We start from the raw sequence: 114,901 nt of genomic DNA, 5'->3' as shown, positions 1-114,901 counted from the left end.
AGGTCCGCCCGACCCTGCTGATCGTCGACTCGGTGCAGACCGTCCAGGCCACCGGGACCGACGGCGTCTCCGGCGGCGTCACCCAGATCCGGGCGGTGACCACCGCGCTGGTCTCGCTCGCCAAGAACAGCGGCGTCTCGGTGATCCTGGTCGGCCACGTGACCAAGGACGGCAACGTGGCCGGTCCGCGTTCCCTGGAGCATCTGGTCGACGTCGTGCTGGCCTTCGAGGGGGATCGGCACTCGTCGCTGCGGCTGGTGCGCGGCATCAAGAACCGGTTCGGCCCGTCGGACGAGGTGGGCTGCTTCGAGCAGCGCAGCGACGGCATCCACGAGGTGCGCGACCCGTCGGGGATCTTCGTCCACGAGCGCGACGGCGCCGTCCCGGGCAGCGTGAACCTGGTGGCGATGGACGGCCGGCGGGCCCTGGTCGGCGAGATCCAGGCCCTGATGAACAAGACCGAGGCGAACATGCCGCGGCGGGCCGTCTCCGGGCTCGATTCGGCGCGGGTGGCGATGATGCTCGCCGTCGCCGGCGCGCACGGCGGCATCAAGACGCACGACATGGAGGTCTACGTCTCGACGGTCGGCGGCATGAAGGTCACCGAGCCCGCCGCCGACCTCGCCCTGTTCCTCGCCCTGATGTCGGCGCACAAGAAGAAGGAGATCCCCCAGGGCACCGTCGCGATCGGCGAGGTCGGTCTCACCGGCGAGGTGCGGCGGGTGTCGTCGATCGGTCGGCGCGTCGCCGAGGCCAGGCGGCTGGGGTTCACGCACGCGGTGATCCCCGCGGGCTCCGACGAGGACATGCCGTCCGGGATCTCGGTCAGCCGCGTCGCGAACCTGGAGGAGGCCGCGCTGGCCGCGACGTCGTCCGGGGTCCGGGCAGGCGGGCGGACGACGAGGCCCCGCACCCCGCAGGACTACGCCGACGCCCCCTTCTGAGCCGTCTCCCGTCGCCGGACGCACGACGACGGGAGCCGCACGACGACGGGGTCAGCCCGCCGATCGGTCCTTGTACGCCTCGAAGTGCTTACGGACGTCGATCTGGATGAAGATCCCGTGCGCGGCCGCCATCGGCTCGGCCCGGTCGCCGTAGTGCGCGAGCGCCTCGATGTACAGTTTCCGGCGCTCCTTGGCCACCACCTCGGCCTCGATCGTCAAGACGGTACCGAGCGGGATCGGCTTGGCGTAGTCCACCTCGAGGTGGCCGGTGACCGGCGGGATCCCGATCACCAGCGGCGCGGTGCCCATCACCTCGTCGAACGCCGCGGCCAGCAGTCCGCCGTGGATCACGCCGGGACCGCCCTGCATCCACGGTTCGACGGACAGTTCGGCGCTCACCCGCAGCCCCTCCCCGGTCCGGACCCGGAGCCGCAGACCGACCGGCGACTCGTCGCTGCACCCGAAGCACTGACCGCGGTGGAGGCGGATCTCCCCGCCCGGGGCGGGCGCCTGGGGATGGCGGATCAACGGCTCGGGGTTCTCAGGCAGATCAAAGACTGATTTCACACCCGGTTAGGCTAATCCATGTGCGTCACAGCGCCATCCATCGAGCCTGTTCCGCCGCCCCCGTCCACACTCATCGGAGACATGATGACCAGCAGTGAGCCGCCGTCCGAACGAACCCGGGCGACTCTCCGCCGGGTCGCGCCCGGCACGGGCCTGCGCGACGGTCTCGAGCGGATCCTCCGCGGCGGGACCGGCGCCCTCATCGTCCTCGGGCACGACGACGACACCGAACGCATCTGCGACGGCGGATTCCACCTGGACGTGGAGTTCGCGCCCACGCGGCTGCGCGAGTTGGCCAAGATGGACGGCGCGGTGGTGCTCTCCGACGACGGCACCCGGATCCTGCGGGCCAACGTGCAGCTGGTCCCCGACCCGACCATCCCGACCGCCGAGTCCGGGACCCGCCATCGCGCGGCCGAGCGCACCGCGATTCAGACCGGCACACCGGTGCTCACCGTGAGCGCCTCGATGTCGATCGTGAGCCTCTACGTCGACGGTGCGCGCCGCGTGGTGGAGAACCCCGATGCGCTGCTGTCCCGCGCCAACGTCGCCCTCTCGACCCTGGAGCGGTACAAGGCTCGGCTCGACGAGGTGAGCGCGCAGCTGTCCCGCGCGGAGATCGAGGACTACGTCCTGCTGCGCGACGCCTGCAGCACCGCGCAGCGCATGGAGATGGTGCGCCGCGTCGGCGTCGAGATCGAGGAGTACGTCCTGGAGCTCGGCACCTACGGCCGCCAGGTGGATCTCCAGCTCGAAGAGCTGACCAGTGAGAACGACATCATGCGGGAGCTGCTGGTCCGCGACTACCAGCCCGCCCCGGAGCCGGTCGGCACCGAGCAGGTGCGCCAGATCCTGGACTCGCTGGAGAATCTGTCGAACGCCGATCTGCTCGACCTGACCCTGGTGGCCGGCGCGTTCGGATATCCGACGACGATCGAGGCGCAGGATCTCCCGATGAGCCCGCGCGGCTACCGTCTGCTGGCCCGGATCTCCCGCCTCCAGTTCGGGCACATCGACCGTCTGGTCCGCGAGTTCGGAACCCTTCAGGCGCTGCTCGCCTGCAGCGCGGCGGACCTGCAGTCGGTCGAGGGGATCGGCAGCGTCTGGGCCCGACACATCCGCGAGGGCCTGTCCCGGCTGGCCGAGAGCAGCCTGGAACGCTTCGACTAAGGGCGCCTTTCGCGGCGGGGTTCTCGTTGGGACTCGCGACCGTGAACGACGAGCCGCCCGCCCGATCCGCCGCGCCGCCCGCGGGTGAAACGAGTGGCCGGACCGCCGGGCGCGGAGGCACCCGAGCCGATGTTCAGCGCTGCGGCGGCGCGATGACGTTGAACGTGATCGGCGCCGACTCCTTCGCTCCGAGCTTCGCGATCGCCTGGTAGGCGCCGACGGGGATCGCCGCGCGCGGCTTGTCACAGCCCGGACTGCTGGTGGTGCCCGACCAGGTGACGGTGTCGGTGACCTGCTGGCCCGGGCCCAGCACCTGCTCCTTGACGGTCTTGTCCGGCGCACAGTCCTGTGCGGCCCAGAGGGTCCGGGTGCCGTCGAGCGAGCGGACCACCACGTTCTGGGCCGCCTTGCCGACGTCACGCGAGCACGGGGCCAGACCGCCGTTCGTGGTCACCAGGGTGAACACCGGCTGATCGCCCTTGGCGTACGTCGGCTTGTCGGTGTAGAGGACCACCGAGATCGCCTGATCCGAACACGGGACGCCGTTCGCGCCCTCGGCCGGAGGGGGCGGCGACGTGGTCGTCGGTGCACCCGAGCGGGCGGGCGCCGCGGACGACGACTGCGCCGGCGGCTGCGGGGCCGACGTCTTCGATTCGGCCGGGGCGGCCGGCGCCGAGGACGCGGGCGGCGAGGAGGCGGGGCTGCTGGAGCTCGCGGCGGCGTTCGTGGTGGACGAATCGTCGTCGTTCCCCGAGGACGATGCCCAGATGATCAGACCGATCACCACGGCGACCGCGACCACCGCGACACCGGTGGCGAGAAGCCGACGGCGCCAGTACACCTCGGGGGGCAGCGGTCCGGATGGTTCGTTCACGTGAGCCACGGTATCGCCGCAGACCAGGGGCGTTGCCCACCTGACGCGGCGTGTCGCGAGTTGCGCTCACGATCACGGTCTGCACTCAGGTGCCGTCGAGCGGCGGCGCACCGCATCACCGTGGACCGACGTCCCTACTCGCCGATGTCGCCGATCTTCCCGGACAGCGTCACGGCGCCGTCGCTCAGGTGGTAGTTCAGCCCGACGATGGCCAGCCGCCCGTCCTCGACCCGCTCGGCGATGATCCGGCTGCGTTCCATCAGCAGTTTGCCGGTCTCGTTGACGTGCTTGATCTCGAACTCGTCGACGCGGGTCAGTCCCTCGCCGCGGCCGGCGATGACGCTCGGGGCCACCCGCTCGACGATGCTGCGCACGTACCCCGAGGGCAACTCGAGGTGATCGAGGGCGCGGAGGGTGGCGGAGATGGCACCGCAGCTGTCGTGCCCCAGCACCACGATCAGCGGGACGTTGAGGATGTCGACGCCGAATTCGATGGAGCCGAGCACCGAGGAGTCGATCACGTGGCCCGCGGTGCGGACCACGAACATGTCGCCGAGCCCCTGGTCGAAGATCACCTCGGCGGCCACTCGGGAGTCGCCGCAGCCGAACAGCACCACGTGCGGGGCCTGGCCGTCGACGAGCTTGGCGCGGTCGGCGATACCCTGGCTGGGATGTATCGACTCACCCCGAACGAAGCGCTCGTTGCCTTCCTTGATGATCTGCCATGCCTGCGCCGGAGTGAGATCTTTCATGCGTCCTAGTGTGCCAAAGGAACCGCTGCTCGACTGGTTCAGGATCGTGCACAGGAAGCTCCCGTGGCGCGAATCCGGCATCTCGGGATGGCACATCCTGATCAGCGAGATCATGCTGCAGCAGACCCCCGTCGCCCGGGTCGAGGGACCGTGGCGGGAGTGGGTCCGACGCTGGCCGGTGCCGTCGGCGATGGCCGCCGAATCCGGCGGCGAGGTGCTGCGGGCGTGGGGGAAGCTCGGCTATCCGCGGCGCGCGATGCGCCTGCACGAATGCGCGAAGGTTCTCGCCGACCGGCACGGCGACACCGTCCCGGACGACGTCGACACCCTCCTGAAGCTGCCCGGCATCGGTGATTACACGGCCCGCGCCGTCGCCTGTTTCGCCTACGGGCAGGCGGTGCCGGTGGTCGACACCAATGTGCGGAGGGTGATCGCGCGAGCCGTCCACGGCCGCGAGCCCGGCAACCCGGCGAAGGCCGATCTGGCCGACGCCGACGCGCTCGCACCCCGGAACCCCGACGGCTCGTACGCCCCCGAGGCGCCCGAGTTCTCCGCGGCGCTGATGGAGCTCGGCGCACTGGTCTGCACCGCCCGGAACCCGAAGTGCGACGAGTGCCCGATCACCGAGACGTGCCTCTGGCTGGCTCGCGGAAGACCCGTGTACGACGGTCCGCCGCGCCGCACCCAGAAGTACGAGGGCACCGACCGGCAGGCCCGCGGCAAGCTGCTCGACGTGTTGCGCGGCAGCACCGGTCCGGTGGAGCGGGCCGCCCTGGACATCGCCTGGACGCGGGACACCGCCCAGCGCGACCGCGCACTCGACTCGCTGCTCACCGACGGCCTGGTGGAGCTGACCGACGCCGGGTTGTTCTGTCTGGCCGGCGAGGGCGGCTGACCGTACGCCTCGGAGGGGGATCTCGACTCCGCTCGATCAGCGGAGGGGGGCTCGATCAGCGAGGGGGTTCGGTCAGCGGGGGTTCGATCAGCGGGGGACGGCTCCGGAACGGCGGAGGATCCAGGCGAGCTCGAAGGCCGCCTCCTCCCACTGCTTGTACCGCCCCGACACCCCGCCGTGGCCGGCCTTCATCTCGGTGCGCAGCAGGATCGGGGCGTCCGACGTCGTCGCCTCCTGCAGGCTCGCCGCCCACTTGGCGGCCTCGGTGAAGAGCACGCGGGTGTCGTTGAGCGAGTTCAGGATCAGCATGGCCGGGTACGGGCGCGGGGCGACGTTCTCGTACGGCGAGTAGCCGCGGATGTACGAGTACACCTGGGCGTCGTGCAGCGGATCGCCCCACTCCTCCCACTCGGTGACGGTGAGCGGCAGCGAGGGGTCGAGGATCGAGGTGAGCGGGTCGACGAAGGGCACCGCGGCGAGGATCCCGCCGAAGAGTTCGGGCGCCATGTTGGCGACGGCGCCCATCAGGAGACCGCCGGCCGAACCGCCGTCGGCGACCAGCTGTCCCGGCGTGGTCCACCCGGTCTCGATCAGGTGCCGTGCGACGGCGATGAAGTCGGTGAAGGTGTTGCGCTTGTTCAGGAGGCGGCCGCCCTCGTACCACGCGCGGCCCAGTTCGCCGCCGCCGCGGATGTGCGCGGTCGCGATGGCGACACCGCGGTCGAGCAGCGAGAGCGCCGAGACGGAGAACCCCGGATCCATCGGGATCTCGTAGGCGCCGTAGCCGTTGAGCAGCAGCGGCGCCGGACGATCCGGGTCCGCGTCGGCGCGGCGCACGATCGAGACCGGGATCTGCGTCCCGTCGTCGGCGACCGCCCATTCCCGGGTCGCCACGTAGTCGGCCGGATCGAACTCGCCGAGCACGATGCTCCGTTTGAGCAGGGTGCGCTCGCCGGTGCCGACGTCGAGGTCGAGCACCTCGGCGGGCTCGACGTAGCTGGCGTACACGATCCGCAGGTGCGGGGTGTTCCATTCCGGGTTCGCGCCGAGACCGACCGAGCACAGTTCCTGCTCGAACGTCACCGGGACGAAGTCGTCGGCGGCGGGCAGACCGGTGCGGTCGCGCAGATCGGCGATCGCCAGGCGCGGCAGCGCCGCCTCCCGATACGAGAGCACCAGGTAGTCGGCGAAACAGGCGACGTCCTCGATCCGGAACGACGGCCGCGGCCCGATCAGGGTCCGGCGCGCGGACGGGTCGCCGACCGGCATCACGTCGACGGCGAAGTCGTTCGCCTTGACGCCGTCCACCTCGCCGTTGTGCACGATGACGAAGTAGTCCTCGCCGTCCAGCCGCGCGTGCTCGGCGTGGTATTCGACGCCCTCGGTCCGGCCCGCGACGCTGGTGAACTCACCGGTCGGGTCGGTCATCGGCAGGGTGAACACCTCGCTGGTCAGCTTGGAGTCGACGACGATCACCAGGTACTCGGAGCTGTGCGTGGACCCGAAACCGACCCAGAACCGTTCGTCGGGCTCGTGGAACACCTGGGTGTCGCCGCCGGTCTCGTCGGGGGAACCCGAACCCACCTCGTGCCGCCACACGGTGTCGGGCCGCCACGCCTCGTCGACGGTCAGATAGAACAGGTACTTCGCGTCCTTCGACCAGGTGGCATCGCCCGCGGTCCCGGGGATCACGTCGGGCAGCAGCTCGCCGGTCTCCAGGTTCTTGATGCGCAGCGTGTAGCGCTCGTCGCCGACGGTGTCGATGCTGTACGCCAGCCACTTCCCGTCGTCGCTCACGGTGTTCGCGGCGAGCGCGAAGAAGTCGTGTCCCTCGGCTTCGACGTTGCCGTCGAGGATGATCTCCTCGCCCTCGAGCGGGCCGTCCGGCGACACCTCCGGCGGCGTCCAGTCGTCGTCGCCGGCGATCGGGCAGCGGCAGTGGATCGCGTACGACCGGCCCTCCTCGCTGCGCCCGTAGTACCAGTAGCCGCCGATGCGCACCGGGACCGACATGTCGGTCTCCCGGGTGCGCGCCTTGATCTCGCCGTACACGTCCGTGCGGAGGTCGGCCAGGTCGGCGGTCTGCGCTTCGGCGTAGGTGTTCTGGGCTTCGAGGTAGGCGATCACCTCGGGATCGTCCTTGTCGCGCATCCACTCGTACGGGTCGACGAAGACGTCGCCGTGGAATTCGCGCCGGGTGGGGATCTTCTTGGCGCGGGGAGGCTTCGACACGGTCTCGTCACTGCGTTCCTCGACCGGCTCAGCAGGCGAAGCGGCGGCCGTCTCCGGCGACACAGCGGGCTCAGCAGGCGAAGCGGCGGCCGTCTCGGGCGACACGACGGGCTCAGCAGACGGGACGACGGGCGCGTCCGACGACGCGGCGGGCTCAGACATCGGCGTTCGGCCAGTCGGCGAAGCTCAGGCCCGAGATCCGCTCGTAGGCCTCGATGTACCGGGCGCGGGTGCGCTCGGCGACGTCGTCGGGCAGCGGCGGGGGCGGCACGGTGCCGTGGCGGTCCCACCCGGATTCGGCGGAGGTGAGCCAGTTGCGGACGATCTGCTTGTCGAAGCTCGGCTGCACCTCCCCCGGCTTCCAGGTGGCGGCCTCCCAGTAGCGCGACGAGTCGGGGGTGAGCACCTCGTCGGCCAGCACCAGCGAACCGTCCTCGGCCCGGCCGAACTCGAACTTGGTGTCGGCGAGCAGGATGCCGCGCTCACGGGCGAGGTCGGCGCCACGCGAGTAGACGTCGAGCGTCAGATCGCGCAGGGTGCGGGCCAGATCGTCGCCGACCTGCTCGGCGACGTACTCGAAGCTCACGTTCTCGTCGTGATCGCCCTGCGCGGCCTTGGTGGCCGGGGTGAAGATCGGCTGCGGGAGCCGGTCCGCCTCGACCAGTCCGGCGGGCAACTTCACCCCGCACACCGCGCCGGTCGCCTGGTAGTCGAGCAGCCCCGAGCCGGTCAGGTAGCCGCGCGCGACGCACTCCACCTGCACCATCGGCAGCTTGCGCACCACCATCGAGCGGCCGACGAGCTCCGCGGGGATCCGCTCGTCCGTCGGACCGCCGGCGAGATGGTTCGGCACGGTCAGCTCGTCGAACCAGAAGAAGCTGGCCGCGGTGAGGATCCGCCCCTTGTCCGGGATCGGGGTGTCCAGGACGAAGTCGTACGCGGAGATCCGGTCGGACGTGACGAGCAGCAGCGTGTCGTCGTCGATCTCGTAGATGTCGCGGACCTTGCCCGAGGCGACGTGACGGTAGTCGGAGAGTGCGGGACGCATGCGCGGATCCTCTGGGTGACGGTGGTGGATTCCAGGATGGGACGGATTAGAGAATGGGGGCCGGACGGTAGGCCGCGGCGTCGGGAGCGGACTCGATCACCGCGGCGGCCGCGGCGACGACGTCGGCCACCTGTGCCTCGGCGGCGCCGACGAAGGCCGACTTGTCGGCGATCAGCACGTCGAGCGCGGCACGGTCGAGCGGGATCCGGTCGTCGGCGGCCAGCCGGTCGAGCAGATCGGGCTCGCGGCCCTCCTCCCGCATGGCGAGGGCGACGGCGACGGCGTTCTCCTTGATCGCCTCGTGCGCGGTCTCCCGGCCGACACCGGCGCGCACCGACGCCATGAGCACCTTGGTGGTGGCCAGGAACGGCAGGTAGCGGTCGAGCTCGTTGGCGATCACGGCCGGGTAGGCGCCGAACTCGTCGAGCACGGTGAGGAAGGTCTCGAGCAGGCCGTCGTAGGCGAAGAACGCATCCGGCAGCGCCACCCGGCGGACCACCGAGCAGAAGACGTCGCCCTCGTTCCACTGGGCGCCGGCCAGCTCCCCGGCCATCGAGGCGTAGCCGCGCAGGATCACGGCCAGGCCGTTGACGCGCTCGCAGCTGCGGGTGTTCATCTTGTGCGGCATGGCCGAGCTGCCGACCTGGCCGGGCTGGAAGCCCTCGGTCACCAGTTCGTGGCCGGCCATCAGCCGGATGGTGGTCGCGAGCGACGACGGCGCGGCGGCCAGCTGCACCAGCCCGGAGACGACGTCGTAGTCGAGCGACCGCGGGTACACCTGCCCCACCGAGGTGAGCGCGTTGGCGAAACCGAGGTGGGCGGCCACCTTGCCCTCGAGGGCGTCGAGGGCGGCGGCATCGCCGTCGAGCAGGTCGAGCATGTCCTGGCTGGTGCCCATCGGGCCCTTGATGCCGCGCAGCGGGTAGCGGGCGATCAGTTCGTCCAGACGGGTCAGCGCGATCATCAGCTCGTCGGCGGCCGAGGCGAACCGCTTGCCGAGGGTGGTGGCCTGCGCGGCGACGTTGTGGCTGCGACCGGCCATCACGACCGAGCCGTACTGCGCGGCGCGCTCGGTGATCCGGGCCAGCAGGGCGACGGTGTGGCCGCGCACGTACTGCAGGGAACTCAGGATCTGCAGCTGCTCCACGTTCTCGGTGAGATCGCGGCTGGTCATGCCCTTGTGGATCTGCTCGTGACCGGCGAGGGCGCAGAACTCCTCGATCCGGGCCTTCACGTCGTGCCGGGTGACCCGCTCCCGTTCGGCGATCGAGTCGAGGTCCACCTGATCGACGACGGCCTCGTAGTCGGCGACGGCGTTCTCGGGCACCTCGATGCCCAGTTCACGCTGCGCTTTGAGCACGGCGATCCAGAGCTTGCGCTCGAGGATGATCTTGTTGCGCGGCGACCAGATCTCAGCGAGATCGGCCGAGGCGTAACGGCTGGCGAGGACGTTGCTGATGGCAGGTTTTCCCACGTCGAGCCAGTCTAGTGGGCCGTCGGCCGCAGTGGAGAATCGGCCGAGGCGCGGGTCGTCGAACGACTCAGACGGTGAAGAGCGTGTATTCGGTGCCGTGACGCGCGTTGAGGGCGCGGACTCCGACGGTCGCCGCGATCGCGATGCTCACGCACACTGCGGCCGCGATCCACAGGACGACGACGAGCGCGGTCTCGTCGGAGGCCGCCATGGACAGGGCCACGCCGACGGCGATCACCCCCGCAAGTCCGGTCAGCACGGCCAGCAGCATCAAGAATCGGATCGCTTTCATGCTCCGCAGCCTCCCCGATGCGAACGACGCCGCCATGAGCAAGAATTACTCAGTGCGATGAAGGAGGCGGAAAGTGGGAGGTCGGGCAGTCGGGTACGTCACCGTCCCCCGCATGGAGCTGGTCGACGACCGGCGTCGCCGCATTGCGCTGCGGCCGACGGTGCACCGGGCGGCGACCGTGCTCCTGCGCGCCGACGGACCGCTGACGGCGCAGCAGTTGATCGCCGCCGTCTGGCCGCAGCGGCGCCCGCGCGATCCGGCCGCGGCCCTGGCCACGGTGCTCAGCCGGCTGCGCACCGTCCTCCCGCCGGGAGCGCTGGTCACCGCACCCGACGGGTACCGGCTGCTCCTGGACGGCCCTCGGCACATCCCGCTGCCCCTCCTCGGCCGGGACGACGACCTCGCCGCGCTCACCCGACTCCTGCGCACGCACGACGGCGTCCTGGTCACCGGCGGCCCCGGTTCCGGGAAGTCACGCCTGCTCGCCGAGTTCGCCGTCGCACGGGAACCGCACGGCACGGTCCTCCGGGTCGGCGACGCCGACCGCCTCGCCGAACTGGCCGACGAACTGCGCGACCGCACGCACCGGCCGCCCGGCGTCACCGTGGTCGTCGACGACGTCGACCGCCTCGACGGCGCGACGGTGCACCTGCTCCTCGCCCTGGGCGACGTGACCGAGTTGCGGACGGTCGCCGCGGCGTCCGACGAGGCGCCGCCGTCGCTCGTCGCCCTCCTCGCGGCCGGTTCCTGGGCACGTCACCGGCTCGCACCGTTGGACGACGACGCCGTCACCGGGCTCGTCGCCGCGGCCGGACTCGACCCCGGAGAGTTCGACGCGGGCCGGGCGGCGGGCAATCCGGAGCTGCTCGATGCGCTCCTGCGCGACCCGGCGAGCACGGCGCGGTCGGTCGACGACGTCATCGCCCGGCGGACGGCCGGGATCGACCGGTACGCGGCGGAGGAACTGCTGGCCGTCGCCCTGAGCGGACACCTGGACTGGGCCACCGCCCGCGACTTCGCCTTCGTCGACGACCTGCTGGACGCCGACCTGATCGAGGCCGACGAGACCGGGTTGCGGACGGCCTCGGCGGCGGTGGCCGAGGCGGTGATCGCCCGCGCCTCCGCGCCGCGGCGGCGCGCCGCCCTGACCCGGTTGATCGCAGCGACCGATTCCCGCGTGCAGCGCGCCCGCTGGACCCTGCGGATCGGTGAGCGGGCGGAGGCCGCGGACCACCACGCGGCCGCGGCGGCGCTCCTGTCCTCCGGCGACCCCGGCGAGGCGGAACGGCACGCGGCGATCGCCTTCGACGTCGACCCGCGGCCGGAGTACGCGACCACCTGGTCGCACGCGCTGCTCCTCGGTTCGCTGCCCGCCCACGACGTGGCCGGGGGTCTCGCCCGGATCGCCGCCGCCGGACCGGCGCCCGCGGATACGCCGCCCGTCGAACCCTTCCTGGCCACCCTCGTCTTTCTCCGCGATGCCGATCCCGAGACGGCGCGGCAGCTGCTGGCGGATGCCCCCGAACACCCGGTCACCGAGGTGGCGCGCACCCTGATCGACGCCTATCTCGGGGCGCCGGACCCCAGCGGCGCCCTACGCCTGGCGAGCGGGATCGTCGATCCGACGCTCCGGCCGGCCGCATGGTCCACCTGGTTCCTCGCCGCCGAGGTGGCGGGCGATCCGGAGATGGATGCGGTCCTCGACTCGCTCACCCCGGAACGGACCGGAGTGCCTGCGGCGCAGTTGGCCGCACTGCGCCTGCGCCGGGCGATCACCCGCGGCGACCTCGCCGCGGTGGACGACGGACTCGCGCGCATCCGAGAGCTGACGCCGTTGGCCGACCTGCGCCAGCGTTCGCTGATCCACGTCCTGGCCTCCGAGGCGGCCTTCGCCCGGGCCGACGCCGCCACCGCGGTGCGCGAGGCCGGACTCGCCGCCGATCTGCTGCATCGCAGCGGCCATCGCAGCGACGAGCGGGTCGCCGCCCAGTGGCTCGCCCTGACCTCGACCTGCGCCGGAAGGTTCGACGAGGCTCGGGAGGCGCTGGATCGGGCGCACCGCATCCCGGCGGCCGCGGTCGTCGGCGACCACTACGCGGCGCTGGCCCGGGCGCTGGTCGACGGTGTCTCGGTGCGCGCGGCGATCGACCGCGCCCGCACGGTGGCCGCCGAGCGCGGTGTGGCGGCCGACCCGCTGTGGGATCGAGTCCGCGTCGTCGTCGCCGGCCGTCGCCCTCTGCTGACCCGCCGGGAGCGCGAGGTGGTCGAGCTGGTCGCCGAACGCTGGACCAGCGGGGAGATCGCCGAACGGCTGGGGATCTCGCCGCGGACGGTGCAGAACCACACGGCGCGGGCCTACGCGAAGCTCGGTGTGCACCGCCGCGCCGAACTGCCCGGTGCGCTCGAGAGAGCGGGGTCCGCTCCTCGCTCTCCCGAGGCATGAGACTGTCGGCGCCCGCGCACCTCAGCGTGTGAAGGGACCTCCGCGCAGGCGGAGCACCGCCCCGTCGACGGTGCCGACCACCGCGAGCCGCCCGGTCGTCGTGGTCACGGCCAGGCACCGGTCGTCGAGCCAGGCGATGCCGTCGCCGGTCGAGCGTCTTCTCTCGCCGGTCGAGCGGAGTCGAGACCTTGCGTCAATATACCCCCTCCGGTATACAGTGACCATCGAATTGATACCCCATGGGGTATATGAACGGAGTAGGCATGGCACGGGAAGACACCCCGCCGTCGACGGTGGACGCCGACGACCCCGCGACCGCGGAACCCACGGCTGCGGAACCGACGACGAGGCCGGGTCCGATGGCCCGCCTCGGACACGTGGCCGCCACCCGCCGCCGGTGGGTCTTCGCGATCTGGGCCGTCCTGGTGATCGGCCTCGGTGCCGCCGCCCCGACGGTGTTCTCGTCGCTGGCCGGCGCGGGCTGGCAGGCGAACGGCTCGGAATCGGTCCGGGTCCGCGAACTGGCGCAGGAGCACTTCGGCGGCCAGTCGTCGGCGGCGGTGCAGGTGGTGATCGACTCCCCCGACGCACCGCTCGACCCCGCCCGGCAGGCACGCGTGATCACCGCCCTCCGACGGATCGCCGACTCCGACGCGCGCTTCGCCGAGGTGATCGAACCGCGACCGGGCATGACGGTGAGCCCGGACGGCCGCACCGCCGTCGCCGTGATCGGCGCCGCGTCGAGCACCGACGACATGGTCAAGGCCGTCGACGAGCACAAGGCGGCCGTCATCGGGCTCTCCGGAGACGGCATCGAGGTGTATCCGACCGGATCGTCGGCCCTGTGGAGCGACTTCAACAAGGCCAACAAGGACGCCATGGTCAAGGCCGAGATGATCTCCTGGCCGGTCACCCTCGCGATCATGGTCGTCGCGTTCGGTTCGCTGGTCGCCGCGGGCCTGCCGCTGCTGCTGACCCTGGCCGGTCTGGTGGCCTCCGCCGGAGCCCTGGTCCTGCTGAACACGGTCACGCCGATCTCGGTGTGGGCGATGAACTTCGCCATGATGTTCGCCCTCGCACTGGGCATCGACTACGCGCTGTTCATGGTGTCCCGGTTCCGGGCGGCCCTCGCCGTGCGCGTCGCCGAGGGCGAGGACCCCGACGACCGCCGCACCGGGATCCACGCGGTCGTCGAGACCATGGACACCGCGGGCAAGGCCATCCTGCTCTCCGGCGTGACCGTGCTGGTGAGCCTCTCGGCGGTGCTGATGGTGCCGGCGCCCGCGGTGCGCACCATGTCGATCGGGATCATGCTGGCCGTCGCGTTCGTCCTGGCCGCAAGCCTCACCCTGCTCCCGGCCACCATGGCCGGACTGGGCGACCGGATCAACGCCGGAGCGCTGCCGTGGAGCAGGCGGAGGGTCGACGAGTCCGCGCACCGCCCCGGCGTCTCGCCCGCCTTCCACCGGTGGGGCGGTTTCCTGCACCGTCATCCATGGAGCCCGGCGCTCGTCGCCCTCGGCCTGCTGATCGCGCTCGCCGTGCCGGTGTTCGGCATCAAGGTGGCGATGCCGTCGATCGCCGTCGTGCCCGAGGACGCCCCGGTGCGTCAGGGCTACCAGGTGGTCGCCGAGAAGATGGGCGAGGGCGCCCCGGGCATGCTGACCGTGATCGCCCCGGCCGACCGGGCCGAGGCCGTCGCCGCGATCGCCCACGACGACCCGGACGTCGCCGCCGTCATGCCCGCAGCGCCCGCCGCCGACGACTCCGGGCTGGTGCTGATCCAGGCCGTGCCGAAGGCCGACCCGTCCGACGACTCCCTGGGCGCGACCCTGGATGCCCTGCGCGCGGCCCTGCCCGCCGAAGCCCTGGTCGGCGGCCCGTCGGCGGAGAACCTGGATCTGCAGCACGCCCTGAACACCTGGTTCCCGCGCGTCGCGGGAACCATCCTGGCGCTGGGCTTCCTGCTTCTGCTGGTCGCGCTGCGCGCCCCGGTGATCGCACTGCTGGGCACCGTCGTCAGCCTGCTGTCCACCGCCGCGGCCTTCGGCGTCGCGAAGCTGATCTTCGGCGACGGCATCGGTGCGAGCCTGCTCGGCTTCGAGCCGCAGGGCTTCCTGAACGGCTGGGGTCCGGTGTTCTTCTTCGCGATGATCTTCGCGATCGCGATGGACTACACGGTGTTCCTGCTGGCCACCGCCAAGGAGCACTACGAGCACCACGACGATCCCCACCGGGCGCAGGTCGACGCCATGGCCTACTCCGGCCGGATCATCTTCGCCGCGGCCGCGGTGATGGTGGCGGTGTTCTTCTCCTTCGCCCTGGCGCAGCCGCTGCCGCCGAAGGAGATGGGCATCATCCTGGGCGTCGCCGTCCTGCTCGACGCCGTGCTGATCCGCCTGGTCCTGCTGCCCGCCGTCCTGCGGCTCTCCGGACACGGCGCCTGGTGGAGCCCTCGATGGCTCGACCGCGTGCTGCCGAGGATCAGCTTCAAGCACTGAATCGTCCGCCCGACCGCCGACCGACCCCGATACCCCAGCGGGCATACACTGGGGCGATCCCGACGAGAGGAAGACCCATGATCGGCGACGACGAAGCCACCGCCACCATCCTCAACCGCCTGCGCCGCGCCCACGGCCAGTTGGCCGGGGTGATCAACATGATCGAAGAGGGCCGCGAGTGCAAGGACGTGGTGACTCAGCTCGCCGCGGTGTCGAGCGCCCTCGACCGTGCCGGTTTCAAGATCGTGGCGACGGGCCTGCGCGAGTGTCTGGCCGAGGAACAGAACGGCGGCGAGAAGCTCAACGTCGAACAGCTCGAGAAGTTGTTCCTGGCCCTTGCCTGACGCGTCACAATCCTGCCGCCTCGGCTCCACCGGGGCCGCAGATCGGTGTTCACCATTATCATGGTGCCGATGACATCGCACGACTACCGACCGAACCGGCGACATCTCCTCCAGGGTGCCGCCGGTCTCGTGTCTCTGGCCGCCCTGACCGCGTGCGGTGCCGCCGAGAGCGCGCAACCCGCCGAACCCGAGGATCTGCTGGGCGGCGACGAACTCCCGACCCAGACCCAGGCTCCTCCCGCACCGGGCGGCCCCGTGCCCGTGACCGGCACGTTCGTGTCCCAGGCGATGGCGGGCAGGCCCGTCCGCTGGGCCGCGGTGCGCCCGACCGGGGTCACCGGGACGCTGCCGGTGGTCGTCGTCGCACACGCGCTCAACACCGACGAGAGCACCATCTTCGGTCAGCGCATGAACATGCAGCGCGTGCTGCAGGACTACGTCGACGCCGGCGGCCCCCCGTTCGCGCTCGCCTCCGCCGACGTCGGGCGCAACTACTACCACCTCCGGACCGACGGCGCCGACGGCGCGGCGATGATCATCAACGAGTTCCTGCCGATGCTCGGCGCGGACCATCGCCTCGACCTGCGCGTCGACCGATACGGGCTGTTCGGCTGGTCGATGGGCGGCTACGGCGCACTGCGCATCGGCAGCCTGGTGGGCGCCCCGAAGATCGCGGCGATCGCCGTCAGCTCCCCCGCGATGTGGGCCGACCCCACCGCCTACGCCCCTCGGGCCTTCGACTCGTACGACGACTACGTGGCCAACTCCCTGTTCGGCCAGCAGAACAAGTTCGCCCGAATCCCGGTGATGATCTCGATCGGCTCGGCCGACCAGTTCTACACCTACACCCGGCAGTGGGCCGCGGACCTGCATCCGCCCGCCGCGTTCGGCACCTCCCCGGGCGGGCACACCCCCCGCTACTGGCGCTCGGTGCTCCCCGAACAGGTCGAGTTCCTGGGCCGGAATCTGGCGCTGTCGAACCCCAGGCACTGACCGAGGCGGCGGCTCCTCTCCCGCGTCCGCGGCTCTCTTCGGAGCGTGTCGCGCTTCCTCTTCCGTGTCCCGTGGCCCGTGGCCGTGTCCGAAGCTCCCTTTCAGGGGCGTGTCGCGCCTCCTCTTCCATGTCGCTCGCCGTCCATGAGACGCGACATGGAAGAGGAGGCGCGACACGCCACGGGCCGGGTGACACGCCACGGGGTCGGGTGGAAGCGCCGGAGAAACGGCGGCGCTCGGCGAGCGCGGAGTGCCCGGCGGGCGACCCCGGACGTCGTCGGCCGGAGATGCGAAACGGGCGGCCCGTACGACGACGAGCCGCCCGTTCCGGAGATCCGGCGCTACGGAGAGATCCCCGCGGGGGAGAGCACGGCGAGGGAGATCACGGCAGGGAGATGCGGCCCTCTTCGGCGGCGAGCCCGATGTCGGACCGGAAGTGCGCACCGGGGAGCTTTACTCCGGCGAGCCGTTCGTAGGCCTGTGCGCGGGCGGCCGCGAGATCCGCGCCGCGTCCGACGATGCCGAGCACCCGGCCGCCGGACGAGACCACGTCACCGTCGTCGTCGAGTTTGGTGCCCGCGTGCAGGATGCCCTCGCCGGAGGCGCCGACGATCTTGTCACCGGTGCGCGGAGTCCCGGGGTAGTGTTCGGCGGCCAGCACCACGACGACGGCGGCGCCGTCGTGCCAGCGCAGCGGCGGGAGGTCGCCGAGGGTGCCGGTGGCCACCGCGTTCAGCGCCTCGCCGAGCGGCGAGTCGAGGAGGTCGAGCACGGCCTGGGTCTCCGGGTCGCCGAAGCGGCAGTTGAACTCGACGACGGCGGGCCCGTCGGCCCCCATCGCCAGGCCCGCGTACAGCAGACCCGAGAAGGGGGTGCCGCGCGACGCCAGCTCGGCGGCGACGGGACGGACCACCTCGTCGACGATCTGCTGGACACCGCCCTCGGGCAGCCACGGCAGCGGGGTGTACGCGCCCATGCCGCCGGTGTTGGGGCCCTGGTCGCCGTCGCCGACGCGCTTGTGGTCCTGCGCGGGCAGCAGCGGGACCACGTCCTCGCCGTCGACCAGGCAGAACAGCGACACCTCCGGTCCGTCCAGGAAGCTCTCCAGGAGCACCGGGTGGCCGGACTCCAGGCAGTCTGCGGCGTGTGCCCGGGCCGCGGCGCGGTCGGCGGTCACCACGACGCCCTTGCCCGCGGCCAGGCCGTCGTCCTTGACCACCCAGGTGGGACCGAAACGGTCGAGCGCGGCGTCCAGATCGGCCGGGTTGTCGACCACCTCGGCGCGCGCGGTGCGCACGCCCGCGGCGGCCATGACGTCCTTGGCGAAGGCCTTCGACCCCTCGATCCGCGCGGCGGCGGCACTCGGTCCGAAGGTCGCGAACCCGGCCTCGCGCAGCGCCTCCGCGACCCCGAGCACCAGCGGGACCTCGGGACCGATCACCACCAGATCCGGCTCGATCCTCTTCGCCAGCGCCACGACGGCGTCCTTGGAGGCGACGTCCACGGCGTGGTTGACGGCCAGCGCCGCGGTGCCGGCGTTACCCGGCGCGGCATACAGGTCGGTGACCGAAGGATCGCGGTCGAGTCCGAGGAGAAGGGCGTGTTCGCGGCCGCCCGAGCCGATCACGAGTACTCGCACGACGACCAGCCTAATCGGTGTCCGCCGATCGAATGAAGTTCGACGACTGCCTGCGCCGATGGTGTCGGTTCAGCGGCGAGCGCCGAGTCCCGGTGCGATAGTCGTCGCATGCGCTACAACCCGCCGCCCAATTGGCCTCCGCCTCCTCCTGGATGGCAGCCTCCGGCTGGATGGCGGCCGGATCCGCGATGGGGACCGCCGCCTCCGGGATGGCCGTTGTGGCTCGACGACACCCCGGCCTCCTCCGTCGGGAGCAAGATCCTCGCCGCGGTCAAGCATCCGGTGTGGGTGGGCGCGGGGATCGTCGTCGTGGTGGCGGTGGCGCTCGCAGCGGTATTCCTGCCCGGAGACAGCGGATCGTCCACAGCGGAGATCGCAGAACTCTCGTTCGGAGATCTGACGCCGATCAAGGCGGTCGACAGCTGCGGCCCCGCCTGCGGGTACTCGCTCGATGAGACGCCGCCGATTCCCGACACGGAGATCACCCCGGTCGACATCACGATCAAGAACACGGCGGATCAACCGTTCACGATCACCATGATAGAAGCCGAGATCCTCGAGAATAAAAACGTCGGCTGCTTCCGGGCGGGAGGCGGCAGAGTCATCTCGGCATTCTACATGATCAAGATCCCAGCAGCGAAACAAGAACCTACCACGGTCTCGACATCGGTCGACTTCACCGTCAAGCCAAATTCGAGCGACAGGATGGTGGTGAGCGTCGGACCGGATAAACTGTATTTCGATCCGGATGCCACCCTGCTCCGCCTGAAATTGATCCCGAAGTCCGGTACTCCCTTGATCACAGAGACTCTCGCAATGATTCCCCCCAGTGCGGTCACCGTCCAGGAGAAAAACTTCCGCACAAGCAACAAGCAGTGCCTCCAAGAGACCGCCGACACCCTGGAGAGATTCACACAGAAGTCGAAGTTCCAGAATTCAGGCTTCCTCGACTTCCGAAAACTGTTCACCGATGCCCTATGACCTCGAAGAACGCGTGTAGCGGTCCTTGTCGAATACCGACAAGAACCGCTACACGCAAGTGGCCGGGCGGTAGGAACCGCTACACCACGGGATTCACTTCTTCTGCGCGGTGAGGTCGTAGAGCGTGACCCCGTCGACGGTGGTCGCGGTGAAGTTCTCGCTCACCCACTCGCTGATCTGCGAGGAGGAGCCTTCTCCGCCGGGACCACCCATCATTCCGCCCATGCCGCCGCCGATGAAGTAGTGGATCTCGCCGTCGGCGACGTACTTCTTGAACTGCTCCAGCGTCGGGGAGGGATCGGACCCGTTGAAGCCGCCGATCGGCATCACCGAGTGTCCGGACTCGATCTGGAAACCGGACGCCGAGTTGGACCCGATCGCCGCGGCCACCCAGGTGTACCGGTCGGCGTTCGCACGCAGCAGGGCGACCACCTGTTCGCTGGGCGACGACCCGCGCAGCAGACCGCCCGCGCCGTCGCCGTAGCCGCCGGCACCGCCCGGGAATCCACCGGGGAAACCGTTCGACGACGCGCCCGGCATCCCGCCCTGTCGAGACATCCCGTTCGGGGGCGTTCCGTTCCCGAAGGCTCCCCGGCCCGTGCCACGCGCACCGTCGTTCCGCCAGCCGCCGTGCCGCCCGCCGTCGCGCATTCCGGGAGGTCCTCCGCGACCCGGTCCGAAGCCGCCGTCGACCTGCGGGCCCGCACTGATGATCGAGCCCTGCGCCGGCGTGGCCAGCGTGTCGACGGTGTACGCGACCGGACCGGCCAGCGCCGCGGCGATCGCGACACCGGCGACCAGCTGGGAGAACCGCTCCGAGCGCACCGCGATCAACGCCAGACCGGCGACGATCCCGATCACCAGCACCGTCCAGCGCAGCCACGGCACGAACTCCGCCGAACGACCCAGCAGCACGAACGCCCACACCGCCGCGGTGACCGCACCCGCCGCGAGCACCAGACGCACCCACAGCCGATCCCGTTCGACCCAGCAGACCGCCGCGCCGGCGGCCAGCAGACCGGCGAGCGCCGGAGCGATCGCCGCGGTGTAGTAGCTGTGGAAGATGCCCTGCATGGAGCTGAACACCGCGATCGTGGTGAGCATCCAGATTCCGAACATCACCAGGAACGCACGACGACCGTCGGTCCGCTTCGCCCGACCGATCAGCACCAGCGCGGCCACGGAGAACAGCAGCGCCGTCGGGATCAGCCACGCGATCTGGCCGCCCTGTTCGGCGTCGAACATCCGCCAGAACCCGGCCTCGCCCCACATGCCTCCGCCGCGACCGCCCGGGCCGCCGCCTCCGGGGGACGGGAAGTAGCCCGCGAACGGCGAGTACCCGCCGCCGCGCCCACCCGGCACCACCGCGCCGGTCTCGTTGCCGTTGAGCCGGCCGAGCCCGTTGTAGCCCAGCGTGAGTTCGACGATCGAGTTGTTCTGCGAGCCGCCGATGTACGGACGGGAGCCGGCGGGCCACAGTTCGACGGCCAGGATCCACCATCCGGCGCTGACGATCAGCGCGCCGAGCGCCGCGAACAGCTGTCCGATCCGACGCAGCCAGGTGCCGGGGCCGAAGGCCGCGAACGCGATCACCAGGGCGGGCAGGATCAGGAACACCTGCAGCTGTTTGGTGAGGAAACCGAAGCCGACGGCCACCCCGGCCGCGATCATCCAACGCCACCGCCCGGTGTCGACGGCCCGCATCGTGGCCCAGGCCGCGACCAGCATCAGCAGGATCAGCAGCGCCTCGGGATTGTTGAAGCGGAACATCAGCGCCGCCACCGGCGTCGCCGCGAGCACCGCGCCGGCACCGATCCCGGCCCAGTGCCCGAAGTACCGTTTCACGATCACGAAGAGCAGCGCCACCGACGCCACGCCCATCAGCACCTGCGGCACCAGCAGGCTCCACGAGTTCAGCCCGAACATCCGCACCGACAGCGCCGGGATCCACAGCGAGGCGGGCGGCTTGTCGACGGTGATCGAGTTCGCCATGTCCGACGACCCGAAGAACCAGGCCTTCCAGTCCTGCGATCCGGCTTGGATCGCGGCGGTGTAGAAGGAGTTGGCCCAACCGTTGGCCGACAGGTTCCACAGGTAGGCGATCAGGGTGCCGACCAGCAGCACCGCGAGGCCTCCCCGCTCGATCCACCGGGTGCGCGCTTCGGACCGCGGTGCGACCGGCTCCATCGGGTCGGTGGGAGACTCCGGCGGCGGGGTCTCGTAGCGGGTGATCGTCGTGCTCATGAGCGGGCCTCCTCGGTGACGTTCTCGTTCTCTGCGCGGCGGACGAAGATCCAGCGGAGACCGGCGAACCGTGTCGCCGTCGCGACGAGATTCGCGACCACCAGCACGCCCAGTTCCAGGACGCGGCCCGAATCGGGGACCGCGGCGTGCAGCACGGCGAGCGAACCCGCCGTGACCGCCCAGCCGAAGAGGAACACCCCCCAGCCGAAGAGGTGATGGCCGACCAGTCCGCGACGCCCCCGCACCCCGAACGTGAACCGGCGGTTGGCGGCGGTGTTGAGCACCGCGGTGATCGCCAGGGCCAGGAAGTTCGACGCCTGCGCGCCGAGATGGGTGTGCAGCACCAGGTAGAGCAGCGCGAACGCCAGCGTCGACGCGACCCCGACGGTCACGAACCGGATCACCTGCCCGGTCATGCCGGTGGGCACGCCCCGCAGCTCCGGGCCGTCGTACCGTTCACGGCCGAGGTTGCGGCGCAGCTGGTCGACGGGCAGCCGACCGCGGGCCAGGGACCAGCCGACCCGCGCACAGCCCTTCAGGTCGGCGACGGCGGTGGCGACGATGTCGACCGAGCTGTCCGGATCGTCGACCCAGTCGACGGGCACCTCGGCGATCCGCAGGCCGATGCGCTCGGCGAGGACCAGCAGTTCGGTGTCGAAGAACCATCCGGTGTCGGCGACGTACGGCAGCAATTCGCGGGCCACGTCGGCCCGGATCGCCTTGAAGCCGCACTGCGCGTCGGAGAAGTGGGCGCGCATGCCGAAGCGGAGGATCAGGTTGTAGCTGCGCGAGACGAACTCCCGCTTGGCGCCGCGGACCACGCGGGACGACCGGTCGAGCCGGGTCCCGATGGCGACGTCGGAGTGCCCGGACAACAGCGGCGCCACCAGCGGCATCAGCGCGTTGAGGTCGGTGGAGAGGTCCACGTCGCAGTAGGCGACGATCTGCGCATCGCTGGCCAGCCACGCGTGGTTCAACGCCCGGCCGCGCCCCTTCTGATCGAGGTGGACCACCGCGACGTCGTCGTACTCGGCGGCCAGTCGTTCGGCGATCGCGAGGGTGCGGTCGGTGCTGGCGTTGTCGGCGATCGTGATGCGCGACGGGTACGGGACCTGCGAGGCGAGATGTTCGCGGAGTCGCCGGACGCACGGTTCGAGGTCGTCCTGCTCGTTGTACACGGGGACGACGATGTCGAGCACAGGCGGCGCGGACCGCCCGCTCGGCCCGTCCACCGCGGCGGGTTCTGGATCGATTGTTGCTGTCATGAGGCATAGCCTGTTCGGCTCCGCTGGAACCGGCCTGGACCGTTCCTGTCAGGTTCCTGTGGACGCCGACGAGCACCTCAGATCGGCAGTGCCCGCCCTTCTCGGAGCCGCTTCATCACGATCGTGGACGTCATCCGGCCGACCCCGGGGAGCGCAGCCAGTTCGGTGTCGTAGAGGACCTGATAGGAGTCGAGGCTCTTCGTTCTGACGCGCAGCATGTAGTCCGGGTCGCCGAACAGCCGTTCCGCCTCGACCACGTTCGCCAGCCTCTCGACGGCGGCTTCGAACTCGGCGAGCGCCCCCAGATCCGTCCGGTCGATGGTCACGAAGACGATCGCCTCGAAGGTCAGACCCAGTTCGGCGGGCGACAGTTCGGCGCGATATCCCAGGATGACGCCGGCGGCTTCGAGGTCTTTCATCCGGCGGTGACAGGACGAGACGCTCAACCCGACCCTGGTCGCGATCTCCGTCGCCCGCATGCGGCCGTCGCGTTGCAGCAGCCGCAGGATCGCCCGGTCGATCTTGTCCACGACGATCCTCCTCCACTCCGACCCCTGCCGGGATGATATCTCAAGAACAGCGCATTCGACGGAATTATATTGCACCGATCAACGCAAAACCCGGGAAACTCGGGAACACATTTCGGATGTTCGTTCCTAGGCTTGACGTGTCGTCCACCACCACCAGGAGACACTTCGATGAGTACCCCGCTGACACTGCAGTTCTTCGCCGTCGCCCTGCTGTTCGTGATGACGCCCGGCGCCGATTGGGCCTTCGCCATCGCCGCCGGCCTGCGCGGAGGTCGCATTTATCCCGCGATCACGGGGATGCTCGCCGGGTATTCGCTGCTGGTGGCCCTTATCGCCGTCGGCGTCGGGGCGCTGGTCACCCGGTACTCGATGCCGCTCGAGATCCTCACCCTCCTCGGGGCCGCCTACCTGCTCTGGCTCGGTGGGAAGACCTTGCACGCGGCGATCCGTGCGCACGGCACGACACCGGAGGCCGCAGCGGGCGGCGGCTCCTTCGCCCAGGGGTTCGCGGTCAGCAGCCTCAACCCGAAAGGCCTGCTCCTGCTCCTCGCGTTGCTGCCGCAATTCGTCTCGCCGGGTGCGTGGGCGCCACCGCTGCAGTTGCTGGTCCTCGGATCGCTGTTCATCGCCGGCTGCGCCGTCGTCTATCCGACGGTGTCGTTCACCGCGCAACGCCTCCTCACCCACCGCCCCCGGGCGGGCCGGATCGTCACCGGCGTCTCCGGCACGGTGATGCTGCTGTTGAGTTGCGGGCTGGTGATCGGCGCGTTCACCGGGTGAGACCGGCGACCGGGTGTCCGGGGCCGGCGCGGCACAGGTGCGGCGAGCGTGTCGGACCCTCGCTTTAGAGTCGTGGGCATGGAGAACCGCATGCTGAGCGATCGGGACCGTCCGGTCGCCGATCGGGTGATCGCCGCCCTCGCCGGTCCGGACGCCCGGCTGCGCCCGGACCAGGAGACGGCGGTGGCGACGCTGGCCACCCCCGGGTCGCGGGCGCTGGTGGTCCAGGCCACCGGTTGGGGCAAGTCGGCCGTGTACTGGGCGGCGACCGCCGTGATCCGGGCCTCCGGCGCCGGGAGCGAAACGAGCGGGCCGCAGACGCCCGGGGGCGGGCCGACGCTGATCGTCTCGCCGCTGCTGTCGCTGATGCGCGATCAGGTGGCGGCCGCCACCCGTGCCGGACTGCGTGCGGCCACGCTGAACTCGTCGAACGTGGACGAGTGGTCTGAGGTGGAGGCCGAGCTCCTCGCCGGGGAGCTCGACGTGCTGCTGGTCTCCCCGGAGCGCCTGGCCAATCCGCGTTTCGGCAGGCGGGTGCTCGACGCGCTCGCGGGGCGGCTCGGTCTGGTCGTGATCGACGAGGCGCACGCGATCTCCGACTGGGGTCACGACTTCCGGCCCGACTACCGCCGGGTCGCCGACGTGCTGCAGAAGCTGAATCCGCAGACGTCGGTGCTGGCGACCACGGCCACCGCGAACGAGCGCGTCACCGACGACGTCGCCGCACAGCTCGGCGAGGCCACGCTGGTCCTGCGCGGGCCGCTCGCCCGCAAATCGCTGCATCTCAACGTGATCGACGGTCTCTCCCCCCTCCAGCGCTACGGGTGGGTGGCCGATCAGCTGCCTGCGCTGCCCGGCTCGGGGATCGTCTACGTGCTCACCGTCGCCGACGCCGACCGCCTGGTCGCCGCGATCGAGGCCGTGCACGGCGACGACCACCCGGTCGCCGCCTACACCGGTCAGCTGCCCGCCGACGAGCGGCACCGCCTGGAGGACGATCTGCTGGCGAACCGGGTCAAGGCCCTGGTCGCCACGTCCGCGCTGGGCATGGGTTTCGACAAACCCGATCTCGGGTTCGTGGTGCACGTGGGCGCACCGCCGTCACCGGTGTCCTACTACCAGCAGGTGGGTCGTGCCGGCCGCGCGCTCGACGATGCCGTCGTGGTGCTGCTCGCCTCGACGATGGACGAGTCGGTGTGGGAGTACTTCGCCACCGCCACCATCCCCGATCCGAACCGGATGGAGCGGCTACTCGCCGCGATGGCCGAGGTCGACGGCCCGGTCAGCGTCCCGCAGTTGGAGTCGATGACCGGTATGCGCCGGACGCGCGTGGACCTGATGTGCAAGCAGCTCGCGGTGGACGGCGTCGTCGAACGCACCGCCGACGGCTGGGTCCGCACCGGTCGGGAGTGGGTCCACGACGCCGCCCACTACGACGGCGTGCTCGCGGTACGACGCCGCGAGGCCGACATCATGCGCGCCTACATCGGCGGGCGGGCGTGCCTGATGAAGCTGCTGACCCAGGCGCTCGACGATCCCGCCGCGCACGACTGCGGCCGCTGCAGCGTCTGCCTGGGCGCCCTGACCCCGGGACTGCGTGCGGACGTCCCCCGCGAGGTGCTCGGCACCGTCTCGTCCGCGCTGCGCAGGCAGGCGCAGTTCCTGGAGCCGCGCAAGATGTGGCCGGGCGGAGCGTTCGGGACGCGCGGCCGGATCCCCGCCGGACGGTTGGCCGAGACCGGCCGGGTCCTGGCCTTCGCCGACGCGCCGCAGTGGGGCGAGACGCTGACCGCCGCCCGCCTGGGCGACGAGACGGCACGCGAGGAGCTCACCGAGGCCGCGGTCTCGGTGCTCGCCGAATGGGGTCGCGCCGGGATGCGGCCCGAACTGATCTGCGCCCTGGACCTGGGCACCGGGATGGCCACCGATCTCGCGCGACGCCTCCGGGTGATCGGCAGGCGCGCCCCCAGCGACGACTATCCGGTGCAACCCGGGGCGGGCCCCGGCCGCGAGGCGAACGGCGCCGCCGAGGCCGTCTACTGGCGGGATCACCTCGGGCCGGCACCGGAGTCGCACGGGGCGAGCGTGCTGCTCGTGATCGACGAGACCGCGTCGACCTGGCCGATCGCCCTCGCCGTCGCCGCACTGCGCGAAGCCGGCGCGGGCCCGGTGCTCCCGCTGTTGATCCACCAGACCGTCTGACCTCCGGCCCGGCACCCCACTAGTCTGCAGAGGTGTCGATCCCCGACAATCTACGACGCTGCCTCCCCGGTTCCGGTTCCCCGACGCCCGCCGCCTCGGTGACGCAGGCGCTGCGGCAACGGCTGGTGGTCCGGGCGTCGTACCTCTCCGCCGCCGTCGCCTTCGGGTACACCCTGGTCAGTGCGCTGTCACCGGCACCGACCGAGATCACCCTGGCGAATCTGGCGATCGGGGTCGGACTCGTCCTGGTGCCCGAACTCCACCGTCTCGGCACGTTGGCTCCGGCGATCGCCTTCGTCGTCGTGGCGACCGTCGGCATCTGTGTCCTCACCGTGTCTCTCGGCACGTCGACGGGCCTGCTGTTCTACTTCTTCTCCATCGCGGCCGCCACCCCGATGATCGTCGGCATCGACCGCATCGCGTATCCGGTCGCCGTGCTCGCGGTGTGCGTGGTGACGGTGTGCGCACTTCATTTCGCCGCCCCGTACAGCACCGGTCGGAGCCCGGACTGGCTGATGTCGGCGGGCTTCGTCGTCAACGCGCTGACCGCGAGCTGTCTCTCCGTCTACATCATGTTCCTCGGTATCCGGCAGATCCGGACGGCCGAGGCCGCGCTGGAAGAACAGTACGACCGTTCCGAGGCCCTGCTCGACAACATCCTGCCGCGCAGCGTCTCGCAGCGGCTCAAGGATCCGACGGCGGGCGAGATCGCCGACACCTACGACGACGCCTCCGTCCTGTTCGCCGACGTCGTGGGCTTCACCGCGATGTCGAGCCGCCACACCCCCACCGCCGTGGTGCACTACCTCAACGAGTTGTACCTGGCGCTGGACACCCTCACCGACCGGTACGGGTTGGAGAAGATCAAGACCACCGGCGACTCGTACATGGTGGTGAGCGGTGTCCCCGTCTCCCGGCCGGACCATCTGGAGACGCTGGCCCGCTTCGCACTCGAGATGCACCGGGTGTGCGAGCGCGTGCCGGGCCCCGACGGCACTCCCCTGCCGATGCGTATCGGACTCGCCTGCGGACCGGTGGTGGCCGGCGTGGTCGGCTCCAAGAAGTTCTTCTACGACGTCTGGGGCGACACCGTGAACGTCGCCTCCCGGATGGAGTCGACGGGCGAACCCGGCCGGATCCAGGTCACCGCCGCGGTCCGCGACCGGCTGGCCGACGAGTTCGCCTTCTCCGAACGCGGGATCGTCGCGGTCAAGGGCAAGGGGGAGCAGCAGACGTGGATTCTGATCGCCTGACCCCGGGTGGCGCGCTCGGAGACGCCCCCTCCCGGTCGTCGACTCCCCCCGATGGCTGAGCCCGGCCGCGCACGGAGTGAGCGGCCGGTGTCGAAGCCCGCCCGTCTCGATGCGAGGGCGCGCGCCGGTGTCCGAGCGCCGGTGCGGGGTGGGGCTTCGACACGGGTCCGTCACTGCGTTCCGCACCCGGCTCAGCCGACGGAGGAGACGTCACGGTGAGAGAGACGGCTCAGCCGGCGGCGGGGACGCCACCGTGAGAAAGACGGGGCAGCCGGCGGAGGCCGCTCTCCCGGGTGCGGAGAGGAGACTCAGTCGACGGGCTCTTCGGGGACGTTCTCCTGGTAGCCGAGTGCGCGCAGCGAGGCGCGGATCCGGCGGGCGGCGTCGTCGAGCACGGCGGGATCGGGATCGGTCTCGGCCTCCCGCAGGTCGAAGAGCTCCTCCGACCAGGCCGGGAACACGTGCAGGTGCAGGTGCGGGACCTCCAGGCCGGCGATCAGCAGACCCATGCGCGGGGCGTCATACGCGGCCTTGGCGGCGCGGCCGATCTTCTGCGAGACGTCCGCGAGGTGCGTGAAGGTGGGGGTGTCGATCTGCTCCCAGTGGTCGATCTCCTTGCGCGGGATCACCAGGACGTGCCCGGGGGTCACCGGGTTGATGGTCATGATCCCGACGGCCTGGCCGTCCTTCCAGACGAAGCGGCCGGGGAGGTCGCCGTTGATGATCTGCGTGAAAATCGATGCCATGGCTTCAGCCTAGTGTCCCGGCGCGGGACTGGGGAGGTGCCGCCGAACTCGCCCCGGCGATTCGGGTCGAAGGCCCCACCGCGACACCTCCCCGCCGTCCGGGAGCCGGGTCATTCCGCCGCATCGAGGCGCGGCAGCGTGAACCAGAACCGGGCTCCGGCGCCCGGTGCGGAGTCCACTCCGACGCGGCCGCCGTGCGCGGCGACCAGGGCCGCGACGATCGACAGACCCAGCCCGCTGCCCGACGACGGCGAGGTCCGCTGCCGCGACGGGTCCCCGCGGTAGAAGCGTTCGAAGACGCGCTGCGTCTCCTCCTCGGCCAGGCCGGGACCGTCGTCGACCACCTCGACCCGGGCCTGCGTCGCGTCCCCGGACACGGCGACGGTAATCGCCGTGCCGACGGGCGTGTGCACGATCGCGTTGCCGATCAGGTTCCGCAGCACCTGGGTCAGGCGCGCGGCATCCCCGTCGACGACGGGCCCCGGCCCGGCCCGGCGATCCACGACGATCTCCCGTTCCGGCGCCGCCGCCCGCGCCGCGGCCACCGCGTCGTCGACCAGCCCGGACAGTTCCACCGGCGACTTGTCGAGGGGACGCTGGGCGTCCAGTCGCGCCAGCATCAGGAGGTCTTCCACCAGCAGGCTCATCCGGTCGGCCTCCGCCGAGATCCGGGCGATGCCGTCGGCGGGGTCGGGCGTCATGCCGCTGCCGATCAGTTCGGCGAAACCCTTGATGGAGGTCAGCGGGGTGCGCAGCTCGTGGGAGGCGTCGGCGACGAACCGGCGCATCCGTTCCTCGGAGGCCCGGGCCTGCCGCTCCGACGATTCGGTGGCCGCGAACGCCGACTCGATCCGGCCGAGCATGATGTTGAGCGAATCGGCCAGGCTCGCCACCTCGGTGCCGGGCCGCTGCGGCGGCACCCGCTGTTCCAGGTCTCCGGCCGCGATCGAGTGCGCGGTCTCCTCCACCTGCCGCAGCGGCCGCAGCGACGAGTGGACCAGCAGATAGCCCGCCCCGCCGATCACCAGCACCACCAGGAAACCGATCCCGGTCTGCAGCCAGATCAGCCTGCCCAGGGTCGCGTCGACGTCATTCAACGGTGTCGCGACCGTCACGTCGATGACTCCGTCGGAGGTCCGGACCACCCGCCAGTCGGGTCCGGTGCCGATCGACCCCACGGTGACCGGCCCGGTGGTCCCGGCGGCACCGGATGGCAGCCCGGCCAGGTCGGGCGTCCAGTCGTAGTCGTTGGTGACCAGGCTCCCGATCGCGCTGCCGTCCACCTGGACGAAGAAGTTCGACGGCGGGCGGCGCGGCCCGGGGCCGCGCGGGGTGTCGTCGTGCCGCGGCGGAGCCGGGCGCGCCCAGGTGGCGGTGGCCTGAGTCAGGCTCTCGTCGACCCGGCCGACCAGGTCGGCGCGCATGGCCGAGGTGACCGCGATCCCGGAGGCCACCAGTCCGGCGATCACCAGGGCGAGCGTGAGCAGCACGAGCGAGACCCGCAGCGGGATGCCCCGCCGCCGCGGCGCCGGAGCGACGGCGGAGGACGCCGAGGCCGTCATTCCCGCGGCTCGCGCATCACGTATCCGACACCGCGCAGGGTGTGGATCAACCGCTTGGGCCCGGTGTCGATCTTGCGCCGCAGATACGAGACGTACGACTCGACGACGTTCACGTCGCCCCCGAAGTCGTAGTTCCAGACGTGGTCGAGGATCCGCGGCTTCGAGAGCACCGTCCCGGCGTTCACCATGAAGTATCGGAGCAGGGTGAACTCGGTCGGCGAGAGCGCCACCGGTTCGCCGTTCTTGAACACCTCGTGGGTCTCGTCGTCGAGCTCCAGATCGGCGAAGGTGATCCGGGTGGGCTCGCCGCCGTCGTCGCCGAAACCGTGCCGCCGCAGCAGCACCTCGATCCGGGCGACCACCTCTTCCAGGCTGAACGGTTTGGTCACGTAGTCGTCGCCGCCGAGGGTGAGGCCGGTGACCTTGTCCTCCACCGAGTCCCGCGCCGACAGGAACAGGGCGGGCGCGGTGACACCGTCGGCCCGCAGTCGTTTGAGCACGCCGAACCCGTCCATGCCCGGCATCATCACGTCGAGCACCACCACGTCCGGCTTCGCCGCACGCGCCAGGTCGATCGCGTTGGGCCCGTCCTTGGCGACGGTGACGTCGTAGCCCTGGAACTTCAGCGACACCGAGAGCAGTTCACGGATGTTCTCCTCGTCGTCGACGACGAGGACCTTGGCGGCGCGGGTGGAGACGGAAGCACTCATGGTCACCATGATCCACCGAGCCCCTGGACCCTGTCTGGAGACTTCCTGTGAGGTCGCTGTCCGTGTCAGTGCTCCGCGGCCGCGACGGCGTCGAGCTCCACGAGCTGGCCGGGGTAGGGCAGGGCGGTGACGCCGAGGACGATCGCCGGCGGGGTCTCCGGGAAACCCGCGTCGACGGCCTGCCACACCTGCCCGAGCACCGCCGGATCGGCGGTGGCCACGTACACGGTGAGTTTGGCGATGCCCGCGGGCGAGGCCCCCGCCTCGTCGAGCACCGCGGCCAGGCACTCCAGGCAGCGGTGCGTCTGCTCCGTCGCGTCGCCGACGCCGACGATCGCGCCGTCGTCGTCGAGCGGCGAGATGCCTGCGGTGAAGACCGTGGCCCCGGAGGGCACGACGGCCCCGTGCACGAACCCGCCGTCGTGCAGGCCGGGCGCCCGGAAACGCCGGACCGCTCCCCCGCTCACCGGAAGCTCAGCACGTCGGAACCCCACGCGCGCAGGAGGTTGCGGTCCAGTTCGCTCACCGCGGTGTCGGTGGCCCCGATCAGCAGCGAATGCTGGTCGGCGGAGGTGTAGGGCTTCCACTCGGCGTCCGAGTCCACCGACGCCGGGTCGCCGTTCGCCGCGAAACCGAGCCAGCGCTCCTGCATGCGGCGGCGGACCCGCAGACCGGTCTTGCGGCCGCCCAGCCGGTAACTGATGTCGAGTCTGGTCGACGCCGGGTTGCCGAAGACGTACGGCAGCTCGGTCGCGTGGGTGGCGCCGATGCCGAGCATGCGGAAGAGCGGCGTGGCCCAGTCGTAGCGGTAGAGGTACACCGGCGCGCGCCGGCTGTGCGCCTCCGCCGTCCACACCGCGGGCATCCGGAAGGCCAGGTCGCGGGAGATCCCCATGAACTTCTGGCCGCCGCGCCCCGGGATCCGGGAGTCGGCGCCGTAGGCGATCGCCACCTCGTCGTCGCCCGGGATGGCGAGTTCGGGCTGTTCCTGCGCGATCAGCTCGAACATCGCCGCCACCTGCTGCTCGGTGACCGGCATCAGGGGCGCCTTCATCCACTTGAACAGCGAGGTCTCGTCGCGGTTGGTGCCGATCATCAGCGGGACGTCGTGCGCCTGGCCGTCTCGGATCGCGGCGATCGGGTCCCGGGGCAGCAGATCGCCGTCGATCATCGGGGCGTAGGCGATGGTGCCGGGGAACTCCACCGGCACCCGGTTGAAGACGCGGGTGCTGGCCGAGACGAGGGCCGCCACCGGGAGACGACGCAGCTGTTCGGGGGTGGCTCCGGCCGGCGCGTGCACCTCGTCGAGGAACAAGTCGGTGTGGCGGGCGCCGCGCTCGCGGTCGTAGACGCTGGTGACCGGCGAACTCTGCGCGATGGCCCGCGCGAAGAGCCCCTTCGCCTCCGGCATCGCGAGCAGCGAGGTGACGACGCCGCCGCCCGCGGACTCGCCGAACACCGTCACCCGGTCGGGGTCGCCGCCGAAGCGCTCGATGTCGTCGCGGACCCAGCGCAGCGCCTGCACGACGTCGGAGAGCCCGCAGTTGGTGTCGAAGGCGCCGTCCGCGCCGGGGAGGTCGCCGAACTCAGTGAAGCCGAACGCCCCCATCCGGTAGTTGAGGGTCACCACGAGGGCGGGCGTGTCCTCGTCGATCGAGGCCCGGACCAGCGCGGTGCCGTCGTACATGGGCTGCGAGCCGGAGCCGCAGATGTAGGCGCCGCCGTGCACCCAGACCAGGACGGGATGACGCGCACCGGACTCCGCGGCGCCCGCGGGCGACCAGATGTTCAGGTACAGGCAGTCCTCGTCGGCGGTGGTCCCCGCGCCGAGGTCGATGATCGGCATCACCGGCTGCGGGCAGACGCCGCCGAACGCGGTCGCGTCCCGCACCTCCGTCCACGGTTCGGGGTCGCGGGCCCGCCGCCAGCGCAACTCTCCGACCGGGGGCGCGGCGAAGGGCACCCCCTTCCAGACGTCCACCCCGGACGACTGGGCACCCGCCACCGGGCCGAACACGGTATCGACGATCAATGCTTCCTCGCTCACGCCTTCCAGTGTGCACCCGGTCGGGGTCCGGCCGCGGCCGTCCGCTCACGCGTCACGGCACCGCTCGCACCGTGCCAGCGAGCGAGCACGATTGTCGGCACCTGCTGATAGCTTCCGTGCATGAGCGTTCCCCTGATCCTGCGCGACGACCCGTTCACCGAGGCGACCGAGATCGACCTCCCCGACGGGGTCCCCACCGTCACCGAGTTCGCCGAGGCGATCACCACCGCCGACCTGCCGTCGGTCTTCGACGCGGGATTCGGCGCGCTGGCGCCCGCCGGCCCTGTCGGTCCCGGCTACGCGCTGTACTCGGCGCCGCCGAACGGGATCTTCGATCTGGAGATCGGCTTCCCCGTCGTCACCGCCCCGGAGGGCTTCACCGCGAGCACCTTCCCCGCCGGACGCGCCCTGATCCTGAGTCATCTCGGCGGCTACGACGGCCTCGGCGACACCTGGGGCCGACTCATGGGGGTGTTCGCCGACCGCGCGCCCGGGGACCTCAAGCTCCTCGGCGAGATCTACGTGACCGACCCGTCGGTCACCGCGGCCGCCGACATGCGCACCAACCTCTTCGTCGTCTACTGATTCGTCATGTGCGGGGAGGACGCGGTCGCGTCGTCCCGCACCGGGCCCCGCCGACGGCGGCACGCCCCGGCCCGCGGACCTCAGCCGAGTGACTCCCGGTGTCCGGAGTCGGCGTACCGAGACCGGCCGGAGGGATCACTCGGCTCAGCGGCGGCGCAGCGCGTCGATCCGGTCGGCCACGTCCAGCGCCGTCGACGGCACCCGCCCCGACAGGTTCAGGCAGCTCGCGACCAGGGCCGCCTCGTCGCGGGCGAGGGACGGCGCCGGCGACGGCGGGTTCGAGAGCGCCGCACGGATCGCGAGCATCGGCTGGGCGTCCGGGATCGCCCCGTACACGCCGGTGCCGGTGAGCACGAAGTGCAGGCAGGCGCCCAGCGACCAGACGTCGGTGGCGCGCGACGGCGTGCCGCCGGCGAGCAGCGACGGATCGACGTACTGCACCGAGGTCGGCTGGACGAAGCTGGTGATCGGCTCGTCGGTGGCGAGCACCCGGGAGAGTCCGAGATCGCAGATCCGGCCGCCGCCGTCGGTGATCATCACCGAAGCCGGCGTCACGTTGCCGTGCGCGATCCCCGCCTCGTGCAGGTCGTGGACGCCGCGTGCCGCATCGGCCAGCGCGGCGAGGGCGGTGTCGCGGTCGACGCGCCCGGACGCATCGGTCCGGTCGGCGTGCGGCGCCGCGAGCGAACCCGCCGGGAAGTACTCCATCGCGTACATGAACCGGCCCTGGAGCACCGCGTCGTACAGTTTCGCCAGGTACGGCGACCGGACCGCCGCGAAGGCCCGCAGTTCCCGCACGCCGCGCCGGTAGGCGTCGTCGCTGCAGAGCCCGCCGAACACCTTGACCACCACCCTGTCGTCGGACAGACCCAGACGCGGCGGCGGGACCGCCAGATAGAAGGTGCCGTTCCCCGCCTCGCCGAGACACTCCAGAACGGTGAAGTCGGCGAGCCTGTCCGGTCGGTCCGGTGCGGTCATGTCAGTGTCCCTCCGCGGTGAGGCCGGCAGATGTCATCGCGTCGGCTCCGAAGCGCTGCGCGAGTCGATCGCCCAGTCCTTCCTCGCTCACGCGGGTTCCGTCGTGTATCCGGTAGGCGGCGGGGCCCTCGTCCCCGACCACGCCGAGCAGCGCATCCCCGTCGTCGTGCAGTCCGGCCCCGGCCACCTCGACGGCGACGCCGAGCGCGGCGACGGGCTTCAGGTCGGCCAGCATCCGCCTGCGCGACGACGACGTCTCCACCAGCAGCCCGCGCCCGGTGCGCAGCGCGAGCTCGGCGGCCACGATCACCGCGGTCCGGCCGCTGCGGCTGTCCCCGGTGCGGCACACCAGTCTGGTCGAGTCCCCGGCGGCCTGCGCCTCGTCGACGAGCACGACCGGTGCGACGGTCAGCGCCGTCGCCCACCCGTCCGCGCCGGCGTCGAGCACGATCACATCCGGGGAGCCGTCGTCGGCCATCTCCTCCAGATCCGCGGACGGGTCCGAGGTGAAGCGGCACTGCACCGCGACCGACCTCGCGCCGGGGACCCGGCGGCTCAGCGCGTCGAGCGTCTCGACGGCGGCGGCCATGCCCGCGAAGTCCGGGAGCCCGGACATCGCATCCGAGTCACCGGCCGCTCGCCGCGGCAGGACCCCGGCGAGGATCACGTCGGCCCCGACCCCGGTGGCCAGGAGCGCGGCGTGCCGCTGCGCGAGACGGTCCACGTCGTCGTCGAGCCCGTCGATCACCATCATCACCCGGGTCGCCGAACCCGCGGTCAACGCACGACGCTCCACCGCGGCGATGTCCTTCTCCACCACGTCCGGCGGGTAGACCACCGCGAGCAGCGGCCCGGCCATCGCCGTGGTGACCAGGGCCATCACCACCATCATCGCGAACAGTTCGTCGCTGAGGACGCCCAACTCCCGGCCCGCGGTGAGGATGACGAGTTCAGTGAGCCCGCGCGTGTTCATCAGGACCGCGACGGCCGACGCCTGACGCGCCGGCATCGCGCTGAGCCGGGCACCGAGGTACGCGCCGGCGAACTTGCCGACGCACGCCACCGCGATCACGGCGAGCAGGTGCAGCCACCCGTCGCCGCCGATCCCGCCCAGGTCGACGCTCAACCCGGTCACGACGAAGAACATCGGCAGCAGCAACACCACCACCGTCTGCTCCAGCCGCTCCAGGATCTCGTGCATCAGCGCTTCGCCGCCGGCCTTGGGCATCACGACACCGAAGACGAACGCGCCGATGATGGCGTGGATCCCGATCCACTCGGTGGCCGCGGCCGACAGGAAGATCCCGATCAGGACCACCGCGAGCATGTGCGGCGTGCACCGACCGGCGCTCTCACGCCAGGCGACCAGGCGCGCCAGCAGGGGCCGGACCAGCACGAACATCACGAACGTGTAGATCAGCGTCAGCCCGACGATCTTCGCCACCTCGATCGGGCTGCCGCCCTGGATGATCGCGATGATCAGGGCGAGCGCGCTCCAGGCGATGATGTCGTCGACGGCGGCCGCGGCCAGACCGAACGCGCCCACCGCGGTGCGCGACATGTTCCGGTCGGTGAGGATCCGGGCGAGCACCGGGAACGCCGTGATCGACATGGCGATGCCCAGGAACAGGCACATCCCCAGCTCGTCGATCACGACGCCGTCCACCTCGTCGTGCCGGGGGTACAGCAGCATCCCCAGTCCGACGCCCAGCGCGAACGGCACCGCCACCGAACAGACCGAGATCGACGCCGCGGCGCGTTCCCGACCGCGGACCAGACGCATGTCCAGTTCCAGGCCGACGAGGAACATGAACAGGACCAGGCCGAGCTGCGCGATCGCCGACAGCAGCGGCCGCACGTCGGTCGGGAAGAGCCAGGCCGAGGGGTCCCCGGGGAGCATCCCCAGCAGGCTCGGTCCGAGGAGGATGCCCGCGGTGATCTCCCCGACCACCGCCGGTTGGCGGCAGGCCTGCGCGATCCGGCCGCCGATCCGGGCGGCCGCGATCACCACCGCGACGTCGAGCAGGAGGAACGCCGCCTCCGGGGCCGCCATCAGAGCCTCGCGTGCGGGGACTCGAAGGTGAGCAGTCGGGCGCCGATCCGGATGCGCGACCCGGGCACCAGTTTGCGCAGCTGGTGCGGGAGCAGCCGCAGCTCCCGGCTTCCCGGACCCGGATCGGTCACGTAGGTGCCGTTGATCGACGCGAGGTCGACGACGAAGACGTCCCACTCGACCAGTCTGACCTCCAGGTGTCGCCTCGACACCGCACCGCCCGCGTCGTGGACGACGATCGACTTCATGTCGGACGGCTGTCCGCCCGGGACGACCAGCGGCACGCGGCCGATCGCGATGTCGGTGTCCAGGGAGAACACCTCTCCGCTGTCGAGCAGCAGCCAGCCCAGCGAAGGACGCTCCCCCTCCACCGGGATGGTGGTCAGCTGATCCATCCGGATCCCGCAGGCGCCGCAGATCCACGCGTCGGGATGGTTGAGGTGCCCGTTGACGCAGCGCACCCCGATCACCTTCGCTCGGCTCCGCTCCGCCGGAGCGGGCGGCGGAGTCAGCGGAGCGACGGGAGCGGCCACCGGCAGCGGAGCACGCGGCGGTCGCGGCGGAGGCACCGGCGCCCGCCCGCGGACCGGCGTCCCGGTCGTCCCGGGTCTGGGCGTCGTGGGCAGCGGCCGCGAGGGCGGCGGAAGCGGGGCCCGTCCGCGGATCGGCGGCCGGTCGTCCCGGGTGAGCGGAAGCGGCGTGGGGGACGCACCGGGGTCCGGTCTCGACGACGAGCCGGGGAAGGGGTCGGGGGCGAGCGGGGTGCTGACGAACGGCTCCGGCGCCGCGGCCGGATCCGTCACCGGTCCGGTCGGCTCCGTCGTCGAGGCGTCGTCCGGGGTTTCCGGAATGTCCGGGGATACGGCCTCCGGGTTCGACGACGTGTCGGCGGCCTCCGGCATCGACGCGCCGACCACTGGTTCGCTCGACGTCGACGTATCGGCCGACGACGCATTTGCCGGCGGTGCTGCGGCCACCGGTGCAGCACTCCCCTGCTCCGGGGTCTCCGGGGTCTCCGGGGTCTCCGGGACCACCTTGCCGAGCGCGACGGCCGGCGGAACGACGTCGCGCGGAACCGGCACGAGCTCCTCACCGGTCGACTCGTCGTCCGGTGCGCCCGGGTCGACCGCCGCGCCGCCCCGCGCACGCTGTTTGCTCCGGCGGTACTCGGCGAGTTCCCGCTGCACGCGTTCGAGGGCCTCGGTGTAGAACGACGTCACCCCGGACTCCTCCGGCGAGTGCAGCCGCGCCCCGGCGGAGGGCACCGCGCCCTCGACCAGATCGAAGCGCTCCGCGCCCGCCGGGTCGGGGACGGCGTCGTCGGTGAACAGTCCCAGACCTAGGAACGGCCACGGGATCGCCCGCTCGAAGGGATGCCGTCCGATCGGTTCCACCCGGCGGCCGTCGATCTCGCCGTAGACCCTCCCGAGGAGGAAGAGGGTGATCCCGACCTCGTCGGGCGCGGCGAACGCCAGGTCCACGCCGTCGAGGTCGCTGCTCGCCACCAGTTCGGCGACGGCGCGCGCGAGACGGCGGCCGCGTCGACCGCCCTCCGTCGTGGACACCCGTCCGGACAGGTCGAGGACGTCGTCGGCCAGCACCGCCGAGCCCGGGCCGAGGACGCACAGGAAGTCCGGTCTTCGGATCACGACTCCGTCACCCGGCACCAGGGAGACCCGGGCCTGTTCGCCGTCGCGGCCGGGCGTCTCCCCCGTCGATCCGCTCATACGAAGCGGCCTCCTCGGAATCGCTGACGGAGGAAGATCGCCCGCAGCGGACCGTTCAGGACCAGCCACACCAGGATCCAGGTGGTGACGAACTGCACGGCGAACGCCGCGGGCGGCGGCAGGAACCCGGGTAGCGCGAAACGCATGACCAGCCAGAGCACGACGCCTTCGTTGATGCCGGTCAGCAGGCCGAAGAACGTCGGCCAGTCCTTCTCCCAGCGGAACTGCATCAGGAGGTGGTAGATCAGCTCCCACCCGATGCCGAGCAGGATCAGCACGCCGAGGACCACGAAGGCGCTCCGGTAGGCGAGCGCCGTCGACGCCCCTCCGACGGGCAGCAGCGGAGCGATGATCGCCGTCCAGAGACCGCCGATCACGGCGGTGACGAGGATGCGGAGTTGGATCCGTCCGTTCAGAGTCGGCAGCACGTCAGTCCACCCCCACGACCTTCATCCGGCGCCACCACTGCTTCACCGACCGGGCCGGTCCGAGTCTCCGGCAGAAGCCCTGGCCGACGAGGTCGTGGGTGATCTCGTCGGCCGCGATCTGCAGTCCCAGGAACGTGTCGACGCCCGGGAAGTATCCGCCCATCGTCGCCGTGCCGGAACAGTAGATCCGGCCTTCCCCGCTCCGGGTGCCGCGCAGTTCGAAGGTGCGTTCCACATCCATCCGGCCGAGCGGGTTCAGTCCGGCGCCGGTGTGCTCGAGGAGGTCGGCCAGGAGCCGATGCTCGCGCACGTCGGCCTCCAGACCGGTGCAGTCGATCACGAAGTCGGCGTGCACGCCGACGGTGCCGTCGGGCCCGACCGGCTGCTCCACCGGGGCGAGCCGGTCCACCTCGATCGTCGCGTCGACCCCCTGCCCGTCGGGCGAGGGCCGCAGGGACACCGCCTTGCCCACCGCCACCCGGTAGAACCCCTCCCGGCGACCGCGTTCGAGCTGCCTCTGCCAGTTCTTGCGGATCGGAGTGTTGGTGCCGGAGATGTCCTTGTACCACTGGAGGCGGTCGTAGCCTTCGAGCCCGGCAACCCGGTCCTTGAGCTGACCGCCCCACACCGACTTCGGGTAGTTGAACCCCTGGTACGACCAGCCGTGCGAGGCTTTGCGGCGCATCATGATGTGCGGTCCGTGCGCCTTGTCGTGGTAGGTGCGGAACAGGTGGACGATCTGCGTCTGCAGGCCGAGCGCGTCGCGGTCGTCGATCAGGCGCTGGAGCACGCGCGAGGCCACGATCCCCGAACCGCGGATCATCACCGTGCCGGGCCGCGATGCCAGTGACCGGTAGATCTGCTCATGCGGCTCGTACGCGTTCACCACGCGTCCGGCGGCCGCCTGATACCGCTCCCGGAACTCCTGCAGGTCGGGCAGGAACTTCAGGCCCGGATAGCCGACGGCGACGTGCACCCACCGGCTCCGGAAGGCCACCCGCTTGGTGCGCGTCGTGCCCGCCTTCGGGGTGAGGATCGTGAAGTAGCCGCCGCCGTGGCGCCGCCGGATCATCCGGACCTGACCGTTGTGCAGCATGTCGTAGTAGCGGATGCGTTTCGCCTCCACCTCCATCGCGTCGAACACCTGCCCCGCCTTCGGGGTGTAGTAGTTCGCGATGATCGGCTCGGTGAAGACGTTCCACAGCGGACCGAGTCGCCGGTCCTTCCAGGCCTCCTGCAGGGCGTACGACGGGAAGCCCCAGATGTTGTCGGGCATCGACTGCGAATCCGAGCGCAGCCGTTCGCCACGCGGGATCTGCGAGACGCGGGTCAGATACTCGTACGACCGCCACGGCACGTCCTGCGGACCGAGCACCGCCATCTGGTCGGTCGGCACGCCGAAGATCCGCAGGTAGTCGACGGTCACGAACGAACCGATCCCCGATCCGACGGTCACGAACGGAACGTCGACGATCGGGATCCCCGCCGCCTCCACCATCTGATCGGCCCAGACGTCCGTGTCGATCAGACGGTCGTCGAGATCGCCGAGCCGGGCGCCTCCGGAACGCGGCAGCGGCCCCGACGGCACCGGAGGCCGCCCGTGCGGCGGCGGATACGGCGGACGATTCGCCGGATTCTGCCCGTGCATAGAGACAACATAGTCCGGCCGCGGTGCCCGCGTGATGGGACGACACTCCGATCCCACGATCGTCGATACGCATTGGTCCGATCGTGGGACACGGTGATCGCGGTGCGGCGAACCGCTCACCCCGACGAGGCCTCGATCCGCCGGGACGTCGACCCCGACATCGCGCCGTGGTCGGCCGTTGCGAAATACCGGCTGACAAGGGCTGTATTCCCTCGTGATTCCCTCGTGGCCCGCCATTTCGCAACGGCCGACCACCGATCTCCCCGCAGACCCGAATGAACACGCCCGATCACCGGGAGCCCCTCGTCCAACGATCTCGATTCGATGATCCGCCCCTTTGACATATACCGCTTTAAGCGGTATATTTATGGCAGCCGGAAGCTCCGTTGAGCCCTCCCGCCTCAAGATCCGGACTCGCCGACACCGTGCGAACCGGTCACCGCAGAAAGGAATCCACCGTGAGACACATCGTGAGCGGCCCCGGCACACTCGCGACACTCGGCGGCGTGGCACCCCTCGTCATCGCAGGCATCGGCATGCAGAACGGCCAAGCCCTCCTCGTCCCGGTCTGGGCCGCCTGGATCGGCGCACTCGGATTCACCATCGTCAACGCCTCACGCAGGCAGCATGCCTGAGGTCTATCTGTCCCTGCGTCAAGTCGAGGAACACCTCGGCCTGGCGCGAGGTGGCGCGGCGAAGTATCGACTACCAGAGCCTGATGTCGTCATCGGCGCGGTCAACGACGACGGGACGTTCCCGCGCGGCACCAGCCGCGGATGGCGAGTCGAGACCATCGACGCGTGGAACGCGCGACGGCCCGGCCACGGCGGCCGACCACCGAAGAGCCACGACGGCTGACCCCTCGGCGAATTCGTCCACGCACAGCACCTACCCCGACCGCAGAAAGGACTCACCATGCTCAACGATCGAGGAGTCCAGGCGAGCATCACCTCCGGCTGGATCATCGCCATCCTGTCCACCGTGGCCTACAGCCCGCCGATGATCGCCGTCTGGGTCGGCTGGGCCGGGATCACCGCCTGGGCCGTCTACGAGGCACGGCGCAAGCACGCGCGCGCGGCTGAGTCGAGACGCCGCTGCCGCCCGACGTCGTGACCGGCCCCGTCGACGACGGCACGACACCGCTCGACCCCCTGCGCGACCGGCTGCCGGAGACCATCGACGAGTGGAACGCCGACCGGCCGGGCCGCGGCGCCCACAACCGATCCGCACGACCGACACGACGAGGAGAACCCGGGCCGACAGCGTGGCGACCCGGGCTTTTCCAGAGCCCCCTGTCGGGTTCGAACCGACGACCTACGCTTTACAAGAGCGTTGCTCTACCACTGAGCTAAGGAGGCAGGTGCCCTGCGTGCGTGAGTATATCCGCCGTGGTCTGAACCGGATCCTCGGCTCCGCCCGAGCCACCATCGACACCATCGAGCCGGGTTCCATCGTCGTCGCTCCCCGGCGGCCCATCGACCTGCACGACGAAGCCGCGATCACCGAGGTCCTGGACCTGGCGGCCCGGATCGGCGCGGTCCTCCTCGACGCGGGGACGGGCGCCGTCGACACCCTGCACCAGGTGCAGTTCGTCGCCGGCATCTACGGGCTCGACGACGTCGACGTGGACGTCACGTTCAACACCGTCCTCATCTGCGCGCGGCGCGGCAGCACGCTGCCGCCGATCACCGCGTCCCGCACGGTCAAGTACCGATCCCTCGACTTCACCCGGCTCGCCGAGATCGACCGGCTGATCCGGCGGATCCGACGGCGCGCGATCAGCGCCACCTCCGCGCACCGGATCGTCGACGTGATCGTGGAGGCCCCGCACCCGTATCCGCGCTGGGCCGCCACCCTCGGCTGGGGCGTGATGGCGATCGGCGTGGCCGCTTTCCTGGGCGGGTCGTGGCTGGTGGTGGCGCTGTCGTTCCTCACCTCGGTGGTGATCGTGTCGGTGAACCGGCGGCTGAACCAGATCGGCACGCCGCCGTTCTTCCAGCAGGTCAACGGCGGATTCATCGCGGTGCTGCCCGCCGCGCTGGTGTTCGAGCTGACCGAACTCGCCGGCTGGAGCTTCCTCCCGTCGCAGATCATCGCGGCGGGCATCGTGGTGCTGCTGTCCGGGCTCACCCTGGTCGGTTCGGTGCAGGACGCCATCACCGGCGCCCCGATCACCGCGACGGCGCGGTTCACCGAGGTGCTGGTGATGACCGGCGGCCTGCTGGTCGGGGTCGCGATGGCGATCAAGCTGCTCGGCCTGTTCCACGTCTACCTGCCGGCGCTCACCGCCGTGACCCCGTTCGGGGCGTCCGAGATCCCCGCTCGTATCGGCGGCGGCGCCGTCGCGGCCTGCGCCTTCGCGCTGGCCAGCTACGCCGAGACCCGCGCCCTGCCCGCGGCGTTCTTCGCCGGAGCGCTCGGGACGTCGGTGGCCGCAGCGTTGACGACGGTCACCCAGAGCCCGCTCACCGCCTGCGCGGCGGCCGGCTTCACCGTGGGCCTGATCGGCGGTTTCGCCGCCCGCCGCGCACTGACCCCGCCGCTGGTCATCGCCGTCGCGGGCCTCACCCCGCTGCTGCCCGGACTGACCATGTACCGCGCCATGTACGGACTGATGAACGACGATCCCTCGCGCGGCGGCGCCGAGATGGCGACGGCCTTCGGCATCGGGTGCGCACTGGCCGCGGGCGTCACGCTCGGCGAGTTCGTCGCCCGGCGCAGCCGCCGCCCGCAGATCCCGCCGCTGTCCCTGGCCCTGCGCGGCGCTCGTCGTCGTTGATCTTCGGCTCCTCGCGGAAACGACTTGACCCTCCCGCGACGTGAGGCCCGACGATGGTTCCCATGACGACGACACACGACGCGGACGGACCCGGACCCGACGACCGCTGGACGGTCGGCAGACTGGCCGAACTGACCGGTGTCACGGTGCGCACCCTGCACCACTACGACGCCGTCGGCCTGCTGGTTCCCGAGGAACGCTCCCCGGCGGGCTACCGCCTGTACGGTCCGGCCGACCTGGAGCGGCTGCAGCAGATCGTCCTCTACCGGCGGCTCGAACTGCCGTTGGAGGAGATCGCCGAACTGCTCGACCCGGATGCCGATCCGACCGAGCACCTGCGCCGTCGGCGTGCCGTCGTCATCGCCCACCGCGACCGGCTCGACGAGCTGGTGGGCGCCATCGATCGAGCATTGGAGAGAACCATGAGCAAGCGACCCGCCACCGACGCCGAGATGCGCGAGATCTTCGGCGACGGATTCAGCGACGAGTACCAGGCCGAGGCCGCCGAACGCTGGGGCGACACCGACGAGTGGAAGCAGTCGGCCCGCCGCACCGCGGAGTACACCACGTCCGACTGGAGGGCGATCAAAGCCGAGGCCGAGGCGATCAACGACGACTTCGTCGCCGCCAAACGCGCCGGCCTGCCCGCCGACGGCACCGCGGCGATGGACGTCGCCGAACGGGCACGACTCCACATCCACGAGCGCTTCTACGACTGCCCGCCGGAGTTCCACGTGAACCTCGGCGAGATGTACGTGTGCGATCCGCGTTTCACCGCCACCTACGACGACCTCGAGCCGGGGCTGGCTCGGTACGTGCGCGACGCGATCGTGGCGAACGCCGCGCGATCGGGGTCGTGAGCGGCGCGCCCCGTCGTCGTACGGTTTCCCGCCGGGATGTCGCGGACCGGTCTCCGCGCAACCCCCGCCGGCCGTGTCGCGGCCCGACTTCCGTGTCGCGGGCCAACCCGGGCCGCTCCGCCCCGGCCGACACCCGGTCCTCCCCGGCGTGTCGCGACTCCTCTTCCATGTCGCTACCGATGGATGGCGCGCGACATGGAAGAGGAGTCGCGACACGCCGACGGAGTGGGAGTCCGCGCCGACGGCGGGCGTGATGATCCCCGTGTCCCGGGAGTCACGACACGCCGACGGAGTGGGGACCACCGCGGACGGCCGCCGGGACCGGCCCTCGGACTCACCCGTTCAGGCCACCCCATGCGGGCTCTCATCGCCCCAGGTAAGATGGCCCGCATGCCTCCCAAGACTACTGACCTCGTGGACGACGACGAGCTGGATCCCGTCGCCGACGAGACCGCCAACTCGGCCCGCCGCGTCGTCGCCGCGTACGCCACCGACGCCGACGAGTGCCGCATGCTGTTCGCGATGCTCGGCATCGAGCCGGGAGAGACCGACTGACACATGGCGACCACCGAGTCGAACCCCGACCAGCCGGATTCGACACCGTCGGGTCCTGACGCGGCGACCGCGGGAGCCGACTTCGTCGTGGTCGCCAACCGTCTGCCGGTGAACAAGAAGGTCACCGCGGACGGCACCGTCGAATGGACGCGTGCGCCCGGCGGTCTGGTCACCGCGTTGGCCCCGATCTTCGACAAGACCCCCGGCGCGTGGGTCGGGTGGACCGGCAGCGCCGACTCCACCGACGATCCGCACGTCGAGGGCATCGACATCCGCGCGGTACCGCTGAGCAGCGCCGAGGTGGAGGACTACTACGAGGGGTTCTCCAACTCCACGCTGTGGCCGCTGTATCACGACGGTCTGGTGAAACCGGAGTATCGCGCCGACTGGTGGGACGTCTACGTCGAGGTCAACCGCCGGTTCGCCCGGGCGGCCTCCGAGGCCGCCGCCCCCGGCGCCACCGTGTGGGTGCAGGACTACCAGCTCCAGCTGGTCCCGGCCCTGCTGCGCGAGCTGCGCCCCGATCTGAAGATCGGTTTCTTCCTCCACATCCCGTTCCCGCCGTACGAGCTGTTCAGCCAGCTCCCCTGGCGCAGGGAGATCCTGACCGGGCTGCTCGGCGCCGACCTGATCGGCTTCCACCTGCCCGGCGGCGCCCAGAACTTCCTGACCCTCGCGCGCCGGATCCTCGGTCTTCCCGTCTCGTCGGCGCCGGTCGGCGTCCGCACCGACTTCGGCACGGTCGACCTCGGCGAGCGCACCGTCCGGGTCGGCGCGTTCCCCATCTCCATCGACTCCGCGGGTGTCGCGGCCCAGGCCGCGTCGTCGTCCGTGCAGGAGCGGGCCGCGGCGCTGCGCGCCGAGCTGGGTAATCCCCGGCACCTGCTTCTGGGCGTCGACCGGCTCGACTACACCAAGGGCATCGACGTGCGGATCGAGTCGTTGGAGCGGATCTTCGCCGCCGGCCGCCTCAACCCCGCCGACACCGTCCTGGTCCAGCTCGCCAGCCCGAGCCGGGAGAACGTGGAGAGCTACGCCCGACTCCGCGACACCGTGGAACGGACGGTCTCGCACATCAACGGCACCTACGGCACGGTCGGTTCGCCGCCGGTGCGGTACCTGCTGCAACCGGTCCCGCGCGACGAGTTGCTCGCCTACTTCGTCGCCGCCGATGCCGCACTGGTGACCCCGTGGCGGGACGGCATGAACCTGGTGACCAAGGAGTACGTGGCCTGCCGCCCGGATCTGGGCGGCGCACTGGTGCTCAGCGAGTTCACCGGCGCCGCCATGGAACTGCACGAGGCGTACCTGATGAACCCGTACGACGCCGACTCCACCGACGACGCCGTGGTCGCCGCGGTCACCGATCCGCCCGAGGAACGACGACGCCGCATGGCGATCCTGCGCGATCAGGTGATGAACAACGACGTCGACCAGTGGGCGCGCAGCTTCCTGGACGCCCTGACCGGAGAGTGAGTCGGCCGTGAGCGGACACCGAATCGGAGACGAGCTGCGGGCTGCGCTCCGCGACTTCTGCGCGTTGGACCGGGTGGTGGTGGCCTCCGACTACGACGGCTGCGTCGCCCCGATCCAGCCGCGCCCGGACATGGCCGTGCCGAACCCGGCGTCCCTCGCCGCCCTGACCGAGTGCGGCACCCGCGCGGGCACGCTCGCCGCGATGGTCTCGGGCCGGGCCCGCGCCGACCTCGCGGAGATCTCGGGTGCCGACGACGGGCTGACCCTGGTCGGCAGCCACGGAGCCGAGTTCGAGGGCGGCTTCGACGAGCCGCTCACCGTCGAACAGGGCCAACTGCTCGACCGGATCATCGCCGATTTCCGCGGAATCGCCGCGCAGTTCCCCGGCACCAGTGTGGAGACCAAACCGGCGAGCACCACCCTGCACTTCCGCAACGCCTCCCCGGACGACGCCGCGGCGGCCATGACGCTGGCCGAGACCGGACCGGCCGGATGGCGCGGAGTGCACGCCACCAAGGGCAAGGCCGTCATCGAACTCGCCGTGATCGAGACCAGCAAGGGGTTGGCGCTGGACCGGCTTCGTCGTGCCTTCGGGGCCGAGGCGGTCCTCTATCTCGGCGACGACGTGACCGACGAGAAGGCCTTCGCCCACCTGCACCGTCGCGACACCGTCGGCGAACCCGCCGGACGGGACGTCGGGATCAAGGTCGGCGACGGCGAGACCATCGCCGAATTCCGGATCCCCGGCACCGACCAGGTGGCCGAGGTGCTGGAGTTCGTCGCCGCGCACCGTCGCTGACCGGTGTCTCCCCTGTCCTCTGATGAGAGGACTGTCGGACCGGCCGGTTAGAATCCGATCTTGCTATTCCGACCGTCGCGATCACCGCGACCGACACCGAGACGGCTGCTGTTGACCACCACCTCTCAGCCCGACGACGCCGTGCACGACGGCGCGGGATCGAGTGCTGCCGCCCCGTCCGCCGCTGCTCCGAGGAAGGCCGTGAACCGGCTCGCCATGGTGGTCCTCGGGCACGCGGCCACCGAGGACGTCGTGGCGGTCACCGAGACGCGGATCGCCGACGAGACGGAGACGGTAGTGGTCGAGAAGACCGTGGTGAAGGCGGACGCGGACACCGAGGTTCCCGCCCGAACCGTCGCAGCGGGCACACCGATCACGGAGACCGCAGCCGCCGAGGAGCCGGAGACCGCGGCCCCGGCCGATACGGAGACCGACCCGCCGACCGCCGAGGACGTCGTCCCCGACGCGCCGGTCGAGGCGGCCGTCGACGCCCCCACCACCGAGATGCCCGCCGTCGTGCCGACCGCCGGCGGGGAGACCGCCGCCGAGGCCGTCACCGCGGAGTCGGATTCCGCCGCAGACACAGTGATCGACGACGAAGTCCACGAGGATGCCGCGACCGAGGCGCCGACGGAGACTGCGGCGGACACCGGGATCGAGGGCGACGACACCCGCACCACCGAGATGCCCGCCGTCGTCGCACCGGTGGCGACGGCCGACGACGCCGCCCCCGAGCCGGTCGACGCGGCGCCGGTCGACACGGAACGTGCCGACGAGACGCCGGTGTCCGAGGCGCCCGAGCCCGAAGATCCCGCCGACGAGACGCCGACCGAGGAGAGCCCGACCGTCGAGGCACCCGCCGTCGGCACGGAAACGGCGGCTCCCGACACCGAGGACTCGACCGTCGAGAATCCCGTCACCGTCGTCCCGGGCACGTCGAACCCGACCGCGGAGATGCCGACGGTCCAGACTCCCCCGGCTCCGGATCGGTCTGCCCGGGCTCAGCCGACGGCGGAGACTCCCTCCGACGACACCCCCGCCGCCCAGGTCGAGGACTCCCCCGTCACCATGCTCCCGGTCCTCGCGGCCCCCACCGACGACGCCGTCACCCACGAATTCCCGGCCGCCGGCACCCCGGCCGCCGACACCCGGAGCGATGCCGCCCCGGCCACCGGGACTCCCGCCGATCCCGGTCAGCCCGACGGAACACCGATCGGCCCACTCGCTGTGCACACACCGGACGACGGCGCACCCGACACCTCCGAACCGAGTACGACCGAGCCGGAAACCGGTGAACCTGCCGCTACCGGCCCAGTCCCCACCACGGAGATCCACCCGGAAGCCGCTCCGGCTCCGGCCGCGCTCGACGACACCAGGACGACGAACACCGGGGTCGAGAGGCCCGAAGGCACCGGGTCCGCAGACACAGGGTCCTCGGGCACCGGGGCCTCGGGCACGACCCGAACCGATACGCCCCCGCCCCTCGCACCCGGCGCCATCCGCCGCGCACCCGCGCTCGACGGCCTGCGCGGTATCGCGGTCACGAGCGTGGTGGTCTATCACCTCTTCGGCGACGTGATGCGCGGCGGCTATCTCGGCGTCGACATCTTCTTCGTGCTGTCCGGTTTCCTCATCACCTCACTGCTGGTGCGGGAGTTCGGCGCGCACGGCCGGATCTCGATGGCCGAGTTCTGGAAGCGCAGGCTCCGCCGTATCGTCCCGGCTGCGGCGACCGTCCTGGTGGTCGGCACCGCGGCGGCCGGGCTGATGGGCGGCGATGCTGCGGTCAAACTGCCGCAGCAGTTCTTCACCTCGCTGTTCTTCGTGAACAACTGGGGGCAGATCGCCGAATCGCAGAGCTACTTCGCGCACACCACACCGCGGATCTTCATGCACTACTGGTCGCTGGCGATCGAAGAGCAGTTCTACGTGGTCTACCCGCTGCTGTTCACGCTCCTGATGCTGCTGACCAGGAGACTGCGGGTGCGGCGCCGAATGCTCTTCTCGGCGGCGGTCACGGGTCTGCTCATGATCGCCTCGATGGCCGCGATGGTGTGGCTGTACGACCCGGACGTCGACCCCAGCCGCGTCTACTTCGGCAGCGAGACCCATGCCTTCGGCCTGTTGGCCGGCGTCACCCTGGCGTTGATCGCCACCGCTCCGGATCCGACGGCGGTCGATTCGTGGCCGCAGTCGCGCGGTGACCGCACCACCCGGATACTCGGCTGGACGCTCGCGCCGGCGGCCTTCGTCGGCCTGATCGTGCTGCTCTTCGTCCTCCCGGACACCGCGCCGATCGCCTACCGGGGCGGACTGTTCCTGGCCTGTCTGCTGACCGTCGTCGTCGTGCACAACGCGATCCGGGAGAACGGTCCGATCCCGCAGCTGCTGCGGACGACGCCGCTGCCCTGGCTGGGGGCGCGCTCGTTCAGCCTGTATCTCTGGCACTGGCCGGTCGTGGTCTTCATCGGGCAGTGGCTCGGCGGCCCGAAGTCGAACGTCTCCGTGTGGATCATCGGCGGGATCTCCCTGGTGATCTCCCTGGCCCTGTCCGAGCTCTCGTACCGCTGGATCGAGACGCCGTTCCGCCGCCTCGGTCTGCGCGGCGTCCTCGCTCGGATCGCCGAGACCACCCGGCGCGGGGCGCCCGCCGCACTGCTGACCGTCACCCTGGTGGTCACGATGCTGGCCGGGGCCGCACTGCAGTCCAGCCCTTCGCAGTCGGCGCAGGAGCTGGAACTGGAACGGCAGGCGGCACTGCTCAAGAAGACCCAGGCCGATGCGGCGGCGGCCGCGGCCGAGGCCCGGACGAGGCCGGCTTCGGAGCTGCCGCCGGGCACCGACATCACCGCCGTCGGCGACTCGGTGATGCTCGCGGCGGCGCAGGCGCTGCTGACCCGGTTCCCGGGGATGTTCATCGACGCCGAGGTCTCCCGCCACTACAGCGGCGGCGAACCCGTGATCCAGGCCCTGCGCGCCAAGCGCGAGCTCCGCGAGTACCTCGTGCTCGGCTTCGGCACCAACGGCCAGGCCTTCCCCGGCCAGTTCCATCGCATCATGCGGATGGCCGGGCCGAAGCGGAAGGTGATCGCCGTGGTTCCCTACGGTCTGGTCGACGGCATCCCGCAGGCCGCGCAGCAGCTGATCACCTTCGCCTCACGCTATCCGAACCTCTACCTGGCACCGTGGTGTTCGACGGCCGCGAAGAACCTGCGGCTCCTCGGCCCCGACGGCGTGCACCCCCAGGGTCGAGGCACCGCGCTCTACGCCGACGCGGTGGCCGCGGGACTCAAGCAGGCGGTCGCCGGCAAGAGGGACAAGAGCATCACCTGCCCGCTCTGATCAACTCCGGATCCAGTTCTCGCGGGCGTTGACGCCGCCGCCGGCGGGGAAGGCGCGCACCAGTGCGGACGCGAACTCCGCATTGCGCTTGGCCGCACCGTCGCCGGTGTAGTGGATTCCGTCGGTGAACATCTCCGGCTTCGCCGCGCCCGCCCAGTCGTAGACCGCGAGGTTCGGGTACCGGCTGGCCGCACTCCGCAGCGCGTCGTTGAACGTCTTCATCGCCTCCGCACCGAACGCCTCGTTCTCCGGGTTCGACGATGCCACGGTCGGCCACAGCACCGACTGTCCGTCCAACTGCTTCATGATCCGGTCGATGCGCTCGTCGGCGCCGAGGCCGCCGCCCTTGATGGCGCCCACGTCGTTCACGCCCATCGCGATCACCCAGCAGCCGCGCTTCCCGGCCGCCAGATGCTGCCGGACGGCCTGCTCGGCATCCGGTGTCGGGCCGCCGACGATCGCCCGACTGTTCAGCGCGTCCACCTCCACGTCGGTGACGCCGACGCGCTGGTACTGCGCCGTGGCCGTCGCATCGGCCCCGGACACCACGCCCGCGTCATCTGCCGCGACCGAGGTGGAGTCGCCGATCTGGATCACCCGGGTGCAGGCGGTCTGCCCGTTCGACGGCGTCTCCGGAGTGTCCGGGGCCAGCAGTTGCCCGAGCAATTCGGGAAGGTTCAGGCTCGACGACGAGTTGCCCGCCGAACCGAGACCGTCGGTGTCCGGATCGGCGCCGACCGGCCCGGGGACCGCCAGCAGGAGCGCGGCGCCGATGCCGACCGCACCGGCCGAGATCAGCGTGCGGCGCCGGGACGAGGAAGACGAGAGCTCAGATGATTCAGTCACAATAACCCCACTGAACTACATCAGCCCCACCGGTTTCAAGGTCGGGTCGGTCACGAAACCATCGCGGAATCGGTGAGAGACCCAGAGCCGCAGCCGATGCTCTCCCACCGCGACCTGCACCGACCCCACCGCTGACCGTCTCCCACCGATCCCCGAACCGGGGAGGAACACAGTGCCGAGGCGAGGCGAAGGTCCTCGCGGGGGACGACGAGGATCGCCTCGCCCGTCCTCCGACCGCTCCGCGGGAAGACCGCCCCGGGGCGAGGGTGCCGGGCACCTTCTGCCCCGATCGAGCACCCTCGGCCGAGGGTGCTCGATCGAAGTCGGGGTGTCGGGCACCCTCGGCCCGAGGGCGGGTCTTCGCGTCGGTCGGGATCTCGACTCCGCTCGATCACCGAGAGGCCTCGATCACCGATTGAGTCCTCTATCACTGAGAGTCCTCGATCACCGGGAGGCCTCGATCGCCGAGGAGTCGCCGATTCCCCGAGTGAGCACACCGGGAATCACCCGTCTGGGTGCTGCGCAGATCAGGGCGCGGTGATTCCGGCGGTCACCGCGAGCGGATCGGCGTACACCGCGGCCAGCGCCACGGCCACCGGGGCCGACTCCGGAACGTGCACGCCGAACCGAGTCGGTGTGATCTCCAGCGGCCACGGCGTGGTGCTCGCCGCGTCGAACGCCGCCTGGATCGGGGCCAGTCCGCGCGGATGCGCCGAGAACGCCGCACCGGCCACGATCACCGAATCGGGATTGATCACGTCGCGCATCACGGCCACGGCCTCTCCCAGCACCCGGGCGCGCGCATCGGCGAGGATCCCCGCGTCGTCGTTCACGCCGAGCCTGGCGGCCGCCGCCTTCAACGCCGCGGTGCCGATCACCGACTGCAGCGGCGCGATCGCCGCGGTGTCGAGCGGTCCGGGGTCCACCGGCAGCGCGGCGATCGAGCCCGCACCCCGGATCGGCTGGTGCACCTCGTCTTCGATGATCATCGCCATGCCGACGGTCTCGCGCGCGTAGAAGAACAGTGCGGCGCCGCGGCGCTGCGGCACCACCTCGCCGCCCAGCAGCAGTTCCGCGGCCGCCATGGCCTGCACGTGCTCGGACACCGACACCGGGACTCCGAGCGTCTCGTGCAGCCGTCTGCCGAGCGGTTCCCCGCGCCAGCGCAGGATCGGGTGGTCCACCACCCCGGTCTCCGCATCGACGGCGCCGCCGAGCGCCGCCCCCGCCCACAGCAGGCGCCTGCCGGAGAACCGGCCGGCGAGCTCGGCGAGACGGGCGCACAGCCGTTCCACGGCCACCGCGGCCCCCTCGTCGCACAGTTCCAGGGTGCGCACGGCGTGGCTGTAGAGGGTCCGGCCGCCCAGGTCGGCGATCACCAGCGCGGTGCGCCGGGCACCGATGTGGATGCCGGCGACGCAGAAGCGGTCGCGATCGAGGGTGAGCGGGATCCGGGGGCGGCCGACACCGCGGCCCTCGACCAGGTCGGGCCGCTCGTCCACCAGCCCCGCGCCGCACAGCGCGGTGATCTGCCGGTTCACCGTGGCCGCCGAGAGACCGGCTCGTTCGGTGATCTCCTCGCGCACCGACGGCCCGCCGACCCGGATCGCGTTGAGCACCAGACTGGCCGGCGCCGAACCCACGCGCAGCCTCGCCGCGACCACTCCGGAGCCGGTCATGGCGTCGAATCTAGCAGTCGTCCGGCGACCTAGACTGGCTTCATGAACGCTGAGATCACCGTGAACGAAAAGGTCCCCGCAGGAGGAAAGACGGCCGTGGTGACCGGTGCGAGCTCTGGCATCGGTGCGGCCACCGCCCGCGCCCTGGCCCGGGACGGCTACCGGGTGGTGCTCGGCGCACGCCGCACGGACCGGATCGAGGAACTCGCCGCGGAGATCGGCGGCCGGGCGATGTACCTGGACGTGACCGATGCGGCCTCCGTCGAACGTTTCACCGGCACCCTCGACCGCGTCGACGTCCTGGTGAACAACGCGGGCGGCGCCAAGGGACTCGCCCCGGTGAGCGAGGCCGATCTGGACGACTGGCGCTGGATGTGGGAGACCAACGTCGTCGGCACCCTCCGCATGACCAAGGCCCTCCTGCCCGCGCTGATCGCGTCGGGCGACGGCCTGATCGTGACGGTCACCTCGATCGCCGCCCTGGGCACCTACGACAACGGCGCGGGCTACACCGCGGCCAAGCACGCCCAGGGCGTCCTCCACCGCACGCTGCGCGGCGAGCTGCTGGGCGAGCCGGTGCGGCTCACCGAGATCTGCCCCGGCATGGTCGAGACCGAGTTCTCCCTGGTCCGCTTCGACGGCGACGCCGAACGCGCCGACCGGATCTACGAGGGCCTCACGCCCCTGGCCGCCGACGACGTGGCCGACGTGATCGCCTTCGTCGCGTCGCGCCCGCCGCACGTCAACCTGGACCAGATCGTCCTCAAGCCGCGCGACCAGGTCGACGCCCGCCGCAACGTCAAGACCGGATAGGAGCCGGCGGCGACATCGTCACTCGTGAGGGCCGCCTCGCGGTTTCATTCGCGTGTCGCCGGTACCGTTCCTCCGGACTTCGGGATGTCCGCCACACACGCGGGAAGCTCGATCCGACGGTCGGGGTCCTCGGCCATGATCCGCCAATGGATCGCCCCGAGGTCCGCGGAGAGCAACGTCGGAAAATGCCCGGGTTCGACCACTTCGGTCACGAGGATCGCGTACGACAGGTCGTCCGTGAAACCGCATTCGGAGTTCAAGCGTTCGTAGTATTCGAGCTCCAGACACACCCCGCACACCCGCGACGTGTCGTAGACGGTGCGGAAGACCACGACGACCCAGCCGCCCGACGACCACGCCGACAACGCCTCGACGTCCCATCTCACCATCGCCGACGTGCCGCCGACGAAGATCTCTCGAATCCTCCGCACGACGGCGGCGGCGCGCTCCTCCCGACTCACTGCGCGCACGACCGGCCGATACGAGGCTCCGACCCCGAGCGCTCACCGTGTGCGCGGTCGGGCTCAGCCGTCGGACGGCGGAGTGCACGGCCTCCGCGGCGACGGGGTCGGCCGGTCAGATCGGCCGGAATCCCGCACCGACTCGGCCGTAGCGGTTCAGCGAGGCGAGCAGACCCGTCATGTCGGTCGCCACCATCGGGCTGAAGAGCAGGGAACCGCCGCCCGGGCACGGGTACGCCTTGCCGCCGACCTCCTGGCCTCCGTTGAGCATGCCGACGACGCGACCGCCGTGCAGTACCGGGGCACCGGAATCACCCGGTGCGGCGCACACGTAACCGGTCGACACCGAGCGTCCGCCCTGGAGCACCGGACCGCAGGTGAAGCCGGTGGTGGCGCCCAGCTTGCAGACGTCGGCGCCGAAGCCCGGGAACCGTCCGACGCCGTCGATCCGGGCCCGGCCGACCGATCGCACCGGACGCACCCGGGTCGGGTTCAGGGTCACCAGCGCGATGTCGCTGTTCCGGTTCAGCGCCGAGACCCGGCCGATCACCCCGGCGCTCCGGTTGTTCCGCAGCGCCACGGTGTAGCTCCCGCCCTGGGTGCAGTGCGCGGCGGTCAGGCCGAGCAGGCGGCCGCCGCGATCGCGCCCGACGGTGGTCATCGTGCACGTGTACTTGCCGCCGAGGACGATGGCCGAGCCGCCGCCCACGGTGGCCCGCGGCGCCGCGTCGGCGTGACCCGCCGCGAGGTGCATCGGCACCAGTGCCGTCAGGACGACGATCAGGGCCGCCAGTGCCCGTCGGAGGTCGATCATGTTCCACCTTTGCGGGATACGAATACGAATCGGGTCGATACCCTACCCAGAACCGCCGGCGAATCCGAACCTCGACCTCACAGCGGCAGTCGGGAGGAGAGCTGGAACACACCGGAGAAGGGCGACCACCACGGTGTTCACCCGCCGTCCGGGGCCGGGATCTCCGACCTGTCAACCCCGCTGTGCACAGGACCGGACGGTATCCACAGACGGCCCGAAATCCTTGAAACGGACCGGCGTTTCGCGCATAGAGTCCTCTCATGAGTCGGGGGATTCTTCAAGAACAGCGTCAAGAACAGATCAGCGACGGCATGCTCCTGCAGGCCGCGGCACGGGGAGACGGCGGCGCGTTCGCGACGCTCGTGGAACGCCATAAGAGCTATCTCTGGTCCATCGCCTTGCGGACCACGGGCGACTGCGACGACGCCGAGGATGCGCTGCAGGATGCGTTGCTCAACATCTTCCGCACCGCGGGCACCTTCCGCCGGGACTCGTCGGTGGTGGTCTGGATGCACCGCGTGGTGGTCAACTCCTGCTTCGACCGGCTGCGTCGCCGGCGGACGCACGCGGCCGATCCGTTCCCGGAGTACGACAACGATCTGCCGGACGAGGCGACCGCGGACTTCACCGGGAACGTCGACCTCCGCCTGTCGATCGGCCGCGCGCTCGACGTCCTGCCGCCGAGTCAGCGCGCGGCGATCGTCGCCGTCGACATCGAGGGCCGCTCGATCGAGGAGACCGCTCTGCGGCTGGGGGTGCCGCCGGGCACGGTCAAGAGCCGCTGCGCCCGCGGCCGCGTGAAACTGGCCCTGGTCCTGGGCCACCTCCGCGACGACCGCTGACCCCGCGTCACCCGGCAGCACGCCGACGCAGCACGCCGCCAGGGCACGTCGCCGGGGCACCGAGGGGCTCGGAGCCGGGGTTCGGCGGCTACTCGTCGAAGCCGGCGAGGACCTGCGCGGTGCCGGAGAGACCGAGCCGGGTGGCGCCCGCGGCGATCAGTTCGGCGGCGAAAGCCGCATCCCGGATCCCGCCGCTGGCCTTGACGCCCGCCCGGTTCCCGACGGCCTCGCGCATGATCCGCACCGCCGCCACGCTCGCCCCGCCCGCGGGGTGGAAACCGGTGGAGGTCTTCACGAAGTCGGCGCCGCCGTCCACCGCACGGCGGCACACCTCGGCGAGCCCCTCCGGGCCGATCTTCTCCAGCAGCACCGCCGACTCGACGATCACCTTGAGCACCGCGTCCCCGGCGCCCTCGCGCACGGTCACCACGTCGGCGAAGATCTCGTCGTACCGTCCGTCGACCGCGGCGCCGACGTCGATCACCATGTCGATCTCCCGTGCCCCCGAGTCCACCGCCAGGCGGGCCTCGGCGGCCTTGACCAGCGAGTGGTGCTTGCCGGAGGGGAAGCCCACCACCACGCAGGTGCGCTGTTCTCCGGTGTCGATCGGCAGCATCGACGGCGAGAGGCACACCGCGTGCGTACCGAGCCGGGCCGCCTCGGCGACGGCCGCCTCGGCGTCCGCACGGGTCGCCTCCGGCTTGAGCAGAGTGTGGTCGACGAGGGCCGCCACGTCGGCCCGGCGCAGGTTGGTTTCAGTCACGGTGACGAGCTTGGCACACTGGATCGGGTGAACGCCGCCGACACCACCACCGCCCCCGACGACGGGCGCCGCTACGTCCTCACCCTGGGCTGCCCCGACACCACCGGCATCGTGGCCTCGATCTCCGGATTCCTCGCCGAGATCGGCGGCTGGATCACCGAGGCCGCCTACCACTCCGACGAGACCTCCGGCTGGTTCTTCACCCGCCAGTCGATCCGCGCCTCGTCGGTGGACCTGGCCGCCGAGCAGGTCCGCGAGCGCTTCGCCGCCGTGGCCCGGCAGCTGGGGCCGGAGACCGAGTGGCGACTCACCGACACCGGCGAGACCAAGTCGGTGGTGCTCCTGGTGAGCAAGGACAGCCACTGCCTCCTCGACCTCCTCGCCCGCGCCGAACGCGACGAGCTCCCCGCCCGGATCGAGGCCGTGATCGGCAATCACCGCGACCTGGAGTCGATCACCACCCGCTTCGGGATCCCGTTCCATCACGTGCCGTTCCCGAAGGACCCCGAGGGCAAGACCGCCGCCTTCGCCCGCGTCCGCTCACTGGTCGACGTCCACGACCCCGACGCGATCGTGCTGGCCCGCTTCATGCAGATCCTGCCCGCGGACCTCTGCGCGGACTGGGCCGGCCGCGCCATCAACATCCACCACAGCTTCCTGCCGAGCTTCGTCGGCGCGCGGCCCTACCACCAGGCCTTCGAGCGCGGCGTGAAGCTGATCGGCGCCACCTGCCACTACGTGACGGCCGACCTCGACGCGGGTCCGATCATCGAGCAGGACGTGAGCCGGATCAGCCACGAGCAGTCGCCGACCGACATGGTGCGGTTGGGCCGCGACATCGAGACGCTGGTGCTCTCCCGCGGCGTGCGCTGGCATCTGGAGGACCGGGTCCTGGTGCACGGCCGCAAGACGGTCGTCTTCGCCTGACCCCGCCGCCGGCGGGCTTCGACACGGTCTCGTCACTGCGTTCCTCGTCCGGCTCAGCCGGCTGTCGGAAGCTCCCCACGCAGAGAGGGGGTCACCTTCCAGTCTGCTGTCAGCACCACTGCGCTCGGAGGGTGCGTCTTCCAGCGTCGGGTGCCCCTCCGCGCTCGGAACGGTCCCACCGGATCCGTCGGCTGAGCCGGGTCGCGAACGCAGTGAGCGGCCCGTGTCGAAGCCTGGCCCCACCGGCCGAGATCTCGACTCCGCTCGATCAGCGAAACGACGCTCGATCAGCGAAACGACGCTCGATCAGCGAGACGACGTTCAATCGTCGAGACGATGTTCGATCAGCGAGACGACGCTCGATCGTCGAGACGACGCGCAATCAGCGAGACTCGCTCGATCAGCGGGACGACGCGCGACTACCGAGTCGCCGCTCATGCAGCGAGACGACGCACGACCGTCGGGGCGTCGAGTGCGAGGTCAGGCGCACTGGGAGGTGCCGGTGTTCCCGGGAGCGCCGACCGAGGCGGCCTGCATGTTCACGTCGTCGCCGGCGAAGTGGAACGACATCCCCTTGTCGTTCGCCGTCAGGTCCTGGACCTCGATCTCGTCGAACAGCGGGCCGAGCATCGCCGTGGTCACCTGATCCACCAGCTGCTGTGCGAAGTCGTTGGGCAGGCCGATGCCGAGCGCCTTGGCCTCCTGCACCTGGAAGTCGACGCGACCGTCCTCGGCGACCGGCTTCAGGACCACCGACGCCGGGATGGACAGGAACATCACGCGGTAGCTCGATGTGATGCTGATGGTGCCGTCGTCGTTGCCCTCGATGCTCTGGATGCTGATATCGCCGCCGGAGTCGTTCCCGGTGAGCTCCTGCACCCGGTCGTACGGCACGTAGGCCTCCCCCTGCAGGTTTTTCACGGTCCGGCCGTCGCGACTCACGTCGGAGGCGCGGGCGTGCAGCCGCATCTCGAGTGCCGGAGGGGGCGTCGTCGGTGTCGACCTGCACCCAGGCGACGGTGCCGCTGACCCACGCGAAGAGCAGCGGGCCGCGCGGCACGGACACCGTCGTGGAGGTGCCGGTGAGGTCGGAGAAGGCGCCCTCCAGGCACCCGGTCACCTTGTTGCGCAGATACAGTTCGGTGCCGACGCCGCCGATCACCGCGAGCAGCAGCACCGCGGCGGTCACCAGTCCGACGGTGCGCCACCGCCGCGACTTCGACTGCGGCGAGACCGGCGCGGCATCCGCACGACGATCCGTCGCGGAGTAGGCCTCCGCCCCCGGAAGCTCCTCCTCGTCCGGGAACACCCGGGTGACCGGACGGGTCGGCGGGCGACTCCCGCCGACGCCCGCCGCGGCCGGGGCGATCCGCGCCTCGGAGCCGAACGGATCGGTCGCGTGCCGATCGGTGTCCTGCCGATCGGCGTCGTCGGGTCCGGGAGCCGGAAGCACCGGAAGTTCGTCGGTGGTCGGCGCCTCCGGAGCGATCTCGGGAGTCTTCGGGTCGGCGGCCGCGTGGCGGTTCGGGACGTCGGCGTCGCCGGTCCCCGGAGTCGAATCGGTCATCTGCCTCTAGTCCGTCGGGTCCGCCCGCGGGATGTCGCGCCGATTGGCCAGAACGGCCGACGCGGCACGCGCCTTCCCGACGACGGACAGGTCGATCTCGTGGACTCCGAGACTGGTCTCGGGGCCGTGAACTGCGACCACGCTACCGAACGGGTCTGAGATTCGGCTATGACCGATCCCGGTGGGGGCGGTGCCGCCCGCCGCCTCCGGATCGTCGGGCAGAGCCTGTCCCACGGCCGCCACGAAGGTGGCGCTGTCGAGGGCCCGGGCCGAGGCCAGCAGTTCCCACTGCTCCTGCTTGCCGGGGCCCGCACCCCACGAGGCGGGCACGGCGATCAGCTCGGCACCGCGCTGCGCCAATTCCACGAAGAGCGCCGGGAAGCGGATGTCGTAGCAGGTGGCGACGCCGACCCGGTGTCCGGCGATCTCCACCGTCACCGGTTCCGCGCCGGGCGCGACGGTGCGCGACTCGGTGAACCCGAAGGCGTCGTACAGATGGATCTTGTCGTAGCCGCGGACCGGTCGGCCGGGGACGGCGATCACCAGGGTATTGGCGATCCGCCCGTCCGCGGCGGGGGTGAACATCCCGGCGATCACCGCGACGCCGGTCCGCTGCGCCACCGCCGCCACCCCGCTCGCCCACGGTCCGTCGAGGGGTTCGGCGACGTCCCGCAGCGGGACCCCGAACCGGCACATCATGGCCTCGGGGAAGATCACCAGATCGGCGTCGTCGGCCGCCGCCCGTTCGGTGAACTCGGCGACGAGCGCCAGGTTCCGGTCCGGGTCGGTGCCCGAGTTGCACTGTGCGATCGCGACTCTCACAGCAGCGAGTCTAGAGGAGGGACGGCCCGTGGTCGGCCGTCGACGAGCACCCGGAAGCGCTCCGGGGCGGGTCTACCAGTACTTGGTGGACTGGTCGGACGACCCGGTGGTGCTGATGAGCTTCGCGAAACAGTGGTCCCGGTCGAAACCGTTGGTGCGGCACCAGGTGTTCGCGCTGTCCGGATCGGAGAAGCCGCCGGCCATCACGGTGACCCACCAATCCGAGTGCGTGAACACCGTCCAGTCCGAGCTGTTGAGCAGACGACTCTGCGGGAAGCGGGCGCGGAACTCCTCGTGTTCGGCCAGGATGTCGGCCTCGGACCAGTTCTTGCCGTCGGCGAAGATCCCCGGCCGTTTCGCGCTCAACTGCGCGGTCCACCGATTGTTCAGGCTGCCGGTCAGCTCCCCGGCGTCCTGCTGCACGATCTGCCGCAGACGCGTCGCCGGATCCACCGTCTCCGTCTCCGTGGCCGTCTCCGCGGCCTGCGTCGAGCCCGACTGGGCCGGGCCCGCGGTGTCAGCGCCGTCGTCGCGCCCGAGCCACAGCCACGCCAGGACTCCGCCGGAGATCAGGAGGAGCACCACGATCACCGCCAGCAGGATCTGCGTGCTGTTCCCCGATCGTCCGGCCGGCGGCTGTCCGTAGTGCCCGTACTGGGGATACCCGCCGGGAACCGGGTACGCGCCGGAGGGGACCGGGCCGGTCGGATACGGTGCCGACGGGTACTGCCCGGACGGATACCCACCCGGCACGTACGGGGCGCCGCTCGCGGTGACGCCGTACGCCTGTGCGGGATCCGCCGGCGGCGGCCAGCCGATCTGCGTGGAGTCGTAGGCGGGATCGGGCTTCTCCAAGGACACCGGCTGCCCGATCTGCGTGGAGTCGTACGCCGGATCCGGCGTCGCCTGCGCCTCACCGGACGGATGCCGATCGCCCGGGCCGTCGGAGTGGTTCCATGAATCGGTCATGGGGCCGATGCCAGGAGACGAGCACCCTCGATGCCGTCAGCCGTTCGGACGAACCGCCGACCACGGGACGGTCAGCAGATTGTCGACGCTGCGGCCGCGCACCGGGCGCAACGGCACCCCTTCGGCGACGAGCAGGTCCCGCGCCGCCCGCCAACGCTGGCGCGGACCGAAGGGTTCGTGCCCGGCGGCGCGGTCCCAGCAGCGGTCCGCGGCGGCGAGGAGCGCGTGCACCGGTTCTCCCGGAACGTTGCGATGGATCAGCGCCTTCGGCAGCCGCGGCGCCAGGTCGGACGGTCGCTCGGTGTACGACGGCGCCCACGCGAGCGTCAACTCGATCGGGCCGTCGGCGTCGAGCAGGATCCAGCACGCCCGGCGGCCGATCTCGTCGCACGTGCCCTCCACCAGGAGACCGCCGGAAGCCAGGCCCGCGCAGATCTGGTCCCACGCGGCGGGGACCTCGGCCTCGTCGTACTGGCGCAGCACGTTGAACGCCCGGACCAGGTGGGGACGCAGTCCGGCGAGTTCGAACCCCCCGAGCGCGAAGCGGACGCCGTCACGCGGTGCGGCGATCCGGTCCGGATCGATCTCCAGTCCCACCAGCTGCAGGTCCGGGACCACCGCGCGCAGGCGGGCGGCCATCTCCAGCGCGGTGTCGGGGCGCGCCCCGTAGCCCAGGTCGACGGCGAGCGGCGCGGCCGCGTCGTCCAGCACCGCGCGGATCCTCCGATCGGCGGCCATCCACCGATCGACGCGCCGCAACCGGTTCAGGTTGGTGGTGCCGCGGGTGATCCGCCCCTCCGGGCGGAGACCGGCCCTAGGAGAGATTCTTGTCCACCCACGACTTGGAGTACTCGGCCTCCGCGCGGAACAGGTCGACCAGGTTCACCAGCATCAACTGCTCCAGCTTGCCGTTGATGAACGGGATGAAGACCCGCACCTCGGTGGTCTTGCGGAGCGTGCAACCGGTGTCGGTCGGGATCAGCAGCTGCTGCCCCTTGAGCGAACCGGGACCGGCCGGGATCGACGCGGCGTAGGTGCCCTCGGTGCTCTCCGGGTGCCACGTCGAGAGGGTCTCGACGCGGGTGATCACCATGTCCCGCTTCATCACGGTCTGCGCGATCGGCGGCAGCATCTCGCGGGTGAGCGCCTGTTTGAGCACCACCCGCATGCCGTCGTCTCCGGAGGAGAAGTCCTCGATCTCCGAGATCGGCGTCAACATGCGGAAGCCGTCGACCAGATCCTGCCAGTAGCGTCGGTCCATCTGCGCTTCGTAGAGCTTCTCCGCAGGGAAGTCGAAACGCGCCGAATAGCTGAGCCGTCGTGCCATGGAGATTCAGGGTAACGAGCGCGGCGCCCCGAGAGAAATCCCGTGGCGCCCCGGCCCGGAATCAGCGCTCGTGGATCTCGACGGTGGCGTCGCGCTCGGCGGTGAGCAGGTGCTCCAGCTGCGCGATGACGGCCTTCTCGATCTTGCCGCCGACGAACGGGATCGACACCTCGCAGCGACCCGAGTAGACGGCCGACGCGGGGTTGCCGCTGATGATCACGTCGCCGTGGATCTTGGCCGGAGCGCCCGAGACCGAGGCCTCCATCTGCCCGATGATCTGGTCGCCCGCGTTCACGAACTCGATGGTGCGGGGGATCTCGACGTCGCCCGGTCGCACCGCGGTCACCACCGACGGAAGCTCCTCCTCGCCGACGCCCTGCTTGGTGGTCACCGCGACGCGCGTGCCTTCGTGGCTGAAGCTCACCACGCTGCCGTGTTCGGCGTTGGTGCGCTCGATGAGGTCGCGCCAGTACTGCTCGGTACTGATCAGACCCCACATCGTCGCGACGTCGAACGGATAGCTGACCGAATAGTCGAAGTTGCTCGCCATGCCGCTCAGGCTACCGTTAATCGGGTGAGCAATCCGCAACCGACCACTCCGCGTCTGGCCGAGCTGACCACCCTCCGACTGGGCGGCCCGGCCCGCGCGGTCCACCACGCCCGCGACACCGAATCGCTGATCGCCGCCGTCACCGGATGCGATGCCGCCGACGAGCCGGTCCTGCTGATCGGCGGCGGCTCCAATCTGGTGATCTCCGACGACGGTTTCCCCGGTACCGCGATCGTGGTCGCGACGTCCGGCATCGAGTTCGGCACCGAACCGCGCGACGACGTCCCGACCCCGTACGTCACCGCCGACGCGGGCACCGACTGGGACACGCTGGTCGCGCGCACCGTGGACGAAGGCTTCGGCGGCCTGGAGTGCCTGTCCGGCATCCCCGGCGCGGCGGGCACCACCCCGGTGCAGAACGTCGGCGCCTACGGCGTGGAGGTGGCCGACCGGCTGCGCGGCGTCCGGCTCCTCGACCGCGCCACCGGCGAGACCTCCTGGGTCGGCCCGGAGTCGCTGGGCCTGGCCTACCGGACCAGCCGACTCAAGGGCCGGGACGAGGCGGTGGTCCTGGCCGTCTCGTTCTGGTTGAACGACGACGCCGTCTCCGCCCCGATCCGGTATCGCGAGCTGGCCGGGGCGCTCGGCATCGACGAGGGCGGCACCACGGACGCGGCGCTGGTCCGCGAGCGCGTGCTGGCGCTGCGCGCGAGCAAGGGCATGGTGCTCGACGCCGCCGACCACGACACCTGGAGCGCGGGCAGCTTCTTCACCAACCCGATCGTCGACGACGCCGAGCTCCCCGAGATCCTGGCCCGGATCCGGGAGCGGCTGGGCGAGGACGTCCGCATCCCGCGGTTCCCCGCCGACGGCGGGGCGAAGCTCTCCGCCGGCTGGCTGATCGAGCGGGCCGGATTCGGCCGGGGGTTCCCCGGGCCCGACGCTCCCGCGCGCCTGTCCACCAAGCACACGCTGGCGCTGACCAACCGGGGTGCGGCGACCACCGCGGACCTGATCGCGCTGGCCGCCCGGGTGCGCGACGGCGTGCACGCGGCGTTCGGCGTCACGCTGCACCCGGAACCGGTGTTCGTGGGCTGTTCGCTGGACTGAACCGCGCGCCGTGGGGGCTCACCGGTCGAGCCCCCACGGTGATCGAATCCTTTCAGCGGTCGAGCCCCTTAGGTGGTCGAGCCCCTTCCGCGATCGAATCCTTACGGTGGTCGAGTCCTTGCGCTGGTCGAGTCCTTGCGCTGGTCGAACCCTTCCGCTGATCGAGTCCTTGCGGTGGTCGAACCCTTCCGCTGATCGAGTCCTTGCGGTGGTCGAAGTGCTTTCGCTGATCGAGCGGAGTCGAGATCCCCCGGTGCTCGACCGCTGGTCTCGACTCCGCTCGACCAGCGAGAGAAGACCACTCGACCAACGAGAGAAGCCCCCCCGACCAACGAGAGAAGACCACTCGACCAACTGGAGAAGCCCCCCGAGCAGCGAGAGAAGACCGCCCGATCGACGGGAGAAGACCGCCCGTCCGGCGAGAACCGGGTACTCAGCCGGGAGTCCCCGGCCTCAGACCGACGTCCTCAGACCGATGCGAGGATGTCGTCGATCAGCGTGTTGAAACTGGAGGCCCGCTCGATCGGGACCATGTGGCCGGCGCCGGCGTAGGTGAGGTACTCCAGCAGCACCCCGTTCCGGTCGAGCACCTCGGCCATGAAGTCCGAGTGCTTCGGCGGGGTGAGCAGGTCGCGGTCGCCCACCACCACGGCGGTCGGCACCGACAGCGCCTCCAGTCCGGCGACCACGTTCAACCGGTATATCGCCGAACCCCACGCCGCGCGCGACTTCGCCGAGCCGCGCGAGATCATCTCGTCGGTGAAGTCGACGTGCGCCGCCCGCGCCTCCGGACCCAGTGCCAGGTAGTGCGTCAGTCGGCTCGTCATGCCGTTGCTCGGCAGCGGCAGCGGCGTGGAGACGAAGGCGCGGCCGACGAGCGGCATCACCGGATCGGTGAACCGCGGTCGGCTCGCCGGAGTGAGCGCCTGCTCCTGTACCACGTCCCGCGGCGTCGTGGACGCCAGGACGACGGCGGCGATGCGCTCGTCGACCCCCGCGAACTGCTTGGCCCACGACATGATCGCCGTGCCGCCCACGCTGTGGCCGACCAGCACCGCCCGCTTGCCGCGCGGCAGCAGGTGCGTGAGCACGGCTTCGAGGTCCTGGCCGAGGGTGTCGACGGTGACCCGGGCCCGCCCCATCTCCGAGAGTCCGTGGCCGCGGTGGTCGTAGGCGATCACGGGGTGCTCACCGGCGAAGCGGTTCACCTGTGGGTTCCAGACCCGGGTGCTGCAGGTCCAGCCGTGGACGAAGACCAGCACCACGTCGCTCGGATGATCCTCCAGGTCCAGGCTCACCTCCGCGTGCAGCAGCGAGCCCTCGGCCGTCGGCACCACCGTCGAACGCATCAGATGACCGGGGTTCACCAGCAGCGGGTCGGGGCCGTCGTCCACCGGGCGCGGGTACCTGGTCGCGGCACGGACGATGCCGCCCACCACCACCGCCACGTCGCCCACCACGAGACCCGCGGCACCGGCGCCCGCCAGTCCCACACGCTTGCGCCGGGATCTGCGTCGTCCCGAGTGGACTTCACTCACCATCGTTGTCGCCTCCGCCGTCGTAGAGCTTGTTCGCCTCCCCGATCGCGCGCGAGATCTCCAGATCCAAGGCTTTGGCGAAGGCGGTCTCGACGATATCGTGTGCCATGGGGCGAACGGTCTGAATCAGTTCAGCGAGTTCCAAAGCGGACTTCTCGCTCATCTCGAAGAGATTCTCGTCGAAGTACTTGTCGGTGATCATCGAGACGAAACTGCGCGCCACGTCGGACAGATCCGCCTCGACCCGGATCCAGTGGTCGAGCAGTTTCTCGATCTCGATACCGCCCTTGACCAGGGTCTCCGCGCCTTCGAGCAGTTCCGGGTTCCGGACCACGAACTGCGGCCCCTCCTTGGCGAGCAGACCGAGCTTCTGGCTGAGGTTGATGGCCCGATCGCTGGCGTTGAAAGTCCGCCGCAGTTCGGTGAGGGTGATGTTCGCGACCCGTTTGAAGTTGCGCAGCCGCCCGCCGCGGGGCTTGTCGCGCAGCACGTGCTCCACCTTCATCCCGTGGCTGGCGGCGATGAGCAGTTCGCTGATGGTGGCGAAGGTGTAACCGCGTTCGAGCAACCGGGAGATCAGGTTGAGACGGACCAGGTGATCCTCCGTGTACCAGCCGGTGCGTCCGCGCACCTCGGGCGGCGGAAGCAGGCCGCGATCCTGGTAGACGCGGATGTTTCGGACGCTGATGCCGGAGACCTCCGCCAGCTCGGTGATCCGGTACTCGGTCACCGGCCCATCCGGGTGCTCATGCAGCCTTCCGGAACCACGATTTGCCCTGGATCTCGTCGACCCGCGGCCGCACCTCGGCGAGGTACACGCCGATGCCGACCACGGCGGCCAGGTAGAACAGGCCCAACGGCGAGATCAGCACCTGTCCGGCCTGCAGCAGCGCCGCGGCGAACGTCGACACGGCCAGGACGGCGACCCAGAACACCTTGCTCTTGGTGTCCACCGCGGGAAAGGCGTCCGGGCGGGTCGACACCGCGTGGACCAGCGCCACCGATCCTCCGATCACGGTCGCCACCGTGATCGCTATCAGCAGGAGGTCGACGATCCCCATCACGATCTGCCCAACAGTCACGGGCACCACTCTACCGGCGGTCGTGCGCAGGCTCTCCGGCGGAACCGCCCCGAGCCGTGCGGCTCACCGGTCAGTGCGACGATCCGGGATCCGAGTCCGTGATCGCGGGCCTCCCCGCCCCCGGTTTCTCGGCCGACTGCTTCGCGGCCGATGCCTCGTCCGCCGACGACTTCGGGGCGGAGGCTCCCGACGTCCGTGTCCCCGCCGGCTCCGACGCGGTTCCGGCCTGGCTCGCGGTGTTCTCGTTCCGGAACGAGTCGTAGATCTCCAGGAGCATCTGCTTCTGTCGCTCGTTGATGAAGGTGTCGACCAGCAGCGCGTCGCGCACCGGGCTCGCCGGACGCTCCTCCAGGATCCCGGCGCGGACGTAGAGCACCTCCGCCGAGACGCGCAGCCCCTTCGCGATCTGGGCGAGCACGTCGGCCGACGGCTTGCGCAGTCCGCGCTCGATCTGGGACAGGTAGGGGTTGCTCACTCCGGCCCGCTCGGCCAGCTGCCGCAGCGAGACCTTCGCCGCCATCCGCTGGGTGCGGATGAACCCTCCGATGTCCTGTGCAAGGTCTGCGGCGACGGTGGTGACGGGGTCGACCGCGGCCTCCGGGACATCGTCGCCGGTCACCGTCGTCACGTCCGCGATCGTCGTGACCCGATCCTCGTCGTTGTTGCTCACCGGCACCTTCCTCTCACCGTCCAGTATCCCGAACGACTGCTAGCAAGTGCAAGCACAGGGGGAGGAGTGCGCCGCACCGCCCGGTCAGTGGAAGAGCAGCACCGACACCGTGTAGATCACCAGGCCCGCCAGCGAGCCCACGACGGTGCCGTTGATCCGGATGAACTGGAGGTCTCGACCCACCTGGAGCTCGATCTTGCGACTGGTCTCCTCGGCGTCCCAACTGCGCACGGTCTCGGTGATCACCGAGATGATCTCGGCGGAGTAGTTCACCGCGAAGTGCCGGGCGGCCCGCGCGATCCAGCGGTTCATCTTGTCCTGCAGCGGCTGGTCGTCGCGGATCTGCACCGCCAGCCGGGTCACCGCATCGGCGAGCGACGACCGCAGGATGGAGTTGGGGTCGGCGAGCATCTGCTCGATCACGCCCTTGGCGGCCTGCCACGCGGTGGACGCGGCACCGGTCACCTCGTCCCGGCCCAGGAGCTCTTTCTTGATCTCCTCGAACTTGGCGATCATCATGTCGTCGTGCTGCAGGTCGTCGGAGAACTGCTGGACGAACTCCATGATCGCGATCCGCAGCGGATGCTCCGGATCCGCGCGCACCTTGTAGGTGAACTCGGTCAGTTCGCGGTAGATCTTGTCGCCGACCAGGTTGTTGACGAATCGGGGCGCCCAGGTCGGGGCGTCGTCGTCGATCACCCGGTCGATCAGTCCCTGGCTGCCCAGCGACCAGTCGTGCGCCTGATCGCAGAGGAGCTGCATCACCGGCGCCAGCCGGTCCTCGTCGACCAGTTGCTCCAGGATCCGACCGGCCGGCGGCGCCCACAGCGGTTCGGCGGCCCACTTCATCACGGCCTGGATGAACGTCTCGACGTCCTCGTCGCGGATCATCTCGGCGACGAGCCCGATGGCGCGGGAGGCCTCGGCGTTCACCCGGTCGGCGTTGCCGGGGTCGGCGAGCCAGGTGGAGATGCGGCGCGGCAGGTCCACCGACACCGCCCGCTCCTCGATCACCTCGGGCGTCATGAAGTTGTCCTCGATGAAGCCGCCGAGCTGCTCGCCGATCTCGTCCTTCTTGCGCGGGATCAGCGCGGTGTGCGGGATCGGCAGGCCCAGGGGCCGCTTGAACAGCGCGGTCACCGCGAACCAGTCGGCCAGGGCGCCCACCATGCCCGCCTCGGAGGCCGCACGCACGTAGCCGACCCACGCGGCGACGTCCGCGCCGTCCCGGTGTTCGAGCCAGCGGGTGAACAGATAGATGACTCCCGCGCCGATCAGCAGCGAGACCGCGAGCAGCTTCATCTTGCGTAGGCTCCGCAGCCGTTCGGCGTCGGGCTCGGTGAGGCCGGCGGGAAGGTTCGACGTGGGAGGCGGAGAAGACACGGTCGTCGTCATCACACCAGTGTCGCCCATCGTCGTCGACGACGGCGGGAACACCCGCGGAAGTCGCGTGGATCCCGCGGGCCGGGCCCCGGGATGCGTCCGGCCCCGCACCGTGACGGTGCGGGGCCGGAGCGGGCGCTCAGCGGCGCCGGGTGTGCGCGGAGGCGACGATCACTTGGTGGTCTTCGCGGCGGCCTTGCGAGCCGGAGCCTTCTTGGCCGGGGCCTTCTTGGCGGCGGTGGGCTTCTTGGCGGCGGGCTTGGCCGGGGCGGCGGCTTCCGGCTTGCCGGCCGGGGTGGCGACGGCGCGGACCTTGGTCTCCACGGTCTCCACGGTCTCGTCGATCTTCTGCGCGGCGGCCTTGGCCTCGGCCTTCACCTTGGCACCGGCGTCCTCGATCTCCACGGCGGCCTCTTCGACCTTCTCCGCGGCCAGACCGGCCAGCGACGCGGCGCGCTCGCCGACCAGGCGGGTCTGCTGCGACACGACCTCGACGACGCCGCCGGTCTTGTCGACGGCCTCGCTGTACACCTTGCCCACGCGCTCCAGGTTCTCCTGGACCACCGGCTGGGTGCGCAGACGCTCCACGGCGCTCTCGCCGCGCTCGGCGAGGTTGTTGTAGAAGTCGGTGGCGCGCTCGACGTACGGGGTCACGACCTTGGTCAGCTCGTCCTTGGTGAGCTTGCCGCGGATCTCCTCGACGTTGCCCTTGAACTCCTCGACGGTGAGCTTGCTCTTGAGCTCCTCGACGTTGAGCTTGGCCTTGAGCTCCTCGACGTTGACGTCGGAGGGCAGCTCGGCCAGACGGGTGCGGGTCTCGGCCAGCCGGGTCTGAGCGGCCTCGGAGCGCGTCTTGAGACGGTCGAGGGCTTCCTTGGCCTCCTGGACGACGACGTCACCGGCGCCGAAGGCGGCGTAGACGGGGGTCGGGAGGGTGCGTTCGGTGGTGCTCATGGCGACTCCTTCGTTTCGATCCGCTCTCTCCTGTGGGGGCCCACAGTCCTTGGATCGGTCGTGCTTGCCTCCACCATCATGCCCCACGCTGCTAGCTATAGCTAGCATTCTGTTAGCAATAGTGGTGCAACTCACCCGATAGAGTCGCCTTCTACCAGGACTTTCATCCTGATTGTAAGTCTTGTTGTGCTAGCAGGAAGGTGCTAGCAGAGTGCTTGCTCGCCCTTTCAGGGGCGGGTCGACGACGCGTCGTACTCGTAGAAGCCGCGGCCGGACTTCTTGCCGAGCCGACCCTCGTCGACCATCCGGACCAGCAGCGACGGCGGACCGTAAAGCGGCTCGTCGAACTCGTCGCACATCTTGTCCGCGATCGCCTTGACCGTGTCCAGGCCTACCAGGTCGGCGAGCTTGAGCGGCCCCATCGGGTGCGCACACCCCAGCACCATGGCCTTGTCGATGTCCTCGACCGTGCTGAACCCGCTCTCGACCATCCGGATCCCGGACAGCAGATAGGGCACCAGCAGCGCGTTCACGACGAACCCCGAGCGATCCGCCGACCGGACCACCTGCTTGCCGAGGACGTCGTGCGCGAAGGCGGCGGCCCGCTCGGCGGCGGACCCGCCGGTCTCGGCGGTGGTGACCAGCTCCACCAGCGGCAGCACCGGCACCGGGTTGAAGAAGTGCAGCCCCAGCACCCGCCGGGGGTCCCGGGTCGCCGCGGCGAGCACCGCGATCGGGATCGACGACGTGTTGGAGGCGAGCACCGCCGCCGGATCGTCGAGCACCCGGTCGAGTTCGGCGAAGATCGCGGTCTTGACCGCCTCGTCCTCCACCACCGCCTCGACCACCAGGTCGCGGTCGGCGAAGTCGTCCAGACTCCGGGTGAAACCGAGTCGCCGCACCGCCTGTTCGCGTTCCCGCTGCGTGAGCTTGCCGGACGAGACGCCGCGGTCGAGGGATTCCAGGATGCGCGCCCGGCCCGCCGCCGCCGCTTCCCGGGTGGCCTCGTAGACCAGCACCGACACTCCGGCACGAGCGCACACCTCGGCGATCCCCGAGCCCATCTGCCCGGCGCCGACGATGCCGACGCGTGCGACCTTGTCACCGGTCATCCGATTCACTCCTGCGTTCCGTCCCGGCCGCCGGCCTCGGTGAGAGGACCGGCAGAGACGACGATCCCGGGGCGGCGAGGGTGTTCCCCTGCCGGCCCCGGGATCGTCATGTGTCTACCTCATGAAGAGGAGGTGTGGTTCCTAGTGGAACTGGCCCTCTTCGGTCGAGCCCTTCAGGGCTGCGGTCGAGGTGTTCGGGTCGACCGTGGTGGCGATCTTGTCGAAGTAGCCGGCGCCGACCTCGCGCTGGTGCTTGGTGGCGGTGTAGCCGCGCTCCTCGGCGGCGAACTCGCGCTCCTGCAGGTCGACGTACGCGGTCATCTGCTGACGGGCGTAGCCGTGAGCCAGATCGAACATCGAGTAGTTGAGGGCGTGGAAGCCGGCCAGGGTGATGAACTGGAACTTGAAGCCCATGGCGCCCAGCTCGTTCTGGAACTTGGCGATGGTGTCGTCGTCCAGCGACGCCTTCCAGTTGAAGGACGGCGAGCAGTTGTAGGCCAGCAGCTGGTCCGGGAACTCGCTCTTGACCGACTCGGCGAACTTCTTGGCGACCTCGAGATCCGGCACGCCGGTCTCCATCCAGATCAGGTCGGCATACGGAGCGTAGGCCTTGGCGCGAGCGATGCAGGGCTCGATGCCGTTCTGGACGTTGTAGAAGCCCTCGGAGGTGCGCTCACCGGTGATGAACGGACGGTCGCGCTCGTCGACGTCCGAGGTGATCAGGGTGGCGGCCTCGGCGTCGGTGCGGGCGATGACGACGGTCGAGGTGCCGGCGACGTCGGCGGCCAGGCGAGCCGAGGTCAGGGTGCGGATGTGCTGCTGGGTCGGGATCAGCACCTTGCCACCGAGGTGGCCGCACTTCTTCTCCGAGGCCAGCTGGTCCTCCCAGTGGGTGCCGGCGGCGCCGGCCTGGATCATGGCCTTCTGCAGCTCGTAGACGTTCAGGGCGCCGCCGAAGCCGGCCTCGCCGTCGGCGACGATCGGGACGAGCCAGTTGTCGACCGAGGTGTCGCCCTCGACGCGCGAGATCTCGTCGGCGCGGAGCAGCGCGTTGTTGATGCGGCGGACGACGGCCGGAACCGAGTTGGCCGGGTACAGCGACTGGTCCGGGTAGGTGTTGCCCGACAGGTTGGCGTCGCCGGCGACCTGCCAGCCCGACAGGTAGATGGCCTTCAGGCCCGCGCGGACCTGCTGGACGGCCATGTTGCCGGTGAGGGCGCCCAGAGCGTTGATGTAGGAGTCGTCACCCTTGGTCACGCCCTCCCAGAGGATCTCGGCGCCGCGCTGCGCGAGGGTGTGGTCCTCGACGACGTTGCCCTGGAGCTCAGCGACCTGCTCGGCGGTGTAATCGCGGGTGATGCCCTTCCAGCGCGGGTTGGTGTCCCAATCCTGCTGGATCTCCGCGGCGGTACGGGGCTGTCCGACGTTGCTCATAAGCCTTCGCTTTCTGTTCCACTGCCCTTCGGCAGCGCTTTCCAATGTCCGGGCTCCCCGTCTTGCGAAGCTGGGAAGACCCCGAGGCAATGCCTGAAGACACTGTGCCATACGGCAAACATGCAGGTCCAGCCCCATCTGGCTGCAAAACGCGTCCAGATTCCTGCACGATTTTGCAAATCTTGTAAATTTGGATAGGTGACCCGGCTTCGCAAGATCTTCAAAAAGTACGCGCGTACTGGGAAAACATGTAACCGGCGGGTAACAATCGCGGACGCGCACGGCGCACGACGCGCACCCCGGGCGCAGGCGCCCTCGCGACCCGAGTGCCGGACATCACACCCGGGGTCGAAAGACCCGGAGACCTCCGTCTCCGGCCCCCGGACGGCGGCTCAGTTCTCCGCGTGGGCCACCGCGTCGTCGACCAGTCGCAGGAAGTCCGCCTCGCTCATCGGCGGTTCGATCCGCTTCGGCGCGGCGGACGACGTGTTGGTGTTCGCCGAGGCCACGGTGATCTGCACGGTGACCACCTCCCCGTGGGGCCGGCGCAGCAGGAGATTCGCCAGCAGCGCACTGCGGACCCGCACCTTCCCGTCGGTCAGCGTCGTGACCGACTCCGAACGCACCACCAGGCCCTGTTCGACGGCCTCCGACGACGGCGACGGCAGTTCGCTGGACGTGGTGACGATCCGCGCGCCGGCGAGCGTGCCCCTGGTGGGACGGGCCTCCACCACGCGGCACCGGCCCGTCGTGGCGCGGCGGTCGGCGTCGATGTCCCGGCGGACCGACGAGACCACCTCCGAGAGCGTCGCCGACGCCGCCTCCGCCACCAGCAGCGCGGTGTTGTCGGAGGTCATCAGGGGACTGAACGCCTCGTCGGCGGTGGGACGGCACTCCGCGGGGGCGAAGGTCACCGACGCCGCCTGTTCCAGCGTGCGGCGGTTGCCGCCGATCAGGGAGGTGACGTCGGCCGGCGCCACCGCGAACCCCTCGGGCAGGTACTCGGCCCCGAGCACCAGGGAGCTCAGCGCCCGCGGCGCGGGATCGTCGTCGCCGCAGGCGACGAGGCCGAAGAGCACGGCGGTCAACGCGAGGACCGGGACGACGCGACGGCGACCCGACGAACGGCGGTTTGACGAACGGCGGCTTGACGAACTGCGGCCGGAAGAGAAGCCGGAAGAGAAGATCGACACGCGGCCACCGTACCGACCGCGCCCGGAGAGGACGCCCGATGAGTAAGACCTACGTCGGTTCTCGGCTGCGCAGCCTGCGCGGCGAACGCGGCCTCTCACAGCAGGACATGGCGCGGACGCTGGGGATCTCGGCGTCGTACCTGAATCAGATGGAGCACGACTCCCGGCCGCTGACCGCCTCCGTCCTGGCCCGGATCAGCGAGGTCTTCGGCATCGACATCGCGTTCTTCGACCCGCACGACGACGTCCGGCTGATCGCCGAGATCCGCGAGGCGATGCTCGACGAGGACCTCGAATCCGATCCCGCCGCCGCCGACCCCGCCGAGATCAGCGCCATGGTGAGCCGCCACCGGACGATGGCCGAGGCGATGGTGAACCTGCACCGCCGGTTCCGGATGGTGTCCGACCAGCTCGCCGCGGCCACGTCCGGCCGCAACGACCAGGGCCGCCGCGGCACCATCAGCGCACCGCACGAGGAGGTGCGCACCTACTTCTCCAACCGCCGCAACTACATCCACGAGCTCGACGTGGCCGCCGAGGAGCTCACCGCCCGGATGCGCATGCACTCGGTGGACATCCGCACCGGCCTCACCGACCGACTCGAAGACCTGCACGGCGTCCGCATCAACCGGCGCGTCGACCTCGGCGACGACGTCCTGCACCGCTTCGACGCGGCCACCCGCCAGCTCGACTTCGCCGCCGCCCTCTCCCCCGGCCAGCGCACCTTCCGGATCGCCGCCGAACTGGCGTACCTGGAGTTCGGCGACCTGATCGACGAACTGGTGGCCGACGGCGCCTTCACCACCGGCGACGCCGCCGCGCTGGCCCGCCACGGCCTGGCCAACTACTTCGCCGCGGCCGCGATCCTGCCGTACGGGCAGTTCCACGGCGCCGCCGAGGACTACCGGTACGACATCGAGCGGCTCTCCGCGTTCTACGCCGTCTCCTACGAGACCGTCTGCCACCGGCTCTCCACCCTGCAACGCCCCAATCTGCGCGGGGTGCCGTGGACGTTCGTCCGGATCGACCGCGCGGGCAACATGTCCAAGCGGCAGTCCGCGACCAGCTTCCACTTCTCCGCCAGCGGCGGCACCTGCCCGCTGTGGAACGTCTACGAGACCTTCGGCTCGCCGGGCAAGATCCTCACCCAGATCACCGAGATGCCCGACGGCCGCGAATACTTCTGGATCTCCCGGACCGTGGAACGCCGGGCCGCCCGGTACGGACAGTCACCCAAGACGTTCGCGATCGGCATGGGCTGCGAGCTGCGGCACGCCGGCCGGGTGGTCTACTCCGACGGCCTGGAGCTGGGTCCGCAGGCCGCGGTGACCCCGATCGGCGCGGGTTGTCGGGTGTGCGACCGCCCCAACTGCGCGCAACGCGCGTTCCCGCCGCTCGGCGCGAGCCTCACCATCGACGAGCACCGGAGCACCGTCTCCCCGTACATGTCGAGCGAGGGATGACCCGGTCTCGACTCCGCTCGACCAGCGAGGAAGAGCGCTCGGCCGGCGAAAAACGAATCTCCTTCGACGGTCGAGCCCCTTTCGATAGTCGAGCCCCCTTCGCCGGTCGAGCCCCCTTCGCTGGTCGAGCGGAATCGAGACCCTCCCCTTTCAGCGGTCGAGCCCTTTTCGATGGTCGAGCGGAGTCGAGACCAGCGTGAACTCCTCGATCGGCGGGAGTTCTCGGCTACCGTCGAGGACATGAGCACCCCACGCGTCTCGCCCGGGCACCTGCGCGAACTCGGCCCGATCAACTGGGCCATCGTCCGGGCCATGTCCCTGGCGACCGGCACCGACAACGCCCACATCTTCGCGACCCTCGGGCGGAGCAAGGGCCTGTTCCGCGGGTGGCTGCACTACTCCGGCCGGATGATGCCCTTCGGCGAGCTCTCCCGGCGCGAGACCGAGACGGTGATCATCCGCGTCGCCCACCTGCGCGGCTGCGAGTACGAGCTCGACCATCATCGTCGTCTCGGCGCCAAGGCCGGGATCACCCCCGAGATGTACGAGCGGATCCTCGAAGGCCCCGACGCAGGCTGGGGCGACCGCGAGGCCACGCTGCTCCGCGCCGCCACCGAACTGGTCACCGACCGGGACATCTGCGACGACACCTGGTCGGCCCTCCGGCGGCACCTGTCCGAACGCAAGGCGATCGCCCTGGTGATGCTGATCGGCCAGTACGACGGCCTCGCGACCACCATCGGCACCCTGCGCATCGAGCGCGACGAGTTCTGAACGGTCCCGCCATGACCTCGATCGCCGCGGCGCTGATGCACAACCGCGTCTTCTCCCGGGTGTACGAACACGCCTGGCGCCCGCTGTTCACCCGGGGGTTCAGCCTGGGCGGATCGTCGACCCTGGACTACGACCGCGCCCTCCGCGCCTACCTCGCGCGCCCGGGCGACCGGCGGATCCTCGACGTGGCCTGCGGTCCCGGCAACTACGCGCGCGACGCCGCGCGCGGTCTCACCGGCGACGGCGCCTACGTCGGCCTGGACTTCTCGACGGCCATGCTCGCGCAGGCGGAGAGCGGCAACCGGCTCCCGCGCGTCACCTTCGTCCGCGGCGACGCCCACCGCCTGCCGCTGCGCGACGACTCGTTCGACACCGTCGTCTGTCTCGCCGCGCTCTATCTGATCCCCGACCCGCTGCCGGTGCTCGACGAGATGGCGCGCGTACTGACCCCCGGCGGGGAGCTGATCGTCTTCACCTCGGTCCGCGCGTCGGTCGGCGCGCTGCCCTTCGCGTCGACCGCGGCGGGTCTGACCGGGCTGCGCGTGTTCGGCCGCACCGAGATCCTCGACCGGCTGCACGCGCTCGGGCTGGAGCACGTCGAGCAGACGATCACCGGGGTGGGCCAGTACGTGCACGCCCGCAAACCCGTGCGCTGACTCGGGTCCGCCGTCACCGCGAGCCCCGCCGGCCCCGGAGCCGGTCCGGAGCGCGGCGACGAACCGCGACGCAGGGTCGCCGCGCGTCCGCCCCGGCCGCACCCCGCGACGAGGACCGGCACGAAGTCGGGACCTACGGGCCTGGGTCGTCCCGGTGAGGCGAGGGTAAGTTTTAAAACGGAACACAATTCCTGCGAATCTAGGAGTCTCCGGTGACCGAGACCGACACCCCTGCCGACCTCCCGCTGAGCGACCGCAAGGACGAGGACATGCCCGGCCACTGGCTGCTCGCCCGGATGGGCAAGCGCGTCCTGCGTCCCGGCGGTCTGGAACTGACCCGCCACGTCCTGGCCGATGCGGGTCTGGCCGACGCCGACGTCGTCGAACTGGCTCCGGGGCTGGGCAAGACCGCGGCGGACATCCTGGCCGCGCACCCGAAGTCGTACGTCGGGGTGGAGTCCGATCCGGCGGCGGTGAAGCTCACCACGAAGGTCCTCAAACGACGCGGCACCGTCGTGCAGGCCGACGCCGCGAACACCGGGCTCCGCGACGACAGCCGTGACGTGGTGGTCGGCGAGGCCATGCTGACCATGCAGTCCGAGCGCGGCAAGGACGCCATCATCGCCGAGGCCTTCCGCGTGCTGCGCCCCGGCGGCCGCTACGCCGTCCACGAACTCGCCCTCGAACCGGACACCCTGACCGACGAGCAGAAGACCGAGATCCGCAAGGCTCTGGCCCGGGCGATCAAGGTGAACGCGCGCCCGCTGACCGAGGCCGAGTGGCGCGAACGGTTCACCGCCGCGGGCTTCGAGGTGGAGCGGGTCCGGTTCGCCAGGATGGCACTGCTGGAACCGCGCCGGGTGGTGGCCGACGAGGGTCCGTTCCGCACGCTCAAGATCGTCGGGAACGTGGCGACCCACTCCGATGCGCGCCGCCGGATCCTGGGCATGCGGAAGGTCTTCCGCAAGTACCGCCGGGAGCTCACCGCGATCGAGATCATCGCCCGGAAGCCCGCCGACGCGTGAGCGAGCAGCCCGCCTGGACCTTCCTCACCGGTCTGGCCGACCCGAACGACTCCACCCCGAACGACGACCCCGGCGGCCGCCCGAAGATCACCGTGCTCCACCGCGGCGAGACCGAGACGGTGATCCGGCTCGCGTTCCGGGCGGGCCAGCGGATGCCCGACCACACCGCGGCGCATCCGATCGTCGTCGTCGGCCAGACCGGCACGATCGAGTTCACCGTCACCGACGTCGTGAACGAGCTCGCCCCGGGTACCGCGATCCGGGTCGACGCCCGGGTCCCGCACTCGCTGACCGCCCGCACCAATGCGACCGCCACCCTGATCGTGGTCCACGGCCGATGAGCCCGCGCCAACGCGACCGGGTCCGCTCACTGGTCGCCGAGGCGGAGAACCCGATCGACGCGCACACCGTGGCGGCGGTGTTGAACATCCATGTCACCACCGCGCGCTTCCACCTGAACAACCTGGTCGACGAGGGCGCGGTGGCGGCCGTCGCCCTGCCGCCCGACGGGGTGGGTCGGCCGAAGGTCGGCTACCGCACGGTGGCGACGCCGCCGATCGACGACCTGCTGATCCTGCTGATCGCCCGCACCGGCGAGACCCCGGAGGCGCGGGAGACCCTCGCCGCCGACGTCGGCCGGGCCTGGGCCGCCGGGCATCCGCCCGCCGTGGACGTCGACATGCCGGATCCGGTGGTGGTGGCCGAGACCGTCCTGACCCGGCTCGGATTCACCGTCACCGGGGTGGTGAGCGCCTTCGGCAGTCACGAGATCACGCTGTGCGGCTGCCCGCTGCACGACCTCGAGCGCACACTCCCCGAGGTGGCCCGCGGCCTCGTCCGCGGCATCCTCGAAGGATCGCTGTTCGGCTCCGCGATCCTGCGGTCGGCCTACGCGGTGGACGTCCGCCCCGACCCGCACGCCGGGGCGTGCGAACTCCGGCTGAGCCTCGCCCCGGCGCCGGCCGACAGCCCCGCACTCTGAGCCGCGGCCGAGGCCGCGCGTCGAAGGGGCTCCGCGTCAGAACGACCGATGGTCGCGCACCGACATCCGGGGTCCGCGCCGCTGCGGCCACGTGCCGTGGCGCTCACACATCCGCACCACCCGGTACCGGTGCCCGGTGTACGGCGCCAGCAGTTCGGCCATCCCCGCGTCGTCGACCTTCCGGCCGATCAGCGTCTGCCCCACCAGTCCCGGCGTGTGATAGTCGCCGAACGGGACGGCGTCGGCGTCGCCGAACGCGCGTGTCCGCACGTGCGCGGCGGTCCACGGCCCGACTCCGGGCAGCGCGGTGAGGACGTCGCCCGCGGTCTCGACGTCGACGCGGGCCGCGGCCCGGATGGTCCGCATGCGCACCGGTTCCAGCCCGCTCCGATGCCAGTCGGCCTCGGTGATCTCCCGCCAGACCGGCCGCGGCGGCGGCACCCGCATGTCCACCGGCCCCGGCGCCGGTTCACCGTAGCGGTACAGCGAATGCCGCCAACCGCGATAGGCCTCGTCCCCGACCACCTTCTGTTCCATCACCGCGGCGACGAGTGCTTCCCAGACCCGTCCGCTGCGGCCGATCCGCAGTCCCCGCGACCGTGCGACGAGCCGGCGGATCACCTCGGTGTCGACGGGCAGCGACGCCGGATCGTCGTGAGCTCCGAGCAGGTCTGGGAAGCCGTCGAGCAACCACTCGCGGCCGGGGCCCCACGCCCGCCCGACGATCTCGCCGCCCGCGGCGTCGACGGCCACCGTCAGCGTCCCCGCACCGTCTGGGGTGTGCACGGCCCGCCAGATCGACCCGTCCGGCGCCACCCGGTACGCCGGGTCGCGGGCCCCGCGTCGGTGGACGCCGAGGATCGCTTTCACGTCGAGCCGCTCGGGCGGCCGCCACCGGCGCACACCTGTCGTCGCGGCACTCCCGGAGCTCATCCAGCGACTATAGGCAGCAGCTTCCGGCGCTCGGAACCCCGTCGTGCGGACCTCGGCGGAGGGTCGACGGACGTGGACGCCGACTCTCCGCACCTGCCGGGCGGTGCGATCCCGGAGAAGCGGGCTTCGACACGGCCCGCTCACTTCGTTCACGGCCCGGCTCAGCCGCCGGCAGCAGGGCCCGGCGCAGAAGACCGATGCCACGCCACGCTCTCCCCGAAACGATGAGTCGACGATGAGTCCACCCGGATGTCGGCCTCGAAGACAGCTCCGCCCCAGGTCACAGACCTGGGGCGGAGGAGGGTGTCACATGTTGATCATGTGGCCGATCGCGCCGTGGAAGGTCTCCTGCAGCGCTTCGCTCATCGTCGGATGCGTGTGGACGTTGCGCGCCAGCTCCTTGGCGGTGAGGTCCCACTTCTGCGCGAGAGTCAACTCCGGCAGCATCTCCGAGACGTTGTCGCCCACCAGGTGGCCGCCGAGCAGCTCGTCGGTGGCGGCGTTCGTGATCAGCTTGGCGAAACCGGCGGCGGCGTTCAGTCCCTGCGCCTTGCCGTTGGCCGAGAACGGGAACTTGGTGACCTTGACGTCGTAGCCCGCGTCCTTGGCCTGCGCCTCGGTGAGACCGAACGACGCGACCTGCGGCTGGCAGAAGGTGGCGCGCGGCATCATGCGGTAGTCGCCCAGCGTCATGGTCTCGGCACCGGAGATGGTCTCGGCGGCGACGACGCCCTGCGCCTCGGCCACGTGAGCCAGCTGCAGCTTGGCGGTGACGTCGCCGATGGCGTAGATCCCCGGCACGTTGGTGCGCATGTGGTCGTCGATGGCGATCGCACCGCGGTCGGTCAGCGCGACACCGGTGTTCTCCAGGCCGAAGCCCTCGGTGCGCGGCGCGAAGCCGACGGACATGAGGACCTTGCCGACGGTCAGCGAACCCTCGGCGCCCTTGGCGTCCTTGTAGGTGACGACGACCTGCGAGCCCTGGTCGTCGACCGTCTGCACGGCGGTGCCGGTGAGGATCTTGACGCCGAGCTTCTTGTACGCCTTGGCGATCTCCTTGGACGAGTCCTCGTCCTCGTTCGGGAGCACGCGCGGCAGGAACTCGATGATGGTGACGTCCACGCCGTAGTTCGCCAGGACGTAACCGAACTCCATGCCGATGGCGCCCGCACCGACGATGGCGATCGACTCGGGCAGCTCCCGGGTGAGGATCTGGGTCTCGTAGGTGACGACGTTGTCGCTCAACTCCACCCCGGGCAGCAGCCGCACGGTGGAACCGGTGTCGATGATGACGTTGTCGAAGGTGACGACGCGGTCGCCGACACGGATGGTCTCGGCGTCCTCGAACACCCCGTAGCCGTCGATCTCGGTGATGCCGTTCTTCTTCATCAGGTAGTGAACGCCCTTGACGATGCCGTCGGACACCTTGCGGCTCCGGTCGAAGGCGGCGCCGAAGTCGAAGCTCACCTCGCCCGAGATGCCGAAGACCTTGGCTTCGTGCTGGAAGACGTGCGCGAGTTCGGCGTTCCGCAGCAGCGCCTTGGACGGGATGCATCCGACGTTGAGGCAGACACCTCCCCACCACTTCTCCTCGATGACGGCGGTCTTCTGTCCGAGTTGGGCTGACCGGATCGCGGCCACGTACCCGCCCGGGCCGGCGCCCAGGACAACGGTGTCAAAGTGTTCAGTCACGTCGTTCACACTACTTCGACGCGGGGCTGTGTGCAGGCCCCTCCGAGTGCTCGCCCGTGGCATCTGCCACTGCCGGCGTCCTGGGACTCGGCGAGCCCGCCGTCCCGCTCCCCGAGCCCCGTGCGGCGGAGGAGAGCACTCCTCCTCGGTCTCACGCAGACTCCACGGGCTCCCACGATGCGAGCGGCACGTCGGTCGCGTCGTCCCAGGCTCCCAGGAGCGCGGCGCCGTCGCCCGCTGCGGCGGTGTCGATCCGGATCGGCATCGACAACGTGCCCGACGCGGTGACGACCGACGCCACCGGACCCTCGGCCTCGACGCTCTCGATGCGGAGGTCGGCGGGGGCCGTCCCGGAACCGGTGCCGCGGGCGCCGACCAGCATGGCGAGCGTCGTCGTCTCCCCGTCTCTCTCGAACTCCACATCGACCGACGAGCCGCCCTCGACGATCGCCGTCACGAACGCCCGGACCGCGACGGGGTCGCCCAGCCCGAAATGGATCCACCGCGTACCGAGCGCCGAGTGCTCCATCGTCGCCAGGAAGTGGTCTTCGGCGCCGGGCAGCGCCGCCGACCGGTAGGTCATCGGCACCTGGAAGACGGCGTCACCGGTCTCCACCAGCACCGACTCGACACCGACCGCACCGGCCGGATCGTCGAACCGGTAGCCGAATCGCCGCCGGGTCACGACGGTCTCCGGGTCGAGGTCGAACCAGGACCGCCGCGACAGCCACTCCCGGACGATCTCGATCTTCGCCGGTGACAGCTGCGCCTGCGGATACACGATGCCCATCACCCGAACCTACGGCACGCCTCGTCGTCCCCCGCATCGCCTCCGCCGCGGACCGATAGCCTGGTGATCGTGGACAACGACCCCTATCTCTGGCTGGAAGACGTCACCGGAACCGACGCCCTCGACTGGGTGCGAGCGCACAACGAACCGACGGTCGCCGAACTGACCGGGTCGGACCGGTTCGCCGCACTGCGCGACGGCGCCCTGGAGGTGCTCGACACCGACGAGAAGATCCCCTACGTCCGACGACGCGGCGAGCACCTCTACAACTTCTGGCGCGACGCGCAGAACCCCAAGGGCCTGTGGCGGCGCACCACGCTGGAGAGCTACCGGACCGACGAGCCCCGGTGGGACGTCCTGATCGACGTCGACGAGCTCGCCCGCACCGACGGCGAGAACTGGGTGTGGAAGCGCGTCTCGCTGCTCCACCCCGACTACGACCGCGCCCTGGTCTCCCTCTCCCGCGGCGGCGCGGACGCCACCGTCGTGCGGGAGTTCGACCTGACGACCCGGCGGTGGGTGGCCGCCGACGACGGCGGGTTCACCCTGCCCGAGGCCAAGAACTCCGTCTCGTGGATCGACCGGGACACCGTCTACGTGGGCGCCGACTTCGCCGAGACCCCCGACGGCCTGCCCGCCATGACCAGTTCCGGTTACCCGCGCACGGCACGACGATGGGTCCGCGGCACCCCGGTCGAGGAGGCGCCGACCGTCTTCGCCGGCGAGGTGTCCGACGTCGCGGCGGGTGCGTCGTACAGTCACACGCCCGGCTTCGAACGGCACTTCGTCTCCCGGTCGACCGACTTCTACAACTCGCTGAGCTACGAGCTGGTCGACGACGAGCCGGTCCTGATCGACGTCCCGACCGACGCGCACTTCGCCGTCCGCGAGAACCATCTGACGGTGCTGCCGAGGCGGGACTGGACGGTCGACGGGGTGACGCACGCACCGGGGTCGCTGCTGGTGTTCGACTACCCGTCGTATCTGGCCGGCGACCGCACCCACCGGGTCCTGTTCGCCCCCGACGCCCACACCAGCCTGGAGTCGTACTCGTTCACCCGGTCGCGGCTGATCCTGGTGACCCTGCACGACGTCGCCACCCGGATCCGGGTCCTCACCGTCGGCGACTGGACCGAGGCCCCGATCGACGGGCTCCCCGAACTCGCCACCATCGACGTCCTGGACACCGACCCCGACGAGAGCGACGAGATCTGGCTGTCGGCGAGCTCGTTCACGCAGGCCCCGAGCCTGCTGTACGGCGAGGCGACCACCGGGGTGAGCGTGCTCAGGCGGGCCCCGGAGTTCTTCGACTCGTCGGAGGTCACCGCCGACCAGTTCTTCGCCGTCTCCGACGACGGCACCCGCATCCCGTACTTCGTGATCAAGCGGAACGACGTCGACGGCCCCGCCCCCACCCTCCTGTACGGGTACGGCGGTTTCGAGAACTCCCTGACGCCCGGCTACTCGGGGGTGTCCGGCCGCAGCTGGGTCGACCGCGGCGGCGTCTACGTGATCGCGAACATCCGCGGCGGCGGCGAGTACGGGCCCACCTGGCACACGCAGGCCCGCAAGGCCGGCCGGCACCTGGTGTACGAGGACTTCGCCGCCGTGGCGCGCGACCTCGTCGCCCGCGGGATCACCACCACCGCACAGCTCGCCGCGCAGGGCGGCTCCAACGGCGGCCTGCTGATGGGCGTGATGCTCACCAGCTATCCGGACCTGTTCGGGGCGCTGGTCTGCCAGGTGCCGCTGATCGACATGAAGCGCTACCACCTGCTGCTGGCGGGCGCGTCGTGGATGGCCGAGTACGGCGACCCCGACGATCCGGAGGAGTGGGCGTTCATCCGGGAGTACTCGCCGTACCAGCGGGTGGCCCCGGCGAGCGACGTCGACTATCCGGCGCTGCTGGTCACCACCTCGACGCGTGACGACCGCGTCCATCCCGGTCACGCGCGCAAACTCGTCGCCCGACTGGAGGAGCTCGGGCATCCGGTGAGCTACTACGAGAACATCGAGGGCGGGCACGGCGGCGCCGCCGACAACGCCCAGGCGGCGTTCCAGTCGGCGCTGGCCTACGAGTTCCTCTGGCGTACGGTCGGCGCCGCGCGGCCGTGAACGGTTCCGGGACGACGATGCCCGACGCCCTGGACCGGCTCAGCTCCGTGAACGCCTACTTCACGCTGCGGCACGGGCCGGCCGAGGGCGCCGCGGGGCGTCCCGCCGCCGACCTCCGCGATCCCGCGGTGGCCGGCGAACTGTTCGACCGTGCCGAGCGGATCCTCGGGACGACGGAGCGTCGCGTCGCCGTGTCGTGGGTGTTCTTCGAATACATCGCCCGGTTGTGGGCGGTCTCGTTGGGCACCGCGATGCTCACCGGACGCAGTGTCGACCTGGATCCGGAGCGCCTGCGGATCAGCCGGGACGGCAACAGCACCGTGCTGCACACGGCCGAGCCGGTCGCCGGCGGCTCCCCGATCGAGGAGGTGGCCGAGCGGCATGTGGAGCCGCTGGTCGCGGCGTGGCGCGCGCACGTCGCCCCCGGCCTGCTGTGGGGCAACGCCGCGGCGTCGGTGACGAGCGCGGGAAGTCAGCTCGGCGCGGACGCCGACGCCGTGGTGCGCCAGACGTTGCACCATCCCCGGCTGCGTTCGGCGCTCGACGTCGACGCGCTCGAACGCCGGGAGCGCGGCGAGACGATCCCGACGATCCGGCGGCGCAGCTGCTGCCTGTACTACCGCACCTCGATCGGCGGGTACTGCGGCGACTGCTCGATGACACGCTGACGCCCGGACCGAGACCCCGTCGCTCCCGGAGTCGAACCGGCGGCGTCCGCCCTCCGCTCCCTGAGCCGAACCTGCGGGGTGCCGCCCGCCTTCCGCTCCCTGAGTCGAACCGGCGGGTGCCGCCCGCCTTCCGCTCCCTGAGCCGGGGAGGAGCGGAGCGACGAGCCGCGTCGAAGGGTCCCGTGCAGCGATCGCTTCAGACCCTTCGACGCGCAGGCTCGCTACGCTCGCGTGCGGCTCTGGGATCGGGGTGACTCCTATCGGCGGCCTGTCACGAGCGCACCGACGATGCCGAGCACCGCCACCACCAGACCGGCGACCAGCACGACCCACGCGGTGCTCTCCAGGCCGCCGATCACGTCCTCGGTCACCACCTTCACCGTCTGCTGGGTGCCCAGTTCGCTCGCCGAGACCGCATTCGGATGCAGCACTCAGCATGTACTTCGCCAGCAGCAGGCTCGCGGCCCCGGCGAGGACGCCGCCGAGACCGAGCCACGCCACCACCGTCAGACGTCGTCTTGCGAACAGCAGGGCCGCCAGTCCGGCGATCACCGCGACGATCACCGACCCCCAGGCGAGCATCGTCAACTGCTCGCCGGTGGTGCGCATGGAACCCGCGGTGAGCCGGTTCTGATCCACCGCGACGGTGATCTCCTGATTCATCGCCACCGGCACCGGGCTCTTGGCGAGCACCCGGTTCACCATGGGGGTGATGTTCAGATTCATCTCGTGCGGACTGGTGTCCGGCGCGGGCTCGGTGAACAGCCACCGGTGCTGCTGCCGGGCGATCTCGGTGAAGTCGGCGACGAACTCCGGAGTCCGGGCGTACTGCTCGGCCACCGGCTGCACCACGCCGGTCGCCATCGGCGCCACCTGGGCCACCTCCTGGGTGACCTGCTCGGCGAAGAACTGCTGCACCTCCGGCTTCTGCGCGGCCCGCGAGGCGGCCTCGGCGAAGCCGTCGTTCGAGACGACGTTCAGCGAGCTCCACATCGCGGGCACCGCGAGGATCATCGCGGCGGCGGCGATCAGCACGGCGAGGGCACTGAGTAGCGAACGCACGGTGCCGGGGCCGCTCAGTCGCCGATGGCGTCGCGGCCGCGGGCGACGATCTTCGGATCGGGTTCACCGACGAGTGCGTGGTCCTTGCCGTCGTACTCGTGCAGGCTGAGCACGTGGCGCATGGCGTTGAGCCGCGCGCGCTTCTTGTCGTTGCTCTTCACCACGGTCCACGGCGCCCAGTCGGTGTCGGTGTGGGCGAACATGTTCTCCTTGGCATTGGAGTAGGAGTTCCAGCGGTCCAGCGACGCCAGGTCCATCGGCGAGAGCTTCCACTGCCGCACCGGGTCGATCTGCCGGATGGCGAACCGGGTGCGCTGCTCCAGCGGGCTCACCGAGAACCAGAACTTGACCAGGTTGATGCCGTCGTCGACCAGCATCTTCTCGAAGGCCGGGGCCTGATCGAGGAACTGCTCGTACTGGGCCGGAGTGCAGAAGCTCATCACCCGCTCGACACCGGCGCGGTTGTACCAGGAGCGGTCGAAGAAGACCATCTCGCCGGCGGCCGGCAGGTGCTGGACGTAACGCTGGAAGTACCACTCGGTGGACTCCCGCTCGGACGGCTTCTCCAGCGCCACGGTGCGTGCGCCGCGGGGGTTGAGGTGCTCGTTGAAACGCTTGATGGTGCCGCCCTTGCCCGCGGCGTCGCGGCCTTCGAAGACCAGCAGGTGGCGGACGCCGTTCTGCTTCGACCACTTCTGCAGTTTGAGCAGTTCCACCTGCAGCAGACGCTTCTCCGACTCGTAGTCGGCGCGCTTCATCCGCTCGTCGTAGGGGTAGTCCTCCCGCCAGGTGTCCACCACGTTGCGCTGCGGCAGGGTCAGGAGGATGGGGTCGTCGTCATCGTCGTCGACGACGACGAATCCGCTCGTGTCGGTCAGGTCGACGACGTTCTGGAGGGCTTTGCGACCGGAGACCTTGCTGAGGTCTTCGCCGATCTCGATGTTGTCGAGGGAGATGTAATCGTCCACGCCCTCACCCTATCGCCAGCGCGGCCGCGACGAGGGCGTAGACCCGGTGATGAAAGTCCCGTTTCGCCCTCGCCGCCGACGACTACGCCGCGGCGCGCTTCTCGGCCTCGGCGGTGAGGCCCTTCTTCGCGGTGTCCGCCGCCGCGTTCTGCCCCTTCTTCACCAGGAAACCGGGCAGTTTGATCTTCAGGTCGACGGTCAGTTCGAAGACGACGTGCGCCGAGTCCGCACCGGTCGACGTCACCGTGTAGGTGCCGCGCTGTTCGGACAGCTGCGAGCTCTCCAGCAGCGTCCACGAGCAGGTGTTCTCGGTCCAGGTGTAGGCGAGTTCCTGGGTGTCGTTGATGCCCAGCATCCCGACGGCGATCCGGACCCGGTCGGGGGTGCCGTCGTCGTGCGTGGTGAGTACTTCGGCCGAGCTGTGGGCGCTGGACCAGTCCGGCAGCGACGGGATGTCCCGCAGGACCTCCATCACCACGGACGCCGGGGCGTTGATGTCGAATTCGTTGGATACCGAGACAGCCATGCGGGTCAACCTACCCGACGGAGCCGACTTCTCCGGCCGAGCCGGGACACCCGTCCCCGGACACGCCGGAGGTCACCCGGCGAGGAACCGTTCGCGCAACCGCTCCTGGGCCTCGGCATCGATGCCGAGCCCCTCGGCGAAGTAGGCGGCGACGTCGCCGAAGTCCGACTCCAGTCGAGCGAAGGCCGCGTCCAGATACGCGCGGTCGACGCCCAGCAGCGGCGTGAGCAGTTCCGGGTCGCCGCCGGCCGCGGCGAACCCGTCGAACAGCGGGGCCAGCGCCGGGAGCAGGCGCGCATTGGTCGCCAGGTAGTCGTCGTACACGTCGTCGCGGTCGACGCCCAGCACGCTCAGGAAGGTCGCGGCCGCCCACCCGGTGCGGTCCTTGCCGGTGGTGCAGTGGAACAGGGCGGGCCCCTCGTCGTCGCCGAGCAGACCGAGGTAGAAGCGGCGGTACGACGCCCGAGCGCTCGCCATGGTGACGAGGTTCCGGTAGGTGCCCGCCATCATCTCGCGTGCCTGACCCTCCAGGTGCGCGGTGAGGCCGCGCACCACCTCCGGGTCCTCGAAGAGCTTGCCGAGGTTCCCGGGGATGGCCCGCTCCTCGTCGGCGAGGACGTCGAGCGGGACCGCGGTGACGCCGTCGAGCGCCGGATCGGGCACGGCGTCCCGTTCCGCCGCCGAGCGGAGGTCGTAGACGGTCCGCAGCCCGAGCGGCGCGAGGACGGCCTGCGCGTCGTCGTGCACCGAGCGGAGGTCGGTGCAGCGGAACAGCAGTCCGGTCCGCACGGTCCGGCCGTCGGAGCCGGTCCAGCCGCCGAGGTCGCGGAGGTTCGGCAGGGCGTCGATCGGACTGGGCGCGGGCAGCGGGGAGGCCTGGGTCATGACGGCCATTATGCGGGGTCGCCGCCGCGGCGCTCCGCCGCCGCGAACTGTGTCCGATACAGCTCGGCGTAGCGGCCGTCGGCGGCGAGGAGCGTCTCGTGGTCGCCGCGTTCGACGACGCGCCCGGCCTCCAGCACCACGATCTCGTCGGCTTCCCGCACCGTGGAGAGCCGATGGGCGATCACCAGTGAGGTCCGGCCGGTCAGGGCTTCGGCGAGCGCCTCGGACACCTGTGCCTCGGAGGTCGAGTCCAGGTGGGCGGTGGCCTCGTCGAGGATCACCACCGCGGGCCTGGCCAGCAGCAGGCGAGCGATGGTCAACCGCTGGCGTTCCCCGCCGGACAGCCGGTAGCCGCGCTCCCCCACCACCGTGTCCAGGCCGTTCGGCAGCGACCGGACCAGATCGTCGAGGCGGGCCCGGCGCAGCGCCGACCAGAGTTCGTCCTCGGTGCGGTCCGGTGCGGCGAACGCCAGATTGGCGCGGACGGTGTCGTGGAACAGGTGGCCGTCCTGGGTCACCAGCCCGACGGTCCGGTGCACCGACGCCGACGTCAGGTCGCGGACGTCGACGCCGTTGAGGGTCACGCTTCCGGCGTCGACGTCGTACAGTCGTGTCGCCAGCGAGGCCACCGTCGACTTCCCGGCGCCGGAGCTGCCGACCAGCGCCACCATCGTGCCCGGGGCCACGTCCAGGTCGACGTCGTGCAGGATCGGCTCGCCGCCGCGCCCGTCGAGCTGGGCCACCTCCTCCAGGGAGGCCAGCGAGACCTTGTCGGCGGCCGGGTAGGCGAACGAGACGTCGTCGAACCGGAGGCGGACGCCGTGCTCGACGTCGGGCACGGCCACGGCGTCGGGGGCGTCGTCGATCAGCGGCGGCAGGTCGAGCACCTCGAAGACGCGCTCGAAGCTGACCAGCGCGCTCATGATCTCCACCCGCGCGTTGGCGAGCGCGGTGAGCGGGGCGTACATCCGGGTGAGCAGCAGCGCCAGGGAGACGACGGCGCCGGCCGAGAGGTGCTGGTGGACGGCCAGCCAGCCGCCGAGGCCGTACACCAGGGCGAGCGCCAGCGCCGACACCAGCATCAGCGCGGTGAAGAAGTACTCCTGCAGCATGGCCTGCCGGACGCCGATGTCGCGCACCGCGCCGGCCCGCGCGGCGAACTCGCGCGACTCGGCGTCGGGCCGGCCGAACAGTTTCACCAGGGTGGCGCCGGGTGCGGAGAAACGCTCGGTCATCTGCGTCGACATCCGGGCGTCGTGCTCGGCGGCCTCCCGCGCCAGCCCCGCCATCGCGCGGCCCATGCGGCGCGCGGGCATCACGAAGACCGGCAGCAGGATCAACGCCAGCAGGGTGATCTGCCAGCTGATCGCGATCATCACGCCGAGGGTCAGCACCAGTGAGACCGAGTTGGAGACCACCCCGGAGAGGGTGTCGCTGAACGCGCGCTGCGCACCGATCACGTCGTTGTTCAGACGGCTGACCAGGGCACCGGTCCGGGTGCGGGTGAAGAACGCGACGGGCATCCGCTGCACGTGGTCGAACACCGCGCGCCGCAGGTCCAGGATCAGGCCCTCCCCGAGGTTCGCCGACAGCCAGCGGGTCGCGAGTCCGACACCGGCCTCGGCCACCGCGATCACGGCGATCGCGGTGGCCAGAGCGACGATGGTCGACGCGGCCTCGGCGGTGCCCGTGGAGATCAGGTCGACCACGCGGCCGGCCAGCAGCGGGGTCACCACGGTGAGGACGGCGGTGAGCACGGAGAACGCCAGGAACACCGTGAGACGACGACGATGCGGCCGCGCGAACTCTCCGATCCGCCGCAACGTCCGGCGACGGTCGGCCTTCGTGTGCCCCTCCGCCGACGTCATCGACTTGTACATGACGTCCCACGCCACCGATTCCATGCTCATCGCCGCACCCGCTTCCGATTCATGCCGCCAGTCCACTACCTCAAGTCCACTTGAGGTCAACTCGGCGGGTTCACCGGTGATTCCCGGACGCCGGTGAGCACTCGGGTGCCCGGGAACGGGCGGCTTCGACACCGGGTGCGCACTGCGTTCACACCTGGGCCCGGCCGGCGAAGACACCGCAACGAAGGGGCAGTCGATTCGTGACATCGAAATCAAAGAATTCGATATCGGAAAGCAATGGGCGTCGAATATTCGAATCATCGACGAATAGTGGATCTCGCATACGAGCGGAGCTTCAGCCGGTAGCGTGAGAATCCCGTCGAGCCGATCAGGCGGAAACGCCTCCCGACACGAAAAGAATCGCCCCATGCAGAGCATCACCTTTCCCGGAGACGGCACCGTCGTCCTGACCGAACAGCCGACCCCCGTGCCCGGCCCCGGAGAAGCACTGGTCAAGATCCGAGCCTCCGGCATGTGCGGGAGCGACCTGCACTTCCTGCACGGCAGTTTTCCCGTCGACCCCTCCGTGGTGCAGGGCCACGAGCCCTGCGGCGAGGTCGTGGCGGTGGGTGACGGCGTCCCCGAGAGCCAGGTGAAGCCCGGCGATCGGGTGCTGGTCCACCACTACTTCGGCTGCGGGCACTGCCGCCGCTGCCGTCAGGGTTGGCCACAGATGTGCGAGACCGCACCCGCGGCGACCATGGCCGTCGACGCCGCCGGCGGACACGCGCCCTACGCGGCGATCCCGGCGTCTTCGCTGTTCCCGATGCCCGACGGGCTCTCGTTCAAGGCGGGAGCCGCCATCGGCTGCGGCACCGGCACCGCGTGGGGAGCGATCAAGCGCGCCGGCGGGGTCGAGGACACCGTGACCGTGGTCTTCGGCCAGGGCCCGGTGGGGCTGTCGGCCACCATGTTCGCCACCGCGCTCGGCGCCCGGGTGATCGCCGTCGACATCGACGACGCCCGGCTCGCCAAGGCCCGCGAGTTCGGCGCCGTCCTGACCGTGAACCCTCGAACCGAGAACCTGGTCGAGAAGGTCTCCGAGATCACCTCCGGACGCTTGGCCGAGGTGGTCCTGGAGACCTCCGGGCGGGCCGGTGACGACGTGTTCACCGTGCTGGGCACCTTCGGCACCGCCGTGTTCGTCGGACTGCCGGGCGAAGCATTGTTCACCACCCAGGCGATCTACAAGAAGCAGTGGACCATGCTGACCTCCTGGACCTGCTCGTCGGTGGAACTGGAGCGCTGTGCGGCGTTCGTCGTCGCCCACGACCTCCCGGTCGACGACCTGTACTCGCACACGTGGCGGATCGAGCAGGCGGAAGAGGCCTACGAGTGGTTCGGGAGGCAGGACGCGGGCAAGGGCGTCTTCGAGTTCGACTGATCCGGCGGACCTGCCGGGAAGGGGCCGGGCGGCGATCGCCGCCCGGCCCTTCGACGTCGTTCGGCGTCGGTGCGCGGTGGTCGGCTCCAGGATCGAGAGGCGGGTCGGACGGGCGACGAAGACCGCCGAGCGGACACCCGAGCTTCACCGCGCCGACGGCCGCGCCGCACTCGACCGTCGGAGAGCATCGAGGTTTTGCCCGAGCACGGGAATCACATACCGTCGATTGCCCCCGATGAGCTTTTCAGCCGGAAAATCAGCGAGATCTTCTTGGCGTTCTTCGAAGTGGGACTTCATGCTCCGGAATATCGTCGATAAGAAATCGACGATTTCCCCCAGACGAATCAGAGCGTCCAGATATCGCACATCGCATCACCCGAATTCCACGCCATGAGACATGCATTACTGCCAATATCTAGTGCGATACCAATCACAGATGGAGGCAGTCGAATGAAGCACGAAACCCGACGGATCGTCACGGGCCACGACGAGAACGGCACATCGGTGATCCAGTCCGACGGTATCGTCGCGCACGTCGACGACTACGGAGTCGCGATGGTCAACCGGATCTGGTCGACCGATGCGTTCCCCTCGGACAACTCCGACGACCGCGACGGATCCGATCTGATCGAGTACTCTGACTTCGCCGAACGGCACCGGCTTCTACTACGTCGACTGGGCTCCGGGGGCGGTGTTCCCCCTGCACCGGACCATGTCGTTGGACTACCTCATCGTTCTGAGCGGAGAACTCGAACTCAGCTTCGAGGACGGCACCGCGACGACGATCAGGCCCGGCGACACGGTGATCCAGCGCGGCGCCGAACACATCTGGAAGAACACCACCGACGAGTGGACCCGGACGGCGATCGTGATGATCGGTGCCGAGCCGCACATCGTCGACGGCGAGCCCGTGCCGGCCACGCTGACCTGACGCCCTCGCCGGGCCCGAGGCCCGGCACTTCCCCTCCTCCCGCCCGCGGATCGTCGAACAGGCGACGACCCGCCGCATCCCCCTACCGTCATCACCCAAGGAGTACTCACATGTCCACCGGACTTCTCGACGGCAAGATCGCCGTGATCACCGGCGCGGCGAGCGGCATGGGCCGCTCGACCGCACGCACCTTCGTCGAGAACGGCGCCCGCGTCGTCCTCGCCGACATCCAGGAGGAGGCCGGCACCGCGCTGGCCGCCGAACTCGGCGATGCCGCGCGTTTCACGACCACCGACGTCACCAGCGAGCCGGACCTGGAAGCGCTGATCGAGTACGCGGTCGGCGAATTCGGCCGGATCGACGTCTTCTTCAGCAACGCCGGTGCCGCCGGCGACCTCTCCCCGGTCACCGACCTGACCGAAGAGGGCCTGAACCGCACGCTCGCGCTGAACCTCAACGCGCACGTCGCCGCGCACAAGCTGGCGACCCGGCAGTTCCAGAAACAGGGCACAGCCGGCTCGATCATCACCACCGCCAGCGTCGCGATCTTCCAGTCCGGCTGGAACGGTCCCGCGTACTCGATGGCCAAGGCCGCCGTGATGGCACTGGTCCGGCAGAGCGCCCTGGAGAACAAGGGCACCGGCACCCGTTCCAACGCCATCGTCCCCGGCGCCGTGCTGACGCCGATGATCCCGACCATGTTCGGGATCTCGGATGCGGATGCCGAGCGCTTCGCCGAACGCGTCGAAGAGGAGGTCGCCGGGCAGACCCTGGTCGGGCGTCTCGGCCGTCCCGAGGACATCGCGAACGCCGCGCTGTTCCTGGCCAGCGACCTCTCCTCGTGGATCAGCGGCACCGGGATCGTCGTCGACGGCGGCGCCATGGCCTTCACCAAGGACCGCTCGATCGAACTCATCACCGGTGTCGCCGGCGAGTTCCAGTGACCGTCCGCCCCTCCTGAGACACCCCTCCCCCGAACGAAACGAAGAAGTCAGACATGAGAACAAGAGCAGCCGTCCTCCGCGAGGCACCCGGCGAATGGCAGATCGAAGAACTCGAACTGGACGAACCGAAAGACGGTGAACTCCTCGTCGAGATGGTGGCCTCCGGGCTGTGCCACAGTGACGACCACTACCTGGTGGGCGACAACACCGTCGCCCAGATGCCGCTGGTCGGCGGCCACGAAGGGGCGGGCATCGTCCGCAAGGTGGGGCCGAACGTCACCGGCTTCGAGGTCGGGGACCACGTCCTCACCGCCTTCATCCCCGCCTGCGGCCGGTGTCGCTGGTGCGCCTCCGGCAAGCAGAACCTCTGCGACAACGGGGCGATCATCCAGATCGGCCATCAGGTGGACGGCACATACCGGATGCACACCGACGACGGCGAGGACGTCGCGACCCTCGCCCTCCTCGGAACCTTCTCCGAATGGCAGGTCTACGACCAGATGTCCCTGGTCAAGATCGATGAGGACATCCCCCTCGACGTCGCCTGCCTCGTGGCCTGCGGCGTCCAGACCGGCTACGGTTCGGCCACCAACGCCGCGGACGTCCAGACCGGCGACGTCGTCGTGGTGGTCGGTGTCGGCGGCGTCGGCATGAACGCCGTCCAGGGTGCGCGCGATGCCGGCGCCGGCCACATCATCGCCGTCGACCCGGTCGAGGACAAGCAGAAGTGGGCCCTGGACTTCGGCGCGACCGAATCGTTCGGTTCACTCGAGGAGGCCTCCGGCCGGGTGGCCGAGCTGACCAACGGGCAGGGTGCCGATGCCACCATCCTCACACCGAGCCTGCTGACCAATGCGATCATCGGCGAGGGCTTCGTCTCGATCCGCAAGGGCGGCACCCTCGTGGTCACCTCGGTGAGCAACGAGACCCGGTGCGGTGACGTGCCCGGGTTGAACGGCTTCATGCTCGCCATGCTCCAAAAGCGTATCCAGGGTGCGCTGTACGGCATGCAGGCGCCGCGCGAAGCGATGCCCAAGCTCCTGCGCCAGTACAAGAACGGCCAGCTGAAACTGGACGAACTGGTCACCAAGCGCTACACGCTCGACGAGATCGGCCAGGCCACCGAGGACCTGCGCGCGGGCCGCAACATCCGCGGCGTCATCGTCTACGACTGATCCGGCGGCCCGCACCGAACCGGGCACACGGATGCCGAAGGCCGGCCACCCCGTCCCGGGGTGACCGGCCTTCGTCACGTGGATCGAGCGAACACTCGCCGATCGGACGAGCACTCGTTGATCGGACGAGCACTCGTTGATCGAGCGGAGTCGAGATCTCTCCCGACTCAGGGCGTCAGAAGCCCATGCCGCCCATCTCGTCGCCACCCGGCACTGCCGGGGCCGGGTTCTTCTCCGGCTTGTCGGCGACGACGGCCTCGGTGGTGAGGAACAGGGCCGCGATCGACGCGGCGTTCTGCAGCGCCGAGCGGGTGACCTTCACCGGGTCGTTGATGCCTGCGGCCAGCAGGTCCTCGTACTCGTCGGTGGCGGCGTTGAGGCCGGTGCCCTGCGGCGAGTTGCGGATCTTGTCGGCGACGACGCCCGGCTCCAGGCCGGCGTTGACGGCGATCTGTCGGGCCGGAGCCGAGAGCGCGACCTTGACGATCTGCGCGCCGGTGGCCTCGTCGCCCTCGAGCGACAGGCCGTCGACGGCCGACTCGGCCTGCAGCAGAGCGGCGCCGCCACCGGCGACGATGCCCTCCTCGACGGCGGCCTTGGCGTTGCGGACGGCGTCCTCGATGCGGTGCTTGCGCTCCTTGAGCTCCACCTCGGTGGCGGCACCGGCCTTGATGACGGCGACGCCGCCGGCCAGCTTGGCCAGGCGCTCCTGCAGCTTCTCGCGGTCGTAGTCGGAGTCGCTGTTCTCGATCTCGTTGCGGATCTGCGCGACGCGACCGGCGATCTGGTCGTTGTCACCGGCGCCGTCGACGATGGTGGTCTCGTCCTTGGTGACGACCACCTTGCGGGCGGTGCCCAGCGACTCCAGGCCCGCGGTCTCCAGCGAGAGGCCGACCTCTTCGCTGATGACCTCGCCACCGGTGAGGATGGCGATGTCGGCGAGCATGGCCTTGCGGCGGTCGCCGAAGCCCGGAGCCTTGACGGCGACGGACTTGAAGGTGCCGCGCAGCTTGTTCACGACCAGGGTCGACAGGGCCTCGCCCTCGACGTCCTCGGCGATGATGAGCAGCGACTTGCCGGCCTGGATGACCTTCTCCAGCAGCGGGAGCAGGTCCTTGACCGTCGAGATCTTGCCCGAGTAGGTGAGGATGTAGGGATCCTCCAGGACGGTCTCCTGGCGGTCGACGTCGGTGACGAAGTAGCCCGAGATGTAGCCCTTGTCGAAGCGCATGCCCTCGGTGAGCTCCAGCGAGAGGCCGAAGGTGTTCGACTCCTCGACGGTGATGACGCCCTCGTTGCCGACCTTGTCCATGGCCTCGGCGATCAGGTCGCCGATGGACTGGTCACCGGCGGAGATGCCCGCGGTGGCAGCGATCTGCTCCTTGGTCTCGACCTCCTTGGCCGAGCCGAGCAGCGCGGTGGAGACGGCCTCGACGGCCTTCTCGATGCCGCGCTTGAGGCCCATCGGGTTGGAGCCGGCGGCCACGTTGCGCAGGCCCTCGCGGACCAGCGCCTGGGCCAGCACGGTGGCGGTGGTGGTGCCGTCGCCCGCGACGTCGTCGGTCTTCTTGGCGACCTCCTTGACGAGCTCGGCGCCGATCTTCTCGTAGGGATCCTCGAGCTCGATCTCCTTGGCGATGGACACACCGTCGTTGGTGATGGTGGGGGCGCCCCACTTCTTCTCCAGGACGACGTTGCGACCCTTCGGGCCGAGGGTGACCTTGACGGTGTCGGCAAGGGCGTTCAGGCCCCGCTCGAGTCCGCGACGGGCCTCTTCGTCGAAAGCAATCTGCTTTGCCATTGGTAAGTGATCCTCCGGTAGGGGGTGACACTAGGTTCTGATGGGCCGGACTCGGTGCCCGCGACGGACGACCGGGGTGTCTGTTGGACCGGCCTCACCGTCCCGACCTGGCAGTCACATGCCGTGAGTGCCAACCTCGTTTTTAGCACTCGCCCCCGGCGAGTGCAAGGTTCGGACACTCGCGCGCCGGGGACCGCGAGTTCAGTCCGTTCGGACGGCGACGCGGTCGTACCAGGCCAGCAGCCCGGCGGTCAGCGGCACCGTGGCGAGCGCCCCCATCGTCATCAGGTACCCCATCGTCGTCTCCTCACCGGCCGCCGCGCGGCAGCCCTCGCGGGGATTCGATCAGGCGGGGTCGACGCGGAGTCGACGACGAGGTGTCCCGCCCCGGAACAGACGGGGGCCGCCCCGGATCGGGACGGCCCCCGGTCGTCGGGAACGGCGGTCGGTCAGCGCTTCTCGCAGGCGATGCCGTCCTTGTCCCGGTCGAGGTGGGTGTTGCGCTCGTACAGCGCCCGGTTCACCCGGAACGTGGTGACCGGACGGCTCCGGGTCTTGTCCCGGGCGCCCGGACGGCCGACGCCGTGCGGGTACTGCTTCTGCATCGCGGCGCAGTTCCGGTAACGGGTGGGTGCGGCATCGGCGGCGGGCGCCGGTGCGACGACGGCGAGCGTGCCGCCGAGGATCAGCGAACCGGCCAGCAGGGAGATCGTCTTCTTCATGGGGAAGACCGTATCGACACCGGGGAGAGTGTCGTCACATCACCCCGCCTCGTCGCTCCCCGACACACCCGGACTCCGCGGGTACCCTTCGGCCATGAGCAGCACACTCCACGGCAAGGTCGTCCTGATCACCGGCGGCGCCAACGGCGTCGGCGCACAGACCGCACGGGAGCTCCGCGCACGCGGGGCCCTGCTGGTCCTCACCGACATCGACCGGACGACGCTGGAGGCGACCGTCGCCGAACTCGGGCCGGAGCACACCGAGGGCATCGTCGCCGACGTGACCGACCTGACCTCGATGGAGGCGGCCGTGGCGCAGGCCGTGACCCGTTTCGGCGGGGTCGACGCGGTGGTCGCCAACGCCGGGATCGCCAGCTACGGAAGCGTGCTGAACACCGAGCCGGAGGCCTTCTACCGGCTGATCGACATCAATGTGAACGGCGTGTTCAACACCGTCCGCGCCGCTCTGCCCGCGCTCGTCGAACGACGCGGCTACGTGCTCGTCGTCTCGTCGGTGGGCGCCTTCGTCGGCGCCCCCAGCCTGGCGTCGTACACCTGCTCCAAGGCCGGTGTCGAGAACTTCGCCACGTCGCTGCGGCTGGAGGTGGCGCACCTGGGCGTGGACGTCGGCAGCGCCCACATGAGCTGGATCGACACGCCGATGGTGCGCGACGCGCAGTCGGATCTGCCCGCGTTCCGCGAGATGTTGAAGAGCCTGCCCGGCCCGATGAGCACCGTGACCACGATCGACGAGTGCGGTGTCGCCTTCGCCGAGGGCATTGCGAAGCGCAGGCGCCGCGTCTACTGCCCCGAGTGGGTCGGGGTGATGCGGTATCTGAAACCGTTCCTGGACAACCCGATCAGCGATCTGGTGATGGGCAAGCGGTCCACCGCGGCGATCATCGCGATCGATCAGCAGATCGCGAGCCTGGGTCGCAGCGTCTCGGCGCGGTTCACCGAGGAGGCGAAGGCTGAAGAGGCGAAAGCGGAGGTCGGCGGCCCGCGATCGAGTGATGACCGGTGAACTGATCGCGATCGCCGTGTTGGGCGGCGCTCTCGCACTGCTGCTCTTCGTGATCGCGCTGCGCACCCGGAACGTGGTGTCGACGCCGCACGAGCGCGCCGTGCACGACACCCTCGCGGCGGCGGCCGCGGCGGCGCATCCGCTCCGGGACGGGCTCACCGAGACCTCCGCGACGGAGGCGGCCGGCCCGTTGCGCGCGCTCACCGGCGCCGAGGGCGTGGCCCTGTTCGGTCCCGACGGCGCGCTCCTGGCCCGGGACGGCGAGATCTGGTCGTCGCCCGTCCTCGACGCCGCGACGACGCTGGCCGCCGAGGCCCTCGACGGCAGGCGCCGCACCATGTCCGACGCCCCCGGCGTCGCCGCCGGTCCGGTCCGCAAGCTGATCGCCGCACCGCTGATCGCCGACGGGGTCAGCGCCGGGGTGCTGGTGGTGGCCACCCTCCGGCAGCCGGGGCCGGGGCAGATCGGCGCGCTCACCGAGGTGGTCAACTACGCCGTCACCCAGTTGGAGCTCGCCGAACTCGATGCCTCCCGCGCCCGGCTGGACCGCGCGGAGGTGCTGGCCCTGCGCGCCCAGATCGATCCGCACTTCATCTACAACGCCCTGGGCACCATCGCCTCGTTCGTGCGCACCGACCCGGCGCGCGCCCGCGAGCTGATCCTGGACTTCGCCGATTTCACCCGGTATTCGTTCCGCGCCGCGGGTCAGTACACGGCGCTGGCCGACGAGTTGGGCAACATCGACCGCTATCTCACTCTCGAGCGCGCCCGCTTCGGCGAGGGGCTGGACGTGCGGCTGCACGTGGACCCGGAGGTGCTCGGCGTCGTCGTCCCGTTCCTGGCGCTGCAACCGATCGTGGAGAACGCGGTCCGGCACGGCCTGGCCGGTCGTCGGCGGGGCACCGTCACGATCAGTGCGCGCGGTTCGGGCACCGACTGCACCATCAGCGTCGAGGACGACGGCGTCGGCATGGATCCGGAGCTGCTGCGCAGCGGCGCGATCGATGCCCTGGCAGGATCGGATGCACCGTCGAGCGAGAGCGAGGGCGCCCACGTCGGTCTGACCAACGTGGACCAGCGTCTCCGTGCGGCGTTCGGCAACGACTACGGGCTGGTCGTCGAGACCGGGATCGGGGCGGGCACCAAGGTCCGCATGCGGGTCCCGAAGTTCGCCGCAGGCATCCGTGCCGACGTCGCCGGGAGCAGAGCGAGCGGGACGAGTGAGACCGTCGCCGGGAGCAAGGCGAGCGGGACAGACGTCACCGCCGGGGACAGAGCGAGCGGGACAGATGTCACCGCCGGGGAAGGAGGGCCGCGATGACCGCACCTCGCGATCCGGTCGCCGTGCTGCGCGTCCTCGCCGTCGACGACGAGGCCCCCGCCCTCGACGAACTCACCTATCTGCTGGACCGGCATCCCGCGGTCGGGGAGGTGATCGGCGCATCCGATGCCACCGAGGCGCTGCGTCTGCTGGCCGAGCGGCCCGTGGATGCGGCGTTCCTGGACATCTCGATGCCGGGCCTCACCGGGATGGAGTTGGCGACCGTCCTCTCCCGGTACGCGAGCCCGCCCGCGCTGGTCTTCGTCACCGCGCACGACGACCGCGCCGTGCAGGCCTTCGAGGTGGGCGCCGTGGACTATCTGCTGAAACCGCTGCGGGAGCAGCGTCTGGCCCAGGCGGTCAACCGCATCGTGGCCCGGCGGCCGGCCGCGTCCTCCGGGTCCGACGCGGCACCGGCCGCCTCCGTCCCGGACTCCGCGCCCGGCGAGACCCCGCCGCTTCACGCACCTGCGCACCGGACCCACGACGACACCGCCGACCTCGAGACCAGCGTGATCCCGGTGGAACGCGGCGGCGTCACCTCGCTGATCCAGCGCAGTTCGGTCTCCTGGGTCGAGGCCGTCGGCGACTACGCCCGACTGCACACCGAGAGCGGCGAGTACCTGGTCCGGGTCACCCTCTCCACCCTCGCCGAGCGGTGGGCCGAGGCCGGTTTCGCGCGTATCCACCGGTCGTATCTGGTCGCCCTGCCGATGGTGACCGGACTGCGTTCGGCGGGAACCGGCACCCGGGTGCTGCTCCGCGCCCACGGACGGACCCCCGAGGTCGAGCTTCCGGTGAGCCGCAGGCAGGTCCGCGAATTGAAGGACCGGCTGGTCCGCGATCCGCTGCGCTCGTTCCGTTCGGGCCGCGGCGACGGGCGCGGCGGGTCCCCGTGAGCCCCGAGGCCCCGCGCCGCGAACGGGTGGTGCTGTCGCAGCGGCGCGGCGCCCGTCCGGTGCGCACGCGCGCCGAGGTGACCGAGCAGACCGCCGTCGGCGAACACCTGGTCCGCGGGCTGGTCCGGGCCCAGCTCGGGCTCGCGCTCCGGATCGGCCTGGCTGTGGTCGCGCTGTTCGTCGCGATCCCGCTGCTGGGCCTCTGGGTGGACGATTTCGCGACGGCCTCGGTGGCGGGGATCTCGGTCAACTGGATCGTGCTGGGGCTGCTCCCCTACCCGGTCCTCTACTTCGCCGGACGGCTGTACATCCGTCTCGCCGAGCAGGCCGAGCGGGACTTCATGAAGCTGATCGACGACGAGGAGCACGGTCCGTCATGAGCACCGGCTCCGCCCTGATCGTCGGCGCCGTCGCGGCGGCCACCTTCGGCACGGTCGCGATCGGCGCGTACGGCGGCCGGGGCGCGCGCTCGACGTCGGACTTCCTGGTGGCCTCCCGCAGCATCGGCGCCCGCTGGAACGCCGCGGCGATCGGCGGCGAGTACCTCTCGGCGGCGTCGTTCCTGGGGGTCGCGGGCCTGGTCGCCAAATACGGCGCCGATGCGCTCTGGTATCCGATCGGGTTCACCGCGGGCTACCTCGCGCTGCTCCTGTTCGTCGCCGCGCCGCTGCGTCGTTCCGGCGCCTACACGGTGCCCGACTTCGCGGAGTTCCGGCTCGGCTCCCAGGTCGCCCGCCGGGTCGCGATGGTCGTCGTCGCCGGGGTCTGCGTACTGTACATGGTGCCGCAGCTGCAGGGGGCGGGCCTCACCCTGAACATCCTGCTCGGTCTGCCCGGATGGGTGGGGGTGGTGCTCGTGGGGGCGGCGCTGATCGTCAACGTCGTGGGCGGCGGCATGCGGTCGGTGACGTTCGCCCAGGCCGTCCAGTACTGGCTCAAGCTGACGGCCATCGCGGTGCCCGCCGTCGTCGTGGCCCTGCATTTCGCCGCCGATCCCGCCGATCTCGGGGATCCGCTGCCCGCCCGGGTGGCGGCCGCGACGACGGTGGACGTCTCGACGGAGGTGTCGGTGACGGTCGCCGACCCCGCCGGGGTGCGGGTGACCGGGACCGTCGACGGCCGCCCGGTCGATGCCGTCGCCCCCGCGGCGGGCACCCACGTGGTGGGCAAGGGTTCGACGATCCTCCTCGACGCGGGCGCCGCGACCCCGGTGGTGTCCGACGCCCCGCAGACCGGCGCGGCCTGGACCCGCTCGGGCGGCGGACTCGGCGGCGACCATCCGCTCTACCAGGTCCTGTCGCTGATGCTGGCCACGTTCCTGGGGGCGCTCGGTCTGCCGCACGTGCTGGTCCGCTTCTACACCAATCGGACGGGGGCCGATGCGCGTCGCACCGCGCTCACCGTGATCGTGCTGCTCTCCGGGTTCTATCTGTTCCCGACGGTGCTCGGCGTGCTCTCCCGGGTCTACGTCCCGCAGGTGCTGTCCACCGGGACGGCCGACGCCGCGGTGCTGATGATCCCCACCGCGGCGGTCGGCGGGATCGGCGGCGAACTGCTGGTGGCGCTGGTCGCGGCGGGGGCGATCGCCGCGTTCCTGGCGACGTCGTCGGGCCTGCTGATCAGCATCGCGGGAGTGGTCTCCACCGATCTGCTGCCCGCCGGGGTGCGGAGTTTCCGGGTCTGCGCGCTGTTCGGCGGACTCGTCTCCCTCGGTCTCGCCCTCGCCGCGGGCACGCTGGAGCTGTCGCGGTCGGTGGGCCTGGTGTTCGCGGTCTCGGCCGCCACCCTGTGCCCGCTGCTGGTCCTGGGGATCTGGTGGCGCGGTCTCACCGCGGCGGGCGCCGTCGCCGGGCTGGCGGTCGGCGCCGTCACGTCCGCGGCCGCGGTGGTGGCCGGCGCGTTCTGGTTCACCCGGGGCTGGTCCGCGGCGATCGTCACCTTCCCCGCCGCGGTGACGGTCCCGCTGACCTTCGCGACCATGGTCGCGGTCTCTCTCGCGACCCGTCGCACCGTACGACCGGACGTGCCGACGCTGTTCGCCCGCATGCACCTTCCCGAGCGTGTGGGGCTCGGACTCGAGCGCACCCCCGCAGGCGACTGATTCACTGGTGTAGCCAGTATCATGGTCGGTGCCCGGGCCGTCGTCGCAGAGGCCCCGGCCGACGGATTCGGTCGGGTGTCGAGCGGCGATCAGGAAAGAATGGACACATGGCCGACGATCGCAGACCGCTGACCGCAGACGACATCCACGACGTCGCCTTCTCCAAGCCTCCGCTCGGGCGGCGCGGGTACAACGAGGATCAGGTCGACCGGTTCCTCGATCTGCTCGAGGCGAAGTTCCGCGATCCCGCCGACCCCGCGGTCGCCTTTCTGACGCCCTCCGCCGTCGCCTCGACCATCTTCGGGTCTCCGCCGATCGGGCTGCGCGGCTACCACCGCGACGAGGTGGATCGGTTCCTCGCCGATGCCGCGCACGACCTCGCCGACCTCACCTGCCCTTCGAGCGGCCTGCGGGTACAACGGCCGAACCGTTCGACGGGGCTCACGGAGCGGAAGACCGAGGTCACGGGACGAAAGAACGAGGTCGCGGAGGGGAAGAACGCGGTCGCGGGGCGGAAGGCGGCGGCTCCGGAACCGAGCGCCGAGAGCGCCGGAATCACCGCGGCTGAGGTCCTCGAGACCGAGTTCCGCCGGATATTCGGCGGCCGCGGGTACGACGAGAGCCAGGTCGACCGATTCCTCGACGACATCGCGGCCCGACTGTCCGATCCCACCGACCCGACCCGGTCCTGGCTCACCCCCTCGGCGATCGACGACGTCCGGTTCGCCGCCCCGCCGTTCGGTCGCCGCGGCTACCACTGCGACGAGGTCGACGAACTCCTGGAACGGTGCCGCACGGAACTGGCCCGACTCCTGGACCGATCCGCAGGCGGCGACCCCTCCGCTCCCTGATCCGGAACCGCGCCCGGTCTCCGCTCCCCGAACCGGAGAGGAACGCAGTGACGAGCCGCGTCGAAGGGTCTCACGGAGAACGCTCACCGGGCCCCTTCGACACCCGGGCTCGCTGCGCTCGCACGGGGCTCAGGGAACGGGATGACCCACTCCCCGGGCTCACATACGACTGCGGAGAACGGGACGAGGCGCTCCCCGGGATCGCGCACGACCTCGGGCGCGGGACGACGGGGCGCACCGCGCCGTTCACCCGCGTGCGATGACCGTTCACCGCACGACGGACCTGACTCGTCGTGCAGATCACAAATCCGCTTCCCTGTGATCGAGATCTCCCCGAACCTTCTTGTGAGGCCGCGACTGCGGCAATGCATCGAGGAGGTCCCGTGTCAGCCACACAAGAGCACCCACCAGAGCCGGGGCACGTCGCCGCCCCCGGTGCCGACGAGTTCATCGCGGCCCAGGAGAGCCCGGAGTTCCAGCGTCTGCGCAAGACGCTGCGCAACTTCGTGTTCCCGATGACCGCGTTCTTCCTCACCTGGTACGGCCTGTACCTGGTCCTCGGCGTGTTCGCCGAGGGATTCATGGCCACCAAGGTCTGGGGCAACATCAACGTCGGCCTGATCCTGGGGCTGCTGCAGTTCGTCACCACGTTCGCCATCACCGGCGCCTACATCTGGTTCACCAACCACCGTCTCGACCCGGAGGCCGACGCGGTCCGTGAGGGCTTCGAAGACGGCACCTACGAGCGCGCGGCCGCCGCGGCACAGGGAGGCCGGAAGTGAACGTCCTGCTCGCCGAGACCCCCGAGGTCGACACCGGCAACGCCACCCTCAACATCATGATCTTCGTGGCCTTCGTGATCGTGACCCTGCTCGTGGTCATCAAGGTCAGCCGCGCGGGCACCTCCAGCGCCTCGGAGTTCTTCACCGGCAGCCGCGGCTTCTCCGGCACCCAGAACGGCATCGCCATCGCCGGCGACTACCTGTCGGCCGCCAGCTTCCTGGGCATCGCGGGCGCCATCGCCATCTACGGCTACGACGGCTTCCTCTACTCGATCGGCTTCCTGGTCGCCTGGCTCGTCGCCCTCCTGCTGGTGGCCGAACTGCTGCGCAACACCGGCAAGTTCACCATGGCCGACGTCCTGAGTTTCCGCCTCAAGCAGCGTCCGGTCCGCCTGGCCGCGTCGATCAACACGCTGACGGTCTCGATCTTCTACCTGCTGGCCCAGATGGCCGGCGCGGGCGCGCTGGTCGCCCTGCTGCTGAACATCAAGAGCGACATCGGTCAGGCCGTGGTGATCACCATCGTCGGCCTGCTCATGATCGTCTACGTCCTCATCGGCGGAATGAAGGGCACCACGTGGGTACAGATCATCAAGGCCGTCCTGCTGATCACCGGCGCCGCGGTCATGACGCTCTGGGTGCTGTTCTCCGACGGCGTCGGCTTCAACATCTCGAAGCTGCTCGGCATGGCTCAGGAACGCACCACCACCGACATCCTGGCGCCGGGCGCCCAGTACGGCGTGGACATCACCTCGAAGTGGAACCTGATCTCGCTGGGTATCGCCCTGGTGCTCGGCACCGCGGGCCTGCCGCACGTCCTCATGCGTTTCTACACGGTCCCCACCGCCAAGGAGGCCCGTAAGTCCGTGGTGTGGGCCATCGGCCTGATCGGCGCGTTCTACCTGTTCACCCTGGTCCTCGGCTACGGCGCCGCGGCGCTGGTGGGCCCGGAGACCATCCTCGCCGCCCCCGGCAAGCAGAACGCCGCCGCCCCGCTGCTGGCCCTGCACCTCGGCGGCGAGGTGCTGCTCGGACTGATCGCGGGCGTGGCGTTCGCGACCATCCTGGCCGTCGTCGCCGGTCTGGCGATCACCGCCTCGGCGTCGTTCGCCCACGACATCTACGCGTCGGTGATCAAGAAGAACGGCGCCTCCGAGGAGGAGCAGGTCCGGGTCTCGCGTTACACCGTGATCGTGCTCGGCCTCATCGGCATCGTCCTGGGCATCCTCGCCAAGGACCAGAACATCGCCTTCCTGGTGGCGCTGGCCTTCGCCGTCGCCGCCTCGGCGAACCTGCCGACCATCCTGTTCTCGCTGTTCTGGAAGCGGTTCAACACCCGCGGCGCACTGTTCAGCATGTACGGCGGCCTCTCGATCACGCTGGTCCTGATCGTGTTCTCCCCCGCCGTCTCAGGCAAGGCGAACTCCATGCTCCCGAACATGGACTTCGCGTGGTTCCCGCTGGCGAACCCGGGCCTGGTGTCCGTCCCGGCGGCATTCCTCCTCGGTATCCTCGGCACCCTGACGTCGAAGGAGAAGCCCGACGTCGCCCGCCGCGCCGAGATGGAGGTCCGCTCCCTCACCGGCGTCGGCGCGGAGAAGGCCGTCTCGCACTGAGAGCCGACCGGCACGGCACGGCGCCGTCGTCCCCGTCACGTGATGATCGGGAACGACGGCGCCGTGTTCTGTCGCCCGACGTCTCTCCCGGCGGGGCCGGACCGATCCGCTCAGACCAGCGGCCACTGCACGTGCTTCACCTCGAAGAACTCGCGGAATCCCTCTTCGCCGCCCTCGCGCCCGATGCCGCTGAACGCCGGACCGCCCCACGGCGCGTCCGGGCGCATGGGGCCGCCGCCGTTGACGGCGACGGTGCCCGAACGGATCCGGCGGGCGACGGCGACGGCCTCGGGGATCGGGCCCCACACGTTCGCGTTCAGCGCGTACCTGCTGTTGTTGGCCTCGGCGATCGCCTCGTCGATCGTGTCGTAGCCGATCACCATCCCGACCGGGGCGAACAGCTCCTCCTGGGCGATCTCCGAGGAGTTGGGCAGGCCGGTCACCAGCGTGGCATCCAGGAAGAAGCCGTCGAGGCCCGCGGGCCGACCGCCGCCGACCGGGATCGCTCCGCCGGCCTCCCGCGCCCGGGTGAGGTACCCCTCCACGCGATCCCGATGCTCGGCGGTGATCAGCGGACCGAGGAGCGTCGCCGGATCGAACGGGTCGCCGAGCGGGAGGGTCGCGAGGAATTCGCGGGAGGCCTCGACGAACTCGTCGACCTTGTCGTTCGGGACGAAGGTGCGGGTGGTGGCCCCGCAGGCCTGCCCGCTGTTGCGGGTGAAACGCAACGACGACGCCGCGACGGTGGGACCGACCTCGACGCCCGGCAGCAGGATGTTCGGCAACTTTCCACCGAGCTCCAGCACCACCTTCTTGATGGTCGGGGCCGCCAGTTCGGAGATCCGGGCACCGACCTGCGGTGAACCGGTGAAGCTCACCATGTCCACGGCCGGGTGCGACACCACCTGTTCGGTGACCGAAGGCGGGCCGTACACGAAGTTCACCGCGCCCTCCGGGAAACCGGCCTCGTCGATCAGTTCCACGAACTTGGTGGACAGCAGCACCGATTTGGGCGAGGTCAGCGGCATCGTCGAGCATCCCGCGGCGAGAGCGCCGCCGAGCTTGAGACAGGCCATGAAGGTGGGCACGTTGTAGGCGGTGATCGCGGCGACCACGCCGATCGGTTCACGCAGGAGCATGCTGCCGGTGGTGACCGGCGGCCCCGGGAACATCGTCATCGGCTCCTCGTACCCGTCGCGCGGGCCGCGCTCGGCGGCGTCGGCGAACCAGCGCAGGAACGAGAGAGGCAGGTCGACGTGCTGCGGTCCGCCGGTGGTGACCGGGGTGCCGAGTTCGTGCGCGGCCAGTTCGGCGATCAGGTCCCGGTCACGCTCCATCAGATCGGCCAGCCGGTGCAGGAGCGCACTTCGCTCGGCGGGCCCGACCTTCGACCAGGCGCCGGTGTCGAAGGCGCGGCGCGCTCCCGCGACGGCCCGTTCCACCTGTTCCGGCGAGGCCGAGCGAGAGGTCGCGATCGCCTGCCCGGTGGCGGGTGCCACCGTGACGATCTCCTCCCCGGCACCGTCGTCGAACCGGCCGTCGACGTAGATTCGGGCAGCACTCGGATTCACCATCGAATCGCTCTCTTTCGCAGTCGCTCGCGGCTTCTCCGGCGCACGAGAATTCTAGATTTCTTCACGCTAATCGGATTTCGACCGGGATCGACGCCGTTTCTCCTGCGGTTTTCCGAAGCCCCGATTCGGGGTGTTCGAATCGTTCACACCGTGACGAGAAGGTCGGCCGTGTTCCGCCGGGCGAGGCGAGAGAGGCCGGGCGGATCCGTATCCGCCCGGCCCTCCGCTCGCGCACACCGGGGCGCCCGTCGACCCCGGGTGCGACGTCTCTCAGACGCCGATGAACTCGTAGAACTCGAACACCGGCTCCGCGGCGGTCAGCGCCAGCAGCTCCTCGATCACGCCCCGCTCGGTCTGCTTCTCGATGTACTTCGAGAAGTCCTCGGCGGAATCCCAGATCTCGACGAACCGGATGTGGTCGGGGTTCTCGATCTCCCGGGTCGTCAGAATCGCACTGTTACCCGGAAATCCCCGGGTGAACGAGATGTTCTCGAAGATACCACGCACGCAGGTCGTCGTAGCCGCCTTCTGCGGCCACCATGTCGATCGTCACCATCGTCGCCATCGTCTTCTCCTCATTCCTCTCAGGTCGGATACGCTGTCGGCTCAGGCGTTCGGCGGGGTGCCGAGCACCAAGCCGTAGGCGCGCTTGGCGACGTCGCCGGACAGGTCGACGGTGATCGACTTGCTCTGCAGGAACTCGTTGAGCGTGTCCTCACCGAGCTCGTGCCCGATGCCGCTCTGCTTGGCGCCGCCGAAGGGCAGATGAGCGTCGATGTTGTGGTAGTCGTTGATCCAGACCGACCCGGTCTCGATCCGGTTCGCGACGCTCAGCGCACGGTCCACGTCCCGACCCCACACGGCGCCGGCGAGTCCGTACTCCGAGTCGTTGGCGATCGCGACGGCCTCGTCGATCGAGTCGTACTTCAGGACCGAGAGCACCGGGCCGAAGATCTCCTCGCGGGCGATGCAGTGGTGCGGCTCGACGTCGACGAACACCGTCGGCTCCACCCAGAACCCCTTCTCGTACTCTTCGCCCTGCGGCACGCCGCCGCCGACGACGACCGTGGCGCCGGCCTCCCGGCCCTTCTCGATGTAGCCGAGGATCCGCTCCTGCTGGGTCCTGCTCATCACCGCACCGATGTCGGTGGACGGATCCTGTGGATCGCCGATCTTGAGCGTGGCGATGCGGGCCTTCAGGCGCTCGACGAACTCGTCGTGCAGCGACGACGGCAGCAGCAGCCGGGTGCCCGACTCGCAGGCCTGTCCGGCGTGCAGCAGGAAGGCGTAGATCGAGCCGTCGACCGCGGCGTCGAGGTCGGCGTCGTCGAGGACGATGTTCGGGCCCTTCCCGCCGAGCTCGAGCAGGACGCGCTTGACGTTGCCGGACGCATCGGCCATCACCTGGCGGCCGGTCGCGGTGGAACCGGTGAACGAGACCAGCCGCACGTCCGGGTGCTTCACCAGTCGTCCGCCGACGTTCGGGCCGTCGCCCACGACCACGTTCAACGCCCCTGCGGGCAGGCCGGCCTCGGCCAGCACGGCGGCGAACTCGAGCGCGAAGATCGGCGTCTGCTCGTCGGTCTTGAGGACCACCGTGTTGCCGGCGATGAGCGCGGGCACGGCCTTCCACACGGCGATCAGCGCGGGGAAGTTCCACGGCACGATGCCTACGCAGACACCGAGCGGCTCCTTGCGCTGGATGCCCGCGTGCAGCACCTGGCCGCCGATCGGGGTCGGCTTCTCCCAGACGTAGTTGCGCCCCTGCTCGATGTAGTGCTGCAGGTGCACCAGCGGAAAGCCCACGCCGATCGCCCCGGCGACGCGCAGCGGCATGCCCGTCTCCCGTGAACCGAGGAGGGTCAACTCGTCCATCCGGGCGGCGAGGACGCCGGCCGCGCGCTCGAACACCGCGACGCGTTCCAGCGGCGCCATGCCGCGCCAGACCCCGCCCTCGTGGACGGCCTTGGCCGCGGCGACGGCGGCATCGGCGTGACTCGGGTCGGCGCGGGCGACGGTGCAGACCACGCCCTCGGTCGCCGGGTCGATCACGTCGATCGACTCCGCGGAGTCGACCCATCGCCCACCGATCCAGAGGCGGTAGTGCGGGACTCCGTCCCGGTCGATCGCGGGGCCTTCCGACGCGCTGATGCTCGTCTCGGTCATGTCGTCCATCCTTCTTCGTCGAGAGATGCCGAACCGCTCCCCGATGGAATGTGATCCGGCTCTCCATCGTGTCCCGCCTTCCAGCGTATGGACACGCCGACGACCGGGGATGTTCAGAATCCTGGACGCTTCGAGCGGTACGGCGCCGTCGTTCCCGATCACCACGTGACGAGAACGACGGCGCTATAAAATCCGGATATACGGTATTGTTTTGGACATGACCCTTCCGCGCGGCATCCTCACCGCCGCCACCGCGACCGTCCTCGTCTTCGCCGCTGCCGCCTGTTCCGACTCCGACGACACCGCAGGCCCGACGAGCGGGACCTCGTCCGGGGCGACGTCGACCAGCGGATGCGCCCCGGTCCGGGGCAACCTGCTCTCCGCGACCCCCCTCGCGGGTCAGCCCGGCATCGCGCTCCCGGCGCGCCCCGGGTGGTCCCGCATGACCCAGAGCGAGTCGGGGTCGATCCGCCTGACCGTGGTGAACCCCTCGCTCGCCGAGAGCGGATTCTCCCCCACCCTCGTGGTGACCTCGACACCGTCGGCGGGCGACTTCGACACGATCATCGACAACGAACTCAGCCAGCTCACGACCCTGCTCCGGATCGAGAGACCCGCAGGCCGACGCGGCACCGTGTGCGGATTCGACGAGTACACGTTCGACTATCGGGCGGCCGTCCATCCGAACGCGCCCACCCGCACGGTACGGTCCCGGATCGTCGTCGTGCCGACCGGCCCGAACACTGCGTATTCGGTGGTGCTGACGGCGCAGAGCTCGCGCGAGGACGCCCCGAACTACCGGAACGACATCGAGGCCATGTTCGACGACATCCAGGTGACCGCCCCGTAGACGCCCGGGCCGTCAGTGGACGCCGAGCGCGCGCAACCTGTTGTACAGCGTCGATCGGCTGACCCCGAGCGAACGCGCCGCCTTGCTCTTGCTTCCGCCGGCCGCCTCGATCGCCGCCACGATCACATCGCGCTCGGCGCTGCGGATCGGCGACAGATCGGGGCCGGACTCCCGGTACGCGGGCGGCAGATCAGCGGGCACGATGTCGCCCGCGGAACGGGCCCTGGCCATCGCCCGCACCACGTGCCGCAGTTCGGCCAGGTTCCCCGGCCAGCGTTGCGCCGCCAGGACCCGCAGACTCTGCTCGGTGACCCGGACGTGTTTCGTCGCCGCCTCCTCGGCCAGCATCTCGCGGACCAGCCGCGGGATGTCCTCGGGTCGGAGCCGCAGCGGAACCAGGTCCTCACGTTCGTCGCACACCGACAGCAGCGCCGGGTGGATGTCGGGCACCCGGTCTCCGACGGCGACCGTGAGCACCACCTTCCGCGGCGACTGCGCGACATGGCGGACGAGGCAGAGCAGCGAGGTGTCGGCGAGCACCTGGGCGTTCTCGATGATCACGGCCGCCCCCTCCCGGCTCAACGTGCGCCCGAGTTCGGCCACCCAGCCCTTCTCACCGGACAGCGCCGCATCGGCGGCGTCGAACGTCTCGGCCGACGGCCCCGCGGCCGCCCGCGCCGCCGTCGTCCGTCCGCTGCCCGGTTCTCCTGCGATCAGCATCGGCCAGCCGCGTACCGCGGGTACGTCGTCGAGCGCGTGCCCGTCGACCACCTGGACCAGGTCGACGACCATGCCGGCGGTGCCCTCCACCGGGAAACACTCGAGTTCCATCTGCCTGCCGGATTCGAGCCGGATCCGGTGGCTGCCGTCGGCGCGGCCGCCCACCGACTCCACCCAGGCCCGCACGGCCGCGTGGTCGGTGGGCTGCAGTTGATCGAGCGCCGTCTGCGTCGCCAGCACCATCCCCTCGCCGAGCACCATCACCGGGCGGGTCTTGGGCCGGGTCGCCCGCTGGAAGGCGGTCATCAGACGCCGCTGCGAGGCGGGAGAGTTGTCGAGCAGCCGCTCCTCGATCTCCATCGCCAGAGCCCGGGCGATCGGCCCGTAATAGCGCGGATCCTCGTCTGCGGCACCGCCGACGTCCACCACGCCCTCGATCCGCCGGGTCAGCGGGTGGGTGATCGGATGCCCGAAACAGGTGAAGTACTTGAGGATCTCCATCTGGTGTTCGTCTCCGCTGATGAGCATCGGAGTCCTCGTCTCGAGGACGGTGCCGACCCCGTTGGTGCCGACCTTCGACTCCGACAAATGCGTCCCCATGGTGATGCCCCGCTCATCGATCGCATCGCGCACATGCTGTGCGGCATGCCCGACCTGCAGCACCCGCGCGTGCGCATCGGCCACGAGGAAACCCAGTGGCGCACCGTCGAAGACGGTGTGCGCCTTGTCGAACACCGGGGCGACGGCCCGGGCCAGCGGCCCGTCCGCGGCCACCAGTCGGGCCTCGTTCTGCGGCGCCACACCTTTCAGCACTCCGTACCGGTGGGTGCGTACCCGCGCCGCCTCGATCCCTCGTGCGTCTCGGCGCAACCGTACCTGCTGAATCTCACCGTTTCGCAATACAGAACACCTCTCTCTCGGCGCCCTGCATGTACTCGGACCGTCGCTGGACTGCACCGACGAATCCACGGTCGGACATCCTTGCGAGCCCGTTCCCCGCAAGAGCCTTCCGGACAGGGCGACCCTCTCGATAACTCACCTTACGAACGCAGGCGACGGCGAGGTGTCCAGATTTTTGGACACGACGTGTCCAGGATCCAGAACACCCGGAAGCCGGGCGGCCGCCCCCGTCCGGCCGACCCCGCACCGGAGAACCACGAGACGGACCCGCCCGAACTCGACGCCCACGACGAGTGCCGAGTTCACGCGCCTGAGATCAGCGCCCGGTTCGAGCACCTCACGAGAGCTCCGGAGCCGCCGGTCCGCGGACGGCGCCCCGAGCCGGGCCGGTCAGGGATTCTCCGCGAACACCGGCGTCGTCGTGACGAAGGAGTGGAACTCCAGTCGACGCACCTTCCAGTCCCCGTCGACCCGGACGAACTCGAACGAGTAACCGCCGGACAGGAGACAGTTCACCCCGTCGGCGGTGAGCCGGAAGTAGAACACGTCGGTCGTCGCCGACGCGGTATCGCCGTCGGTCTCGATGATCGGGTTGGTGATGTGATGGTGACACCGCGCGACCTGGGTCCACACCTTGCGGACCAGGTCTCGGACTCCGTCGATGCCCGTGCCCTCACCGCGCGGGAGGATGTACTCGGCATCGTCGGACCAGATGCTCATGAAGAGCTCTTCGTCGTGCCTGTCGATGCCCCGGCAGTACTTCGACATCAGCTGCTTGATCTCGGCGACGTCGACCGCCCATTGGATCTCGGCTTCAGAGGCCATGTGATTCCCTGCTTTCCACGGTTGTGCGATCCGCGTTCCGGATCCGATCTCCACGCCCGCCGGAGACGGCCGGACGTGGTGGACGCCGGCGTCTGCGTGCCCGCCGGCGCGGAGCCCGCACGTGACATCGCCGAAGCATGTCGGCCGTCGACGTGATGCGGGCCACCTCCACGCTTCTAACATCTTTCAGAAAATGCCACAAGGGTGCGACCTCGCCCCCGCACCGCCGCACCGCTCCCCGCCCGCGTCCTCATTCGGCCCGCCCGAATCGGGGATTGCCATGATTTCAATTGAGCAGGCGATGCCGGACTCGTAACGTCTGCAGCGGTACTCCGAGCGAGATCGGCGGCCACGGCGAAGGAGCCACGACATGACCGGTCGTCTGCACATGGTGCGGCAGATCGACGTCTTCAGCCTCCGGCTGTTCGTCTCCGCCGTCGAGGAGCAGCAGATCGGCCGGGCGGCGGCCCGCGAGCACATCGCCGCGTCGACGGCGACCAAACGGATCCAGGCTCTCGAAGAGATGGTCGGCATGCCGCTGCTTCAGCGCGGTCGTGCCGGGGTGGTGCCGACCGAGGCCGGCGAGGTGCTGGTCGGCTACGCGCGGACGGTGCTCGGCGAACTCGACGACCTGCACGACGAACTGGCGACCCTGGCCGACCGGGCCGACGACGCCCTCACGGTGTCGGCCGGGCACTCGACGATCGCCGATCTGATCGCGCCCACCGTCAGCGCCTTCCTCGCCGACCGGCCGTTCGCCGATCTCACCCTGAACGAGGTCGACAACTCCGACGTCCCCGAACTGGTCGCCTCCGGGCACAGCGACGTCGGCGTGTTCGCCGGCATCGGCGACCCGGCGGCGACCACCGGCGCCGTGCGGCCGCTGTACGCCGAGCCCCTGGTCGCGGTGGTCCCACGGGGGCACCGGCTCGCCGGGGAGACGACGGTCTCGTTCCGACAGTTGGCCGACGTCGGACTGGTCGCCACCCATACGACGGCGCCGGTGTTCGAGGCGGTCGCCCGCCGGTCCGGGTTCGACGACCCGTGCCGACACGTGGTGCGCACCGGCGAGGTGGCGCTCGGCATGGTCCGGGCCGGGCTCGGCGTGACGATCGTGCCCGCCAAGACTCCGACCCAGGCCGCCGACGACGAGATGACGGTGCTCTCGATCAGCGACCCGTGGGCGGTCCGGCAGGTCAGCGTGACGACCCGGAACGGCCGGATGCCGGGTCCGGCCGTCCGGGGTTTCCTGACCCTCCTGCACCGGGAGGCGCGAAGGCGCCTCCGGCCGGACGCGGACGCCTGAACCGGAGGTGCCCCGCCCCGGGTCGCGGCACGACCGCGGCGCTCGTCGTCAGATGGTCGTGTAGCCGCCGTCGATGTTGAACTCCTGACCGGTGATGTACGAGGACTCGTCACCGGCCAGGAACAGCACCAGGTTCGCGACCTCTTCCGGTCGTCCGACACGGCCCATCGGGATGGCGGGCAGCAGCCGGGCCATGACATCCGGGTTCGACACCAGGTAGTCGCTCTGCGGGGTGTGGATGATGCCCGGGTGCACCGAGTTGACGCGGATGTTCCGCTTGGCCAGGTCCACCGCCGCGTTCTTGCTCAGGATCCGGTTGGCGCCCTTCGACGCGCCGTACGCCGGGTGCAGGTCGGGCCACACGATGATGCCGGCGATCGACGACATGTTGACGATCGTTCCGCCGCCGGCCGCGTCGAACTGCGGCAGCACCGCCTGGATCCCGTAGAACTGGGCGTAGACGTTGAGCGAGATCAGCTTCTCGAAGTCGTCGATCTTCGCCTCGTCCCAGGTCTCCGGGTGGCCGGGCAGGCCCGCGTTGTTGACCAGGATGTTCAGCTTCCCGAAATCGGCGGCGACCGCGGCGACGGTCGTATCCCAGGCCTGTTTGGAGGTGACGTCGTGCTGGTACGCGTTCGCCTCGCCGCCGGCCGCCCGGATCTCGTCGACGACGGCCTGCGCCGCGTCGAGCCGGATGTCGGTGACGGCCACCCGGGCGCCCTCTTCGGCGAAGCGCCGGGCGCCGGCGGCGCCCATCCCCGAGGCCGCACCGGTGAGGAGGGCGACCTTTCCTTCGAGTCGTGCCATGTCTTCTTACCTTTCGTCGACGGCGCGGGCGCCCTGCGCCGCACCGATCCTGTTCGCTTCGGCCGCCAGAGCCTCCGCGTACTGCTGTGGTCCGGAGCCGTGATCCCACAGGACGGCCCGCAGCCGGGGGCCGCACCCGTCCGCTCCGGCATCGGCCAGACCCGCGGCCTTGGCCAGGATGTGCTCGACCGTCATCGGCCGTTCGGCGGTGCCGATGCTGTCGGCGACCAGTGCGGTGCGCACCGTGCCGTCGGTCAGCTCCAGACGGACCGCGGTGGCGAAGTGCTCCGGGTAGTAGGCGGCCTCCATCTCCGGGTCCACCTCGAACCGGACCTTCTCCATCAGTCGCCGGACCACCGGATCGCCGAGGTTCTCCTCGGCGTACGCGTGATAGGCCTCGGGTCCGTGCGCGAGGGTCGCCGCCACCACGAACGGGCAGCTGTACTGCGCGGTCATCGAGGAGTCCGCCGGGGTCAGGTGCTGTTCGGCGATCAGCCGCGGACCGGTGACCAGCACGTCGGCCACGTCCTCGGGCGCCAGCGTGAAGGCGTCGGTCACCTCGCGCAGCGCGTCGATCGTCGAGTGGAACAGTCGGCAGCACGAGTACGGTTTCAGGCTGATCCGGTGGATCGCCGGGCCGCGGTCGAGACGCACCGGATCGGGACCGGAGCCGAAGCAGGCCGCGAGCCCGTAGACGCCCTCCACCGCGAGATACGGGGCGGTCACCGCGGGCAGAGCGGCGAAGTCGGCGGCCCGGATCGCGTTGTGCGCGCCGAGCCCGGCGTGCACCCGCTTCACCTCGCCGCCGGTGGCCTCGGCGGAGAACTGCATCGACCCCGAGGGCTGCGAGAGCGCGTGCCCCCACGCCTCCTCCAGCAGCACCGCATCCACGCTCCGCCCCGCGCGGAGACGGCGGAGGGTCAGCGCCGTCGTCGCTCCGCCGTAGGTGCCGAGCAGCGACGTCGGATGGAAACCGCGGTGGACGACGGCCATGCCGCCGGCCGCCTCCCCGAGCAGCGCCGTCGTCTCGTAGCCCGCGGTGATCGCCTGGAAGAACTGCTCGCGGGTGACCGGCGGACCGGGCTCGGCCGCCACGGCGAGGGCGACGGCCATGACGACCGATCCCGGATGACTGGCGGTGGCGTTGTGCGTGTCGTCGAGTTCGAAGGCGTGCGCGGC

108 protein-coding genes and 1 tRNA gene (2 of these 109 cut by a window edge) are annotated in these 114,901 nt (G+C 70.4%); 50 read left to right on the top strand and 59 right to left on the bottom strand.

The window, feature by feature from the left end:
- Positions 1-944: the 3' portion of a DNA repair protein RadA gene (gene radA, locus QM809_RS06815; protein WP_415045049.1), read on the top strand. It extends 478 nt beyond the left edge of the window; 944 of the gene's 1,422 nt are visible here — the last part of the coding sequence; its start codon lies off the left edge, out of view; the stop codon is at positions 942-944.
- Positions 945-995: 51 nt separating this feature from the next.
- Here the strand turns inward: radA and QM809_RS06810 are convergent, their stop codons facing one another.
- Positions 996-1,511: a PaaI family thioesterase gene (locus QM809_RS06810; RefSeq protein WP_415045048.1), complete on the bottom strand. Its 516-nt coding sequence runs from the start codon at positions 1,509-1,511 to the stop codon at positions 996-998.
- Between the two features lie 84 nt (positions 1,512-1,595).
- On the opposite strand from QM809_RS06810, the gene disA reads away from it, so the two are divergent.
- Positions 1,596-2,681, top strand: a complete 1,086-nt coding sequence (gene disA / locus QM809_RS06805) for a DNA integrity scanning diadenylate cyclase DisA (protein ID WP_415045047.1) — start codon at positions 1,596-1,598, stop codon at positions 2,679-2,681.
- A gap of 133 nt (positions 2,682-2,814) precedes the next feature.
- Here the strand turns inward: disA and QM809_RS06800 are convergent, their stop codons facing one another.
- Positions 2,815-3,555 (bottom strand): hypothetical protein, encoded by a 741-nt coding sequence (locus tag QM809_RS06800; RefSeq protein WP_415045046.1) that lies wholly within the window; start codon positions 3,553-3,555, stop codon positions 2,815-2,817.
- Positions 3,556-3,689: 134 nt separating this feature from the next.
- Complete coding sequence (locus tag QM809_RS06795) at positions 3,690-4,307, bottom strand: carbonic anhydrase (protein ID WP_415045045.1); 618 nt, start codon at positions 4,305-4,307, stop codon at positions 3,690-3,692.
- Here QM809_RS06795 and QM809_RS06790 point away from each other — a divergent pair.
- Positions 4,306-5,202, top strand: coding sequence for an A/G-specific adenine glycosylase (locus QM809_RS06790; RefSeq protein WP_415045044.1), 897 nt, complete (start codon positions 4,306-4,308; stop codon positions 5,200-5,202). The genes QM809_RS06795 and QM809_RS06790 overlap by 2 nt on opposite strands.
- A gap of 87 nt (positions 5,203-5,289) precedes the next feature.
- Here the strand turns inward: QM809_RS06790 and QM809_RS06785 are convergent, their stop codons facing one another.
- From QM809_RS06785 to QM809_RS06770, 4 genes are all read right to left on the bottom strand, one after another.
- Positions 5,290-7,596, bottom strand: coding sequence for a prolyl oligopeptidase family serine peptidase (locus tag QM809_RS06785; protein ID WP_415045043.1), 2,307 nt, complete (start codon positions 7,594-7,596; stop codon positions 5,290-5,292).
- Positions 7,589-8,482, bottom strand: coding sequence for a phosphoribosylaminoimidazolesuccinocarboxamide synthase (locus QM809_RS06780; RefSeq protein WP_415045042.1), 894 nt, complete (start codon positions 8,480-8,482; stop codon positions 7,589-7,591). Before QM809_RS06780 ends, QM809_RS06785 begins: the two co-directional genes overlap by 8 nt.
- A 46-nt stretch (positions 8,483-8,528) precedes the next feature.
- A complete protein-coding gene (gene purB, locus QM809_RS06775) occupies positions 8,529-9,956 on the bottom strand; it encodes an adenylosuccinate lyase (protein ID WP_415045041.1) in 1,428 nt (475 codons plus the stop codon).
- Between the two features lie 67 nt (positions 9,957-10,023).
- Positions 10,024-10,248, bottom strand: a complete 225-nt coding sequence (locus QM809_RS06770; protein WP_415045040.1) for a hypothetical protein — start codon at positions 10,246-10,248, stop codon at positions 10,024-10,026.
- A 73-nt stretch (positions 10,249-10,321) separates the two neighbouring features.
- On the opposite strand from QM809_RS06770, the gene QM809_RS06765 reads away from it, so the two are divergent.
- The 4 genes from QM809_RS06765 to QM809_RS06750 all read left to right on the top strand — a co-directional run bounded on the left by QM809_RS06765 (position 10,322) and on the right by QM809_RS06750 (position 16,529).
- On the top strand, positions 10,322-12,691 hold the full coding sequence (locus QM809_RS06765) for a LuxR C-terminal-related transcriptional regulator (protein WP_415045039.1): 2,370 nt from the start codon (positions 10,322-10,324) through the stop codon (positions 12,689-12,691).
- A gap of 263 nt (positions 12,692-12,954) precedes the next feature.
- Entirely contained in the window at positions 12,955-15,192 is a 2,238-nt protein-coding gene (locus QM809_RS06760; RefSeq protein ID WP_415045038.1) for an MMPL family transporter, read from the top strand.
- Between the two features lie 77 nt (positions 15,193-15,269).
- Positions 15,270-15,536, top strand: coding sequence for a metal-sensitive transcriptional regulator (locus QM809_RS06755; protein WP_415045037.1), 267 nt, complete (start codon positions 15,270-15,272; stop codon positions 15,534-15,536).
- Positions 15,537-15,605: 69 nt separating this feature from the next.
- Positions 15,606-16,529 carry an alpha/beta hydrolase-fold protein gene (locus QM809_RS06750; protein ID WP_415045036.1) on the top strand — a complete coding sequence of 308 codons (924 nt, stop codon included), beginning with the start codon at positions 15,606-15,608 and terminating at the stop codon, positions 16,527-16,529.
- Positions 16,530-16,911: 382 nt separating this feature from the next.
- On the opposite strand, the gene purD is transcribed toward QM809_RS06750, so the two are convergent.
- Positions 16,912-18,168 (bottom strand): phosphoribosylamine--glycine ligase, encoded by a 1,257-nt coding sequence (gene purD / locus QM809_RS06745; RefSeq protein WP_415045035.1) that lies wholly within the window; start codon positions 18,166-18,168, stop codon positions 16,912-16,914.
- 216 nt (positions 18,169-18,384) lie between these two features.
- On the opposite strand from purD, the gene QM809_RS06740 reads away from it, so the two are divergent.
- Positions 18,385-19,149 (top strand): hypothetical protein, encoded by a 765-nt coding sequence (locus QM809_RS06740; protein WP_415045034.1) that lies wholly within the window; start codon positions 18,385-18,387, stop codon positions 19,147-19,149.
- 93 nt (positions 19,150-19,242) lie between these two features.
- Here the strand turns inward: QM809_RS06740 and QM809_RS06735 are convergent, their stop codons facing one another.
- The 3 genes from QM809_RS06735 to QM809_RS06725 form a co-directional block, all read right to left on the bottom strand.
- Positions 19,243-21,393 (bottom strand): ArnT family glycosyltransferase, encoded by a 2,151-nt coding sequence (locus QM809_RS06735; protein ID WP_415045033.1) that lies wholly within the window; start codon positions 21,391-21,393, stop codon positions 19,243-19,245.
- Positions 21,390-22,658, bottom strand: a complete 1,269-nt coding sequence (locus tag QM809_RS06730; protein WP_415045032.1) for a glycosyltransferase — start codon at positions 22,656-22,658, stop codon at positions 21,390-21,392. Before QM809_RS06730 ends, QM809_RS06735 begins: the two co-directional genes overlap by 4 nt.
- A gap of 77 nt (positions 22,659-22,735) precedes the next feature.
- Entirely contained in the window at positions 22,736-23,188 is a 453-nt protein-coding gene (locus QM809_RS06725; protein ID WP_415045030.1) for an Lrp/AsnC family transcriptional regulator, read from the bottom strand.
- A 168-nt stretch (positions 23,189-23,356) separates the two neighbouring features.
- Here QM809_RS06725 and QM809_RS06720 point away from each other — a divergent pair, with 168 nt between their 5' ends.
- From QM809_RS06720 to QM809_RS06710, 3 genes are all read left to right on the top strand, one after another.
- Positions 23,357-23,968: a LysE family translocator gene (locus QM809_RS06720; RefSeq protein ID WP_415045029.1), complete on the top strand. Its 612-nt coding sequence runs from the start codon at positions 23,357-23,359 to the stop codon at positions 23,966-23,968.
- A 78-nt stretch (positions 23,969-24,046) separates the two neighbouring features.
- Positions 24,047-26,170 (top strand): RecQ family ATP-dependent DNA helicase, encoded by a 2,124-nt coding sequence (locus QM809_RS06715; protein ID WP_415045028.1) that lies wholly within the window; start codon positions 24,047-24,049, stop codon positions 26,168-26,170.
- A 32-nt stretch (positions 26,171-26,202) separates the two neighbouring features.
- Complete coding sequence (locus tag QM809_RS06710; RefSeq protein WP_415045027.1) at positions 26,203-27,423, top strand: adenylate/guanylate cyclase domain-containing protein; 1,221 nt, start codon at positions 26,203-26,205, stop codon at positions 27,421-27,423.
- A 308-nt stretch (positions 27,424-27,731) separates the two neighbouring features.
- Here the strand turns inward: QM809_RS06710 and QM809_RS06705 are convergent, their stop codons facing one another.
- The 5 genes from QM809_RS06705 to QM809_RS06685 all read right to left on the bottom strand — a co-directional run bounded on the left by QM809_RS06705 (position 27,732) and on the right by QM809_RS06685 (position 32,488).
- A complete protein-coding gene (locus QM809_RS06705) occupies positions 27,732-28,169 on the bottom strand; it encodes an HIT family protein (RefSeq protein WP_415045026.1) in 438 nt (145 codons plus the stop codon).
- A 110-nt stretch (positions 28,170-28,279) separates the two neighbouring features.
- Positions 28,280-29,731 (bottom strand): sensor histidine kinase, encoded by a 1,452-nt coding sequence (locus tag QM809_RS06700; RefSeq protein ID WP_415045025.1) that lies wholly within the window; start codon positions 29,729-29,731, stop codon positions 28,280-28,282.
- A complete protein-coding gene (locus tag QM809_RS06695) occupies positions 29,728-30,441 on the bottom strand; it encodes a response regulator transcription factor (protein ID WP_415045024.1) in 714 nt (237 codons plus the stop codon). The genes QM809_RS06700 and QM809_RS06695 overlap by 4 nt, the downstream gene beginning before the upstream one ends.
- Positions 30,442-30,506: 65 nt before the next feature.
- Entirely contained in the window at positions 30,507-30,908 is a 402-nt protein-coding gene (locus QM809_RS06690) for a RidA family protein (RefSeq protein WP_415045023.1), read from the bottom strand.
- On the bottom strand, positions 30,905-32,488 hold the full coding sequence (locus tag QM809_RS06685) for a carboxylesterase/lipase family protein (RefSeq protein WP_415045022.1): 1,584 nt from the start codon (positions 32,486-32,488) through the stop codon (positions 30,905-30,907). The genes QM809_RS06690 and QM809_RS06685 overlap by 4 nt, the downstream gene beginning before the upstream one ends.
- Before the next feature lie 120 nt (positions 32,489-32,608).
- Between QM809_RS06685 and QM809_RS06680 the strand changes: the two genes are divergently transcribed.
- On the top strand, positions 32,609-33,073 hold the full coding sequence (locus QM809_RS06680) for a GyrI-like domain-containing protein (protein WP_415045021.1): 465 nt from the start codon (positions 32,609-32,611) through the stop codon (positions 33,071-33,073).
- Between the two features lie 144 nt (positions 33,074-33,217).
- On the opposite strand, the gene QM809_RS06675 is transcribed toward QM809_RS06680, so the two are convergent.
- From QM809_RS06675 to QM809_RS06655, 5 genes are read right to left on the bottom strand one after another with little or no spacing between them, the layout of a single operon-like run.
- Positions 33,218-34,051, bottom strand: coding sequence for a protein kinase domain-containing protein (locus QM809_RS06675; RefSeq protein ID WP_415045020.1), 834 nt, complete (start codon positions 34,049-34,051; stop codon positions 33,218-33,220).
- Position 34,052: 1 nt separating this feature from the next.
- The gene (locus tag QM809_RS06670) at positions 34,053-36,104 is read right to left on the bottom strand and encodes a cation:proton antiporter (protein ID WP_415045019.1); all 2,052 of its coding nucleotides are present in this window, start codon (positions 36,102-36,104) and stop codon (positions 34,053-34,055) included.
- Positions 36,104-37,831, bottom strand: a complete 1,728-nt coding sequence (locus QM809_RS06665; RefSeq protein ID WP_415045018.1) for an FHA domain-containing protein — start codon at positions 37,829-37,831, stop codon at positions 36,104-36,106. Before QM809_RS06665 ends, QM809_RS06670 begins: the two co-directional genes overlap by 1 nt.
- Positions 37,828-38,259 (bottom strand): hypothetical protein, encoded by a 432-nt coding sequence (locus QM809_RS06660; RefSeq protein WP_415045017.1) that lies wholly within the window; start codon positions 38,257-38,259, stop codon positions 37,828-37,830. The genes QM809_RS06665 and QM809_RS06660 overlap by 4 nt, the downstream gene beginning before the upstream one ends.
- Before the next feature lies 1 nt (position 38,260).
- Positions 38,261-39,907: a hypothetical protein gene (locus QM809_RS06655; RefSeq protein ID WP_415045016.1), complete on the bottom strand. Its 1,647-nt coding sequence runs from the start codon at positions 39,905-39,907 to the stop codon at positions 38,261-38,263.
- Between the two features lie 458 nt (positions 39,908-40,365).
- Between QM809_RS06655 and QM809_RS06650 the strand changes: the two genes are divergently transcribed.
- The 3 genes from QM809_RS06650 to QM809_RS06640 are packed head-to-tail and all read left to right on the top strand — an operon-like array spanning position 40,366 to position 41,020.
- The gene (locus QM809_RS06650) at positions 40,366-40,542 is read left to right on the top strand and encodes a hypothetical protein (protein ID WP_415045015.1); all 177 of its coding nucleotides are present in this window, start codon (positions 40,366-40,368) and stop codon (positions 40,540-40,542) included.
- Positions 40,535-40,765, top strand: coding sequence for a helix-turn-helix transcriptional regulator (locus QM809_RS06645; protein ID WP_415045014.1), 231 nt, complete (start codon positions 40,535-40,537; stop codon positions 40,763-40,765). The genes QM809_RS06650 and QM809_RS06645 overlap by 8 nt, the downstream gene beginning before the upstream one ends.
- A gap of 57 nt (positions 40,766-40,822) precedes the next feature.
- Complete coding sequence (locus tag QM809_RS06640; protein WP_415045013.1) at positions 40,823-41,020, top strand: hypothetical protein; 198 nt, start codon at positions 40,823-40,825, stop codon at positions 41,018-41,020.
- A gap of 173 nt (positions 41,021-41,193) precedes the next feature.
- Here the strand turns inward: QM809_RS06640 and QM809_RS06635 are convergent.
- A tRNA-Thr gene (locus tag QM809_RS06635) sits at positions 41,194-41,265 on the bottom strand.
- An 11-nt stretch (positions 41,266-41,276) separates the two neighbouring features.
- Here QM809_RS06635 and QM809_RS06630 point away from each other — a divergent pair.
- The 6 genes from QM809_RS06630 (at position 41,277) to QM809_RS06605 (ending at position 49,718) form a co-directional block, all read left to right on the top strand.
- Positions 41,277-42,686: a threonine/serine ThrE exporter family protein gene (locus QM809_RS06630; protein WP_415045012.1), complete on the top strand. Its 1,410-nt coding sequence runs from the start codon at positions 41,277-41,279 to the stop codon at positions 42,684-42,686.
- Between the two features lie 62 nt (positions 42,687-42,748).
- A complete protein-coding gene (locus QM809_RS06625; RefSeq protein ID WP_415045011.1) occupies positions 42,749-43,546 on the top strand; it encodes a MerR family transcriptional regulator in 798 nt (265 codons plus the stop codon).
- A 390-nt stretch (positions 43,547-43,936) separates the two neighbouring features.
- Positions 43,937-44,101 carry a hypothetical protein gene (locus QM809_RS06620; RefSeq protein ID WP_415045010.1) on the top strand — a complete coding sequence of 55 codons (165 nt, stop codon included), beginning with the start codon at positions 43,937-43,939 and terminating at the stop codon, positions 44,099-44,101.
- A 3-nt stretch (positions 44,102-44,104) separates the two neighbouring features.
- Complete coding sequence (locus QM809_RS06615) at positions 44,105-45,577, top strand: alpha,alpha-trehalose-phosphate synthase (UDP-forming) (RefSeq protein WP_415045009.1); 1,473 nt, start codon at positions 44,105-44,107, stop codon at positions 45,575-45,577.
- A gap of 7 nt (positions 45,578-45,584) precedes the next feature.
- Positions 45,585-46,376, top strand: coding sequence for a trehalose-phosphatase (gene otsB, locus QM809_RS06610; RefSeq protein ID WP_415045008.1), 792 nt, complete (start codon positions 45,585-45,587; stop codon positions 46,374-46,376).
- 111 nt (positions 46,377-46,487) lie between these two features.
- Positions 46,488-49,718, top strand: coding sequence for an acyltransferase family protein (locus tag QM809_RS06605; protein ID WP_415045007.1), 3,231 nt, complete (start codon positions 46,488-46,490; stop codon positions 49,716-49,718).
- Here the strand turns inward: QM809_RS06605 and QM809_RS06600 are convergent, their stop codons facing one another.
- Positions 49,719-50,564, bottom strand: a complete 846-nt coding sequence (locus QM809_RS06600; RefSeq protein ID WP_415045006.1) for an SGNH/GDSL hydrolase family protein — start codon at positions 50,562-50,564, stop codon at positions 49,719-49,721.
- A 527-nt stretch (positions 50,565-51,091) separates the two neighbouring features.
- Positions 51,092-52,243, bottom strand: a complete 1,152-nt coding sequence (locus tag QM809_RS06595; protein WP_415045005.1) for an ROK family protein — start codon at positions 52,241-52,243, stop codon at positions 51,092-51,094.
- Between the two features lie 42 nt (positions 52,244-52,285).
- Between QM809_RS06595 and QM809_RS06590 the strand changes: the two genes are divergently transcribed.
- Positions 52,286-53,056 carry an SDR family oxidoreductase gene (locus QM809_RS06590; RefSeq protein WP_415045004.1) on the top strand — a complete coding sequence of 257 codons (771 nt, stop codon included), beginning with the start codon at positions 52,286-52,288 and terminating at the stop codon, positions 53,054-53,056.
- Between the two features lie 44 nt (positions 53,057-53,100).
- On the opposite strand, the gene QM809_RS06585 is transcribed toward QM809_RS06590, so the two are convergent.
- Positions 53,101-53,526 (bottom strand): hypothetical protein, encoded by a 426-nt coding sequence (locus QM809_RS06585; RefSeq protein WP_415045003.1) that lies wholly within the window; start codon positions 53,524-53,526, stop codon positions 53,101-53,103.
- 106 nt (positions 53,527-53,632) lie between these two features.
- Positions 53,633-54,331 carry a S1 family peptidase gene (locus QM809_RS06580; RefSeq protein WP_415045002.1) on the bottom strand — a complete coding sequence of 233 codons (699 nt, stop codon included), beginning with the start codon at positions 54,329-54,331 and terminating at the stop codon, positions 53,633-53,635.
- 260 nt (positions 54,332-54,591) lie between these two features.
- On the opposite strand from QM809_RS06580, the gene sigM reads away from it, so the two are divergent.
- On the top strand, positions 54,592-55,173 hold the full coding sequence (gene sigM / locus QM809_RS06575; protein WP_415045001.1) for an RNA polymerase sigma factor SigM: 582 nt from the start codon (positions 54,592-54,594) through the stop codon (positions 55,171-55,173).
- An 88-nt stretch (positions 55,174-55,261) separates the two neighbouring features.
- Here sigM and deoC read toward each other — a convergent pair whose 3' ends face one another.
- Positions 55,262-55,936 (bottom strand): deoxyribose-phosphate aldolase, encoded by a 675-nt coding sequence (gene deoC / locus QM809_RS06570; protein ID WP_415045000.1) that lies wholly within the window; start codon positions 55,934-55,936, stop codon positions 55,262-55,264.
- A gap of 27 nt (positions 55,937-55,963) precedes the next feature.
- Here deoC and purU point away from each other — a divergent pair, with 27 nt between their 5' ends.
- Positions 55,964-56,863, top strand: coding sequence for a formyltetrahydrofolate deformylase (purU, locus tag QM809_RS06565; protein WP_415044999.1), 900 nt, complete (start codon positions 55,964-55,966; stop codon positions 56,861-56,863).
- Between the two features lie 480 nt (positions 56,864-57,343).
- Here purU and QM809_RS06560 read toward each other — a convergent pair whose 3' ends face one another.
- Complete coding sequence (locus QM809_RS06560) at positions 57,344-57,784, bottom strand: hypothetical protein (protein ID WP_415044998.1); 441 nt, start codon at positions 57,782-57,784, stop codon at positions 57,344-57,346.
- Between the two features lie 74 nt (positions 57,785-57,858).
- On the opposite strand from QM809_RS06560, the gene QM809_RS06555 reads away from it, so the two are divergent.
- Complete coding sequence (locus QM809_RS06555) at positions 57,859-58,134, top strand: hypothetical protein (RefSeq protein ID WP_415044997.1); 276 nt, start codon at positions 57,859-57,861, stop codon at positions 58,132-58,134.
- A 302-nt stretch (positions 58,135-58,436) separates the two neighbouring features.
- Here the strand turns inward: QM809_RS06555 and QM809_RS06550 are convergent, their stop codons facing one another.
- The 5 genes from QM809_RS06550 to QM809_RS06530 form a co-directional block, all read right to left on the bottom strand.
- Positions 58,437-59,252 carry a carbon-nitrogen hydrolase family protein gene (locus QM809_RS06550; protein ID WP_415044996.1) on the bottom strand — a complete coding sequence of 272 codons (816 nt, stop codon included), beginning with the start codon at positions 59,250-59,252 and terminating at the stop codon, positions 58,437-58,439.
- Positions 59,253-59,324: 72 nt separating this feature from the next.
- Positions 59,325-60,221, bottom strand: coding sequence for a hypothetical protein (locus QM809_RS06545; protein WP_415044995.1), 897 nt, complete (start codon positions 60,219-60,221; stop codon positions 59,325-59,327).
- Between the two features lie 36 nt (positions 60,222-60,257).
- Positions 60,258-60,959: a class I SAM-dependent methyltransferase gene (locus QM809_RS06540; protein WP_415044994.1), complete on the bottom strand. Its 702-nt coding sequence runs from the start codon at positions 60,957-60,959 to the stop codon at positions 60,258-60,260.
- A 76-nt stretch (positions 60,960-61,035) separates the two neighbouring features.
- Positions 61,036-61,548, bottom strand: a complete 513-nt coding sequence (locus QM809_RS06535; protein WP_415044993.1) for a DUF2505 domain-containing protein — start codon at positions 61,546-61,548, stop codon at positions 61,036-61,038.
- Between the two features lie 61 nt (positions 61,549-61,609).
- Positions 61,610-62,098: a DUF2505 domain-containing protein gene (locus tag QM809_RS06530; RefSeq protein WP_415044992.1), complete on the bottom strand. Its 489-nt coding sequence runs from the start codon at positions 62,096-62,098 to the stop codon at positions 61,610-61,612.
- 24 nt (positions 62,099-62,122) lie between these two features.
- On the opposite strand from QM809_RS06530, the gene QM809_RS06525 reads away from it, so the two are divergent.
- On the top strand, positions 62,123-63,208 hold the full coding sequence (locus tag QM809_RS06525; protein ID WP_415044991.1) for a UDP-N-acetylmuramate dehydrogenase: 1,086 nt from the start codon (positions 62,123-62,125) through the stop codon (positions 63,206-63,208).
- Positions 63,209-63,675: 467 nt separating this feature from the next.
- Here QM809_RS06525 and QM809_RS06520 read toward each other — a convergent pair whose 3' ends face one another.
- The 9 genes from QM809_RS06520 to QM809_RS06480 form a co-directional block, all read right to left on the bottom strand.
- Positions 63,676-64,749, bottom strand: coding sequence for an alpha/beta fold hydrolase (locus QM809_RS06520; protein WP_415044990.1), 1,074 nt, complete (start codon positions 64,747-64,749; stop codon positions 63,676-63,678).
- Positions 64,739-65,476, bottom strand: a complete 738-nt coding sequence (locus QM809_RS06515; protein WP_415044989.1) for a MerR family transcriptional regulator — start codon at positions 65,474-65,476, stop codon at positions 64,739-64,741. Before QM809_RS06515 ends, QM809_RS06520 begins: the two co-directional genes overlap by 11 nt.
- Before the next feature lie 16 nt (positions 65,477-65,492).
- The gene (locus tag QM809_RS06510) at positions 65,493-65,828 is read right to left on the bottom strand and encodes a DUF2516 family protein (RefSeq protein ID WP_415044988.1); all 336 of its coding nucleotides are present in this window, start codon (positions 65,826-65,828) and stop codon (positions 65,493-65,495) included.
- Between the two features lie 70 nt (positions 65,829-65,898).
- Positions 65,899-66,447, bottom strand: coding sequence for a helix-turn-helix domain-containing protein (locus tag QM809_RS06505; RefSeq protein ID WP_415047027.1), 549 nt, complete (start codon positions 66,445-66,447; stop codon positions 65,899-65,901).
- 135 nt (positions 66,448-66,582) lie between these two features.
- A complete protein-coding gene (locus QM809_RS06500; protein ID WP_415044987.1) occupies positions 66,583-67,893 on the bottom strand; it encodes a DUF445 domain-containing protein in 1,311 nt (436 codons plus the stop codon).
- Positions 67,894-68,052: 159 nt separating this feature from the next.
- Entirely contained in the window at positions 68,053-68,835 is a 783-nt protein-coding gene (locus QM809_RS06495; RefSeq protein ID WP_415044986.1) for a heparin-binding hemagglutinin, read from the bottom strand.
- 227 nt (positions 68,836-69,062) lie between these two features.
- Positions 69,063-69,947: a 3-hydroxybutyryl-CoA dehydrogenase gene (locus QM809_RS06490; RefSeq protein WP_415044985.1), complete on the bottom strand. Its 885-nt coding sequence runs from the start codon at positions 69,945-69,947 to the stop codon at positions 69,063-69,065.
- A gap of 141 nt (positions 69,948-70,088) precedes the next feature.
- Positions 70,089-71,381 (bottom strand): isocitrate lyase, encoded by a 1,293-nt coding sequence (gene aceA / locus QM809_RS06485; RefSeq protein ID WP_415044984.1) that lies wholly within the window; start codon positions 71,379-71,381, stop codon positions 70,089-70,091.
- A 392-nt stretch (positions 71,382-71,773) separates the two neighbouring features.
- Positions 71,774-72,460 carry a hypothetical protein gene (locus QM809_RS06480; RefSeq protein ID WP_415047026.1) on the bottom strand — a complete coding sequence of 229 codons (687 nt, stop codon included), beginning with the start codon at positions 72,458-72,460 and terminating at the stop codon, positions 71,774-71,776.
- Between the two features lie 152 nt (positions 72,461-72,612).
- Here QM809_RS06480 and ramB point away from each other — a divergent pair, with 152 nt between their 5' ends.
- The 6 genes from ramB (at position 72,613) to QM809_RS06450 (ending at position 77,474) form a co-directional block, all read left to right on the top strand.
- A complete protein-coding gene (ramB, locus tag QM809_RS06475; protein WP_415044983.1) occupies positions 72,613-74,037 on the top strand; it encodes an acetate metabolism transcriptional regulator RamB in 1,425 nt (474 codons plus the stop codon).
- 240 nt (positions 74,038-74,277) lie between these two features.
- Complete coding sequence (locus tag QM809_RS06470; RefSeq protein ID WP_415044982.1) at positions 74,278-74,811, top strand: carboxymuconolactone decarboxylase family protein; 534 nt, start codon at positions 74,278-74,280, stop codon at positions 74,809-74,811.
- An 11-nt stretch (positions 74,812-74,822) separates the two neighbouring features.
- A complete protein-coding gene (locus tag QM809_RS06465) occupies positions 74,823-75,467 on the top strand; it encodes a class I SAM-dependent methyltransferase (RefSeq protein ID WP_415044981.1) in 645 nt (214 codons plus the stop codon).
- A 269-nt stretch (positions 75,468-75,736) separates the two neighbouring features.
- Positions 75,737-76,492 carry a class I SAM-dependent methyltransferase gene (locus tag QM809_RS06460; protein ID WP_415047025.1) on the top strand — a complete coding sequence of 252 codons (756 nt, stop codon included), beginning with the start codon at positions 75,737-75,739 and terminating at the stop codon, positions 76,490-76,492.
- Positions 76,489-76,833: a cupin domain-containing protein gene (locus QM809_RS06455; protein ID WP_415044980.1), complete on the top strand. Its 345-nt coding sequence runs from the start codon at positions 76,489-76,491 to the stop codon at positions 76,831-76,833. The genes QM809_RS06460 and QM809_RS06455 overlap by 4 nt, the downstream gene beginning before the upstream one ends.
- Complete coding sequence (locus QM809_RS06450) at positions 76,830-77,474, top strand: hypothetical protein (RefSeq protein ID WP_415044979.1); 645 nt, start codon at positions 76,830-76,832, stop codon at positions 77,472-77,474. The genes QM809_RS06455 and QM809_RS06450 overlap by 4 nt, the downstream gene beginning before the upstream one ends.
- A 36-nt stretch (positions 77,475-77,510) precedes the next feature.
- On the opposite strand, the gene QM809_RS06445 is transcribed toward QM809_RS06450, so the two are convergent.
- The 3 genes from QM809_RS06445 to QM809_RS06435 form a co-directional block, all read right to left on the bottom strand.
- Positions 77,511-78,407, bottom strand: coding sequence for a DNA-3-methyladenine glycosylase family protein (locus QM809_RS06445; RefSeq protein WP_415044978.1), 897 nt, complete (start codon positions 78,405-78,407; stop codon positions 77,511-77,513).
- A gap of 306 nt (positions 78,408-78,713) precedes the next feature.
- On the bottom strand, positions 78,714-80,099 hold the full coding sequence (lpdA, locus tag QM809_RS06440) for a dihydrolipoyl dehydrogenase (protein WP_415044977.1): 1,386 nt from the start codon (positions 80,097-80,099) through the stop codon (positions 78,714-78,716).
- A gap of 151 nt (positions 80,100-80,250) precedes the next feature.
- Complete coding sequence (locus tag QM809_RS06435; RefSeq protein ID WP_415044976.1) at positions 80,251-80,889, bottom strand: maltokinase N-terminal cap-like domain-containing protein; 639 nt, start codon at positions 80,887-80,889, stop codon at positions 80,251-80,253.
- Between the two features lie 66 nt (positions 80,890-80,955).
- On the opposite strand from QM809_RS06435, the gene QM809_RS06430 reads away from it, so the two are divergent.
- Both QM809_RS06430 and QM809_RS06425 read left to right on the top strand, forming a co-directional pair.
- Positions 80,956-83,004 (top strand): prolyl oligopeptidase family serine peptidase, encoded by a 2,049-nt coding sequence (locus QM809_RS06430; protein ID WP_415047024.1) that lies wholly within the window; start codon positions 80,956-80,958, stop codon positions 83,002-83,004.
- 17 nt (positions 83,005-83,021) lie between these two features.
- A complete protein-coding gene (locus QM809_RS06425; protein WP_415044975.1) occupies positions 83,022-83,672 on the top strand; it encodes a (2Fe-2S)-binding protein in 651 nt (216 codons plus the stop codon).
- A gap of 257 nt (positions 83,673-83,929) precedes the next feature.
- Here QM809_RS06425 and QM809_RS06420 read toward each other — a convergent pair whose 3' ends face one another.
- Positions 83,930-84,103 (bottom strand): hypothetical protein, encoded by a 174-nt coding sequence (locus QM809_RS06420; RefSeq protein WP_415044974.1) that lies wholly within the window; start codon positions 84,101-84,103, stop codon positions 83,930-83,932.
- Positions 84,104-84,108: 5 nt separating this feature from the next.
- On the opposite strand from QM809_RS06420, the gene QM809_RS06415 reads away from it, so the two are divergent.
- Both QM809_RS06415 and QM809_RS06410 read left to right on the top strand, forming a co-directional pair.
- Entirely contained in the window at positions 84,109-84,306 is a 198-nt protein-coding gene (locus QM809_RS06415; RefSeq protein ID WP_415044973.1) for a hypothetical protein, read from the top strand.
- A 137-nt stretch (positions 84,307-84,443) separates the two neighbouring features.
- The gene (locus tag QM809_RS06410) at positions 84,444-84,725 is read left to right on the top strand and encodes a hypothetical protein (RefSeq protein ID WP_415044972.1); all 282 of its coding nucleotides are present in this window, start codon (positions 84,444-84,446) and stop codon (positions 84,723-84,725) included.
- Positions 84,726-84,748: 23 nt separating this feature from the next.
- Here QM809_RS06410 and ppk2 read toward each other — a convergent pair whose 3' ends face one another.
- From ppk2 to QM809_RS06390, 4 genes are all read right to left on the bottom strand, one after another.
- Entirely contained in the window at positions 84,749-85,702 is a 954-nt protein-coding gene (ppk2, locus tag QM809_RS06405; RefSeq protein WP_415044971.1) for a polyphosphate kinase 2, read from the bottom strand.
- Between the two features lie 82 nt (positions 85,703-85,784).
- Complete coding sequence (locus QM809_RS06400; RefSeq protein WP_415044970.1) at positions 85,785-86,228, bottom strand: SRPBCC family protein; 444 nt, start codon at positions 86,226-86,228, stop codon at positions 85,785-85,787.
- A 72-nt stretch (positions 86,229-86,300) separates the two neighbouring features.
- On the bottom strand, positions 86,301-87,113 hold the full coding sequence (locus QM809_RS06395; protein ID WP_415044969.1) for a tyrosine-protein phosphatase: 813 nt from the start codon (positions 87,111-87,113) through the stop codon (positions 86,301-86,303).
- 8 nt (positions 87,114-87,121) lie between these two features.
- Positions 87,122-89,023, bottom strand: coding sequence for an ABC transporter ATP-binding protein (locus tag QM809_RS06390; protein WP_415044968.1), 1,902 nt, complete (start codon positions 89,021-89,023; stop codon positions 87,122-87,124).
- 367 nt (positions 89,024-89,390) lie between these two features.
- On the opposite strand from QM809_RS06390, the gene QM809_RS06385 reads away from it, so the two are divergent.
- From QM809_RS06385 to QM809_RS06370, 4 genes are all read left to right on the top strand, one after another.
- The gene (locus QM809_RS06385) at positions 89,391-90,407 is read left to right on the top strand and encodes an alcohol dehydrogenase catalytic domain-containing protein (RefSeq protein ID WP_415044967.1); all 1,017 of its coding nucleotides are present in this window, start codon (positions 89,391-89,393) and stop codon (positions 90,405-90,407) included.
- Between the two features lie 637 nt (positions 90,408-91,044).
- Positions 91,045-91,338, top strand: a complete 294-nt coding sequence (locus QM809_RS06380; protein ID WP_415047023.1) for a cupin domain-containing protein — start codon at positions 91,045-91,047, stop codon at positions 91,336-91,338.
- Between the two features lie 110 nt (positions 91,339-91,448).
- Complete coding sequence (locus QM809_RS06375) at positions 91,449-92,282, top strand: SDR family NAD(P)-dependent oxidoreductase (protein WP_415044966.1); 834 nt, start codon at positions 91,449-91,451, stop codon at positions 92,280-92,282.
- A 53-nt stretch (positions 92,283-92,335) separates the two neighbouring features.
- Positions 92,336-93,457: an NDMA-dependent alcohol dehydrogenase gene (locus tag QM809_RS06370; protein WP_415044965.1), complete on the top strand. Its 1,122-nt coding sequence runs from the start codon at positions 92,336-92,338 to the stop codon at positions 93,455-93,457.
- 175 nt (positions 93,458-93,632) lie between these two features.
- Here the strand turns inward: QM809_RS06370 and groL are convergent, their stop codons facing one another.
- Complete coding sequence (groL, locus tag QM809_RS06365; RefSeq protein WP_415044964.1) at positions 93,633-95,258, bottom strand: chaperonin GroEL; 1,626 nt, start codon at positions 95,256-95,258, stop codon at positions 93,633-93,635.
- A gap of 449 nt (positions 95,259-95,707) precedes the next feature.
- Positions 95,708-95,980, bottom strand: coding sequence for an excalibur calcium-binding domain-containing protein (locus tag QM809_RS06360; RefSeq protein ID WP_415044963.1), 273 nt, complete (start codon positions 95,978-95,980; stop codon positions 95,708-95,710).
- Positions 95,981-96,074: 94 nt separating this feature from the next.
- Between QM809_RS06360 and QM809_RS06355 the strand changes: the two genes are divergently transcribed.
- From QM809_RS06355 to QM809_RS06320, 8 genes are all read left to right on the top strand, one after another.
- Positions 96,075-97,004 carry an SDR family oxidoreductase gene (locus QM809_RS06355; RefSeq protein ID WP_415044962.1) on the top strand — a complete coding sequence of 310 codons (930 nt, stop codon included), beginning with the start codon at positions 96,075-96,077 and terminating at the stop codon, positions 97,002-97,004.
- On the top strand, positions 96,994-98,325 hold the full coding sequence (locus QM809_RS06350; protein ID WP_415044961.1) for a sensor histidine kinase: 1,332 nt from the start codon (positions 96,994-96,996) through the stop codon (positions 98,323-98,325). The genes QM809_RS06355 and QM809_RS06350 overlap by 11 nt, the downstream gene beginning before the upstream one ends.
- Entirely contained in the window at positions 98,322-99,224 is a 903-nt protein-coding gene (locus tag QM809_RS06345; protein WP_415044960.1) for a LytR/AlgR family response regulator transcription factor, read from the top strand. The genes QM809_RS06350 and QM809_RS06345 overlap by 4 nt, the downstream gene beginning before the upstream one ends.
- The gene (locus QM809_RS06340) at positions 99,221-99,604 is read left to right on the top strand and encodes a hypothetical protein (RefSeq protein ID WP_415044959.1); all 384 of its coding nucleotides are present in this window, start codon (positions 99,221-99,223) and stop codon (positions 99,602-99,604) included. The genes QM809_RS06345 and QM809_RS06340 overlap by 4 nt, the downstream gene beginning before the upstream one ends.
- On the top strand, positions 99,601-101,325 hold the full coding sequence (locus tag QM809_RS06335) for a cation acetate symporter (RefSeq protein WP_415044958.1): 1,725 nt from the start codon (positions 99,601-99,603) through the stop codon (positions 101,323-101,325). Before QM809_RS06340 ends, QM809_RS06335 begins: the two co-directional genes overlap by 4 nt.
- Before the next feature lie 107 nt (positions 101,326-101,432).
- A complete protein-coding gene (locus QM809_RS06330; RefSeq protein WP_415044957.1) occupies positions 101,433-102,176 on the top strand; it encodes a DivIVA domain-containing protein in 744 nt (247 codons plus the stop codon).
- A 365-nt stretch (positions 102,177-102,541) separates the two neighbouring features.
- Entirely contained in the window at positions 102,542-102,958 is a 417-nt protein-coding gene (locus QM809_RS06325; protein ID WP_415044956.1) for a DUF485 domain-containing protein, read from the top strand.
- Between the two features lie 56 nt (positions 102,959-103,014).
- Complete coding sequence (locus tag QM809_RS06320) at positions 103,015-104,574, top strand: cation acetate symporter (protein WP_415047022.1); 1,560 nt, start codon at positions 103,015-103,017, stop codon at positions 104,572-104,574.
- A gap of 110 nt (positions 104,575-104,684) precedes the next feature.
- Here QM809_RS06320 and QM809_RS06315 read toward each other — a convergent pair whose 3' ends face one another.
- The 3 genes from QM809_RS06315 to QM809_RS06305 form a co-directional block, all read right to left on the bottom strand.
- Positions 104,685-106,148 carry an aldehyde dehydrogenase family protein gene (locus QM809_RS06315; protein WP_415044955.1) on the bottom strand — a complete coding sequence of 488 codons (1,464 nt, stop codon included), beginning with the start codon at positions 106,146-106,148 and terminating at the stop codon, positions 104,685-104,687.
- 270 nt (positions 106,149-106,418) lie between these two features.
- Entirely contained in the window at positions 106,419-106,655 is a 237-nt protein-coding gene (locus tag QM809_RS06310; RefSeq protein ID WP_415044954.1) for a putative quinol monooxygenase, read from the bottom strand.
- A 99-nt stretch (positions 106,656-106,754) separates the two neighbouring features.
- Positions 106,755-108,314, bottom strand: coding sequence for an aldehyde dehydrogenase family protein (locus QM809_RS06305; RefSeq protein ID WP_415044953.1), 1,560 nt, complete (start codon positions 108,312-108,314; stop codon positions 106,755-106,757).
- 217 nt (positions 108,315-108,531) lie between these two features.
- Here QM809_RS06305 and QM809_RS06300 point away from each other — a divergent pair, with 217 nt between their 5' ends.
- Entirely contained in the window at positions 108,532-109,164 is a 633-nt protein-coding gene (locus tag QM809_RS06300; RefSeq protein ID WP_415044952.1) for an LpqN/LpqT family lipoprotein, read from the top strand.
- Positions 109,165-109,176: 12 nt separating this feature from the next.
- Here the strand turns inward: QM809_RS06300 and QM809_RS06295 are convergent, their stop codons facing one another.
- Both QM809_RS06295 and QM809_RS06290 read right to left on the bottom strand, forming a co-directional pair.
- Positions 109,177-110,685, bottom strand: coding sequence for a helix-turn-helix domain-containing protein (locus QM809_RS06295; RefSeq protein ID WP_415044951.1), 1,509 nt, complete (start codon positions 110,683-110,685; stop codon positions 109,177-109,179).
- A 489-nt stretch (positions 110,686-111,174) separates the two neighbouring features.
- Complete coding sequence (locus QM809_RS06290) at positions 111,175-111,609, bottom strand: nuclear transport factor 2 family protein (RefSeq protein WP_415044950.1); 435 nt, start codon at positions 111,607-111,609, stop codon at positions 111,175-111,177.
- A gap of 370 nt (positions 111,610-111,979) precedes the next feature.
- Between QM809_RS06290 and QM809_RS06285 the strand changes: the two genes are divergently transcribed.
- The gene (locus tag QM809_RS06285) at positions 111,980-112,915 is read left to right on the top strand and encodes a LysR family transcriptional regulator (RefSeq protein WP_415044949.1); all 936 of its coding nucleotides are present in this window, start codon (positions 111,980-111,982) and stop codon (positions 112,913-112,915) included.
- A 48-nt stretch (positions 112,916-112,963) separates the two neighbouring features.
- On the opposite strand, the gene QM809_RS06280 is transcribed toward QM809_RS06285, so the two are convergent.
- Positions 112,964-113,722 carry an SDR family NAD(P)-dependent oxidoreductase gene (locus QM809_RS06280; RefSeq protein WP_415044948.1) on the bottom strand — a complete coding sequence of 253 codons (759 nt, stop codon included), beginning with the start codon at positions 113,720-113,722 and terminating at the stop codon, positions 112,964-112,966.
- A gap of 6 nt (positions 113,723-113,728) precedes the next feature.
- Positions 113,729-114,901, bottom strand: the 3' portion of a protein-coding gene (locus QM809_RS06275; RefSeq protein WP_415044947.1) for an MmgE/PrpD family protein. Its footprint extends 273 nt past the window's final position; 1,173 of the gene's 1,446 nt are visible here — the last part of the coding sequence; its start codon lies beyond the right edge, outside the window — the gene reads right to left on this strand; it ends in the stop codon at positions 113,729-113,731.

It is taken from the genome of Gordonia sp. (in: high G+C Gram-positive bacteria), assembly GCF_047600385.1.
GTDB lineage: Bacteria > Actinomycetota > Actinomycetes > Mycobacteriales > Mycobacteriaceae > Gordonia.
Note: the sequence above shows the minus strand (reverse complement) of the source record. Positions and strands in the feature narration are given on the sequence as shown.

What these genes read in the sequence shown, in the direction of transcription:
- disA (WP_415045047.1), top strand. Translation starts at nt 1,596, where the DNA reads ATGACCAGCAGTGAGCCGCCGTCCGAACGAACCCGGGCGACTCTCCGC.
- QM809_RS06790 (WP_415045044.1), top strand. Translation starts at nt 4,306, where the DNA reads ATGCGTCCTAGTGTGCCAAAGGAACCGCTGCTCGACTGGTTCAGGATC.
- QM809_RS06795 (WP_415045045.1), bottom strand. Translation starts at nt 4,307, where the DNA reads ATGAAAGATCTCACTCCGGCGCAGGCATGGCAGATCATCAAGGAAGGC.
- QM809_RS06785 (WP_415045043.1), bottom strand. Translation starts at nt 7,596, where the DNA reads ATGTCTGAGCCCGCCGCGTCGTCGGACGCGCCCGTCGTCCCGTCTGCT.
- QM809_RS06780 (WP_415045042.1), bottom strand. Translation starts at nt 8,482, where the DNA reads ATGCGTCCCGCACTCTCCGACTACCGTCACGTCGCCTCGGGCAAGGTC.
- QM809_RS06770 (WP_415045040.1), bottom strand. Translation starts at nt 10,248, where the DNA reads ATGAAAGCGATCCGATTCTTGATGCTGCTGGCCGTGCTGACCGGACTT.
- QM809_RS06760 (WP_415045038.1), top strand. Translation starts at nt 12,955, where the DNA reads ATGGCACGGGAAGACACCCCGCCGTCGACGGTGGACGCCGACGACCCC.
- QM809_RS06755 (WP_415045037.1), top strand. Translation starts at nt 15,270, where the DNA reads ATGATCGGCGACGACGAAGCCACCGCCACCATCCTCAACCGCCTGCGC.
- QM809_RS06750 (WP_415045036.1), top strand. Translation starts at nt 15,606, where the DNA reads ATGACATCGCACGACTACCGACCGAACCGGCGACATCTCCTCCAGGGT.
- QM809_RS06735 (WP_415045033.1), bottom strand. Translation starts at nt 21,393, where the DNA reads ATGAGCACGACGATCACCCGCTACGAGACCCCGCCGCCGGAGTCTCCC.
- QM809_RS06730 (WP_415045032.1), bottom strand. Translation starts at nt 22,658, where the DNA reads ATGACAGCAACAATCGATCCAGAACCCGCCGCGGTGGACGGGCCGAGC.
- QM809_RS06720 (WP_415045029.1), top strand. Translation starts at nt 23,357, where the DNA reads ATGAGTACCCCGCTGACACTGCAGTTCTTCGCCGTCGCCCTGCTGTTC.
- QM809_RS06715 (WP_415045028.1), top strand. Translation starts at nt 24,047, where the DNA reads ATGGAGAACCGCATGCTGAGCGATCGGGACCGTCCGGTCGCCGATCGG.
- QM809_RS06705 (WP_415045026.1), bottom strand. Translation starts at nt 28,169, where the DNA reads ATGGCATCGATTTTCACGCAGATCATCAACGGCGACCTCCCCGGCCGC.
- QM809_RS06700 (WP_415045025.1), bottom strand. Translation starts at nt 29,731, where the DNA reads ATGACGGCCTCGGCGTCCTCCGCCGTCGCTCCGGCGCCGCGGCGGCGG.
- QM809_RS06695 (WP_415045024.1), bottom strand. Translation starts at nt 30,441, where the DNA reads ATGAGTGCTTCCGTCTCCACCCGCGCCGCCAAGGTCCTCGTCGTCGAC.
- QM809_RS06680 (WP_415045021.1), top strand. Translation starts at nt 32,609, where the DNA reads ATGAGCGTTCCCCTGATCCTGCGCGACGACCCGTTCACCGAGGCGACC.
- QM809_RS06675 (WP_415045020.1), bottom strand. Translation starts at nt 34,051, where the DNA reads ATGACCGCACCGGACCGACCGGACAGGCTCGCCGACTTCACCGTTCTG.
- QM809_RS06670 (WP_415045019.1), bottom strand. Translation starts at nt 36,104, where the DNA reads ATGGCGGCCCCGGAGGCGGCGTTCCTCCTGCTCGACGTCGCGGTGGTG.
- QM809_RS06665 (WP_415045018.1), bottom strand. Translation starts at nt 37,831, where the DNA reads ATGAGCGGATCGACGGGGGAGACGCCCGGCCGCGACGGCGAACAGGCC.
- QM809_RS06655 (WP_415045016.1), bottom strand. Translation starts at nt 39,907, where the DNA reads ATGCACGGGCAGAATCCGGCGAATCGTCCGCCGTATCCGCCGCCGCAC.
- QM809_RS06645 (WP_415045014.1), top strand. Translation starts at nt 40,535, where the DNA reads ATGCCTGAGGTCTATCTGTCCCTGCGTCAAGTCGAGGAACACCTCGGC.
- QM809_RS06640 (WP_415045013.1), top strand. Translation starts at nt 40,823, where the DNA reads ATGCTCAACGATCGAGGAGTCCAGGCGAGCATCACCTCCGGCTGGATC.
- QM809_RS06625 (WP_415045011.1), top strand. Translation starts at nt 42,749, where the DNA reads ATGACGACGACACACGACGCGGACGGACCCGGACCCGACGACCGCTGG.
- QM809_RS06620 (WP_415045010.1), top strand. Translation starts at nt 43,937, where the DNA reads ATGCCTCCCAAGACTACTGACCTCGTGGACGACGACGAGCTGGATCCC.
- QM809_RS06615 (WP_415045009.1), top strand. Translation starts at nt 44,105, where the DNA reads ATGGCGACCACCGAGTCGAACCCCGACCAGCCGGATTCGACACCGTCG.
- QM809_RS06595 (WP_415045005.1), bottom strand. Translation starts at nt 52,243, where the DNA reads ATGACCGGCTCCGGAGTGGTCGCGGCGAGGCTGCGCGTGGGTTCGGCG.
- QM809_RS06590 (WP_415045004.1), top strand. Translation starts at nt 52,286, where the DNA reads ATGAACGCTGAGATCACCGTGAACGAAAAGGTCCCCGCAGGAGGAAAG.
- QM809_RS06580 (WP_415045002.1), bottom strand. Translation starts at nt 54,331, where the DNA reads ATGATCGACCTCCGACGGGCACTGGCGGCCCTGATCGTCGTCCTGACG.
- sigM (WP_415045001.1), top strand. Translation starts at nt 54,592, where the DNA reads ATGAGTCGGGGGATTCTTCAAGAACAGCGTCAAGAACAGATCAGCGAC.
- QM809_RS06545 (WP_415044995.1), bottom strand. Translation starts at nt 60,221, where the DNA reads ATGACCGATTCATGGAACCACTCCGACGGCCCGGGCGATCGGCATCCG.
- QM809_RS06540 (WP_415044994.1), bottom strand. Translation starts at nt 60,959, where the DNA reads ATGGCCGCCGATCGGAGGATCCGCGCGGTGCTGGACGACGCGGCCGCG.
- QM809_RS06535 (WP_415044993.1), bottom strand. Translation starts at nt 61,548, where the DNA reads ATGGCACGACGGCTCAGCTATTCGGCGCGTTTCGACTTCCCTGCGGAG.
- QM809_RS06530 (WP_415044992.1), bottom strand. Translation starts at nt 62,098, where the DNA reads ATGGCGAGCAACTTCGACTATTCGGTCAGCTATCCGTTCGACGTCGCG.
- QM809_RS06520 (WP_415044990.1), bottom strand. Translation starts at nt 64,749, where the DNA reads ATGGTGAGTGAAGTCCACTCGGGACGACGCAGATCCCGGCGCAAGCGT.
- QM809_RS06500 (WP_415044987.1), bottom strand. Translation starts at nt 67,893, where the DNA reads ATGACGACGACCGTGTCTTCTCCGCCTCCCACGTCGAACCTTCCCGCC.
- QM809_RS06495 (WP_415044986.1), bottom strand. Translation starts at nt 68,835, where the DNA reads ATGAGCACCACCGAACGCACCCTCCCGACCCCCGTCTACGCCGCCTTC.
- QM809_RS06490 (WP_415044985.1), bottom strand. Translation starts at nt 69,947, where the DNA reads ATGACCGGTGACAAGGTCGCACGCGTCGGCATCGTCGGCGCCGGGCAG.
- aceA (WP_415044984.1), bottom strand. Translation starts at nt 71,381, where the DNA reads ATGAGCAACGTCGGACAGCCCCGTACCGCCGCGGAGATCCAGCAGGAT.
- ramB (WP_415044983.1), top strand. Translation starts at nt 72,613, where the DNA reads ATGAGTAAGACCTACGTCGGTTCTCGGCTGCGCAGCCTGCGCGGCGAA.
- QM809_RS06470 (WP_415044982.1), top strand. Translation starts at nt 74,278, where the DNA reads ATGAGCACCCCACGCGTCTCGCCCGGGCACCTGCGCGAACTCGGCCCG.
- QM809_RS06465 (WP_415044981.1), top strand. Translation starts at nt 74,823, where the DNA reads ATGACCTCGATCGCCGCGGCGCTGATGCACAACCGCGTCTTCTCCCGG.
- QM809_RS06460 (WP_415047025.1), top strand. Translation starts at nt 75,737, where the DNA reads ATGCCCGGCCACTGGCTGCTCGCCCGGATGGGCAAGCGCGTCCTGCGT.
- QM809_RS06450 (WP_415044979.1), top strand. Translation starts at nt 76,830, where the DNA reads ATGAGCCCGCGCCAACGCGACCGGGTCCGCTCACTGGTCGCCGAGGCG.
- QM809_RS06445 (WP_415044978.1), bottom strand. Translation starts at nt 78,407, where the DNA reads ATGAGCTCCGGGAGTGCCGCGACGACAGGTGTGCGCCGGTGGCGGCCG.
- QM809_RS06435 (WP_415044976.1), bottom strand. Translation starts at nt 80,889, where the DNA reads ATGGGCATCGTGTATCCGCAGGCGCAGCTGTCACCGGCGAAGATCGAG.
- QM809_RS06425 (WP_415044975.1), top strand. Translation starts at nt 83,022, where the DNA reads ATGCCCGACGCCCTGGACCGGCTCAGCTCCGTGAACGCCTACTTCACG.
- QM809_RS06415 (WP_415044973.1), top strand. Translation starts at nt 84,109, where the DNA reads ATGTACTTCGCCAGCAGCAGGCTCGCGGCCCCGGCGAGGACGCCGCCG.
- QM809_RS06400 (WP_415044970.1), bottom strand. Translation starts at nt 86,228, where the DNA reads ATGGCTGTCTCGGTATCCAACGAATTCGACATCAACGCCCCGGCGTCC.
- QM809_RS06395 (WP_415044969.1), bottom strand. Translation starts at nt 87,113, where the DNA reads ATGACCCAGGCCTCCCCGCTGCCCGCGCCCAGTCCGATCGACGCCCTG.
- QM809_RS06390 (WP_415044968.1), bottom strand. Translation starts at nt 89,023, where the DNA reads ATGAGCATGGAATCGGTGGCGTGGGACGTCATGTACAAGTCGATGACG.
- QM809_RS06385 (WP_415044967.1), top strand. Translation starts at nt 89,391, where the DNA reads ATGCAGAGCATCACCTTTCCCGGAGACGGCACCGTCGTCCTGACCGAA.
- QM809_RS06375 (WP_415044966.1), top strand. Translation starts at nt 91,449, where the DNA reads ATGTCCACCGGACTTCTCGACGGCAAGATCGCCGTGATCACCGGCGCG.
- QM809_RS06370 (WP_415044965.1), top strand. Translation starts at nt 92,336, where the DNA reads ATGAGAACAAGAGCAGCCGTCCTCCGCGAGGCACCCGGCGAATGGCAG.
- groL (WP_415044964.1), bottom strand. Translation starts at nt 95,258, where the DNA reads ATGGCAAAGCAGATTGCTTTCGACGAAGAGGCCCGTCGCGGACTCGAG.
- QM809_RS06360 (WP_415044963.1), bottom strand. Translation starts at nt 95,980, where the DNA reads ATGAAGAAGACGATCTCCCTGCTGGCCGGTTCGCTGATCCTCGGCGGC.
- QM809_RS06355 (WP_415044962.1), top strand. Translation starts at nt 96,075, where the DNA reads ATGAGCAGCACACTCCACGGCAAGGTCGTCCTGATCACCGGCGGCGCC.
- QM809_RS06350 (WP_415044961.1), top strand. Translation starts at nt 96,994, where the DNA reads ATGACCGGTGAACTGATCGCGATCGCCGTGTTGGGCGGCGCTCTCGCA.
- QM809_RS06345 (WP_415044960.1), top strand. Translation starts at nt 98,322, where the DNA reads ATGACCGCACCTCGCGATCCGGTCGCCGTGCTGCGCGTCCTCGCCGTC.
- QM809_RS06335 (WP_415044958.1), top strand. Translation starts at nt 99,601, where the DNA reads ATGAGCACCGGCTCCGCCCTGATCGTCGGCGCCGTCGCGGCGGCCACC.
- QM809_RS06330 (WP_415044957.1), top strand. Translation starts at nt 101,433, where the DNA reads ATGGCCGACGATCGCAGACCGCTGACCGCAGACGACATCCACGACGTC.
- QM809_RS06325 (WP_415044956.1), top strand. Translation starts at nt 102,542, where the DNA reads ATGCATCGAGGAGGTCCCGTGTCAGCCACACAAGAGCACCCACCAGAG.
- QM809_RS06320 (WP_415047022.1), top strand. Translation starts at nt 103,015, where the DNA reads ATGATCTTCGTGGCCTTCGTGATCGTGACCCTGCTCGTGGTCATCAAG.
- QM809_RS06315 (WP_415044955.1), bottom strand. Translation starts at nt 106,148, where the DNA reads ATGGTGAATCCGAGTGCTGCCCGAATCTACGTCGACGGCCGGTTCGAC.
- QM809_RS06305 (WP_415044953.1), bottom strand. Translation starts at nt 108,314, where the DNA reads ATGACCGAGACGAGCATCAGCGCGTCGGAAGGCCCCGCGATCGACCGG.
- QM809_RS06300 (WP_415044952.1), top strand. Translation starts at nt 108,532, where the DNA reads ATGACCCTTCCGCGCGGCATCCTCACCGCCGCCACCGCGACCGTCCTC.
- QM809_RS06290 (WP_415044950.1), bottom strand. Translation starts at nt 111,609, where the DNA reads ATGGCCTCTGAAGCCGAGATCCAATGGGCGGTCGACGTCGCCGAGATC.
- QM809_RS06285 (WP_415044949.1), top strand. Translation starts at nt 111,980, where the DNA reads ATGACCGGTCGTCTGCACATGGTGCGGCAGATCGACGTCTTCAGCCTC.
- QM809_RS06280 (WP_415044948.1), bottom strand. Translation starts at nt 113,722, where the DNA reads ATGGCACGACTCGAAGGAAAGGTCGCCCTCCTCACCGGTGCGGCCTCG.